A 115,343-nucleotide genomic window follows, 5' to 3' on the forward strand; every position below is an offset into this window, starting at 1 on the left:
ATGTCACTGTTTGATGAAGATGAGTTGGTGCCCATGAGTGCGCCAAGCCCTTCTGCTGATTTTTGGCAAGAATGTTTAAAAGAACTGTCTTTTGAAGTTTCAGAGGCGGACTTTTTGCGTTGGTTGTCACCTCTAGAAGCGAGTGTTGATGGCGATGTGCTGGTACTCTCTGCGATTAACCAATACTTTATTACGCACATTAAGGACAACTACATCGATAAGATTGAGCTGTTGGTAAAAAAACATGCGCCAGCAGGGATTGAAGGCGTGCGTCTTGAGACGCCCAAGGTGGTCGATGTTAAGCCAAAAAGTGAAAAAACAGTCACAAAAAAAGCCAAAACCAATACTCAAATTGAAGAAAGCGAGCAACTTGAAGATAACTACACTTTTGATGCTTTTGTGAAGGGTAAATCCAATGCCTTTGCTTATAATGCTTGTTACGATCTGGGTAAAAAAGGCGGTGACAGCGCTTATCCTTTGGTGTTTTTGTATGGGTCGTCAGGCTTGGGTAAAACGCACCTTATGCATGCGGTGGCGCATCGCTATCAAAAAGCAGGATCAAGGTTCTGCTATATGACCAAAGATCATTTCTTTCGCATCACCAAAGACGCGTTTCGCGACAGAAAAGTTGATCAGTTGGTTAAAAAAATCTGCAAGGCGGATCTGTTAATTATTGACGATATTCATTTGATTAACGGTAAAAGTGCGCCGCACATCTCTGATTTACTCTTAACGATTTTTAGTGATTTTAGCAAAAACAAAAAAAATCGCATCATCTTGGCTTCTGACAGACAGCCGGCCCAGCTTAATAATTTTGATGAGCGATTTAAATCGCGTTTTTCAAGCGGTCTGAATGTATTGATTGAACCGCCTGACATTGACATGCGCGTACAGATTTTGGAGAAAAAAGCGAGCGTTCTTGGCATGGATTTGCCAAAAGAATGTGCGCTGTTCATCGCGCAGAACGTTGCGCCAGATGTACGCCGTCTAGAAGGCGCGCTCAATCAGGTGCATGCTAATTTTGTCATGTCTGGAGAGCCTGTGACTCTGTCACTTGTTCGCCATGCCATCAAAGACCACATTGAAGCTCGCGCCCGTGCGGTGAACGCTGATAACATTCGTGACTTGGTGGCTCAGTATTATGGTATCTCTGCCAAAGATTTGATGGGTAAAAAACGCGCGCGTAACATCGCAAGACCGCGCCAGATGGCCATGGCGTTGATTCGCGAATTAACTCAAGACAGCTTCCCTGAGATCGGGCAGTTTTTCGGGGGTCGTGACCACACCACAGTCATGCATGCATGTAAGGCAATTGAAGAGCTAAGAGCGACAGACGTTAAGGTTGATAAGGCTTATCAAGCCTTAAAAGCAACATTGGAATTCGAGTGATAATTTTTGATTGAATAACTTGTGTTTGCCAAAAAAAGCAAGTACTATAAGCACATGAAATGACAGGACTATAACAATGAAATTAACCATAAAACGCGATGTATTAATAAACGCCATCAGCCTAGTTGCCAAAGCTGCTGATAAACATCACCGCATTGGACCTATCTTAGCTAATATTAAGTTTGTATTGGATCAAGATGTGCTAACCTTGGTGGCATCTGACTTAGAGGTGGAGCTGACTGCGACGATTGCACTGCCAGCAGGCGCATGCCAACAGACCGGCGAGACAACCCTGCCAGCTGAGAAATTATTCGTTATTTGTAAAGCGCTCTCAGATGAGATGGTGTCTTTGGATGCTGATGAGATGCGCTGTTTTATTGTGAGCGGCAAAGGGCGTTATACTCTAAAGACCCTACCTGCTAAGGATTTTCCAAGTATCGGCGCGCCAAGTGTTGCTGCAGCATTGAACATCAACCGTGGCACTTTGTATGATTTGATCGGTCATACGCGCTTTGCCATGGCAACCCAAGACGTTCGTCATTATCTAACAGGCATGTTGTTTGAGATCAATGGTGACAAGCTTACCGCCGTGGCGACCGATGGGCATCGCTTGGCAGTCGCTCATCGTGCTCTAGACGCCAGTTATGATGATCGTCGTGTGATTATCCCAGGCAAGGCCGTGGCTGAGCTTGAGCGTCTGTTAGGTGAGCTTGTTAGATCTTCAGAAGATGATGTGGTCGCGCTTGGTTTTGATGATGAATTTTTACAGTTGTCATTAGGCTTTGGCGACGAGAGTGACTATAAAGGCATGCAAGTTGGTATGGTCGCGCGCCTAATTGAAGGTAAGTTTCCTGATTATCGCCGTGTACTGCCACCAAGCTACGATAAAGCCGCGATCTTCAATAAAGATGAAGCGGTAGAAGTGCTGCGCCGCCTGTCTGTGTTAAACAGCAAAGAAGCGCCTGGCGTGTTGTTTGATTTTAAAGAATCGGACAGGGTTCAGGTCAGTGTTCGCAATCAGCGTGAGCAAGATGAGGCAGAAGAGAACTTGGCGGTAAGTTATGAAGGTGAGCCGCTTGAAGTATCGTTTAATGAAGCCTATCTGCGTGCGGTATTGCGGGTATTAAATGGTGATGTGCGTATCGAGATGACTGAGGCGGTGAAACCTGCACTCATCTACCAAGTGGGCGATGAGATGAATCATCAATACGTCGTGATGCCGATGCGTGTGTAAATGATTCAAGAATTACGCATTCACGCCCTACGCAATATACAGCAAGCATCGTTAGAATTACAGCAGTGCAATCTGTTTATTGGTAAAAACGGCAGTGGTAAAACATCGCTTCTTGAGGCGGTGTTTTTGCTTTCTCGGGGTAAAAGCTTTCGACATCATGAACCTAAGCGTTATATCACACATCACGCCAAGACTTGTACTGTCTGGGCAAGGACTCACGATCAGACGCTGGCTATTCAGAAACAGCTTGATGCAGCAAATTTTGCCACCACAACTTTAAAGCTCAATAACAGTACCGTCCCTAGCCAAAGCGCTCTGTCTTTCGCATTACCTACTTTATTGATCGATCCGACCAGTATGGCACTGCTGGAAGAAGGCAGCGGAGTGCGCCGTCAGCTGTTGGATTGGCTATCGTTTCACGTGGAACCTGATTTTTATCCGCAGTGGTTGGCTTATCAAAGGCTGCTAAAACAACGTAATGCACTTTTAAAATCATCATCTCTTACCTTACATGAAGTCAGCGCATGGGATCATCAGTTGGCCATTCATGCCAAGGCGTTGCATCATTATCGCTTGGTGGTGTTTAATGAGTGGCAGGTGTTGTTTGATGAGATGCTTGCGCGTCTATTGCCTGCTTATGAAGGTCAGATAACCTTGAGCTATAGTGCTGGCTTTGATACTCAAGCAGGCTTATTTGAAGTGCTACAAAATCGCTTATCGCAGGACAAAGAGCTGGGCTATACCCGTGTTGGCGCGCATCGTGCGGATGTTGTGGTATCCTTGAAGAATATCAATGACAACGGCGATAAGTTAAGAGAGCAGGCGGCGAACGTTCTATCACGCGGTGAGAAAAAACTACTGATTACCGCGCTTAGACTCTCGCAGTTACAGATGATGTGCGCTAGGCTGCCTGACATCGAACCTGTGGTGTTGATTGATGACTTGGACGCTGAGCTTGATGATAGAGCGATTGATATTTTGCTTGATGCACTTTTGGTGTTGCCATGCCAATTGTTCATCTCAAGTTTGCAGACAGATACCATTGGCAAAATACAACAAAAAATGACTGTTTTGGATAATAATAACGATGCCTTAAAAGTGTTTCACGTGGAACAAGGAAAGGTTGCTGAACCGCTGTCATCAGCTCACTAAAATATTGATTTAATGGGCGTTTTCATGTTTAAATTTATGACTTTTCATAAAAAAAATGCTATAATAATGTGTAATTTAATCAATTAATTGCGCATTAAATTCTTAGTTGTGCGCAAGTTTTAAGGAAGTTTCATGACTGAGCAGGCGCAACACGACGAATCCGTTGATAACCAAAATAGCGAATACAGCTCAAAAAATATCCGAGTTTTGCGTGGACTTGAAGCGGTTCGCGTACGTCCTGGTATGTATATCGGTGATACCGATGATGGCACGGGCTTGCACCACATGGTGTTTGAGGTCGTGGATAATGCCATTGACGAAGCGCTGGCAGGCCATTGTGATGAGATTAATATCATCATCCACGAAGACGAATCGGTCTCGGTCATGGATAACGGACGTGGCATCCCTGTAGATATCCACCCAGAAGAAGGCGTATCAGCCGCGCAGGTCATCATGACGGTGCTGCATGCTGGCGGTAAATTCGACGACAATTCTTATAAAGTATCGGGCGGCCTGCATGGCGTGGGTGTGTCGGTCGTTAATGCGCTGTCTAAGAAACTAACCTTGAACATCTGGCGTGATGGCCATGAACACACCCAAGATTATACCGATGGCGTGCCTGACTTTGAACTAAAACGCTTGGGCGAGACTGACAAGACAGGAACGCAGGTTAGATTCTATCCAAGTTCTGAGATTTTTAGCGGGACGATTTTTGATTATGACATCCTTGCCAAGCGTTTGCGTGAATTATCCTTCCTAAACTCTGGTGTGCGCATCGTCCTAACCGACGAGCGTGATGATCGCGTACAAGTCTTTGAACACAAAGGTGGTCTGTCCGAGTTCGTCACTTTCATCAATGAAGGTAAGCAAACCTTAAACGACATTTTTCATTTTACCGCCCAAGGTCTAGACGGCATCGGTGTGGAAGTTGCCCTACAGTGGTCAGACAGCTATAACGAAAAAGTGCTGTGTTTCACCAATAACATCCCCCAAAAAGACGGCGGTACGCATTTATCAGGATTCCGTTCAGCCTTGACTCGCTGCTTAAACCACTACATGGAATCTGAAAATATTGGCAAAAAAGAAAAAGTACAAGTTACGGGTGATGATGCTCGCGAGGGCTTGGTTGCCATCGTCTCGGTAAAAGTCCCTGATCCGAAATTTAGCTCACAGACTAAGGATAAGCTGGTATCTAGCGAAGTAAAAAGCGCGGTAGAGACCACCATGCATGAGCGTCTGAACGAATACCTGCTAGAGAATCCAGGTGCTGCCAAGTCGATCGCAGGTAAGATCATCGATGCTGCGCGTGCTCGTGAAGCTGCTCGCAAAGCACGTGAAATGACACGCCGCAAGACTTCATTGGATATCGCAGGTCTGCCAGGTAAATTGGCAGACTGCCAAGAAAAAGACCCTGCTCTGTCAGAACTTTATATTGTTGAGGGTGACTCTGCGGGCGGTTCTGCTAAGCAGGGGCGTAATCGTAAGATGCAAGCAATCTTGCCGCTAAAAGGTAAAATTCTAAATGTTGAGCGCGCTCGCTTTGACAAGATGTTATCGAGCGCTGAGGTCGGCACACTGATTACGGCGCTTGGCACGGGCATTGGCGCAGATGAATACAACGCGGATAAACTTCGTTACCACAAGATCATCATCATGACTGATGCCGATGTTGATGGCTCTCACATTCGTACACTGCTTTTGACTTTCTTTTTCCGTCAAATGCCAGAACTTATCGAGCGTGGTCACATCTATATCGCACAGCCACCGCTTTATAAAGTCAAAAAAGGCAAGCACGAATTATACCTAAAAGACGATGAAGCGCTCAAATCCTATCTGCTATCATCGACCATTGATGAAAATCAGCTGTTCTTACACAAAGATGCACCCGCAGTAACTGGGGTTGCGCTTGAAAAACTGCTTAATGATTACAACCAATCACAGGTGATCAAGTCTCGCCTTCAGAATAAATACCCTTCTGAGCTGTTGGATGCGCTGACTTTCATTCCAAAGTTTGATGCAGAATTTCATGATAAGGCGGCTTTGCAGGCTTGGGCAGATTCATTGCAAGCTAAGCTGAACGAGCTGGTAGAGCATCTATCGCCCAAGGTTGAGCTTATCGAAGTAACTGGCGGCGATGAAGCGGGTAAGCAGCAATGGTTACCACGCGTGACGATTTTTGTGCATCGCTTGCCTCAGTATTATACATTAGATGCCATGTTCCTAAAATCATCAGAATACGCTCGTCTGCTTAAACTCTCTGGCGAGTGGAATACTATCTTAGGCGCGGATGCATTCTTGCGCCGTGGCGACAAAGACATGGCGATTAAGGATTTTCATCATCTGTGGACTTATATGATGAATGATGCACGCCGTGGTATGACGGTTCAGCGCTATAAGGGATTAGGCGAGATGAACGCTGATCAGCTGTGGGAGACGACAATGGATCCAGAGAATCGCCGCATGCTTAAGATTACTATTGAGGATGCCATTGCTGCCGACCACCTGTTCAACTGTCTGATGGGTGATGAAGTTGAGCCGCGTCGTATCTTTATTGAAGAAAATGCGCTCAACGCAGACATCGATACTTAAATAAAAGCAGGCTTAGCCCTGCTTTAACTCTTTTTGTTTTTGTGCTTAATTGCGTTTATTTTATTGGTTTTTTAACTGGAATAGCCATGACCAACATTACCCAAGACCGTATTTTAATCCTTGATTTTGGTTCGCAGTACAGTCAGCTTATCGCGCGCCGTGTACGTGAAGCAGGCGTATATTCTGAAATGTATGCTTTTGATATGTCTGATGAAGACATTCGCGCCTTTAATCCTAAAGGTATCATCCTATCTGGCGGCCCTGAGAGCGTTCATCAAGAAGGCAGTCCACGCGCACCAAAAGCGGTATTTGAATTGGGTGTACCTGTGCTTGGTGTGTGTTATGGTTTTCAGACGATGGCAGAACAACTAGGCGGCAAAGTCGAAGCTGGTGATGTGCATGAGTTTGGTTATGCCAAAATTGACATCGTTCAGAGTGACAAACTGCTAAATGACATTGCAGATGCCAATAACCAATCACAAGTATGGATGAGCCACGGCGACAAAGTATCGCGTCTGCCTGAGGGCTTTGTGACCACATCGAGCACGCCAAGCTGTCCATATGCTTCTGCCAGTGATGAAGCGCGTGGTTTCTATGGTGTGCAATTTCACCCAGAGGTCACCCATACAGAAAAAGGCGTTGAGTTTATTTCTAACTTTGTACATGACATCTGTGGCTGTGGCAACGCATGGAACTCTGAGAACATCATTGAGATGCGTATCGCCCAACTAAAAGAGCAGATCGGCGATGAAAAAGTACTACTAGGTCTGTCTGGTGGTGTTGACAGTTCAGTGGTGGCAGTACTACTGCACAAGGCGATTGGCGATCAGCTGACCTGTGTATTCGTGGACAATGGTCTGCTTCGTCTGAACGAAGGCGATCAAGTGATGCAAATGTTCGCTGAGAATATGGGCATTCGCGTGATTCGCGCCGACAGCGAGGATCGTTTTTTGGGTGCGCTAGCAGGTGTTACCGATCCAGAGGCTAAGCGTAAGGTCATTGGACGCGAATTCATCGAAGTGTTCTCTGAAGAAGCTCGTAAACTAGATGGTGTAAAATTCTTAGCCCAAGGCACCATCTATCCTGACGTGATCGAGTCAGCAGCAAGCAAGCAAGGCAAAGCGCACGTCATTAAGTCACACCACAATGTGGGTGGCTTGCCTGAAGATTTGGCGTTTGAATTGGTTGAGCCGCTGCGTGATTTGTTTAAGGATGAGGTACGCAAACTTGGCGTCGCGCTTGGTATCCCGCATCACATGATCTATCGTCATCCATTCCCAGGCCCAGGTCTAGGCGTGCGTATCTTGGGCGAAGTCAAGAAAGAATATGCCGATATCTTGCGTGTGGCAGATGATATCTTCATGCAGGAGCTGCGCGCATCTGGTTGGTATGATAAGACCGCCCAAGCCTTTGCAGTGTTCCAACCTGTAAAATCAGTCGGTGTGGTGGGCGATGGTCGCCGTTATGCGTGGGTGATTGCCTTGCGTGCGGTTGAGACAGTGGACTTTATGACTGCTCGCTTTGCTCATCTACCATACGATCTGGTGGACAAAATCTCAACTCGCATAATGAACGAGATTCGTGACGTATCTCGTGTGGTCTATGACGTATCGAGTAAGCCACCTGCGACGATCGAATGGGAATAATTCTACGACATAAACCAAGCCTTAGCGCTTGGTTTTTTGTTGTAAATTCGCCCAACATGGACGAATTTGCTATAATGATAAGAGATGAATCAGATTGCGATTCTATTTTAATAAGTGATCAAAATAATTCATATGTTTCACGTGAAACAAGATAGGTGTGGTATGAAATTTTCAAATTTTGGTGAAAAATTTACTAAGAATAGTGGCATTCTGCAGCTCATGGATGATCTTGGCAAGGCGTTGGCAAGTGATCAGCCGATTAATATGCTTGGCGGTGGTAACCCTGCGGTGATTCCTGAGGTCAATGATGTATTCCAAGCGACTTTAAGGCAAGTTGTGGAAGATAATAATGCGCTTGATAGTGTGGCGAACTACTCAACACCTCAAGGCGATACTAAGTTCATTGATACTTTGGTGGCATTTTTTAATCGCCATTATGATTGGAATTTGACTGCAGAGAATATTGTCTTGACCAACGGCTCTCAAAATGGATTCTTCTATTTATTTAATCTATTCTCTGGCAAATTTGGCGACAGTGAAAAATCTATTCTATTGCCGCTTGCTCCTGAGTATGTCGGGTATGCCGATGCTCATGTCGAAGGCACGCACTTCGTGGCGGTACCGCCCATCATTGAAGAGGTGACGCACGAAGGTGAAGACGGGTTTTTTAAATACCGTGTTGATTTTGATGCATTGGAGAGCTTACCTGACTTGGCAGAGGGTAAGATCGGTGCGATTTGCTGTTCGCGACCAACCAACCCGACAGGTAACGTACTCGCCGACGATGAGATGGCACGCCTAGATAAGATTGCCAGGAAATACGACATCCCGCTCATCATTGATAACGCCTACGGCATGCCGTTTCCTAACATCATCCATGCAGACACTACGCTAAGCTGGGATGAGCAGACGATTTTATGTTTTAGTTTGTCGAAGATTGGCTTGCCTGGTGCTAGAACGGGCATCATCGTTGCCAGTCCGCAGGTAATTCGTGCGGTAAGCGCGATGAATGCCATTGTCAATCTGTCTCCAGTACGGTTCGGGGCGACGATTGCCACGCCATTATTTGCTGATGACCGCATTATTGATCTGGCGGATAACCACATCCAACCTTTCTATAAAAAACAATCAGCACTGGCGGTAAGGCTCCTAAAAGAACAATTCGCCGATTTGCCAGTGAAGATTCATAAGCCAGAAGGTGCGATATTCTTATGGATATGGTTTGATGAATTACCCATCAGCACAACCGAGCTTTATCAAATCTTAAAAGATCAAGGTACGCTAATCATACCCAGTGAGCATTTCTTTGTGGGTGTTAATACTGACAATTATCCGCACGCGCATCAATGCATCAGACTGTCTATCGCTCAAAATGACGAGACACTCCAAAAAGGCATTACCACAATCGGACGCATGGTGCGTGAATTGTATCAAGGCTGAACTGCCCTGATCAATTTGTCAGATAAAGTCACGACTTGATGAATTGGTTTTGTATTAAAAAATCCCCAGTGCCAGCGCATTGGAGATTTTGGTGTGATAAAGGTTAAATCGCAGCGACAACCATGATTTCAACCAGCCAGTTTGGATTAACCAATTTGGCTTCTACGGTGGCGCGTGTAGGCGGTGTGATGTCTTTGACCCATTGATTCCATTCGCTGTTAAATGCATCAAAATTCGCCAAATCAGTGATAAAAACCTGTGCAGATAGGATTTTTGATTTGTCAGAGCCTGCCTTGGCCAGCGCGGCATCGATGTTGGCGAATACTTCTCTAGACTGACCTTTGATGTCTAGGCTATCGCCATTGGGTACTTGACCTGCCAAATATACCACGCCATTATGGATGGCGATCTCGCTTAGGGTGTCGTTACTGTCTAGTTTGATGATGTTAGCCATGATGATTCCTTAGTGGTGCTTGGATGATTAATGATACCGTGCCAACGACAACCCATCAAGGCTGATGTCTGGCGCGCGCTTGGTGATGATGTCCGCAATTAATTTCCCAGAACCGCACGCCATGGTCCAGCCGAGTGTGCCATGCCCTGTATTGATGAATAGGTTATTGAATTTGGTCTCTCCGATGATTGGTGTGCCGTCTGGTGTCATGGGGCGAAGACCCATCCAGAAAGTCGCATTCGGTAAGTCGCCACCTGTGAATAAATCACGTGTAACCATCTCAAGCGTGGCTCGGCGAGCGGGATTTAACTTTAGATTAAAACCGCTTAATTCTGCCATGCCGCCCACACGAATACGATCATCAAAACGCGTGATGGCAATCTTAAAGGTCTCATCTAACACGGTCGAGACGGGCGCATTATCAGGATCGATAATGGGCACAGTCAGAGAATAGCCTTTGACGGGATAAACAGGTAAATTAAGCGCCAAAGGCTTGGCAATGTCACGCGAATAACTGCCAAAGGCCAGCACATAATGATCAGCGGTAAGTAGCTCGCCATCAGCCAGAACACCTGTGATGGCATTACCATCATGCTGAATTTGTTGCACGGTTTTATTAAATAAGAATTTTACCCCTAGATCTTTGGCGAGTGCGGCGAGTCTTTTAGTGAATAAGTTACAATCGCCCGTTTCGTCATTGGGCAGTCGAAGTCCGCCTACAAGTTTGTCCTTGGCGTGAGCCAGGGCAGGTTCGACTCGGGCTAGCTCATCGCGGCCAAGCAGTTCGTAAGCCACGCCACATTCTTTTAGAACTTCAATGTCACGACCCACCACATCCAGCTGAGCTTGTTTTCGGAATAATTGTAATGTGCCTTTGGTGCGGTCTTCGTATTGAATGCCTGTCTCTTGGCGCAGATTTTGTAGGCAATCACGGCTGTATTCCGCGACACGCATCATGCGTTCTTTGTTAAGGGCGTAGCGATCGGCGTTACAGTTGGCGAACATCTTGGCTGCCCACTGCGCCTGCCAAAGGGACCCATCGGGACTGATGGCAAAGGGTGCGTGTTTTTGAAGTAGCCATTTGGCGGCTTTTAGTGGGATGCCTGGGGCTGCCCAAGGGGTTGAATAACCAGGGGAGATTTGACCCGCGTTACCAAAACTGGTCTCTTCGGCGACATCATTTTGGCGTTCGATGACGGTGACATCTACGCCCAATTTAGCAAGATAATACGCTGACGTTACGCCAATGACGCCGCCGCCAAGTACGATTGCTTTCATAACTGACTGTCCTTGAAGGTAATGATATAAACAATCGCTTATGATAACAATCGCTTGAATGAATAACAAGCGGCATTTATGAGGTATCAAAATATTTTATGACGATGTCAAAAGATGTTTTGCTTTGCCTGGATAAAAGCTGTGTTATAATGTTATCAACTTGACGGAGTGCAACCCAAAGTTGCCGAGATTGTGGTTATGCCACAAAATCCGTTGAACCTGATGCGGTTCGTACCGCCGTAGGAAATCAAGTTTTCAAAATCTTAAAAATTCTGTATATTATTGATTTATATCGATAATTCTTTTTCATCATAAGATTTTTGATGGCTTGATTTGTTTATTAGCCATTTAAAAAGGATATTATGATGAGCCAAATCGCAAATCAACCCCACACCCATTCCCCACAAGATACCACAACCACAGAAATTGGCTGGATATATGAGAAAAACGAGCGAAGTTGTACAAATAGTACTACGAGTGAGTTTGACGAAGTAGAGCAAGCCAAGTTCGCAGGTTGTGAACAAGACGCCAAAGATTTAACTCGCATTCTACCTGCGTCCAAAAAGGTCTATGTACAAGGCTCACAAGCCAACATTCGTGTGCCGTTTCGTGAGATTACGCTCACCGACACGCCCATAGGTCTTAGCCAAAATGGCAAACAGGATGGTTTTGAGAAGAACGAGCCGATTTTGGTGTATGACACATCAGGTGTTTATACCGACCCGAGCGTTCACATTGACCTAAATCAAGGCTTGCCCAAACTGCGTGAGGCTTGGATTGCCGAGCGTGATGACACGGATGTTTTGGACGGTTTGACATCGGATTTTGGTAAGGCACGGCTTAACGACATTCGCACGGCGGACATTCGTTTTGCTCACATTGCCAGACCTAGACGAGCCAAGCGTGGCAAAAACGTTACCCAAATGCACTACGCCAGGCAAGGCATTATCACGCCTGAGATGGAGTACATCGCCATTCGTGAAAATGGCAAACAGCGTGATGGCGTGGATTTACGCCAACATCAGGGGCAAAATTTTGGGGCAAAAGTGCGTGAGATTACCCCTGAATTTGTGCGTAAGGAAGTGGCAGAAGGGCGAGCGATTATTCCTTGCAATATCAATCACCCAGAGAGCGAGCCGATGATTATTGGGCGAAATTTTTTGGTGAAAATTAACGCCAATATCGGCAACTCCGCCCTAGGCTCGTCCATTGATGAAGAAGTGGCGAAGATGACGTGGGCGACACGTTGGGGGGCGGATACGATTATGGATTTGTCCACAGGCAAAAATATCCACGAAACACGAGAATGGATTATCCGCAACAGCCCTGTGCCGATTGGGACGGTGCCGATTTATCAGGCGTTGGAAAAGGTAAATGGCGTGGCGGAGGATTTGACGTGGGAGATTTTTAAGGATACGCTCATTGAGCAGGCAGAGCAGGGCGTGGATTATTTTACCATTCATGCAGGGGTGCTACTTCGTTATGTGCCACTCACCGCCAATCGCTTGACGGGCATTGTCTCTCGGGGTGGGTCAATCATGGCACAGTGGTGCTTGGCTCATCACAAGGAGAATTTTATTTATGAGCATTTTGATGAGATTTGTGAAATTGCCAAAGCCTATGACGTGGCGTTTAGTTTGGGCGATGGACTAAGACCGGGCTGTATCCAAGATGCCAATGATGAAGCTCAATTTAGCGAATTAAAAACGCTTGGCGAGCTAACCAAACGTGCGTGGGTGCATGACGTACAAGTGATGATAGAAGGACCCGGACACGTTCCGATGCACATGATTAAAGAAAATATGGATGTGCAGTTAGAACATTGCCACGAAGCCCCATTTTATACGCTAGGGCCTTTGACGACTGACATTGCCCCTGGCTATGACCATATCACGAGTGCGATAGGGGCAGCGATGATTGGGTGGTATGGTACGGCAATGCTGTGCTATGTTACGCCAAAGGAGCATTTGGGTTTGCCCAACAAAAAGGACGTAAAAGACGGTATCATCACTTACAAAATCGCCGCTCACGCCGCCGACCTTGCCAAAGGACACCCACTCGCCCAAGTGCGTGATAATGCCTTGTCTAAGGCACGGTTTGAGTTTCGTTGGGAAGACCAATTTAACCTTGCCCTAGACCCTGACACGGCAAGGGCAATGCACGATGAGACCATGCCAAAAGAAGCCCATAAATCGGCTCATTTTTGTTCTATGTGTGGCCCGAAGTTTTGTTCCATGAAAATCACGCAAAACGTTAGGGAGTACGCCAAAGGTCTGGAGTATGAACAGCAGGCGGGCTTTGATGAGATGCGCCAAAAATACCACGAGACAGGCGCCAAGCTCTATCATCCATTGTAAATTCAATCAAAAACCGCACCCATGGTGTGGTTTTTTATTCTGTATCAAAAATTTACCCATCAAAAAGCACCCTCAAAATCTGCTATAATAAGCAAATTTTTATAATAATTGTGAGTAGCATGTCTTTATTTTCTTATTTTGAACGCAAGATTGACCCTTATCCAAGCAGTCCCATGCCTGTGATGACTCGTGGTAAATTGTTGTCGTTCCTGTGGGCATGCACTGAGGGTGCGCGTGGTTGGATTTTTGTCCGTATTGTGCTGTCAGTACTGCTTGGGGTGTTTGGTTCGTTGCTCTTTGCCTGGGCGGGGGACGTGGTTGATTGGCTAACCATCTACACACCAAGCACGCTTTGGCAAGAAAAAGGACAGACCATCATGATGATTTTGGGTTTGTGCGTCTTGTCGATTTTTGCAGAATTTTTTGGTAATTTGATTCGCTTTCAAGTGCTTCAAGGCGTTCTGCCAATGCGACTTCGTTGGTGGTTCCATAAGCACATGCTGGGACAGTCGATGCAGTTTTATCATGATGAGTTTTCTGGGCGTGTCTCTGCTAAGGTCATGCAAACGGCGCTGGGTGTACGTGATACGATCATGACGATGGCGGAGATGGTGTCTTTTGTGTCGGCATATCTTATTACCAGTGGCGTGATTTTGCTTGGACTTGATTTTTGGTTATTTGTGCCATTTGGTCTGTGGCTAATTACGGTTGTAGTGGTGATGAAATTTTTCTTACCAAGACTTAGAAAAACCGCCAGTGATCAAGCCGATGCTCGTGCACTGATGACAGGCCGTGTGACAGATGCTTATGCTAACATCAGTGCGGTGAAGCTGTTTAGTCACTCAAACCGTGAACTTGGCTATGCCAAATCTGCCATGAGTGAATTCATGACGACCGTGCATGCACAGATGCGCTGGGTGTCGCTGTTGGGCACGACGACCGAGACCATCTCACTCATCATGATCGTTGGTAGTACCGCGATTGGCGTGTATCTGTGGATGGCAGGCGAGGTTACTGTGGGTGCGATCGCCATTGCCTCGGGCATCGCGCTTAGATTAAAAGGCATGATTCAATGGATCATGTGGGAGATGGCAAGTTTATTTGAGCACATCGGCACAGTCCAAGATGGCATGAGTACGCTGACCACACAGCACGCCATCGTTGATGATGCGGATGCAACTGAGCTTGTCGTGACCGAAGGCAGTATTGTCTTTGATGATGTGTCTTTTAATTATGGTAAAGCAGATTCGCCAATCAAGCTGTTAGAGCAGTTTAATTTATCCATCAAAGCAGGCGAAAAAGTTGGTCTGGTTGGTCGAAGTGGTGCGGGTAAATCTACGCTTGTGAATCTACTGCTTAGATTTTATGATGTTGATGGCGGTAAAATCCGTATCGATGGTCAGGACATTAAGCGCATAACTCAGAACTCTCTTCGCCAAAACATCGGCATGGTCACTCAAGATACTGCGCTGCTACATCGTACCGTGCGTGAGAACATCGCTTATGGCAAGCCGAACGCCACAGATGAAGAGATCATCGCCGCTGCCAAAGCCGCACATGCGTGGGATTTTATTCAGACATTGCAGGATAAGCATGGTAATGTGGGACTTGATACGCAGGTGGGTGAGCGTGGTGTGAAGCTCTCAGGTGGTCAGCGTCAGCGTATCGCCATCGCGCGCGTCATGCTAAAAAATGCGCCAATTCTACTGCTTGATGAGGCAACTTCTGCACTAGACAGTGAAGTGGAATTCGCCATCACCCAAAGCCTAGATGACATGATGTCTGGTAAGACGGTCATCGCCATCGCACACCGTCTATCTACCATCGCAAGTCTTGACAAGCTTGTGGTCATGGACAAAGGTCAGATCATTGAGATCGGCAGCCATGATGAGCTCATCGTCAAAGGTGGCGTGTACGCGCACCTGTGGGCGAGACAGTCTGGCGGCTTCTTAGGTGAGATGGACGAATAACAAAAACCCCAAGTGATGAGCTTGGGGTTTTTATTTGGCGTGTTTTAGCCTTTTTTGGCGATGACTTTGCGCACTTTATCGCGAGCGCGGTCTTGCTTGAGACGTGATAGATAATCAACGAATACGATGCCTTTTAGGTGGTCTAATTCGTGCTGAATGCACACCGCCAAAAGACCATCCGCCTCCACACTAAAATCTTCCCCATTCTCATCTTTGGCCTCGATGCGCACGCGAGCAGGACGCTCCACGGTGTCATAGACCTCAGGAATGGACAGACAGCCTTCTTGGTAGGGTGCCAGCTCTTCGGTTAGTGGTGTTACCTTAGGATTGATATATACTTTAGGCTGTGGCTCTTCACCTTCTTTGGCTAGATCCATGACCACCACCTGAACATGTCTGTCCACCTGGGTGGCAGCCAGCCCGATGCCACGAGCGTCGTACATGGTCTCGAACATGTCTTCGATGAGCGTTTTGATGGTGTTGTCAATCACTTCCACTTCTTTGGCGACGGTGCGCAGGCGTGGATCTGGATAATGCAAAATTGGTAAAATTGCCATAAATTTCTCATAATTTTGTTAAATTTATCACCATTATAATTCAAAGCCCTTTTAATGGCAAAATTTATGCAAAATAGGGCGGCTTTTTGCCAAAATTTCCCCAAAAGCAACCAAATTTTGTGTAAAATGGTGTTTTTGTCTTTGAATCGCTGCGCTAAACCCAAGGAGAAGCCATGACCGCCCCACGTATCGCACAGATTAGCCGAAATACTGCCGAGACACAGATTTTTGTTTCTATTAATATTGATGGCACTGGCATCAGCAAGCTTGACACAGGCGTGCCATTTTTGGATCATATGCTTGATCAGATTACACGTCATGGACTGTTCGACCTTGAGATCAAATGTACGGGCGATACGTACATTGATGATCATCACAGTGTTGAAGATGTTGGTATTGCGCTTGGTCAGGCGCTAAAGATTGCACTTGGCGACAAAAAAGGCATCCGCCGTTATGGGCATTTTTATGCGCCGCTTGATGAGAGCCTAAGCCGTGTGGTGGTGGACATCTCAGGTCGCCCAAGCCTTCACATGGACGTGCCATTTACGCGCGCATATGTGGGTAAGCTTGATGTGGATTTGTTCAGCGAATTCTTTTATGGACTGGTGAATAATGCTGCCATCACGCTGCACATCGACAACCTAAAAGGCAAAAACAGCCACCATCAGATTGAGAGTGTATTTAAGGCGTTGGCGCGTGCACTGCGTATGGCGTGTGAGATCGATGAGCGCGCAGGCGGTGTGCTACCATCGACGAAGAATGTACTATAAGGTTTTGATTGTATTATGAAAATTGCATTATTGGATTATGGCGTCGGCAATTTATATTCTGTCGCCAATGCCCTAAAAACCGTCGGTGCTGACGTCATCATCACCAATGAGCCTGATAAAGTCGCTGCTGCTGACAAGGTGCTGCTGCCAGGTGTTGGCGCGATCGGTGATGCGATGCACCACATGAGAGCGGCAGGCGTGGATGTCGCTGTCAAGCAAGCCTTGAAGGACAAGCCTGTGATGGCAATCTGTGTTGGCATGCAGGCGATGTTCGACTATTCTACCGAAGGTGGTCGAGTAGAATGTTTGGGCGAGATTGCAGGTGGTGTAGAGCGTTTCGATGAATCTTGGGTAGATAATAATCAGCCCATCAAGATTCCGCATGTTGGTTGGAACGTGGTGAAGACTGACACCGATCATATGCTATGGCAGGGCTGCGCGAATAAGCATTTTTATTTTACCCACAGCTATTACTGCAAGCCCGACATGACAGATGCGCGCAATGACGGCATCATCGTGGCGACGTGTGATTATGGCGTGGAGTTCTGTGCGAGCGTCATTAAGGATAATCTGTTCATCACTCAGTTCCATCCTGAAAAAAGCCATGAAGCAGGATTGCAATTACTATCTAATTTTGTCAATTGGCAAATCTAATCCATCTTTGATGTATTATGTTCCACGTGAAACAAAAAAGCACGCTTATCAAAGCGTGCTTTTTAATGGGATTGGTTTAGTCTTGCCAACGACCAAATACCAAGCTGCCATTCGTACCACCAAAGCCAAAGCTGTTCGAGATGGCATAATTAACATTATCCACCTTACGAGCGGTATGAGCGATGTAGTCTAGCGTGCAACGCTCATCAGGGTTGTCTAGGTTGATGGTTGGGGGCAGCGTTTGGTTCTGTAGAGCGAGCACAGTGAAGATCGCTTCGATCGCTCCCGCTGCGCCCAGTAGGTGACCTGTCATTGACTTGGTTGAGCTCACCAGAATGTCATCACCGAATAAACTCTGAATCGCACAGCTCTCGGCGACATCGCCTGCTGGTGTGCTTGTGCCATGTGCGTTGACGTAGCCGACTTGGTCGGCATCTAGACCTGCATCACGTAGCGCATTTTGTATCGCGCGGCGCGCACCTTCACCATCTTCTGGCGGGGCAGTGATGTGACTTGCGTCATCGCTCATGCCAAATCCTACCAATTCAGCCAAGATGGTTGCGCCACGAGCTTTGGCGTGAGCTAAGCTTTCAAGCACTAGAGCGCCAGCGCCATCACCCAGAACGAAGCCGTCACGATCTGTATCGAAGGGTCGGCTTGCACGTGTGGGTTCATCATTACGTGTCGATAGGGCATGCATCGCGCCAAAGCCTGACATGCCCAGCGGTGTAGACGCTTTCTCGCTACCTCCGACTAGTACCGCATCCAAGTCGCCATAAGCGATGAGTCGAGCACCAAGTCCGATGGCGTGAGTCGATGTGGTGCAGGCTGTGGCTGTGGCTAGGTTTGCGCCTTTTAAACCGTGACGGATGGCGATTAGACCTGCAGGCATGTTCACGATGGCGCCTGGGATGATGAACGGCGAGACTTTCTTTGCGCCATGGGCTTTTAGGGTGTCTCGACTGCTCTCAATGGTTCCGATGCCGCCAATGCCTGAACCCATCACCACGCCAAATCGTTCACCATCAATATTAATCGGCAAACTGTCGCCTTTGATGTCATCAATCAGACCTGCGTGATGTAGAGCTTGTGCGGCTGCCACTTGCGCATAATGTATGAATTCATCATAGCGACGAACTTCTTTTGGGTTTAGGTAGTTTTTGGCATCGAAATCTTTAACAAGACCTGCGATTTGTGAGCGAAATTCAGCTACATCAATGTCATTACCAAAACTCTCAATCTTGGTAATGCCGCTTTTGCCATTGGTTAAATTCTCCCAAATGGTTGCAAGGTCGTTACCTACAGGTGTGATGGCGCCCATGCCTGTAATGACAACGCGTTCATGGTCTGGTCTTTGATGGTGAATGGGTTTTTGAGTCATGGTATCATCCGTCAATTTGTGCGAGCGCACATTTATTTTTTGTTACAAATTAAGCTATCTTAACATGATTTTTTCAGGATGAAAAGTTCACAACTGTATTTTTCTTGATTTGTGTTGCTTTGCCTGCCAGCTATGGCGATTATGTATATTTTATAAACACAAAATATATAATTTACCACTTGCGCTTACTATGATTTTTGCTTATGATTAATTTATAACATATCATAAATTTTTAACTTTGTTTTATTTTTGGAGATTTCCCATGAAAATCATGATGCCAGTAATTTCAGTTATTGCTTTGGCATTGGCAGGTTGTACCACTAATAATGTCAGCGATGTTAAAGTATCGACTTCAAGCACTTATCAAGTACATTCTTCGAACTTCATCTGTGCAAATGGCATGACGCCAAAGCTGACTTATATTAATGACAACCAAGCCCAGTTGACGTTAGAAGGCACAACCACGACGCTGACGCTAGATACTTCTGGATCAGGCGAGCGCTATGTTTCACAAAATGGCATCTTCGGCTATGGTGGTGAATGGCATCAAAAAGGCGATGTAGCGGCATTCGCTTATAAGAATATTCACGGTGTCCCTGCCGAAGTATCTTGTGAAGCTGAATAATTTATTTCAATAAAAAAACCGCATTGATTTGCGGTTTTTTGTGGGCGGATTTATTTAAGGAAAGCACACCTGCCCTAGTACGACGGATCTATCCGCCCCTGTAACGCTTGGTAAGTTACCTACTTGTGATAGCATGGTCTGACGAGCAAGCCAAGCAAAAGCCAAGCTCTCTACTAATGTCGGCGGGAAACCAAGTGCGTCAGTTGATTGAACTTGCCAAGCAGGCAGATGATGTGACAGACGCGTCATGAGGTAGTCATTTAACGCGCCGCCACCGCAGACGAATAATTCACCGTCATCGGCTGAGACTTGAGTTAATGCATCAGCGACGCTTACAGCAGTCAGATCGATCAGAGTCGCCTGCACATCTTGTGGTGTGTAGTCACTGCCATGCTGTGCATCGAACTTAGCTAATTCTGCATCCAGCCATTCTAAGTTAAACTCTTCACGCCCCGTGCTTTTTGGGTAAGGTTTTTTGAAGAAAGGGTGGCTTAACAGCTGCTCTAATAAAGATGTGATGATTTTCCCAGACTTAGCCCAATCGCCATCTTTGTCAAAATCAGCACCGGTGTGGCGTTTAGTCCAGCCATCTAGCAGAAGATTAGCACAGCCTGTGTCAAAACCAATGACCTCGCGTTCGCCATCAGATAATAATGTGATGTTGGCGATACCGCCCAGATTCAGGACGGCTTTGGTGAGTTTGTCATCAAAATCATTAAAAATCGCCTCATGAAAAGCGGGGGCAAGTGGTGCACCTTGACCACCAACCGCCATGTCACGACGACGAAAATCACTGACGACAGCGATGCCGGTGCGTTCAGTCAATACGTTTGGGTCAAGCAATTGGAGGCTAAAATGCCATTTTGGGCGATGACGCACCGTTTGTCCATGACAACCAATCGCACAGACGCTCTCGGTCTCTACTTTTGCCTTATGAAGCAGCTCCAGCACCACAGATGCCGCCAACTCACCATAAAACACACTCGCCCAGCCAAATACATCAAGCTCGCCTTCAAAAGCAAGACAATTTTTCTGAATGTAGTCGCTCACACCATTAGGTACAGTAAGAGCCAGTAGGGCGGCTTTTAGGTCGTCAGGAAAACGAACGCTATGGCTTTCAATGACCACAGGACGCTCATCATCGAATCGACACAAGACCGCATCCAAAGCATCTAAGCTTGTGCCGCTCATCATGCCGATGAAATAAGGCTGATTGTCTATGTTTGCCCAGTCTAAGGATTTGTGTTGTAAAAACTCGTTCATCATGATTTGCCATCGCAAAAAGTCAAAGCATAGCAAATTTTCCAAGAAATTGTAATCATCGTCGTAAAATGTAATGATTTTTTGCAAAAAAGGGATTTTTGGGGTCCAATATTGCTTGGCAGCAATAAATTTTAACCATATTGTGCTACAAACCCTCGCTTTTTAGACCTATAATTTCATCATGGAGCAGTAAGGCTCCATATTCTGTGTATTGTCACTATAAGGAACAATAATGAAAGCTCTAAAAACAATCGCCCCAGTTCTTGCCCTTGGTTTGGCTTTTGCAGGTACTGCACACGCACAAACGATGGACGCTCGTCAAGCCGATGCGACAGCAACCAAAGTTCGCCAAGTAACTTACCAATGCAACGCAGGTGGCAGAGTTACGGTTAATTTCGGCTTTAATAAGCACAATCTGCCAACTTTCGCCGAAGCTCGTTTGGGCGGTAAGACTCGATTCTTGCCAATCAATTTAGCAGAGTCAGACAGCATGGACACCAACTTTGGCGATGAGAACAGCTGGAACATCAGCACCGATGCTTTGACATTGAGCAACTACCACAAGTCTAGCTTGATGGTACAAGACTCAGACGCAAACATCGCTTATAAAAATTGCCGAGTCGTCAGCACTAAGAGAATCAAAGGCTGACAGTCAAAAGCTGATGTTGATTCTACAAAAAACAGCCCACACCTGGGCTGTTCCCCCCTAAAAAACCCCATAAAAACCAACCACTTACAAACTTTCTACCACATTCTTAAAAAAATCTCTTTACAAACCCCAAAAACAGCGTATAATACCCACCACTCAAGCACAGCAAGTCATAAAAAACTTGTTTAAATTCAATAAGTTAAAAAATTTGAGACGAAAATTAACAAATCTCAAAAAAACTTTAAAAATTTTGAAAAAAAAGCTTGACACCAAGTAAAAACAGCGTATAATACGCACTCATTCGCTGGACGACAGACGAATACACTATTTAAAATCCAAACTAAAGAACAACTTGTGTGGATTTTTGTCAATACAAGATAATTCAATAAATAATATATAAATATTCATTTATTAGTTATTAAGACAAAAATACTCAAAGTTAATTCATTTACACGATGAGCTGATACTTTAATTAGTATCAAATTTTGCTAGTAATATAATAAATGAGCCAAGTCCTAACTTATCTTAGTTTACTAAGATACTTAATAGGCATCTTAAAAAGATTAAACTGAAGAGTTTGATCATGGCTCAGATTGAACGCTGGCGGCAGGCTTAACACATGCAAGTCGAACGATGAGTATCCAGCTTGCTGGATATGATTAGTGGCGAACGGGTGAGTAATGCTTAGGAATCTGCCTAGTAGTGGGGGATAACCATCCGAAAGGATGGCTAATACCGCATACGACCTACGGGTGAAAGGGGGCGTAAGCTCTCGCTATTAGATGAGCCTAAGTCGGATTAGCTGGTTGGTGGGGTAAAGGCCTACCAAGGCGACGATCTGTAGCTGGTCTGAGAGGATGATCAGCCACACTGGGACTGAGACACGGCCCAGACTCCTACGGGAGGCAGCAGTGGGGAATATTGGACAATGGGCGAAAGCCTGATCCAGCCATGCCGCGTGTGTGAAGAAGGCCTTTTGGTTGTAAAGCACTTTAAGTGGGGAGGAAAAGCTTGTGGTTAATACCCACAAGCCCTGACGTTACCCACAGAATAAGCACCGGCTAACTCTGTGCCAGCAGCCGCGGTAATACAGAGGGTGCGAGCGTTAATCGGAATTACTGGGCGTAAAGCGCGCGTAGGTGGTTGTTTAAGTCAGATGTGAAATCCCTGGGCTTAACCTAGGAACTGCATCTGATACTGGACAACTAGAGTAGGTGAGAGGGAAGTAGAATTCCAGGTGTAGCGGTGAAATGCGTAGAGATCTGGAGGAATACCGATGGCGAAGGCAGCTTCCTGGCATCATACTGACACTGAGGTGCGAAAGCGTGGGTAGCAAACAGGATTAGATACCCTGGTAGTCCACGCCGTAAACGATGTCTACCAGTCGTTGGGTCTTTTAAAGACTTAGTGACGCAGTTAACGCAATAAGTAGACCGCCTGGGGAGTACGGCCGCAAGGTTAAAACTCAAATGAATTGACGGGGGCCCGCACAAGCGGTGGAGCATGTGGTTTAATTCGATGCAACGCGAAGAACCTTACCTGGTCTTGACATATCTAGAATCCTGCAGAGATGCGGGAGTGCCTTCGGGAATTAGAATACAGGTGCTGCATGGCTGTCGTCAGCTCGTGTCGTGAGATGTTGGGTTAAGTCCCGCAACGAGCGCAACCCTTTTCCTTAGTTACCAGCGACTCGGTCGGGAACTCTAAGGATACTGCCAGTGACAAACTGGAGGAAGGCGGGGACGACGTCAAGTCATCATGGCCCTTACGACCAGGGCTACACACGTGCTACAATGGTTGGTACAAAGGGTTGCTACACAGCGATGTGATGCCAATCTCAAAAAGCCAATCGTAGTCCGGATTAGAGTCTGCAACTCGACTCTATGAAGTCGGAATCGCTAGTAATCGCAGATCAGAATGCTGCGGTGAATACGTTCCCGGGCCTTGTACACACCGCCCGTCACACCATGGGAGTTGATCTCACCAGAAGTGGGTAGCCTAACGCAAGAGGGCGCTCACCACGGTGGGGTCGATGACTGGGGTGAAGTCGTAACAAGGTAGCCGTAGGGGAACCTGCGGCTGGATCACCTCCTTAACGATATTATCTGATTGGCAAGAATTCACAACAAGTTGTTCTTTAGTAAGATGTTTAAAACGGGTCTATAGCTCAGTTGGTTAGAGCACCGTGTTGATAACGCGGGGGTCATAAGTTCAAGTCTTATTAGACCCACCATTAACAAATGGGGTTATAGCTCAGTTGGTAGAGCGCCTGCCTTGCACGCAGGAGGTCAGGAGTTCGACTCTCCTTAACTCCACCATTATTAAACATCAAAAGCATACATAAGCAATTTAAATAAGATTTCTTATTTATGCTTTAACTTTATAAACTGACGAAGTTTATATCACTATTTAACAACGTATATATGAGTCTGGGTTAATTATTTATTTCCAACAAAATAATTAACCAAAGTAAAGAGAACTGAATCAAGCGTAAACATAGGTAAATCGTTACACATTACCCTTATGACACCAAGACTACTTGGGGTTGTATGGTCAAGTAATGAAGTGCACATGGTGGATGCCTTGGCAGTCAGAGGCGATGAAAGACGTGATAGCCTGCGATAAGCGTCGGTGAGGTGGCAATATCCTGTGACCCGGCGATTTCTGAATGGGGAAACCCAGCCAACATAAGTTGGCTATCCTAACCTTTGGTTAGGAGGCAAACCGGGAGAAGTGAAACATCTCAGTACCCCGAGGAAAAGACATCAATAGAGATTCCCCAAGTAGCGGCGAGCGAACGGGGAGTAGCCGATCAAACTTGTAGTAGCAAAATGGCGTGGGAAAGCCAACCATAGTAGGTGATAGTCCTGTATGCGAAACTGCAAATGCGACACATTAAGTAGGGCGAGACACGTGAAATCTTGTCTGAAGATGGGGGGACCATCCTCCAAGGCTAAATACTCCTGACTGACCGATAGTGAACCAGTACCGTGAGGGAAAGGCGAAAAGAACCCCTGTTAGGGGAGTGAAATAGAACCTGAAACCGTGTGCATACAAGCAGTCGGAGCCCACTTGTTGGGTGACGGCGTACCTTTTGTATAATGGGTCAGCGACTTATATTCTGTAGCAAGGTTAACCGTTTAGGGGAGCCGTAGGGAAACCGAGTCTTAATAGGGCGTCTTAGTTGCAGGGTATAGACCCGAAACCGAGTGATCTATCCATGAGCAGGTTGAAAGTGCCGTAACAGGCACCGGAGGACCGAACCCACTGTCGTTGAAAAGCCAGGGGATGACTTGTGGATAGGGGTGAAAGGCTAATCAAACTCGGTGATAGCTGGTTCTCCCCGAAAGCTATTTAGGTAGCGCCTCGGACGAATACCATTGGGGGTAGAGCACTGTTTCGGCTAGGGGGTCATCCCGACTTACCAAACCGATGCAAACTCCGAATACCGATGAGTACTATCCGGGAGACAGACGGCGGGTGCTAACGTCCGTCGTCAAGAGGGAAACAACCCAGACCGCCAGCTAAGGCCCCAAATTCCTAGTTAAGTGGGAAACGATGTGGGAAGGCACAGACAGCTAGGATGTTGGCTTAGAAGCAGCCATCATTTAAAGAAAGCGTAATAGCTCACTAGTCGAGTCGACCTGCGCGGAAGATGTAACGGGGCTCAAACTAGGAGCCGAAGCTGCGGATTTAATTGTTTCAATTAAGTGGTAGGGGAGCGTTGTGTAAGCCTGTGAAGGTGTATCGTAAGGTATGCTGGAGGTATCACAAGAGCGAATGCTGACGTGAGTAACGACAAAACGGGTGAAAAGCCCGTTCGCCGAAAGACCAAGGGTTCCAGTCCAACGTTAATCGGGGCTGGGTGAGTCGACCCCTAAGGCGAGGCCGAAAGGCGTAGTCGATGGGAAATTGGTTAATATTCCAATACTTGTTTATGATGCGATGGAGGGACGGAGAAGGTTATGTCAGCCTGGCGTTGGTTGTCCAGGTGAAAGGATGTAGGTAGGCTTGGTAGGCAAATCCGCCAAGCTATTACTGAGATCTGATAGCAAGCCAGCTTGCTGGCGAAGTGGCAAATACCCTGCTTCCAGGAAAAGCTTCTAAGCGATAGTCATAAACAAATCGTACCCGAAACCGACACAGGTGGTCAGGTAGAGAATACTAAGGCGCTTGAGAGAACTCTGCTGAAGGAACTAGGCAAAATGGTACCGTAACTTCGGGAGAAGGTACGCTGCCGACGGTAATTAAACTTGCTTTATGAGCTGTTGGCAGTCGCAGATACCAGGCTGCTGCAACTGTTTATTAAAAACACAGCACTCTGCAAACACGAAAGTGGACGTATAGGGTGTGATGCCTGCCCGGTGCTGGAAGGTTAATTGATGGGGTTAGCGTATGCGAAGCTCTTGATCGAAGCCCCAGTAAACGGCGGCCGTAACTATAACGGTCCTAAGGTAGCGAAATTCCTTGTCGGGTAAGTTCCGACCTGCACGAATGGCATAATGATGGCAGCGCTGTCTCCAGCAGAGACTCAGTGAAATCGAAATCGCAGTGAAGATGCTGTGTACCCGCGGCTAGACGGAAAGACCCCGTGAACCTTTACTACAGCTTTACATTGAACTTTGACCTAACTTGTGTAGGATAGGTGGGAGGCTTTGAAGTGTGAACGCCAGTTTGCATGGAGCCATCCTTGAAATACCACCCTGGTTATGTTGGGGTTCTAACTTAGATACAACAATATCAAGGACAATGTATGGTGGGTAGTTTGACTGGGGCGGTCTCCTCCTAAAGAGTAACGGAGGAGTACGAAGGTGCGCTCAGAACGGTCGGAAATCGTTCAAAGAGTATAAAGGCAAAAGCGCGCTTAACTGCGAGACCCACAAGTCGAGCAGGTACGAAAGTAGGTCTTAGTGATCCGGTGGTTCTGTATGGAAGGGCCATCGCTCAACGGATAAAAGGTACTCTGGGGATAACAGGCTGATACCGCCCAAGAGTTCATATCGACGGCGGTGTTTGGCACCTCGATGTCGGCTCATCTCATCCTGGGGCTGAAGCAGGTCCCAAGGGTATGGCTGTTCGCCATTTAAAGAGGTACGCGAGCTGGGTTTAGAACGTCGTGAGACAGTTCGGTCCCTATCTACCGTGGGCGTTGGAAATTTGAGAGGATCTGCTCCTAGTACGAGAGGACCAGAGTGGACGAACCTCTGGTGTTCCGGTTGTTTCGCCAGAAGCATTGCCGGGTAGCTATGTTCGGATGGGATAACCGCTGAAAGCATCTAAGCGGGAAGCCCACCTCAAGATAAGATTTCCCCAAAGAGCCGTTGTAGACGACGACGTTGATAGGTTGGGTGTGGAAGCATGGTGACATGTGTAGCTAACCAATACTAATTGCTCGTTTGGCTTGACCATACAACACCCAAGTGGTTTAGTATGAGATAAGTGTAAAGATTTTACCTAACAAGCTTGAATCAATCTTGAATAACTTAACTTAAAAAGTTAAAACTTTAAAAATTAAAATTTAAAGTAAAAAATAAAACAACAGACTCATAAATAGCGTTGTTATCCTTTTACGCTGACGACAATAGCAAGATGGAACCACCTGATCCCTTCCCGAACTCAGAAGTGAAACGTCTTAGCGCCGATGGTAGTGTGGTTCGCCCATGTGAGAGTAGGTCATCGTCAGCATCTTATTTGAGCCCCCTTGCAGGAATGTGAGGGGGTTTTTAAGTTACAGTTCATTACTTTAAACTTACTAAAACCATACTGAATTTTGCTTAAAGATGGCTTATAATGTACCATTAAATACTAAGGTGGTATTGTTTTTGGGGCTGTCCTAGATAATGACTAAAAACTCCATTTAGGTTAAAATAACCCAGTGAGAAAAAGTCGTCTAAGTCAGTACAAACAAAACAAACTCATTGAGCTGTTTGTTGCAGGTGTTACTGCAAGAACGGCAGCTCAATTAGCTAATGTAAATAAAACAACAGCTGCTTACTATTTTCACCGATTACGCCTACTCATCTATCAACACAGTCAGCACCTAGAAATGCTAGATGGCGAAGTTGAAGCTGATGAGAGCTATTTTGGCGGAACACGCAAAGGTAAGTGTGGTCGTGGTGCAAGCGGTAAGACTGCGATATTTGGCTTATTAAAGCGAAATGGCAAGGTTTATACCGTTGCCGTACCTAATACAAAGTCAGCCACTTTATTGCCCATTATATGAGAAAAAGTAAAGCCTGACAGCATTGTTTACACAGATTTCTACAAAAGCTATGATGTGCTTGATGTTAGTGAATTTAATCACTTTAGAATCAATCACAGTACGCACTTTGCAGAAAAACAAAATCACATTAACGGAATAGAGAATTTTTGGAATCAGGCAAAACGCCATTTACGCAAATTTAACGGTGTTCCCAAAGAACACTTTGAGCTTTATCTTAAAGAATGCGAATGGCATTTTAATAACAGTGACCTTAAATCTCAAATTTCCATTTTAAAACAATTAGTTAAAGGCAGTTTGGGTTAGTTATCTAGGACAGCCCCTTGTTTTTTATTCATTTTATTGTATAGGATTTTAACTATGGCAATCTACACAACAAAAGCCAGACGCCCATCATGGCGTGGTATCCTTGCAGGACTTTTAATGGGTCTTGTGGTGTCTATGATCATGCTGGCATTGGCACTGGTGCTAAGCTCATTTTTATCGCTTGACTTGCGTGGTGCTGGTATTGCAGCAGGTATTTATGCAGCGGTAACAGCATTGTTGAGCGCTTTTGTGGCAGGTTTTTTTGCTGTCAAAGCATCAGCGCCAGAAGCATTATTTGGTGATGGTACGGACATTTTGCCAAAAGACGCCACATTGACTGGTATCTTGACAGCCGCCGCCATCGTGGTCATCACTTCCTTTTTTGCCATAAACAGCGTGTCAGGCATCGTAAGAACAGCAGGTAATGCGGTTGGCACGACAGCGAGCGCCATCGGTGGTGCTGTCAGTGCTGTAACCTCTACGGCAGCGACAGTAGCAGGTGCAGCAGCTACTAATTCTGATGGTGTCAATATTACTGACCGCGCCCAAGAGCTTTACCAAAAAGCGACTGGCAACATCAGTCGTCAAGACATCGAAGCGTGGGTGGCTAAAAATAACGACACCTTTGACCAAGCGCAAATCGGTGCAACAGTAAATGTGTTAGAAGGCATGCTTAACAAAACTAAAGCCGATTTGGTAGAGATGGATTTTACTAATCTAGACACTTGGAAAAACATTGACCAGTATGCTAAGCAGCGTGCTGACGAAGTTGAGGGTGTTTTGAAAGGTCAAGAGCTTGTTAATCGTCTACAAGCTGAAGGTCTAAGCCAAGCTCAGGCGGTTGAAGTGCAACAAGAAACTTTGGCTTCTTATCATGAATACCGTGCAGCCACCGAGCAAGCAGTTGCTGATGCACGAGTAAAAATGGAACAAGCACTACAAACTGCCGAAGAAACTGCTCGCAAAGCGGCTTTGTATTCAGGTCTGTTCTGGCTAATCAGCACGCTACTGACTTTCTTGGCGAGCATCGCTGGCGCACGCACTGCCGCTGCCAACTATCGCTTGTCTGCCGCACCAGTCGTACTGCGTGATGAGCACAAGTAATCAATTTTAAAATTGATCAAAAAACCTGCCAGCTGGCAGGTTTTTTTTTGAATTTAAATACAATGAAATTAAATTAAATCGAAAAAGACGAACCGCAGCCACAAGTGGTGGTGGCGTTGGGGTTATTGACCACAAAGCGAGAGCCTTCTAGCCCTTCGACATAGTCGATGGTTGACCCGTGCAGATATTGATAGCTTAAGCTGTCAACAACCAAGACTGCATCGCCATTTAGGAAGGTTGCGTCATCCTCCTCCATGTCTTCAGCAAAATCAAAGCCATAAGAAAATCCTGAGCATCCGCCGCCTGTCACATACACGCGCAGCATCAGCGCATCATTGCCTTCGGCGGCTTTTAGCTTGGATAGTTTTTTGGCGGCATTATCGGTGAGAGTCATTACATTGTTCATTGTAGTCTCTTGATTTTATTTTGTTATTACAGTCATTATACCATAATTGGTGCAAATTTTATTTATGCAAGGGGTAGGTCTGCTATAATATGCAAATCTTATTCTTGGAAGATTTGTCGTGATTGAATTTAAAGATGTGGCGGTGCGCCGAGAAGGGCGATTGCTGTTTAGTGAAGTAAATTTGCAACTTCACAAGCCACAAAAAATTGGTTTGACGGGTAATAACGGTACGGGAAAATCCACCTTGTTCGCCACCATCTTGGGTGAGCATCAGACGGATGTGGGTCAAATCGAAATGCCTAGTAATTGGCAAATTGCTCACATGGCGCAAGAAGTGCACGCCACGCAGATGCGCGCCATTGATTATGTATTATCTGGTGATGGCGAGTGGTATGAGCTTAATCAAAAGCTACAAAACCAAGCCGAGCTTTTCGAGAGTGAGATTGCGCCGATTTATGGGCGTTTTGAGGAAATTGATGGTTTTCGTACGCCAACCAAGGCGGCGCAGATCTTATCTGGGCTCGGTTTTAGTGAAGATGAGCATAAGCGTGCAGTAGCGACATTCTCTGGTGGCTGGCGAATGAGGCTTAACCTGGCTCGCACACTCATGCACAGGGCCGATGTGCTGCTGCTGGATGAGCCGACCAACCACTTAGATTTGGATGCGATCTTGTGGCTCGAAGAATGGCTGTCGAAATTCGATGGACTTATCATGCTGATCAGTCACGATCAGGAATTTTTGGATGTGGTTTGTGGGCATATTTTACACATTGAACATGGTAAGATCACACTATATGCAGGCAACTACAGTCAATTTGTCCGTACGCGCAGCGAAAGGCTAGCACAGCAGCAACAAGCCTTTGAAAAACAGCAAGCAACTCGGGCGCATTTAGAAGATTATATTCGCCGTTTTCGTGCGAAAGCAACCAAGGCAAAACAGGCTCAGAGTCGTATTAAGCAACTATCGCGTATGACTGAGCTGGCGCCTGTGATGGCGGACAGCGCATTTAGCTTCCAGTTTTATCCGCCCAGCCATATGGCAAGCCCATTGATTAGTCTTGAGAATGCATCGATTGGCTATGATAATAAAGCGCTGATTACCAAGGTTAATCTGCAGATTACCCCCGATGTTCGGCTTGGTATTCTCGGGGCGAATGGTGCGGGCAAATCAACCCTGATTAAGGCTTTGGTGGGTGGATTGCCGCTCATAGATGGTAAGCATAAAGTATCCGAAACCTTAAAGCTTGGCTATTTTAATCAGCATCAGATGGATTCATTAGATGATAATGCTACGCCGATGGTCATGTTAAGGCGTTTGGCAGGTGCGACTTCGGATGCAGATTTGCGCGCATTTTTGGGGAGTTTTGATTTTCGTGGTGATAAGATTGACACGGAATGCTGTCTGTTCTCAGGTGGTGAGCGTGCACGACTGACATTGGCGCTCATTGTGTGGCAGCGCCCTAATGTGTTGGTGTTTGATGAGCCGACGAACCATCTTGATTTACAAATACGAAATGCGCTGATGCTCGCCTTGCAGAACTTTGAGGGTGCGCTGATTTTGGTATCGCATGATCGTGGATTGATTACATCGGTGTGTGATAGCTTAATCTTGGTGGCAAATGGTCGCGCTGATGAATTTACAGGCGACATGGCAGACTATGCCGAGCATCTAAAACAAGCCCGTCTTAAAAGACAAGCGCGTAGCAACGCTGTCTCTGAGAGTAAGCCTCTCAACGATACCAAAGAGCTGTCAAAGGAAGAAAAGCGCAAGCTTGCCGCCCAATATCGCAATAAAACCGCACCGCTGCGCAAACAGATTGACAAGCTCGAAAAGCAGCTAGTAAAACACAGCGAAAATTTGGCAAATATCGAGGCGCAATTGTCAGATCAAAGTCTGTATGACGATGCGAATAAAGATAAGCTGTTGGCGTTGTTAGCTGAGCAAACCGACGCCCAAAAACAGCTGGCAGAAGTTGAAGAGTCGTTACTTATGGCGATGGATGAGCTTGAGAATCTAGAAGCGTCTTTGGAGATCTGATGTCAAGGCAGTCTGATTTGGTTGATTATTATCTGGTGCTTGGTGTCTCTAAGTCGGCAAGTCTGCCCGAGATTAAGCGTGCCTACCGTAGGCTTGCGCTCATCCATCATCCTGACAGACAGGGTGATCCTGCCCAGATTGTGCTGATTAATGAGGCTTATGCCACCTTAAAAGACACCCAAAAACGCGCCAAATATGACGTGATTCACGCCGTGCATTTTAGTGCAATGGGGCAGGTGACTGCCAAGGCCATGACACGCATCCGATCATCGCAGACCATCATGACTGGGCTTAGAAAATTTGAGTGTCATGCGCGAGCTTTGTCTAACTTTGCTCAAACACAACTACAAAAGAACGACGGCCAGCTCCTAAAAAATGCCAAAACCTTGCTGATGAAAATCAATCAGCTGTCCAAAATCGCAACCAATCAGATGCCAATCATTGCCATGGATGCCAAGATTGCCAGCCAAGGTGGCGATATTTATTTTAATTATCATGGGCAGATGGTGCGTGCAAGCTTGCCGGAGGGACTGAGCGATGGTGCAAAAATTAAGCTGATGATTAAAGGTGAGCCCGTTTGGTTTGTAATTAAGATAAGAAATAATGAATAAAAATGAGAGAGCGTCATGAAAGAGAATCAATTTTTGCCGCCGCTGTGGCTAAAAAATCCACATTTGCAGACAATTTTGCCGCGTTATCTGGTGAAATTTACGCCAAATTATCAGCGCAAGCTATTAAAGGACTCTCTTGATGAGAGTGATGTGGCTTTTGACTTTCTGCCGATGGATGATAAACGTGGCGAAGATGGTCGATTAACCACGCCGATTGTGGTTTTATTTCATGGCATGGAAGGCTCAAGCCAAAGCCACTACGCCAAAACACTTGCCAAAAATGTGCAGGCAACGGGGTTTCATTTCGTGGTGGCGCATTTTCGTTCCTGTGGCGGTGTGGCGGTCTCTGGCAGGGTGTTTTATAATGCAGGCGACACGGCCGAAGTGCATCATTATTTAACAAATCTAAACAAAGAATATCAAAAAATCTATGCCATCGGCGTGTCGTTGGGCGGTAATGCATTGGCCAAATACATGGGTGAATATGGTCACGACGCCATCTGCCAACGTGCGGTCGTGGTCTCTGCGCCGGTGGATCTGGCAAGTGCATCCATCGCCATGGAGCGATTGCTTGGCAAAAGAATTTATACCCCATATTTATTAAATCCGATCATCAAAAAAGCCTTAGAGAATCGCTTGACTGATGCAGAAATTACCGCATTAAAAGCTGCCAAACGAATGGGTGATTTTGATAATGTATTCACCGCACCAAGGCACGGATTTCATTCTAAGAATGACTACTACCGTCAAGCATCTGCATTGCCTTATCTTAGATCAATTAATAAGCCAACCTTAATTATCACCGCCAAAGATGATCCGTTTTTGGGTGTGACGGCAGAGGCGGGCGATGTGTCAGAGGATGTGAGATTGCTCGATACAGCCTATGGCGGGCACATCGGCTTTGTGGGTTATGATTATGCCACGCGCACGTTTGATTTGGATTTTGTGGCGAATCAAGCCCTAAGATTTTTTGGGGAAGGCTGATGCGTCTTGTATTTATGTTAATCACGGTTGCTTTGTTTCAACTGTGTGCCTTTACGGTGGGTCGTGGGATATTTTGGTTGATCCAGCCTTGGCTGCCTAATGCGCGAACGTGGGTGGTGATTGTCACCTTGGTGGTGAGCAATCTATTTTTGGCGATGTTATTCCTTGGGCAATTTCGCATTGCGCTGGGTTATTTATCGGTGCTTTGGCTTGGTGTGCTGACCATTGTCGTGATTTGTGTGATTAATGTATTATGCCAGAAGCTAAGCCTTGCAAATGCGCAAGTTTATGATGTGGGCATTCGAGCGGCTGCGCTGTGCGGTTTTGTTGGGCTGATTGGCATGTCGCTTTATAATGCCTATACGCCGACGGTGCGCCATCTATCAATACAAATTGATAAGCCAATGGCCCATCCTGTGCGTCTGGCATTGGCGTCCGATCTGCACCTAGGAAGAATGTTCGGGGTGAATCAGCTTGAGCAGTTGGCGAATATTCTAAAGCAAGAACGTGCCGAACTACTCCTAATGCCAGGGGATATCATGGATGATGATACCCATGTGTATGAAGCGCAAAACATGCGTCCCGCCTTTGGTTCCGTGGTCTCTGCTGCCAGTAGCGGTGTGGTGGCAAGTCTTGGCAATCACGACCTGTACGATGTGTCATCTCGTCGCGCCATTGCCGAAGCAGTACGTGCCACAGGTGCGGTATTATTGGATGATCAGGTGGCTGTCATCAATGCAGGAGGTGTGCTGTTGTCCCTGATTGGTCGCTTTGATGATCATAAGACAGACAGAAAAACAACCGAGCAGCTATTGGCAGAACTACCCCAAGAAGCCCAAGAGTATCCTGTCATCCTATTGGATCATCGCCCAAGTCAGGTTGATGAGAATGTGCAACTGCCCATCGATGTACAGGTGTCGGGACACACGCATAATGGTCAGATTTTCCCTGCAAACTTCATCGTAAAAATGCTCAATCGAGTCAGCTACGGACATAAAGAAATTAACAATACGCACGTCATCGTATCGTCAGGCTATGGCTTTTGGGGGATTCCTTTTAGGCTTGGTTCGCAGTCGGAGGTTTGGGTAATTGAATTATCGGGTAAGAAGTAATTGGAATCATAAAAAAGCGTTCATCGAGAACGCTTTTTTATTTGACTTAATTTAAGCCTTTAGACCTAGCACATCCTGCATGTCGTACAGTCCAGCAGGCTGACTGCTTGCCCATACGGCAGCACGGACAGCACCAGCTGCAAAGGTCATGCGGCTCATCGCCTTATGGGTGATCTCGATGATCTCGCCATTCATGATAAATTCAACCGTATGCTCACCCACGATCTCGCCACCACGAATCGCATGTATGCCGATTTCACCTGCGGTGCGCTTAGATTCACCTTGTCTTCCGTGTACGAGCGCTGTTTTTAGGCTTTGATTGCGGGCATCGGCGACAGATTTTGCTATCATAAGGGCGGTGCCTGATGGCGCATCAATCTTGTGCTTGTGGTGATGCTCGATAATCTCAACATCCGCATCCATACCAAGCACCTTGGCGGTGGTAGCAAGAAGATTTAGGCTCAAATTCACGCCAGTGGAGAAGTTGCCCGCATAGACGATCGGGATGAATTGACTGGCTTCTTTTAGCTTGGCTTCTTGATCTTCGGATAAGCCTGTTACGCCCATCACCAGCGCAACTTTATTGATGACGCATTGCGCCAGCACTTCATCAAGCGCTTCTGGTAGACTAAAATCAATCAGCGCACCCAATTCTGCGACATCTAACGTCGATAATGCGATGCCATTTTTGTCAGTGCCGATAAATTCGCCTGCATCCACACCGATAAGGCTCGAGACACTGCGCACGAATGCGCCTTTGAGGGTGGTATGTGGATTATCCAGCGTGGCTTGTAATAGCATTCTGCCCATGCGACCTGATGCGCCCATGATACCGATGTTGATGTTGCTCATGATGATCCCTTATTGCCAATTAAAAGTTTGTGAATTCACTTTGATTATACCCAAAAATTTCACAAATGAAAATGCAAAAAGCACGGCAATGATTTACCGTGCTTTTTGGGCGTGTTTGATTAATCAAAAAGGTCTTTTACGTCGTCTTTGATTTTGTCAAAAAAGCCTTTTTTCTTGGCAGAGGCTTGATTGTCTTTACCAAGGCTGGCTTGGAATCGACGCAGTAGCTCTTTTTGTTCTTGGGTCAGGTTGGTTGGTGTCTCGACGATGATGCGACAGATCAGATCACCTTGCATTCCGCCACGAACCGTGGTCACGCCTTTGCCACGCACGCGCAGCAGTTTGCCATTTTGAGTGCCTTCAGAGACTTTGATCTTGAGGCGACCATCCAAAGTAGGTACTTCAACTTCATCGCCAATGGCAGCGGTGGCGATATCCACAGGAACATCCATGTGTAGATCGGCACCGTTACGTGTGAAGATCTCGTGCGGTTTGACATGGATCTCTACATACAGATCGCCATTTGGCATGCCTGCATCACCCGCTTCGCCTTTGCCTGATAGGCGCACGCGGTCGCCATCGTCCACACCGGCAGGGATGGAGACTTCTAGGGTTTGAGATTTTTGTTGTTTGCCTTCGCCGTGACAGTCTGGGCAAGGGTTTTTGATGGTCTTGCCAGTGCCATGACAGTCTGGGCAAGTCTGCTGCATGACAAAGAAGCCTTGCTGCATGCGAACCTGACCTTGCCCATGACAGGTGCTACAGGTTGTGATGTCAGCGTCTGACTTCGCGCCTTTGCCGTTGCAGGTGCCACAGCTGACTGATGAGCTAAATTGAATCTCTTTTTTGCAGCCTTTGACAGCCTCTTTTAGGGTTAGGCTTAGGCGATAAAGTAAGTCGGCACCCTTGCTGGCACGAGCGCGTGATGAGCGAGAGCCACCAAAGAAGTCGCCAAATCCGCCACCAGCACTGCCGCCGAATGCCTGACCAAAGATGTCACCAAAGATATCGCCAAAGTCGCCATGGAAGCCACCAGCACCGCCGAATCCGCCATTATTCATGCCTTGTTCAAAAGCATCATGCCCCATGCGATCATAGCTGGCGCGTTTTTGGGCGTCGGAGAGCACTTCATAAGCCATTGTCGCTTCTTTGAATTTCTCTTCAGCGCTTGGGTCGTCTGGATTTTTGTCAGGGTGGTACTTCATCGCCAAGCGGCGGTAGGCTTTTTTGATTTCTTTTTCGTCAGCTGACTTGTCCACACCCAAAACGGTATAAAAATCTCTGCTCATATTAATTCCACAGTGTCAAAATAGTTTTGCCTTTTATGGTGGTTTTGCCTTATTTATCAAGTTAAAAGCGCTGAAAAATCGCAAATTTTTCCAAAGCTTTCACCAATTTATGGCAAAATAATGCATTCATTGTCATTTTGGATTTGTTTATGAAAACTGCCCTAAAAATAAGCCTTTTTCTGCTCGTTATTGTCTTGATCATCGCGGGCGTGTCACCGTATTATCGACTTTATCAGCTCAATCAGGCTTATGAGAGAGGTGATTATCTGCCCATTGTGCAGGCGGTGGATTTTGATACTCTGCGCAGCAATCTAAAAACACAGCTTTATACCAAGGCGGATAACCTTGCTCAAGAAGTGCCAAAAGAGCTTGAATTTCTAGGAATTAATCAAGAAAAACTTAACAATCTAGCTAAGACTATAATCGATGGTAGTATTGACAATGTCATCACATACGATAATGCCATTCGTCTAAGCAAGGGCGAGATACAGGCAACTGATGCCAGCATTGCTGATTTGGCCGTATTGGGCGATGCGTGGCAGTCATTGGATAATAGCGAGCCAAACCAAGTGACAGATGTCGATCAGAATAATGATAAAAATCATCAGCTTGGCTACTGTGGAATCAACTGCTTTTCTGTAAAGACAAGCGTGCAAAGCAAGAATGTCGATGTTCGACTGTCTCGGCATGGGCTGACGCATTGGAAGATAGATAATGTTATCTTACCTTAATGGCAAGTATGAATGGACGGTAAATCTTGAGTAATTTACCGTCCATTTTTTCTATTGAATATTTAGAAATTCTAAAAATTCTTCGCCATTAAAATCACCTTGGAACAGCTCGCCTTGATCGTTGAAGATGGCAGGTGTGGCAAATATCGCCAAAGACTGTGCGGCGAGCTGGTTGTGAGTAAGGTTATTCTCGTCGCCTTGGCAGGTTGCTCTGGTGCGGATGCCACGCATGGCTGCAGAGAGTAGAGAGGCGCGTTTGGTGTTGTCGCTTTCGCACCAAATTTGTCGCATCGGTTCTAGTGATTCATCATAGACAGGGTAGCCGATCGCCTTAATGGTGATGCCTTTATTATTGAACTCATTGATTTTACTATGGAAAATCTTGCAATACGGACAGTTGATGTCGGTGGCAATATATACCACGGCGCGCTCGGTGCCTTTGGCGGGGTAGATGGCTAAGGTTTCTTGATCGAGCTGACCTAGGGCATGGCGGTTCTTGGCGTATTCAAAGTCGGTGTCTAGACCTGCAAATAGACCATCTTCGATGACTGAAATCTCCCCATTGATGAAGTAACGTCCATCACTGCTCACCAAAAATGGCGTTCCACTGGCAGAAACGCCCCACAGCAAGCCATCGACATTCGTGTGGTAGAAGGCGGCTTGTTGATCGATGTTTTTTAGAACGGTCATGTTGGCAAGCAGATCAGCCTTATGAGCATTCGTGATGGGTGTGCCGGCTTTGGTCTTTGGGTGGTTGCCTGTGGCTGCTTTTGGGCTTGGATTGGGCTCGATGTTGCCTTGAATGACATAGTTTAGGTCATGCGTGATGAGTAGGGGCTCTTGACCTTGCCCAAGGCTAAGCAGCAACAAGGAGCTGATCGGGCTCGGCTGTATGCTCTCAACAGGAACGCTAAGACCAGCGCCGTTAAGGGTGGTGCGAATCTGCGCTTCGTTAATGTTGGCGTGCGCTGTACCCAAAGATAGAATAACGGCTAGACTTAAAGATTTTAGTAAAGTTTTCATATTTTTGGTTCTTTAAAATTAAATGATAGCAATCTTAAAATTGTTCGATTTCATCAGCTGTTAAGAATCGGCTCTCACCCATATCAAGCCCATCAAGTGTAATGCTACCAATACTGGCTCGGTGGAGCTCTACGACTTTATTGCCAAAATAACCCATCATGCGCTTGACCTGATGGTATTTACCTTCGGTTAGTATCAGCACAGCATGAGTCTCATCGATGAATGATAGCTCAGCAGGGCGCGTCTTTTCAGTATCGCCTTCTAACAATATCCCGTTGGCAACTTGTTTGATTGCGTGGGCTTGTTCGTCTGCGTTCATCGAATTGGCTAGAGTGATCTCGTAGTGCTTGGGTTGATGGCGCTTGGGGCTGGTCACACGATGCAGCCATGCACCATCATCGGACAGCAGCAATGCACCTGTGGTATCTACGTCCAGTCGTCCTGCGATACGAAGGCTACCAATCTCTGGCACAGCGATGAGATCGGTGACGATGGGGTATTCTTTGGCTTTTAGAGTGCATTCAAAGCCATCTGGCTTATATAGTAGGATGTAGCGATTGCCCTCTGCCACGCTTAAAGGCTCTCCCGCCCACAGTACTTCATCATCGGCATGTATGTGTACGCTACCGTCTTTGATGATCTCATCATTGACGGTGATTTCGCCTGCATGCAGGACTTTTTTGGCGTCTTTACGAGACAGTTCGGTGGCTTTGCTTAGGAATTTATCTAATCTCATGTGTTGTCTTCATTTAAAAATCATGGCGTTTAGTGTATCATATTTGGCTTATTATATGAAAAAATTTCACATGAGCTACCATACCCTAGCCGCGCCATGCGCTGCGGTTTATGAAATCAAAAAGAGCGAATTTCTTGCTTTTGCCTATCCGATCAACATCAAAGAAGATGTGATGTTTCACGTGGAACAATTAAAATCACGCTATCCAGACGCGCGCCATCACTGTACGGCCTACATCATTGGCGATCCACATAATACCACGCACGCAGGCTTTGATGATGATGGCGAGCCCAATGGAACCGCAGGCAGAACGATTCTAAATGTCTTACAGCATAAGGGCATTGGCAATGCGTTGGTGGTTGTAGTTCGTTATTTTGGCGGGATTAAGCTTGGGGCAGGTGGTCTGACTCGCGCCTATGCGACGGTCACGCAGATGGTCGTGGATAAGATGGATTTGGTGGAATTTATTCCAAAATCTGTGGTGAAAGTGAGCACGGACTTTGCTAACGAAGCCCAAATACGCTATCTGGTGGGACAGGCGAGCGGTGAGATATTATCGGCAGAATACTCTGATAATGTGACGATATCGGTGCAGCTAGACAGTGAGAAAGTTCAGGCATTCGGCGAGAGTCTAGGCATCTATGGAGAGATGAGCGAATAAACACATACGATAAAGCCCTAACATCAGTTAGGGCTTTATCGTACGGGGGTTTTGCTACTTGCTCTATCCTTAAGTTCTATCCATAATATCAACGTTCATCCATGTTGGCATATCCATTCGCCGTATTCCTTGCTGATGGGTGTATTATGCCAAAACTCGCCTAGTGCGAAAAGATGCTAATGTCGTAAAGTGGTGTAAGCATATGCTTACAACGTTCCCGATGGGTTATGCTACAATATCAACGACTATCAATATAAGACTTATTATGAAGCCATTATCGTATTTTTTAGACCGTATTCCTGCCGCGAGTTCTCTTGATATTCGTGTTCTTGAGCACGATGCATCGTGTGTGCGTCTGCTGCTGCCATATCAAGGCAATACCAACCATCATCAGACAATGTTTGGCGGCAGTTTGTCATTGGCAGCGACTTTGGCAGGTTGGGCGATCACATATGAGAATGTGCAAAAGGTGGATGGCAATATCGTCATCAAAAGCAGCCAAATGCGATATCTGGCGCCCGCACCAAGCGATGTGGAAGTGGTGGCAGAGCTCGATGACATGGATTGCCAAAGTGTCAAAGAGGCCTTCGAGAGATTTGGGCGGGCGCGTGTGAATGTGGTGTGCCGATTGTATTGCGATCAAAAAGATGTCGGACATTTTAGCGGCATATATGTCGCTATCAAGCCAAATGATACACACCAATAACAAATAAAGCCACAGATTACTCTGCGGCTTTATTTATTTTAGCTCCTTTGCTCTATCCTAGTTGCTTGTGTCCATACGTTGCTTAAGATTAAGCAAGTCACAGCGTTCATCCTGCGGGCTATCCATTACCCTATCCTTGCTGCTTGGGTGTATTATGCCAAGTTCTGGCAGGGATGAAAATACGCCAACTTCTCAAATGTGTGTAAGATATTGACTACAAACTTGTATCTATCCCACATCTATATAAAAATATTATTCCAAATAAGAATAAAGAAACCTCTATGTCCGATTCATGACAGTGTTAAAATACCCCAAAGATTAACCAACCCGAGGTTTTTATGAATTTTACCAAGCACAGCACCACCGCATTGGTATTAGGTGTGATGTTAGCACTCACAGGCTGCGGTGATAAATCCGCCACAGACACCGCCACCAAAACAGACAAAACCACGCTCACCATTAACAATGGTGCTGAGATCAGCTCCTTAGATCCGCATAAGACAGGCGGTGTACCGGAGTCGGGTGTGGCGCGTCAGCAGTTCGTAGGGCTCACGACAACCGATGCTGATGGTAAGCTCATCGCAGGCATTGCTGAGAGCTGGGAGACTAGTGATAATATCACGTGGACCTTCAAGCTGCGTGATGCGAAATGGTCAAATGGCGACGCCGTCACCGCCCAAGACTTTGTTTATAGTTTTCAGCGTATGGTGAATCCAGAGACTGCTGCCAACTTCGCCAACTTCGTAGCAGATGCTAAGTTCTTAAATGCTGGCGACATCATCGAGGGTAAGCGTAAGCCTGCAGAGCTGGGTGTCAAAGCACTGGATGACAAGACCTTACAAATCAGGCTGTCTGAGGCGGTGCCATATTTACCGCAGATGCTTGCTTATACCGCAATGCGTCCTGTTCCCCAAAAAGTCGTAGAAGCGCTTGGCGATGCTTGGGCAAAACCTGAGAACATCGTGGTTAACGGTCCGTACATCATCAAAAATTGGCGCGTGGGCGAGAGAATGAATTTCGTTAAAAACCCTCATTATTACGATGCGGATAATGTCGCCATTGAGAATTTGGTGCTGTTACCGATCGACAGCGGCCCTACGGATTATGCGCGTTATCAGGCGGGCGAGATTGATGTGACTTATACCGATGTGCCAAGCGACATTCTGGCATCTGTCAAGGGTGATGACGTGAAGACATCGCCATCGTTCTGTTCGTATTATTATGAGATGAACGTGAATAAGCCGCCATTTAACGATGTTCGTGTTCGTCGTGCCATGACCTTGGCGCTAGACCGCGAGACCATCGCCGAGAAAGTCGCCGCCCGTGGCGAGACGCCTTCTTATCAGATGACCCCAACGGTGGTGTCGAATAACCCAAATTACACCCCAGAGTGGCAAAAACTTGATAAGGAAGCGCGCATCGCAGAAGCCAAGCGTCTGTTAAATGAAGCAGGCTATAATGAGCAAAACCCGCTAAAATTCGACCTGCTGTATAACACCAGTGAGAACCATAAAAAAGTCGCCGTCGCAGCACAGTCTTTATGGCAAGAGGCGTTAGGCTTTGCCAAAATTACCCTTGTCAATCAAGAATGGAAAGCATATCTGGCCAGCCGCCGTAACCACGAACATCAGATGGCGCGTGCGGCATGGTGCGGTGATTATGACGATCCCGCAGCGTTCTTAAACGTCATGCGTACAGAGGGTTCGGGTAACTATGGCGATTATTCTAGCCAAGAATATGACAACCTATTAAAGACGTCTTTGAGCAAGTCAGACGATGCTGAGCGTGCCAAGGTATACCATCAGCTAGAGGCGATCTTGGACAAAGATGTACCGAACATTTGGGTGTATTATCAAGTGAATGCTCGCGTGGTTAAGCCTTACGTGGCAGGCTATTCGACTAACGACGCCTTGGGCAATTGGCAAGCCAAATATTGGTCGATTAAATAATCGAAAGATTCATAAAAAAGACTTGGTGTGCGCCAAGTCTTTTTTACCCGTCAGAGTAGAACTATTGACCTCAATATAAAAAGACCGCAATTAATGCGGTCTTTTTAGGTGGGAGGATTGTTACTACTTAACTACTTGTTGCGTCATCCTTAACTTCTATCCATAAACCACAGCATTCATCCATGCTAGCGCATCCATTTGCCGTTTTCCTTGCTGCTTGAGTGTATTATGCCAAGTTCTAGCAGGGATGAAAATACGCCAACTTCTTAAAATACTGTAAGTTTTAGCTTACATGCTATCTATAGCGAACGTACAACGTCAGCGAACAGCTCGTAGGAGTATTTTTGTTTGGCTTTGTCATGAATGTAGCTGACTGCCATTAGCTCATCTGCTCGAATGCGTGATTGTAGCTCTTCGATTTGTTCTTTGGCAGTGGCAGGCGAGCCAATGATGCTGCACGCCATCATGCTTTTTGCCATGTTTAGAATGTGAGGCGGCACATGACTTTGGATGTCTGCAACAGGTGGCTTCATGCCGGAGCGATCGCCCGTTACTACATTCAAGAAGAACTGAAGACTTGTCGTGGAGAGCAGTTCGGCTTCATCATCACTGTCTGCGATGATGGCGTTGATGCCTGCGATGACCTGCGGGGCGTCGAGCACGGCAGATGGCTTAAAGTAGTTGCGATAAATGTCCACCGCCTGAGTCAAGAATCTCGGTGCAAAGTGAGAGGCGAATGCATAAGGCAAGCCCAATTCCGCCGCCAAATAGGCGCTCTCGGTGCTTGAGCCTAGGATATAAAGCGGTACATGAAGCCCCTTGGCAGGGTAGGCGCGAACCTTTTTGCCCTGATCATCATCGCCAAAATAAAACTGAAGCTCTTTAATGTCGCTAGGAAAGCTCATCGCGAAGTCATCTTGATGGCGACGAATCGCTCGCGCTGTCTGCGGGTCTGTACCTGGTGCACGACCAAGCCCTAGATCGATACGGTTCGGGTATAGGCTTGCCAGCGTGCCGTATTGCTCTGCGACGATGAATGGCGAATGGTTGGGTAGCATGACGCCGCCCGAGCCAACTCGGATCGTGTTTGTTTTATCAAGCACGCGCTGAATCAGCAGGCTGGTCGCTGAGCTTGCCAGATAGGGCATGTTGTGATGTTCGGCGATCCAGTAGCGTGAATAGCCCAGCTTCTCGGCGCGCTGCGCCAGATCAACCAAGTCGTCCACGGCGTCGGTAAAGGTCTCACCATCGCGAAATGGCGCTAGGTTTAGGATGGATACGTCAGTCATAATGGTTTTCTTCTTTGTAAAATTTATAAATATCTATCAATATAGATATATCAATATAGATATGAGTGATAAAGGTTTTTTCAAGGAAATATAAGCTTTGGGTAAATTTGGCTTGGCGATACTTTTGTTAATTTAGCTCATGTGTGATTTGGTGGATAAAATCACGCACGCCTTGAGCGCGATATCGATAGTAGGTCCATTTGCCTAGTCGTTTGCTCTCTATCAGCCCCGCGTTCTGTAGACTGGCCAAATAGCTTGAGATGACCGACTGAGCCAGTCCTGACTTATCAGCGATCACGCCCACACAGATGCCGCCATCAAAACCTGTCTCAGCGCAGCGCAGTGCATCAGTACCGAAATGGGTCGCAGGGTCTTTTAACCATAATAGAATCTGGTAACGGCTGTCGTTGCCAAGCACCTTAAAAATCTCAGTTGATTTCATATATAAAATAACCAAATCTAAACTTACATATCATTATATCTGTAATTTTAGATATGTCAAGTTATTAGCATTAGATAAGTTCGAGACTAAGCAGACAATCATGCTACAATGCACATCCATCCTTAGCCATGACAATTAAACCCAGCCATGTCAGATTTTGTTCCGCCGATGATTGCTGGCGTATCACCAAGCACGATTTATCTTGAGAAATTAGTCAGTCCGCCTGTCGATTTATTTACTTTCTTATGCCAAAAATTCCCCCATGTGGGCATTCCGGAATGGCGCAGACGCTTTGATGATGGGTTGGTATTTTGGGAGGATGGCGAGACTACCACCATAGATGCGCCTTATGTACATGGGCGTTCGGTGTATTATTATCGATTTTTGGAGGATGAGGTTGTTGTGCCTTTTGCTCATGAGGTGCTTTATGAGAACGACAGATTCATGGTGGTGGACAAGCCGCATTTTTTGGCGGTAACGCCAGGCGGTGAGTACGTTCGTCAGACGCTACTCACTCGGCTAAAGCAGCAGACCAATAATCCTGACCTCTCGCCCGTTCATCGGCTGGATCGTGAGACGGCAGGGTTGATTCTGATCAGTAAAGATGTAAAGACTCGCGGCATCTATCAGTCGCTGTTCTCAGATAATGCCATTCATAAAATTTATCACGCCATCGCACCCTGCAATGCCGATATGGCATTTCCGATGGATGTTCACTTACATCTAACGCGCGGCGAGCCATTTTATACGATGCGTGTCGATGTCAATACGCCGCCGAACTCGCACACACTCATTCATCAGCTGGAGACCCAAGGCGACTGGGCAAAGTATGAGCTGCATCCCACGACAGGCAAGCTGCATCAGCTACGAGTACATCTAAACCATCTGGGCATGCCCATCAAGAACGACCCTTATTATCCGCAGGTTAAGCACAAAGCGCGTGGCGAGTTCGATGCACCGCTACAGCTGCTCGCCAAATCGCTGTCATTCATCGATCCTGTCACGGGCGAGCAGATTGATTTTCATTCAAGGCGAAAGCTTGATTTTTGATGGCGTGCGCCAGCTTTCGCGAATTGACAAATCAGGGCGAGAATGCTATTTTTTGATGAGATTATATCCGTTAAAGCCGATTGTTAGGCTTATCATCATTGAACAAGGAGTAAAAAATGAGCGAATTTGTAACCTGTGACCTGTTGGATGACAACGCGGATAAAGACATTCAGGTGGTCAGCCCAAGCATGGATGGGAAGTTTTTCCGTAGTTTTGGCGGCAAAAAAGCATTCGGCGGGCAGGCAGTTACGGTCAAGTGCTTCGAGGATAATTCACGTGTCAAAGAGCTACTTGCGACCGATGGTGCTGGCAAGGTGCTCGTCGTAGATGGCGGTGCCTCGATGCGCTGTGCACTGCTTGGTGACATGATCGCTGAGAGCGCGGTCAAATATGGTTGGGCAGGCGTGATCGTCTATGGCTGTGTGCGTGATGTCGATGCGTTGACCGAGCTGGATTTGGGTGTGCATGCGCTGGGCTGCATTCCCCAAAAATCCACCCGCAAAGGCATCGGTGAGACAGGCGTGACGCTAAATTTTGGCGGGGTTAGCATCAAAGATGGCGCATACGTCTATGCTGATAATAATGGCATCTTGGTATCAGATGCTGCTTTGATCTGAATGCAGCTGCTATATAAAAGCGTCCTTGGCGGGCGTTTTTTTGTGCTGATATGACTGTTGGTTTGGCTTAGGGCAGCTATTTTATATGAATTGAATGCGAGAAATAGACTATAATTAATGCAGCTTTTATGGTCTTAAAACTTACTCAGATGTAACGACTTTGTTGCTAATATTGCAAAAATGCTAGATTTATGGGCGATAAAAGTGGTATAGTAGAACGATTTTTAATTAAATTTTAAGCATTATCAATCATTATTTAACAATTTAGGAGTCTGTATGCGCTCGTTGGTGAATGCATATCTTAAAGCCGGATTGGTGCCGATGATCATCGCGGCGTTGATTTTAGGTGCGATTGTGGGCGCGCTGTTGCCGTCTGTGGGTATTTCTGTTGGTATTTTGGGCGCGATTTTTGTGGGCGCGCTAAAAGCAGTTGCCCCGATTTTGGTGTTTGTGCTGGTGATTGCGGCGGTGACGTCTTATCGTGGCGGTGGCGATCTTCGCATCAAGCCAGTTTTTATTCTGTATCTATTTGGCACCTTTACCGCGGCATTGACGGCTGTGGTGGCGAGCTTTACTTTCCCAACGGAGCTTGTGCTGGTGGCAGCAGAGAACATCGAACAGACACCGCCACAGGACCTAAAAGAAGTGTTGACCACGCTGCTCATGAATCTGGTGGCGAACCCTGTTAAGTCATTGGCAGAAGCCAATTACATGGGCATCTTGACGTGGGCGGTGCTAATTGGTCTGGCGCTTCGCCATGTGAGTGAGACCACACGCCAAGTCGCAACAGACCTAAGTGCTGCCATCACCAACGTGGTGAAGTGGGTGATTGCCTTTGCACCGATTGGTATCTTTGGTCTGGTGGCGGCGACCGTCGCTGAGACTGGCCTGGATGCATTGCTGGGCTACGGTCATCTACTAATGGTGTTGGTGGGCTGTATGCTGTTCATCGCGCTCGTGGTGAACCCTATTATCGTGCTTGCAGTTACTCGTAAAAACCCATACCCACTGGTATTGGCCTGTCTGCGTGAGTCGGGCGTGACGGCGTTCTTTACGCGTTCATCAGCAGCGAACATTCCTGTAAACATGAACCTTGCGCGTAAGCTGGGTCTGAATGAAGAGACTTATTCGGTGACCATTCCGCTGGGCGCGATGATTAACATGGCGGGTGCGGCGATCACCATTAACGTGTTGACCCTAGCAGCGGCGCATACGTTGGGTCTGGATGTATCGTTCGGTTCGGCGTTATTGCTTGCCATCATTGGTAGCTTGGCAGCGTGTGGTGCATCAGGCGTGGCAGGTGGTTCATTGCTACTGATCCCGATGGCGTGTAGCTTGTTCAGCATTCCTAATGACATCGCCATGCAGGTGGTGGCGATCGGCTTCATCATCGGTGTCGTACAAGACTCGGCGGAGACCGCGTTAAACTCATCAACTGACGTGCTATTTACCGCAGCAGTCGATCCAAAATACGCCTACAAGGGCTAATCTAAAAACCCTCAAAAACCGATTTCTTAGGAAGTCGGTTTTTTATTGGCTGACGGTATTTGGTTGAATAATAAATACTTTGAAGTTCGATGTTATCTATTTGGTAGCTTCAATCAAATCATTGATATTTCATGATTTTTGCATATTCTCAATCTACAAACAGTAGAAATTAGTGGTGTCGTTAGACGGTTAAAATTATAACACAACATGTCATAAAATGATATGTTTATTCTAATGCATATTCTCATAAAAAATTATTGACGAGACAAATCGCCTTTCATAAGATACAACTGTACCAAAACAGTACTTAGCCACCACCAAACGGAGATTTTTTATGTTATTTCAAGACTTTACTCATCTATACCCCTTATCAAAAACCGTGCGCTTTGAATTAAAGCCCATTGGCAAGACATTAGAGCATATCCATGCCAAAAACTTTTTGAACCAAGATGAGACCATGGCGGACATGTACCAAAAGGTGAAGGCGATACTGGACGATTATCATCGTGATTTTATCGCTGATATGATGGGCGAAGTTAAGCTAACTAAGCTGGTAGAATTTTATGATGTGTATTTAAAATTTAGAAAAAATCCCAAAGACGATGGATTGCAAAAACAGCTAAAGGACTTGCAAGCAGTTTTAAGAAAAGAGATCGTGAAGCCCATCGGTAATGGCGGAAAATACAAGGCGGATTATGACCGCTTGTTTGGGGCAAAGCTCTTTAAGGACGGCAAAGAGCTTGGTGATTTGGCGAAATTTGTCATCGCCCAAGAGGGCGAGTCATCGCCAAAGCTTGCTCACCTTGCCCATTTTGAGAAGTTTAGCACTTACTTTACTGGTTTTCATGACAACCGCAAAAACATGTACAGCGATGAGGATAAACACACCGCCATTGCCTATCGTCTGATTCATGAAAACTTACCACGCTTTATTGATAACCTACAAATACTGGCAACCATCAAACAAAAGCACTCGGCGTTGTATGACCAGATTATAAATGAGCTGACTGCGAGTGGCTTGGATGTGTCGCTGGCAAGTCATCTGGACGGCTATCACAATCTTTTAACCCAAGAGGGTATCACGGCTTATAATACAAGACCCTGCTTGGCGGTATCAGTGGCAAGGCAGGTTCTCGCAAGATACAAGGTATCAATGAGCTTATCAATAGTCATCACAACCAACATTGCCACAAATCCGAACGTATCGCCAAATTACGCCCCCTACACAAACAAATCCTAAGCGACGGCATGGGTGTGTCATTTTTGCCAAGCAAATTTGCCGATGATAGCGAGATGTGCCAAGCGGTCAATGAATTTTACCGCCATTATGCTGATGTTTTTGCCAAGGTGCAAAGCTTGTTTGATGGGTTTGATGACCATCAAAAGGACGGCATTTATGTTGAGCATAAAAATTTAAATGAACTATCCAAGCAGGCATTTGGTGATTTTGCCTTGTTGGGTCGGGTGCTGGACGGCTATTATGTGGATGTGGTGAATCCAGAGTTTAACGATAAATTTGCCAAAGCCAAAACCGACAATACCAAAGCAAAACTGACAAAAGAAAAAGACAAATTCATCAAAGGCGTGCATTCCTTGGCAAGCCTTGAGCAGGCGATAGAGCATTATACTGCTAGGCATGATGATGAGTCTGTGCAGGCGGGCAAACTTGGACAGTATTTCAAACACGGTCTGGCAGGCGTGGATAATCCAATCCAAAAAATACACAACAACCACAGCACCATTAAGGGTTTTTTGGAGCGTGAACGTCCAGCAGGCGAGCGAGCATTGCCCAAAATTAAGTCAGACAAAAGCCCTGAAATCAGGCAACTAAAAGAGCTGCTAGACAACGCTCTAAACGTGGTGCATTTTACCAAGTTATTAACGACCAAAACCACGCTAGACAACCAAGACGGCAATTTTTATGGTGAGTTTGGGGTGTTGTATGATGAGCTTGCCAAGACTCCCACGCTTTATAACAAAGTGCGTGATTATCTGTCGCAAAAGCCATTTAGCACCGAAAAATACAAATTAAACTTTGGCAATCCGACATTATTAAATGGGTGGGATTTGAATAAAGAAAAAGATAATTTTGGGGTTATCTTACAAAAAGACGGCTGTTATTATTTGGCGTTATTAGATAAAGCTCATAAAAAAGTATTTGATAATGCTCCAAATACAGGCAAAAATGTTTATCAAAAAATGATTTATAAATTATTGCCCGGACCTAATAAAATGCTACCCAAAGTATTTTTTGCCAAGAGTAATTTGGATTATTATAACCCTTCTGCTGAACTACTGGATAAATATGCACAAGGCACGCACAAAAAAGGCGATAATTTTAATCTAAAAGACTGCCATGCGTTGATTGATTTTTTTAAGGCGGGTATTAATAAACATCCAGAATGGCAACATTTTGGTTTTAAATTTTCGCCAACCAGTAGCTATCAGGATTTAAGTGATTTTTATAGAGAAGTCGAACCACAAGGTTATCAAGTAAAATTTGTGGATATCAACGCCGATTATATTGACGAGTTGGTTGAACAAGGTCAGTTGTATTTATTCCAGATTTATAATAAAGATTTCTCGCCCAAGGCTCACGGTAAGCCCAATTTGCATACTTTGTATTTTAAGGCGTTGTTTAGCGAAGATAATCTTGCCAATCCAATTTATAAATTAAATGGCGAGGCACAGATATTTTATCGTAAGGCGTCTTTGGATATGAATGAAACCACCATTCATTGTGCAGGTGAGGTATTAGAAAATAAAAATCCTGATAATCCCAAAAAGCGTCAATTTGTCTATGACATCATCAAAGATAAACGCTATACCCAAGATAAGTTTATGCTACATGTGCCTATTACCATGAATTTTGGTGTACAGGGCATGACGATTAAAGAATTTAATAAAAAAGTTAATCAAAGCATACAGCAATATGATGAGGTGAATGTCATAGGCATAGACCGTGGCGAGCGACATTTACTATATCTGACAGTGATTAATAGCAAAGGCGAAATCTTAGAACAGCGTAGTCTCAATGACATCACTACCGCATCGGTAAATGGCACACAAATGACCACGCCTTATCATAAGATACTGGACAAGAGAGAAATAGAACGCCTAAATGCTCGTGTCGGTTGGGGTGAGATTGAGACCATAAAAGAGCTAAAATCGGGCTATCTAAGCCATGTGGTACATCAAATCAGCCAGCTTATGCTTAAATATAATGCCATTGTGGTGTTAGAGGATTTAAATTTTGGGTTTAAGCGTGGTCGCTTTAAGGTGGAAAAACAAATTTACCAAAACTTTGAAAATGCTCTAATCAAAAAGCTAAACCATTTGGTATTAAAAGATAAGGCAGATGATGAGATTGGTTCATATAAAAATGCCCTGCAATTGACCAATAATTTTACTGATCTAAAAAGCATTGGCAAACAAACAGGCTTTTTATTCTATGTGCCTGCATGGAATACCAGTAAAATAGACCCTGAAACGGGCTTTGTGGATTTGTTAAAACCACGTTATGAAAATATCGCTCAGTCGCAAGCGTTTTTTGGTAAATTTGATAAGATTTGTTATAACGCAGATAGGGGTTATTTTGAATTTCATATTGATTATGCCAAATTTACTGACAAAGCCAAAAACTCTCGCCAAATATGGAAGATTTGCTCGCATGGCGATAAACGCTATGTGTATGACAAAACCGCCAATCAAAATAAAGGGGCGACCATTGGTGTTAATGTCAATGATGAATTAAAATCGCTATTTACTCGCTATCACATCAATGACAAACAGCCAAATCTGGTTATGGATATTTGCCAAAATAACGATAAAGAATTTCATAAATTGCTGATGTATCTATTAAAGACATTGCTTGCATTACGATATAGTAACGCCAGTAGCGATGAAGATTTTATTCTATCGCCTGTGGCAAATGATGAGGGTGTGTTTTTTAATTCGGCATTGGCGGATGATACACAGCCACAAAATGCGGATGCCAATGGGGCATATCATATCGCATTAAAGGGTTTGTGGGTGCTAGAACAAATCAAAAACAGTGATGATTTGAATAAAGTCAAACTTGCCATTGACAATCAAACATGGTTAAACTTCGCTCAAAACCGCTAATTGCCAAAAGCTCAGTTTCGGCTGGGCTTTTTATTTGGGAGATAGTATGGAATATCATACGTTAAATATCAGTCAATTAAATGATTTTATTTTTTGTCCCTATTCTATTTATCTACATAACGTCTATCAGGCATTGGATGATGATACATATCATGATACGCCACAAGTCAAAGGCAAAATCGCTCATGAGGGCGTGGATAATGGCACATACAGCACCAAAAAGACCGTTATCACTGCCATGGCGGTGCATTCGGATAAATATGGCTTGACAGGTAAAATTGACCAATATTTTGCCGATAGCAAAAAACTCATCGAACGCAAACGCACGATTAAAACGATTTATGACGGTTATAAATTGCAGCTTTATGCCCAGTATTTTTGTTTGGTAGAAATGGGGTTTGAAGTGGATTATTTGGGTTTTTATTCGATGACGGATAATAAAAGCCACGCTTTGGCGTTGCCTGATGATGAGATTATTGATTGGTTTGAAAATCATTTGTATAAAATACGTCATTATAATCCCATGACTGATGATATTTACATTAATACCAATAAATGCACTCATTGTATTTATCAGCCTTTGTGTGATAAGACGGACTAAATAAGGACAATCTATGCTTAGCATTTCGGACATCAAAGAAAAACAGATGATATTATTAAATAACTTAGAGGGCGGCTATCATCTTTGTATCTCGCAAGGCAATATCATCATCAAAAACAAGGACAGCGATGAGACATTAACCAAAATCACCCGCCATAAAGCCATGGCTCTGATGATTATTGGGTATTGTACGCTGACCAATGTGTTGATTGAATTTTGTCAAAAATATGGCATTGCCTTGATTTTGTTAAATTCAAGATTAAGACCGATTTTATTTGTCAGCTCTTTTGGTGAGGCAAATTATCTATTAAGACAAAAGCAATATGCCATTGGAGATAATCAAGCCTTAAATTTTGCCAAACATTTCATAGAACAAAAAGCCAATAATTCTATCACTTTATTAAAAGGCATTCGTAAAAAAGACGATGAATTACGCCAAATGATAGAGACATTGGCTGATTATCAAAGGCGGATTGATCAAACCAAACGTTTGGATGAATTAATGGGTATAGAGGGTAATATTGCCAAAAGTTATTTTAAATATCATTTTGGGCAATTAAAACATACCTCTTGGCAAGGCAGAAAACCACGCCTAAAAATAGACCCTGTTAATGTTGTTCTGGATATGGGCTATACGCTATTATTTAATTATATAGAGATAAATTTGAGATTATTTGGTTTTGATGTTTACAAAGGCATGCTTCATCAGCTTTGGTATAAAAGAAAATCTCTGGTATGTGATTTGGTTGAACCATTTCGCTGTATCGTGGATAAGCAGGTATTAACATCATTTAATCTTGGGCAATTTAAAACAGAGCATTTTAATCAAATAAAAATGCAATACCAACTAAAAACTGAACATCAAAGAATTTATAACGCCATTTTAATGCAGGCAATCATCACCCATAAAGTGCCAATATTTTTTTATATCAGGGATTTTTATCGTGCCTATATGAAATATGCTGATAAAGATATGGCGTTTGACGAATTGGTTTTGATGTTGCCAAGTTTTGACATGCAAGCAAATGGAGGAGATATATGATAATCGTCAGTTATGATATCAGTGATAATAAGGTGCGTGGACGATTTGCCAAATTTTTAATGCAATATGGCGATAGATTGCAATATTCGGTGTATGAAATCCAAAACAGCGAACGCATTTTAAATATCATCATCGAAAAAATAAAAGCAGAATTTGAGCCTTTATTTACAGGGGCGGACAGTGTCATTATTTTTCGATTTACAGAACGTGAAGTATTAAGGTTTGGCCATGCCAAACATCGCAATGAGGATTTGTTGATTTTATAAAAAGCCTTGGAAAAAATGATGAGGTTTGTTATAGTAAGAGAGCTAAAGCACGCTCAAATATTTACTTTGCAAACCTCAGTCTTAATGCGTGATTTATCATGTTTTGTCGGTAAAAATGATTATTTTTTGTGCAAAAAACTTGCTAATCTCTCAAAAAATCATTAAAAATACCCCAAAACGGGTCTAACGACCTTTTAAATTTCTACTGTTTGTAGATAGGTGTGCAAATTCTCACATCAAATTGTCTAACGACCTTTTAAATTTCTACTGTTTGTAGATAATTTTAAGTTCTTGGCTTTTATTCTGGAGTCTAACGACCTTTTAAATTTCTACTGTTTGTAGATCTTGTGGACCTTGTGCGAAGCGTAGGGCGTCTAACGACCTTTTAAATTTCTACTGTTTGTAGATGTGTTATACGCTCTGTGACTCTCTGGTAGTCTAACGACCTTTTAAATTTCTACTGTTTGTAGATCGCCGCCTCGCATGCTACTCTATGCTGTCTAACGACCTTTTAAATTTCTACTGTTCTTTTAAGGCATGAGAATTTAAATGGCTGCGAAGATCAAAAGGCATTATTTCATTAAAATCCCAAAATCACAGATTTATTTTTCTAGAACACTTGTATCTTACGAATTATGATTTATAATATTAATTTATACATATATTACTAGGATTTATAATCGTGAGTACTACGCTGCGCCAGTTGCGCGCTTTTGTGTTGGTAGCTGAGCAGAACAGCTTCACTAAGGCTGCTGAGACATTATGCCTGACGCAATCCGCCTTAAGCGGTCTGATCAAGGAGCTTGAGCAGAATTTAGACGTTAAGCTGTTCGATCGCACCACACGAAAATTGCACCTATCCGATGCGGGCATGCGCTTATTGCCGCAGGCGCGCCGTGTGCTCAATGAGATGTCCGTGCTTAATGAAAAGGTCTCCAACCTAAAGTCCTTGCACCAAGGACACATTCGTCTGGCGGTCTCACAGCAGCTATCCGCATCGACGATGCCTAAGTTCATCGCTAAGTTCTGTGAACTGCATCCGCACATTCAGGTCACGCTAACTGACTGCTCTGTGGATGATGTGGTGGAGCACATTGAGAATCTCGAGGCGGATCTGGGTGTGGCGCCTGAGCGTGTGCATTCTAATGACCTAAAGACCGATACACTATTTCGTTCACCGTTTTATCTAGTACTACCTAGCACGCACCCCTTCGCCAAAAAAGACGTGGTGCGCTGGGCGGATCTATTGAATGAACGCCTGATTACCCTGAACGGACCTTTTATTAAGTCTTTGCAAAATGAGCTGCCTGCGAACATCTCGAACCGTATCTTCCACCCTGATTTTGAGATTAATTTCTTATCGACCGCGCTTGGCATGGTGCGCATGGGTCTGGGCGTGACGGTGTGTCTGCTGTATGCGGCAGAATGGGTAGAGCAGAACGGCTTGGTCATGCGCCCGATCGCAGAGCCTGTGGTGGAGCGTAATTTTTTACTTTACACCCACAAGAATCGTTCGCTGTCGCCTGCTGCGGTGGCATTTAAAGAATTTTTGATTGAGAATGCGCACGAATTTTTGGTGAGCAACCCAAAATAGATCGCATTTGACATATTTATCTGCACAAGGTGCGGATTTTCGGCTATACTGTCTTTGTTTTTAACGGCCTTTACTAACCTAAGGAAAATTGCCATGTTTAATCATGTTGAACACTATGCGGGCGACCCGATTTTAGGGTTGATGGATAAATTTGCGAACGACCCACGCACCGACATTAAGGTGAACCTGGGTGTTGGCGTGTACTACACCGAGGATGGCAAATTGCCTGTGCTTGAGTGTGTAAAAACGGCTGAAGCTCAGATCGCCAACCCACCACGCCCACGTGGTTACCTGCCGATGGATGGTCTGGCCGGCTACAAAAAAGCATGCCAAGATCTATTGTTCGGCAAAGACAGCCAAATCGTCAAAGATGAACGTGTCGCCACCATCGCAACTTTAGGCGGCTCTGGTGCACTAAAAGTGGGTGCAGACTTCATTCATGAATGGTTCCCAAGTGCCAAATGCTACGTGTCAAACCCAACATGGGCGAACCACATCGGTATCTTTGAAGGTGCTGGCATCGAAGTGGCAAAATACCCATATTATGATGCCCAGACGATCGGTGTAAAATTCGATGAAATGTGCGAATTCTTCAAAGGTCTAAACGAAAATGACGTGGTGCTACTGCACCCATGCTGCCACAACCCAACCGGTGTGGATCTGACCAATGATCAATGGGATGTGGTGCTTGATATTGTCAAAGACAAAAAGCTCATCGCGTTCATGGACATCGCCTATCAAGGCTTTGGCGAAGATATGGAAGGCGACGCGTACGCCATCCGCCGCGCTGTGGACATGGGCTTGCCGATCTTTGTATCAAACTCATTCTCAAAAAACCTATCGCTATACGGTGAGCGCGTTGGTGGTCTGTCGGTGGTTGCACCATCAAAAGAAGAAGCCGACCGCGTACAAGGTCAATTAAAATTCACCGTGCGCCGTATCTACTCAAGCCCACCATCACATGGCAACAACGTCGTGGACATCGTGATGAACGATGAAGCGCTGTTCGAGCAGTGGGTTGGTGAGGTGTATGAGATGCGTGACCGCATCCGTGAAATGCGCCAAAAACTACAAGATGCCCTAACCGCCAAGCTGCCAGAGCGTGACTTTAGCTACTTCACTAAGCAGCGTGGCATGTTCAGCTTCACCGGTCTGACTGCTGAGCAAGTCGTGCGTCTGCGTGATGAATTCGCGGTGTACATGGTTGAAAATGGCCGCATGTGCATCGCTGGCCTGAACAACAAGAACGTTGAATATGTTGCCAATGCAATGGCAGAAGTTCTAAAATAAGTCTAAATTAGCACAACAAAAAAGCCGCTTATGATTAAGCGGCTTTTTTATCGCTCATCGTTAATTTGCCATAGCGGCAATCAGCGATTAGCTTGTCATTAAATAAAGAAAACACCCACATCATATGGGCGTTTTCTTTGGGTGGTTTATTGATTTTCTTGAGATTTTAGGAATTGCACCAACATTGGCACAGGGCGACCTGTTGCGCCTTTACTTGCACCGCTAAGCGACGCAGTGCCTGCGATGTCAAGGTGCGCCCATGCTTGACCTTCTTTGATGAAGTGCTGCAAGAAGCATGCTGCAGTGATAGAGCCGCCTTCGCGCCCGCCGATGTTCTGCAGGTCGGCGAAGTTTGATTTTAGTTGGCTTGCGTATTCATCATCAAGTGGCATCTGCCACAGTAGGTCGCCTGTATGTTCGCCAGCTGATTCTAGGGCGAATAGCGTATCTTCATCGTTACTGTACACGGCTGAACGCACGCTACCTAGGGCGATGACGCACGCGCCTGTTAGGGTTGCTGCATCCACGATGGTACGCGGCTTGTAGTTATCCTGAACATAGCACAAAGCGTCGCACAGCACCAAGCGACCTTCGGCATCGGTATTTAGGATCTCGACGCTCGTGCCATCCATCGCGGTTACGATGTCGCCTGGGCGGGTGGCTTTGCCTGATGGCATGTTCTCTGCGCAGGCGAGCACTGTTACTAGATCAATCTCAAGGCCTGCTTCGCATACTGCCTTAGTAGTGCCCAACATGGCAGCAGCGCCTCCCATGTCGAATTTCATCTCGTCCATGCCAGCGCCAGGTTTTAGCGAGATGCCACCTGTATCGAAGGTGATGCCTTTACCGACCAGAGCGATCGGGTTGTCCAGCTTGGCTTTTTTGCTGCCTTTTTTGTTCTTGCCGTAGTATTCGATGACCACCAATTGACCTTCTGCGTCGGAGCCTTGGGATACTGACATGAAGCAGCCCATGCCCAGCTTGGTCATTTCTTTTTCGCCTAGGATGGTTACTTTGACTTTATCGCCGTATTCTTTGGCAAGCTTTTTGGCTTCTTTGGCAAGCGCCACTGGATTTAGATTGTTTGGTGCCTCATTTGCCAAATCACGGGCGAAGCTTTGACCTGCGAATGTGGCTTTGGTCAGATCAAGTGCTGCCCGATAGTCGTCTTGGCTGTCTTTGTTGTTGATGAAGCTTAGGACAGCCAATTTGTCGGCATCTGCTTTTTTGGCAAAATAACGATCGAAGCGATAACTGGCTGCCAATAAAGACAGCGCAAATTGTGAGAAGTGTTTTTGGCAAATCACATCGCCCCAAACGATGGCGGCTGATTTATGGTTTTTGATGGTTTTGTAGGTTGCCGTGCCAAGCTTTTGGATGTTTTTGGCAAGTTTGTCTAATTTGCCTGCGCCAATGATAGTGATGCCTACGCCATCATCTGATAAGGCGTAATCGCTCACCACCTCACACAGCTCACCCTTGAACCCTGATTTTTTGATAAGGTTTTCTGCGCGGGCGGTGTGTTCGCTTTGGGTGTTGCCAAGAAGCTTGCCTTCATTGTCAGCGAAGAATACCAGCTGCGGTAGAGGATTGGATTTGGTGGCTTTTTTTAGGGTGAGTTCTGAATGAACCGATAATTGAATTGACATGATCTTTCCTTGTGAGTTTTGTTGATGAATAAATAATGGTGTAAGCGGGCTTACGACAAGATTAGTTTAGCATATTTGCCATGCTTAATACATAGTGCGCAATGACAAAAAAGCGAGCCAAAACTACCAAAATCGCCTAAACATTTTGTTTAAAAATTTATTCAAAAAAGCTCAAAATCCTCGCATCATCGCTAATCTTCGCCATGCTTTTTTGATATAATGAGAGGTTAATTTTCCTGGTTTTGGATGACGTCTTGATTTTACGCCGCTATATGATACGCGAGGTTGCTACGACCACAGCCCTGGTACTTGGGTTCTTGGTGGTGATGCTGCTTGGCGGGCGTTTGATTCGCTATTTTGGCGTGGCGGCAGAGGGTGGGCTGGATGTGGGCGTGCTATTTACGCTCATCGGCTATAACCTGCCTTATTTTTTGGAGCTGATTTTTCCGCTGTCGTTTTTTATTGGGTTGATGCTTGTTTTTGGTCGGCTGTATGCTGATCATGAGATGGCGGTACTAAACGCCAGCGGTATCAGTCGTGGGCGCGTGTCTCGGCTGCTCATACCGCTTGTGTTGGTGGCTTTTTTGGCTCAAGGATTCATCACGCTCGTCGCTAAACCATGGGGCGTGGCGAAGGCAGCGAACATCTGGCAGGAGCAATCAGTTCTCGAGATCTTTGACGTCATTACCCCAAGAAAATTCATCAGCAGTGGCGAATACCACCTCTATGTCGGTGAGATTGGCGAGAACCGCGAGTATCTACAGGATGTCATCGTCATCCAAATGGCGAAAAACCCTGACCCTAGAAATGCCGCCAGCATGAGCGATATCGCCCATCAAGATGACCAAGCGGACAATGCCCAAAAAGCACAAGAAATCGCCACCAGAATCCCCCAAGAACTCATCTCTGAAAAAGACACCATCATCTTTGCTAAGTCTGCGACCCAAGTGGACAGTGATGATGGGGTAATACGGCTCGATCTGCATCAGGGGCGGCGCTATGAAGTTGATGCCACCAGTAAGAAATACAGCCAGATTGGATTTGAGCGATATCGCATCAGTCTGGCAGCCAGCAGCAACGAAGACCTAAAACCCTTAAAGATCGAAGGTTGGCGGACTCAGGATTTGTTTGCAAACATGAATACGACCAATCAAACTCCAAGTTCCCAAGAGATTCATGCCGAGCTTGGTTATCGATTCAGCTTGCCATGGCTGATCTTGATTGCGGCGATTTTGGCAGCACCATTGGCCCAAGTGAAGCCGCGCCAAGGCAGATGGTTAAAGCTTATCCCTGCGTTATTTATCTTCGTGGCGAATGTGCTGATTTTGATTTCCCTGAAGGAAAGCATCGCTAAGGGCAGGGTTGGAGATTGGGCGTATCCTGTGGTTCTTGCGGTACTGTTTGCGGTGGCGATATACATCAATTATCATGAACGCATGATGGCAAAACGGCGTCTAAATCGTCAAGGAGGCGCGGCATGAAGTCACATATTTTAGCCAAATATGTCATCCGAGCGGCATTCTTGGCGATGCTTGGTGCGGTGCTTGGGTTATGGTTGTTGCAGCTGATTTTTGCTTATTTAAATGAGCTTGAGGATCTAAACGACACTTATACGGTGATGGATGCGCTCAAATTCATCCTGTATCGTTCGCCGTATTTCTTGGTGCAGTTCATTCCAACCGGCGCGCTGCTTGGTGCGGTGGTAGGCTTGGGATTATTGGCGGGCAACAGCGAGCTGGTGAGTATGCAAGCGTCGGGCGTGAGCAAATACCGCATCATCAGCTGGGCGATGATCCCCGCCAGCTTGTTCGTGGTGTTGTCGCTTGCGGTGAATCAATACGTACTACCCATCACCAACCAAAAAGCTGAAGCCATTAATACGCGCACCCCTGAGACCAAGCTCGTGTCCGTGAATGGCTACTGGTCGGTGAATGAGCATGATGGTGGGCAAGACATCGTCCATATCAGCTATGCCGACAGCGATGGAGTGCTTGGCGAGACCAAGCGTTATACGCTAGATCAAAGCAGCAACCTAACAGGGGCGATGCGCGCATCGTCAGGCGTGTATGATGCCAAGAGCAGTGATGATCGCTATTCGTGGCAGCTGTCAGACATCGATGTGGTAAATATTAATGCATCAGGCGTAAGCCGTACCCATGAGAATGCCAAGATTCTGACACTACCCATTGCGCCTACCGATGTGCATCTATTGACCCGTGAGCCTGAGGACATGTCGCTGACTGACCTGTATGCCCATGGCCAGCTCATGAATCATCAAGGTTCATCATCAGCACGTCATGAGTTAAAATTCTGGCAAAAGCTGCTATCACCTTTTGCGGTGCTGTCCTTGGTATTGGTGGCATCGTCATTCGTATTTGGATCGCTGCGCTCCCAAGGTCTGGGGCTTCGCATTGTGTTGGCGTTATTGACAGGGCTTTTGTTTAGTTATCTGACTGATCTGACCGGCTTTATTGCCTTGGCTGCTAATTGGTCGCCATTTGTCATGGCGCTGTTACCCATCATCATCAGTGCGCTGGCAGGCGTCTATCTACTACAAAAACGGCAATAATAGAATAAATAAAAAGCAGGTAATAACCTGCTTTTTTATGTGAAGCCGATTAATTAGCTCTCCGCACCGTCTGGAACGAACACATAGCCCACGCCCCATACGGTTTGGATGTAGCGTGCTTGAGATGGGTTATCTTCAATCAGGCGGCGCAGGCGAGAGACCTGCACATCAATCGAGCGCTCCATCGCACCCCATTCACGACCGCGGGCCAGATTCATGAGCTTGTCGCGAGTTAGCGGCTCTCTTGGGTGCTGTACTAATGCTTTTAATACGCTAAATTCGCCAGTGGTTAGCGTGACGACATTACCGTCGCGTTTCAAGGTGCGCGTTGATAGATCAAGTGTCCAAGGCCCAAATTCAACCACTTCCATCTGCTGTGATGGGGCGCCTGGAAGCTCACGGTTTTGGCGGCGTAGGACTGCTTTAATACGAGCCAACAGCTCTTTTGGGTTAAATGGCTTAGGCAGATAGTCATCCGCTCCTGCTTCTAGGCCTGCGATGCGGTCAGCATCAGAACCTTTGGCGGTCAGCATGATGATAGGAATGTCAGAATTTTCGGTGCGTAGGCGCTTGCAGATGCTGATGCCATCTTCGTCAGGCAGCATCAAATCAAGCACGATCAAAGAGAAGATCTCGCGCGCAATCAGCTTATCCATCTGCTTGCCATCATGCGCCACTCGCACGACGAAGCCATCATCTTCTAGGAATCTTTGTAATAAGGTGCGCAGACGTACGTCATCGTCCACAACCAAAATGCGATGGGCAATATTTTCGTTAGTTTCTGTCATGGTTTATCCTTAGGTGATTACCACTGATTATTATTGTTAGTGTACAACATTGCACAAAAAAATGTAACAAATTTTTGGCAACTTTGCAAAATTTTTCAACCTCTCACCCTTATCATACCATGCCCGCGCCATGAATAAAGCAAAATTTGCAAACGATAACAAATTTTAACTCAATTTCGCCGCTGGGATGAATTTTGCGGTTTTTATGGCTTGGCGACTATGATAAAATGATGACTATTTTAAGTTCCCATTTTGGATTTTTAAAGAACAAGCCTATGACAGACATCGTCCAAACCCCGATCGATCATGCCGCCATCTATGACAAACTTGCCAAAGAGCACGGTGTAAAGCCAAGTCAAGTGGCGGCATTTGCTGAGTTATTTGATGAGGGTGCGAGCGTGCCATTCATCGCTCGTTACCGTAAGGAGCAGACAGGCGGTCTGGATGATGCCTTGCTGCGCGCATTGGAAAAAGGCCTGGTGCTACAGCGTGATTTGGCAGCCAGACGCATTAAGGTTATTGAGCTTTTGACCGCTCAGAATGCACTGACTGATGAGCTCGTTACTCGCATTGAGGCAGCGAATACTAAGCTTGAATTAGAAGAGATCTATCAGCCTTATCGTCCGCGTCGTCGTTCGGTGGCTGCCCGCGCCAGACTGGCAGGACTTGAACCTATTGCACAAGACATCCTGGTGGGTGCAACACCTAGCGAGGCTTTGGAAGGATTTAGCTGCCCTGAGACTCTGACTGATGAGACCGGCGAGACCTTTGAAGCTGACTTTAAAGACTTTGATAAGCAGTTGGCAGGCGTACAGGCGATTATCTTAGATACTTGGGCGCAGTCTTTGGATCTGCTTGATGAAGTGCGACTTGGTTTTAATAAGACGGCCAGCATTCGCTCGGAGCTTGTCGGTGAAGAAAAGCGAGAGGCAGGCGAGAAATTTAAAGATTATTTTGAGCACAGCGAACCATTTGCCAAGCTGTCGAACCATCGTCTGCTTGCCATGCTGCGCGGTCGTCAGCAGAATGTGCTGGTGCTACACGTTGATGGCGAAGATGAGCCATTTGTCCAAAAAATCAAAAGCCACTTCGGTGTTGATCAGTCAGCGGTCAACGGCGCATTTTTGGCAGATACGGCCGATAAGCTTTGGCATGCCAAGTGGCGCAGCCAAATCGAGCACCGCCTATTAACCGAGCGCCGTGTGGCCGCAGAGACCGATGCGATTGGTGTGTTCGCCGAGAATCTAAAGCATCTACTGATGACAGCGCCAGCAGGGCGTAAGGTGATTTTGGGCGTGGATCCAGGCATCCGTCACGGTGTGAAGATGGCGGTGATCGATGCCACAGGCGATGTGCTCGCCACCGACACAGCTTATCCATTCGAACCTTATAATAAAGTCGATGAAGCGCGCAAGATGATCGCAGGTCTGATCAGATCGCATGGCGTGGAGCTGGTCGCCATTGGCAACGGCACTGCAAGCCGCGAGAGCGAAAGTCTGATAAAATCCATCATCGATGATGAGAAACTGTCCGTCAAAGCGTTGGTTATCTCTGAGGCAGGTGCGTCTGTATATTCGGCAAGCCAGATTGCCAGCAATGAACTGCCTGACCTTGATGTGTCCGTTCGCGGCGCCGTATCGATCGCTCGCCGTCTTCAAGATCCGCTGTCTGAGTTGGTAAAAGTTGAGCCAAAGGCGATCGGTGTTGGGCAATATCAGCATGACGTCAACCAAACCGAACTAGAATCTAGCCTTGATAAGGTAACCGAAGACTGCGTGAACGCTGTGGGCGTGGATGTGAACACAGCAAGTCCTGCCATTTTGGCGCACATCGCAGGTCTAAATAAAAATGTTGCACAGCAGATTGTTGATTATCGTCGTACCAATGGCGCCTTCAAAAACCGTGAAGAGCTAAAAGCCGTACCGCGTCTGGGTGTGAAGACCTTTGAACAGGCGGCAGGTTTCTTGCGCATCAAGGATGGCACGGAGCCATTGGATGCTACCGGCGTCCACCCAGAGAGTTATGGACTGGTGTATGAGATTTTACGTAAAGCGGATAAATCATTAACAGACGTACTAGGTAATGAGGCGGTCGCTAAATCGCTCAATGACAGCGCTGATAATTTTAGCCAACTTGCAACCGTCGTCGCTGAGCTTGCCAAGCCTGCACACGATCCACGCGGAGAATTTAAGACGGCGAAGTTCCGCGATGATGTCAATTCTATCAAGGATCTGACGGTGGGCATGGTGCTAGAAGGCGTGGTGACGAACGTGACTGCCTTTGGCTGCTTTGTCGATGTTGGCGTACATCAAGACGGCCTAGTTCATATCTCAGAGCTGTCCGATGGCTTCGTGGACAATCCTGCGGCTGTCGTTAAGCCTCAGGACATCGTCTCGGTGCGAGTAATCTCAGTTGATGAGGCTCGTGGCCGTATAGGTTTTAGTATGAAATCAGAAGTTGCCAAGGCGGACAAAAAAGCCGATAAGCCAAAAGAAAAAGAAGATCGTAAGCCTCGCACATCAGACAAAAAAGCGGATAAGACCAAAGATCGGCGCAGCGAGCGTCGCCGTTCTGATAAATCAGACAAACCAAAAGCTCAAGACAATAAAGTCGGCAGCTTAGGCGCATTATTAAAGCAAGCAGGTCTATAACTGATAAGATAAAACCACAATAAGCCATCAGACGATTCCGGTGGCTTATTTTATAGGTCTTTAAAATTGATACTGGTGCCATCTGCAAGCGGGCTTAACCAGAGTAGATATTTGGTGTTGCCGACTTGAATTGACAAATCAAAAAAAATCCCCCCGAATTTCGGAGGATTTTTAGTAGATGGAAGATTATTTACGATCTTCGATCTTAACGAATTCACGATGCTTCTCACCAATGTAACGCTGACGAGGACGACCAATTTTGAATGCTTCTGAGTGCATTTCAGTCCAGTGTGCAATCCAGCCAGCAGTACGCGCTAGTGCGAAGATTACTGTGAACATAGACGTTGGGATACCGATGGCTTTTAGGATGATGCCAGAGTAGAAGTCTACGTTTGGATATAGCTTACGATCGATGAAGTATTGATCAGACAAAGCGATTTTCTCTAGTTCCATCGCCAGTTGTAGCTTAGGATCGTTCACGCCTAGTGCGCCCAATACCTCGTCACAAGTTTCTTTCATCACTTTGGCACGTGGGTCAAAGTTCTTATAGACACGGTGACCGAAGCCCATTAGCTTAGCTTCTTTAGTCTTAACTTTTTCCATGAATGGCGCAACGTTTTCGATTGAGCCGATTTCATCTAGCATGGTAAGAACTGCTTCGTTCGCACCGCCGTGTGATGGTCCCCATAGAGCAGCGATACCTGATGCGATACACGCATATGGGTTAGCACCGGTAGAACCAGCAAGACGCACGGTAGAAGTTGATGCGTTTTGTTCGTGGTCGGCGTGTAGGGTGAAGATTTTGTCCATTGCTTTAACAAGCACAGGATTTGGCTTGTAATCTACATCGCCTGGGGTTGCGAACATCATGTATAGGAAGTTTTCAGCATAGCTGAAGTCTTTACGTGGATACAGGAACGGTTCGCCGATTGAGTATTTGTAGCTCATCGCTGCTAAAGTTGGAACTTTAGCGATCAAGTCTACCGCAGTGTCATCACGGTGTGCTGCATCAGAGATGTCTAGGTGGTTGTGATAGAATGCAGATAGCGCACCAACCACACCGATCATGATTGCCATTGGGTGAGCGTCACGACGGAAGCCTTCGAAGAACTTACGCAGTTGATCGTGTACCGCCATGTGGTCATTGATGCGCGCGTAGAATTTTTCTTTTTGTTCAGTGGTCGGTAGGTCGCCGTATAGTAGCGCGTAGCAGACTTCTAGGTAGTCAGCGTTGTCTGCCAAATCATCGATGGCATAACCACGATGTAGTAGCTCGCCTTTGTCACCGTCGATATAAGTTAGTGCTGATTCAACAGGTGCAGTTGCCATGAAGCCTGGATCATAAGTCCAAAACCCTGCTTTAGCCACGGCGCTCACGTCCAAAACTGGGCGACCAAGCGTGCTTTCTAGCACTGGCATTTCGTATTCTGTGCCGTCAACGACGAGTTTTACATTTGACATAATAGATCTCCTTTGGGTTGGTTGCGTCCTTGAACTGTATTCATACCGTGGGTGATTGACTATTTTCCCTCACAGACTGACCGGTCCTACAAATACAGAATATCAGACGAGTGTCATCGCATCTATGCTAAGCCTTTAAGCATGGACGCGGCATCCTTGTTTCGCTTTATAAAGGTGCACAAACTTAAACAGCGCACACGATTTGGGTTTGATGATAATACAAAAACTTTCACCAACTTACAAGCCTAAATTAAGAAATATTTATCAAAAAATCATTTTAGCGTGATTTGATAAATAAGATTAAGCCGTCAGCGAAAACAGTTGTGCATTAAAACGCAACTATGATTGTAGGGATAATTCACGAACTTGACAAGCTATTTTGGGCTGATGACATTATTTGTAACAATATAAATGTGTACTTTGATAAGTTAAGGATTTGTATAAATATAAGTTTGTTGCTTTTATAACCATAATTATAACCATAATTTTGTTTAGGTTGAGCTTTGTGCATGTTTTACCATGATATTGCGATTATTTTTTATTGGTTACAAAAAATTGCCCCTATTTTTACATAAAATGGGGAAATTTATTTGTAAAATTCTCCTAAGCGTTTTATAATTCCGATATTTACCAAACCGCTTTTATAAATGATAATCACTTGCACTGCAAGGCTTTGGGCGATATTGGCTGTTCTTATTTGCCCAAATTAAAGAAACTCATCTATAAAAGTTTATTTTTTGATGGTGTTCGCTGTGTTAGAGTGTCAAAAACTCTCAAAACGCAGATTTGTTTTGCCTTATTAAATACAATCATTAAAAAGTTTAATTGTAAATCGAACTTTTTAGGGATTTAATAACCCAAAGTAAATGTGCGCCAGGGCAACTGACATACCCTTCAGCCAGCTCTCCTTGCCCTTTTCGGCGTAAATTAGATAAGGATGCCCGCTGTGAAAAGCAACCGACCGATTAACTTACCTCTAAGCCAAGTGATTGCGGTGAACTCAAAGTCGCCAATTGCCATGGCTTCTATTTTGCACCGTGTTTCTGGCATTGTGCTATTTTTACTTGTTCCTGTGATGTTGTGCATTCTGCAGACGTCACTGTCATCACCTGAAGGCTTTGCTTCTGTGTTTGACAATGTATTGCTTCGTTTCGTGGCTTGGATTTTTGTGGCGGCGACAGCGTACCACTTCGTGATGGGTATCAAGCACTTGTTTGCTGACCTTGGCATGAATGAAGAATTTAAGTCTGGTAAGACTGCTGCTGTTATTAGCTTTGTGATTGCGGCGATCTTGATTGTGGCTTCGTTTGTATGGGTGATGTTCTAATGGCTAGAAATAATTCAGGTGTTAAAAGCGCAACAGGTCTTACCGGTTCAGGTTCGCGCGATTGGATTTTGCAGCGTATCAGCGCAGTAGTTTTGGCAGTTTATGCTGTTGTTTTGATCGGATTTTTCTTGTTCAATCAAGTAGATTACAACGCGTGGCATGGTTTTATGATGAGCCTGCCAATGAAGCTGTTTAGCCTTGTGGCGATTTTGTCATTGGTGTTTCATGCGTGGGTTGGTATGTGGACAGTATTTACCGACTATGTTAAATCATCAGGTCTGCGCATCGTACTGCAAGCGGTGGTTATCATCGCTGTTTTGGTGTATCTGTTCTGGGGTGTGATGATTTTTTGGTAATTTACCATTCATCAACGTTTGACAAATTCATAAAATTCTAGGATTTAACATGGCATCAGCACAAGATAATACAATCAATAACATCCCCACGCTAAACTTTGACGCTGTCATCGTTGGTGGTGGTGGTTCTGGTATGCGTGCATCTTTGCAGCTTGTAGAAGGCGGCATGAAGGTGGCGGTACTGACCAAAGTTTTCCCAACTCGTTCGCACACTGTTGCTGCTCAAGGCGGTATTGGTGCGTCTTTGGGTAACATGAGTAATGACAACTGGCACTTCCACTTCTATGACACCGTAAAAGGTTCTGACTGGTTGGGTGACCAAGACGCAATCGAATATATGTGCCGCGAGGCACCAAAGGTTGTGTATGAGCTAGAGCACATGGGTATGCCATTCGACCGTAATGCAGACGGTACGATCTATCAGCGCCCATTCGGTGGTCACAGTGCTAACTACGGCGAAAAAGCTGTTCCACGTGCCTGTGCTGCAGCTGACCGTACAGGTCACGCGCTGCTACACACGCTATACCAAAAAAACCTTGAGAAAGGCACTCAATTCTTCGTTGAGTGGATCGCTCTTGACCTGATCAAAGATGCTGACGGTAACATCAACGGTGTGGTTGCGCTAGATCAAGAAACAGGCAACATCTCTGTATTCCAAGCTCAAACTACCGTACTAGCGACAGGTGGTGCAGGTCGTATCTTCCGCGCTTCTACCAACGCTTACATTAACACAGGTGATGGTCTGGGCATGGTTGTGCGTGCAGGTATCCCGCTACAAGACATGGAATTCTGGCAATTCCACCCAACAGGTGTGGCAGGCGCTGGCGTACTATTGACTGAAGGCTGTCGTGGTGAAGGTGCAATCCTTCGTAATAAGCACGGCGAAGCGTTCATGGAGCGTTATGCTCCAACTCTAAAAGACCTTGCGCCGCGTGACTTCGTATCACGTTCTATGGACCAAGAGATCAAAGAAGGTCGCGGCTGTGGTCCGAATGGCGACTACATTGTGATGGACATGACCCACTTAGGTCACGCCGAGATCATGAAGCGTCTGCCTTCTGTATTTGAGATCAGTCATAACTTTGCGAACGTTGACATCACCAAAGAGCCTGTTCCTGTTGTACCTACCATTCACTACATGATGGGCGGTATCCCAACCAACATCCACGGACAAGTAATTGTACCTGTTCTAGATGGTAACGTTGATGAACAAGGCCTATACACTGAAGGTCGCGTGATCAAAGGTCTGTATGCGATCGGTGAGTGTGCGTGTGTGTCTGTACACGGTGCGAACCGTCTAGGTACGAACTCACTACTTGACTTGGTGGTATTTGGCCGCGCAGCAGGTCAGCACATCCTTGATGAATTCGCGAAGTCTGACCGCGGTTACAAGCCACTAGACCCACGCGTACTTGACTACACTCAAGGTCGTCTTGATAAGCTACAAAACTCAACCGAAGGCTACAATGCCCAAGAAGTTGCTGATGAGATCCGTTCTATCATGCAATCACACGCAGGTGTATTCCGTACCCAAGCGTTGATGGACGAAGGCGTAGAGAGAATTCTAGCTCTGGCACCAAAAGTTGAGCAAATCCACCTAAAAGACAAATCAGCTGTCTTCAACACCGCACGTATCGAAGCGCTAGAAGTGGCGAACTTGTATGAAGTTGCTAAGGCGACCATGCTATCAGCTGCGCTACGTCACGAGTGCCGTGGTGCGCACAGCGTACTAGATTATGAGCGTCCTGCTGATGACGACTATGCACCGCTAGGACGTAATGACCACGAATGGATGAAGCACACGCTTTGGTACTCTGAAGGTAACCGTGTGATTTATAAGCCAGTTCGCAAGAAGCCACTAACTGTGGATTACTGTGAGCCACGCGTTCGTACGTTCTAATTTTTAATAATTAACAAAACGCTTGGGCAAAGCCAAACCGCCAGACGCCCAAGCCAATTGCGGAGAAAGACAATGAGTCGAGGCAAGCGCATTGTAGAGATTTATCGCTACGACCCAGACAAAGACAACGCCCCATACATGCAGACTTACGAAATCGAACTTCTAGATTCTGATCGTATGCTTCTTGATGTTCTGCTACGTCTTAAAAAAATCGACGAGACCATAACTTTCCGTCGCAGCTGCCGTGAGGGTATCTGTGGTTCTGATGGTATGAACATCAACGGTAAGAACGGTCTTGCATGTCTGATCAACATGAACACCCTACCAAATAAAATCGTCGTACGTCCACTACCTGGGCTACCAGTGATTAAAGATTTGGTGGTAGACATGAACCAATTCTACGCTCAGTATGAAAAAGTTCATCCGTTCTTGATCAACGATCAACCTGCACCACCAAAAGAGCGTTTACAATCACCAGAAGATCGTGAGAAACTAAACGGTCTATATGAATGTATTCTATGTGCATGCTGCTCAACCTCATGCCCATCATTCTGGTGGAATCCTGATAAGTTCCTAGGTCCATCGGCACTACTGAATGGCTATCGTTTCATCATTGACAGCCGTGACAGCGACACCCAAGCTCGTTTGGCACGTCTGGATGACCCATTTAGCCTGTTCCGTTGCCGTGGCATCATGAACTGTGTGTCTGTATGTCCTAAGGGTCTAAACCCAACTAAGGCAATCGGACACATCCGTAACATGCTGCTTGATGTGGCGGGCTGATTATCATTTGCCCAAAAGCCCTGCCATTTGGTGGGGTTTTTGTTGCTGATAGAGTTATTGATGGCAAGAGGTGTAAAATGCGCATTTGTCCAAAAAACCTTGATAAATCAAAAAAACATACTATGATACCACGCAAGTTAGCACAATCGTACTCTATCAAGTCTTGCTGATGGATAAGACTTGTATTTTTATGTTAAGGGAAATCTTATGAAAAAATTCTCAATCCTTGCCTGACTGCAACCATTGCCATTACTCCTGCTCTTGCAGAAGTAAACTCTTATGCCACACCAAGCGTTACACAATCTACCGTTTCACTTGATGTTATGGATACATCAGCCACCACTTCACAAGCGGATTTGTCTTTCGCTTTTGATGATGTAGAAAACTTACAAGCTGTTGCCATGACAGATAAGGAGATGGTAGAGACGGAGGGGGCTTGGGCGAATTTTGCTATTGGTGCAGGCATTGGAGCTGTTGGTGGTCATTTTAGCTACATGTCTGGTGCTATCGCTAACGACAGTTATAATTGGAAAGCTCATGCAACTGCCGTCGGGGTTGGTGCAGCTTCTGGTTTATTAAATCCCGTGTCAAAAGCAACTCATTTAATCAATGGTATGAGAGGTGTGGCTGTTGCTACTGTTGGTTCTGGTGCGATAGGTTACGCAGGGCGTAAGTAAAACATATTGCTTTAATTTTATATGGTGGCAAGGTGTATCAAATGTATGATAAATTACCTTGCCATTGATTTTAAAGGATATGAGTTTTATGTTTGATGTGTTTCTTGCTTATATTGGATTTACTATTGGAATGATTATTGGTTGGCTTAAATTTTTGACAAGAGTGGTTAATAAAAATTATATATATAAAACATTCAATTTAATTTCATTATTTTTTTGTGACTGGTAGCTACTTTCCCTATAAGAAATTTATAGAAAACTTGCCTGATGGTTTGGCATTAAAACACTTATTATTTCTTGTGGTGTATTTTTTGTCAATATCTTTTGTCATGAATCTTATTATCAATTATTTTAAGCGGATAAAATAATTTTTTTTAATATTTGGTGTAATTTTAAGGATAATTATGAATTTTAAAAATTTACCATTTTCAACCCTAATCTTATTACTCCTCCTCGCCCACGCCGATCTCCCCTAACCGTTGATGATCTGTTGGCGGATAAAAACTGTTTAAACTCAACGTAAGCGCAGCTCATTTGGTGGAATAAGGGTAATGGGAGTTATAAAGTAGACTAATGATCTGTTATGAGACTGATAAAAATTTTTTATATAAAAAAATCAATACCAACGCTTGACAGGTACAAATGTATTAGTTAGTATCAGAAGTGATAACCAACACCAAGATGATAATCTCTCACCATCATCATCTCGGTGTGGTTATCGGCTATCAGTATCAGACTGATGGTTTTTCACAACGTTAATAAGGAAAACATATGAAAAAGTTTTCAATCCTAGCACTCAGTGCTACCGTAGCCATCGCCCCTGCATTTGCAGAGACTGGTGTTAATTATAACACACCGAGTGTAGAATTATCTACCCAAACCACTGATTTGTCTTTCGCTTTTGATGATGTAGAAAACTTACAAACTGTTGCCATGACAGATAAGGAGATGGCAGAGACGGAGGGGGTGGCAGGTCCTTGGGCGCTGTTATAGGCGGGGCAATTAGTGGTATTTCGGCAGCAACTGGCGGTAAAAATGCCAAACAAATTGCCGCAGCTACCGCAGTTGGTGCAGCATCTGGCTTTTATGGAGGTTGGGTTGGTCAAGTTGGTGGAAAAATCGGAACAGCTATTTTTGGAACAACTAGCGTGAGCTTGGGCGTTATATCTGGTAAATTCTAAGATCTAATCCCTCTTTATTTTTGGTAATTACCCCAACAGGGTTAATCTAAACCCTGTTGAAGGGGAGTTGTATCATGAATGTTGCCTTGATTTTGTTTTTTTCTATCGTCTTGATACCAAACTTATTAGCAAGTGGTAAGCGATTCTTATTATTGATATCTACTATTATGTTGGTAGGTTTTTTATATTATTATCACGTATTTTTGGTATATGACAAACATGCTTTAATTGCTGGTATTGACAGGGTAGTGATAGACTGCACTATGGCTGGTATTGGCGGTTACCTTTATTATTTTTTGCAAAAAAAGTAGTTTAGATATTTCTTTGGTAAATTTTATTATTTAATAACTTCTTAATGTTTTGGCAGAGTATGATAAAAAACCTTCTTATTGCACCTCCTATTATTTTTTTATTATTATATTTGGATTGCTAAATGAATTTAGTGCAAGATTGATTATAATGTCACTAGGTATTTTATTTATCAGCAGTCTTTTATACTTGGTATTGGATTGTTTTAAAATTTAGTAAGCTAATAACAAACCAAATGGGTTTATTTGTTATTTTTATAACACTACATACTATCTCACATAAAAAATCATTTAGACCTTGCGGATTGTGCAAGCACATAACATTGCCAAAATAATCTTTATGACATGAGTATTGAGTTGCAAGGGAAATATAAATGAACTTTAAATGCCTAGTATCTATCGTACTTACTTTACCCCTTCTCGCCCACGCCTACCCCTAACGGTCGATGACTTATTGGCGGATAAAATAATAGGTTAAACAGTTTATGAAAAATGCATACTTATTTAAAAAACCCTTTGACAACGCAAAAAAATACTACAATACCACGCAAGTCAGCACAACTGTACTTTAACACCAAGTCTTGCTGACGGTTGAGACTTGTAATTTAAGGAAGAATATTGTGAAAAAACTCTCAATCCTAGCACTGACTGCCACTATCGCCACCGCCCCTGCATTTGCAGAAACAACTGTTTATCAAACTATACCAAGCACTACACCAAGTGTAGAATTATCTACTCAACCAATCCAAGCAACCGACCTATCTTTTGCTTTTGATGACACCCAAAACTTACAAGCTGTTGCTATGACTGATAGCCAGATGCAGGAGACGGAGGGGGCTAGATTTCCTAAATTTATTACAAATATTAGGGTGGACGGTCCAGATAAAGGGTTTCGACAACACTACAATGGAAGAATATTTCAGATAAGGTATGGCAGTACTCCGAAAACTAGAACACCTGTGTTTAGACTGGATCACCATGACAATCCTTCTCCAGCAAAGCTACATATGCATATCGCACCTGACATTCATGCACACAGACCTTGGAATGCTCCTTGGAAACGCTTTTAGGTAATGCAAATGCCATACACTTATTTAATCAATAGTTTGCGTGCTTATCTAGATGGTTGTATTGAAGGTCAGCTATTATTAGATATATGGAAAGATTGTCCGCCTGAACTTTCAAACATCTACTATCAGTTATTTCATTTGGTAAGTGATGAAGATGTTCGAAAAAAAGATAGTGATTATGCTAGTCATCAATTGGATTTGGTTGAAAATTTGATTGATTTATTAAAATCAAATGATGTAAGAAAACTACAAAACTTCAGTTTGATTTAGCATGAGATCCGCTCTGAATTGAGAGTTTTGTGTTTTATTAAAAATTCTTGATGATGTAAATGCAAATACCGCAATGCTTTAAAAACTAATATTATCAAATTACCAATGCAATATTAAACAATGTTGCATTGGTACTGAATTTTCAACACCGCAAAAGTTATGGATAAATATGAAAAAACATATAACACTCTTTTTATTGTTTTTATCTGTTACCGCCCACGCCGACCTACCCCTTACAGTAGAAGATATCTTGGCGGATAAAAGTTGCTGAATAATAAATACAGAACTAAAAGTAATGAATTGTTAACCAGTAAAAATCACAAAAGGTGTTTGACAAAGCAAAAAAATTACCATAATATCATGCAGGTACAGCACAACTGTACTTTAACACCAAGTCTTGCTGACGGTTGGGATTTGTAATTTAAGGAAGAATATTGTGAAAAAATTGTCAATCCTAGCACTTACTGCCACTATCGCCACCGCCCCTGTTTTTGCAGAAGTGACTCTTCATCAAACCACACTAAGTGTAGAATTATCCACTCAACCAACCCAAGCAACCGACCTATCGTTTGCTTTTGATGATGTGGAAAATCTACAAGCCATTGTCATGACCGATAAGGAGATGGCGGAGACGGAGGGGGCGGTGGCAAATTTTGCTATTGGTAGCATAATGGGGGGACTAGGCGGTCATTATGGCTACTTGGCAAGCTCTGTTGCTAGCGGCACGCACAATAAATATGCACACTTAGCTGCTATTACAACTGGAGCAGGAGCTGGTGCAATGAGTCCTGTTGTGGGAGCAACTGCTATGGTCAACGGCATGAGAGGGGTTGCTGTCGGTGCCGTAGTGGGTGGCGTTAACGGTTATGCTAGCACCCTTGGCACCACTCACAACATCCGCTAAACCAAATGATACAATAACCACACTGTCAACTATCGGCAGTATGTGTTATGCGACCAATACCAGTATGCTAACCATTTACATAATCGCCACTATTGGGTTATTTTTAGGTTGGGCAAGAAATATCCCCAAAATACAGCAAAATTTTTGGCTCGACAACATTTTGCTAGCATTAGCAATCACTATTCTTACATGGTGTTGTATAAACATCACTAAAATGTTAAACAACATGACGAGCGACAACTTGGCTTTTACTCATATTATTATCTACATTTTTTATATGATTGCTATGAATATAGTTTTTTGTTATGCAACCAAAAAAATATCAAAAAACCGATAACCAACACCAAGATGATAATCTCTCACCATCATCATCTTAGCATGGTTATCGGCTATCAGCATGAACTGATAGTTTTTTACAATCTCAAAACATAGGAAAATGTTATGAAAAAACTCTCAATCCTAGCACTAAGTGCTACCGTAGCCATCGCACCTGCATTTGCAGAGACGACTGCTTATTATAACACACCGAGTGTAGAATTATCTACCCAAACTGCTGATTTGTCTTTTGCGTTTGATGATGTAGAAAATCTGCAAACAAAAGAGATGACACTTACAGAAATTCAAGAGACGGAGGGGGCTTGGGTTGCCAATGCTGTTGGTGCAGGCTTTGGTGGTTTGACAGGGCATTTTGCTTATATGGGTAGTGTTGCCGCTAGCGGTCAATATAATTTTGGACATCATGTGGCTGCAGTTGGAACTGGGGCAGGATTAGGTTTTGTTAGTCCGGTTAGTGCAGCAGGAAGAGCAATTGCAATGAGTGCAGGAACTAAAATTGCTACCAATACTGCCATCAGCTTGGGCGGTCCAACAGCAGGCGTTGTTTTAGGCAACAGATTTAAAACATTAAATGTTAAATAATGGTCTTAAAACTCATACTGGATTTTTCAGTATGGGTTTTTGGTTGTTAGTTGAATGTTAATTTTAGATAAAGAAGTGTTCAATGTTTTTATATCTGTTGGTATCGTTGGTTGTTTCATTTTTTTATAGCGGTCTACTATTTCTCAATGACTATTTATCGAGTAAATCAGAGTCTAATTTCTTGTCGCCAATTGTTATGTCGTTAGTAGGAGTTATGTTTTTGGTAATACCCATACATCTTGGGTTAAGCTTAAAAATGCATATCTTATGTATTTTGGTTGTAAATGTCGTTGGGTATGCTATATATCACCAATTTAGAATGCATAAAAAATAAGGCTCTGGTTCAAAAAGTATGCTACAAAGAAAACCGTTCGTGGCGAGCTTGAGAAACCTAACGGTTTTCCTACCCGCAGGCAGGCTCAGGGAGAACGGAAAACCTAGTTCAGCATACTTTTTAGACTACTACCAAAATATGGTTAAACGTGGAGCAATCAACATTATGGCTCCCAACCGTTCTGTTGCTAAAAAAATTGCAGGAAACAATCCCATCAGAGAATATCACGCTGGCCCTGGTTCAAGATATACCCATTATCATCCGAACCCAAGAAATGGCTCTCATATTTGGTACGGCAAACCAAGATAATTAAGACAATTAAAAGTTATGGGGATAGTTCAGCCCCATAATTAGTTATAACACCTAATTTTGGATCATATCTATGTCTCATATCTACCTAGTCATTTCCGATGATGAAATTAAAAAAATTACCCAAGAAAGATTTTTAAAATTTCACAGCATAGATAGCCATCAATCTGATAAATACGGTTATTATAGATATGATGAAAACCTTTGTCAGATAATACATGATGATATTTATTGCATTCATAACCAACTAATTGAACTTTTAGGTAATTACAGCAAACAATCTAAAAAATTATTTTTTGCAAAATTTCTTCTACTCAATAAAAACAATGAAGATGATATGTTTAATCTTTCTTTGGCAAAGATTGACAGATTTGATTTTATCCAACTGGAAACTTTAGATAATAATTCACATCTAAAATTAAACACCATTTATCAAATATCTTAGGGATTTAAAATGCGTAAAATCACTCTTTATTGTATATCATTACTAAGTTTATCAGCCCACACCAATCCCCCCTAACCGTCGAAGATCTATTGGCGGATAAAAACCGTTTAAATTTAACGTAAGCGCAGCTCATTTGGTGGGATAGGGGTAATGGGAGTTATAAAGTAGACTAATGATCTGTTATGAGACTGATAAAAATTTTTATATAAAAAATCAATACCAACGCTTGACAGATACAAATGTATTAGTTAGTATCAGAAGTGATAACCAACACCAAGATGATAATCTCTCACCATCATCATCTTAGCATGGTTATCGGCTATCAGTATCAGACTGATGGTTTTTTCACAACGTTAATAAGGAAAACATGTGAAAAAGTTCTCAATCCTAGCACTTACTGCCACTATCGCCACCGCCCCTGCCTTTGCAGAGACGACTTCTCATTATACCACACCGAGTGTAGAATTATCTACTCAACCAACCCAAGAAGCCGATTTATCTTTTGCTTTTAATGATACCCAAAACTTACAAGCTGTTGCTATGACAGATAGCCAGATGCAGGAGACGGAGGGGGCTTGGATTCCTAACGCTATTGGAGGATTGGCTGGCATGTATGGTGCAGGCTATGGTTATTTGGCTGGTGGTGGTGATAATCCCTATAAATTTATTGGTGCTGCCGCTCTGGGTGGAGCCCTTGGTTTTGCAAGTCCAGTAAACGGAGTTCGCTCAGGTCTAACTACATTCGGAACCGGCTTTGCTTCTACTTACGTCCCAACCAAATTTGGTGGAAAATACTGGTAGATCAGCATATAAACTAACTTTAAGGCATGCTGCATATCAGCCCCCATAATGCTGACGAATATGCTCACAGGTTTGCAGATCTGTGAGCATATGGAGGTTTTAAATGAATAATAGCCCTTGGTTTTATATCATTTATCCAATTTTTGTAATAATAGTTTCATTTGTTATAACAAAAACCAATTACCTAGAACTGATTATTCCAGATAATAAAAATATTGATAAGTTTTATACTGATATTTTAATTATAGGAGTGCTTATGATTACATTTAGAATAGTAACAAAAAAAATGTGGTGATGCTTATTGAAACCAAAGTCATACAGTCCTATGAATCCTCTTTTAATCTATTTTAAATTAATATTTATTATAGCATTTGTGTCATTCATTAGTTTACTTTTATCAGAAAACTGTACACACGGTCTTTTCTAAACTCAAAGAAGGTAAAATATTATGAAAAAATTGTCAATCCTAGCACTTACTGCCACTATCGTCACCGCCCCTGCTTTTGCAGAGACGACTACTTACCCCACACCAAGTGTAGAGTTATCTACCCAATTTAATGAAGCAACCGACCTATCTTTTGCTTTTGATGACACCCAAAACTTACAAGCTGTTGCCATGACTGATAGTCAGATGCAGGAGACGGAGGGGGCTTGGATTCCTTATGCGGTTGGAGGGGCAATAGGCGGTATTAGCTATGTATCGGGCTGTGCTTATACAAAGTGCACTGTGGCAGGTCTGGGCAAGTCTGTTGTTGGAGGTGCGTTGGTGCCTGTGCGTGGTGCTCAAGCCATATATGGCGCATCTAAAGTAGCATTTGCTGGAGGTACAATTAATGGTGTTGGAAACCGCAAAGGCTGGTGGTAACTTTGTTGAAAGGTAAAATCCTAAAGAAAGTTAGAAATTTGGTTAAGTACTTAACCAAATTTCACGCTTTTTTAGCTGTCTTAATTTTATTTTCTTATCGCCCCTGCGATGATGTTTTGGCTTCCAGTTTTTTATTGTCAATACTGTTGGTGTTTTTAATCAGCTCTTTTTTTATAAAAGGCTATTTTAAAAGCCCTATGTTTTTTACCATTCAGACGGAAAATTATATTGAAGATTTTTTACTGAATTATTCTTTGTTAATCGCTATTATTTTAACACCGCTTGTTAGATTAGTAGTCTTTAATGATAATAATGGATTGTGCTAATCTTTTAGAATTTGATTCAAAGGTAATGGTCTAAAAAGTATGCTGAACTAGGTTTTCCGTTAACCCTGAGCCTATCGAAGGGTAGGACAACCGTTATGGTTCGACAGGCTCACCACGAACGGTTTTCCTTGTAGCATACTTTTTGAACCAGAGCCGAAAGTAATTGTTTGTCATCTTATTTTAAAAAATATTGCTATATTTTTTATAAAATTATTGATTGACTTGTTAAGCTTAAATTAATTTTAGAATGTAGTCATGATTATTAAAATCAAACCGCTTAATGGTTGTGTTGTAGACACATCGTTTTTTGTAAATGGTCATTACTTGGCAAAAGACAAAAAAACAATGCTTTTGTTTGCGCTGCTACGGATTTGCTAAAATGTGAATTAAAATCCATTTTTGGCGATGTGCTTAATTTGACTTGGCATAAAGCGATAAAAGAAATAAAAAAGGGTACTGCATATTCTGAATATACATTGAAGCAAGAAAGTGTGTCTTTGTTAAAAGATATCCATAGGTATTATGGAGCTTTTGAACTGACTTTTTTTGAAGAAAGTAAAAAGACACTAATTTATCAATCAAAAGAATTAAACATTAAGGATATTGATATGAATTATCCCATAAAGATGAACAGTGCAATTAGGATAGTTTGAGATGATATTATGAGATTGAAACTTTTATTGCTAACTTTAACCACCTTACCACTCATCGCCCACGCCGATCTACCTCTCACAGTAGAAGATATCTTGGCGGATAAAAACCGCTTTAAATTGGATACCGAACTTAGCTATTTTAATCAACAAAAAACATCGGCGGCGGCACAAGGCTTTAACAGCGTAGACTTAGGCGGTGGAAGAACCATTTATTTGCCTAATATTGGCGAGAGCAATACCAATACCGATAGCCTAATTGCATCTTTTGGAATGCGTTATGGTGTGAGTGATAGACTAGAAATGGGTATTAAGACTAACGGTGTCTATCGCGATGACCGTCATCAAAATGGTGCGGATTTATCAAAGTCAAGCGATACAAGCCTAAATGATGTGAGCCTAGCCACCCAATACCAAGTCATCAAAAACCATAAAACCTTGCCTGATAGCTTGTTGTTTGGCGAATTATCACTTTATGACAACACACAAGGACTCAAAAATAAATCGGGCGGTTCGGCACTTGTGGGTTTGAGCGTTTATACTGTCAATGACCCGATTGTGCTAAGTCTTACAGGTACTTACCAACATCAAACAAAGCGTGAATTACAAAATGGCGGCCGTATTCATTTGGGCGATACAGCGACACTCAATGGCTCGGTGGGTTTTGCGGTTAATCCTGATATTACGCTGACAGGCGGTGTGAGTGTTCGCCACAAATGGGCGGACAAAAACGACTTTGGCAACATAGAAAACAACCAAACACAAACCGCTTTAAATCTTGGTTTGGCTTATGCACTAAGTGCAAGAAGTAACTTGACTGCTAATGTTCGCACACCAATTTCAGGAGCTAGCGGTAGTACGGTATCGGTTGGATTGACCACCAAGATTGGGGAGTTGCCACCGCCTTTATCTCAAAAATACCGCCAAGCCAACAATCAAAATATCCAATAATAATTTAATGGCTAAGATTGTAATCGTAATGAAAAAAGCTCTTTTATTTATAGTTGCTTTTAGCATAAATTTGGCTTATGCAGATTGGCATACACCCAAAACACTTAGCACAAAGACCACTTACACCGATATTAAAAATAGCAAAGTTACCAAGCAAGATGTGGATTATTCTTGCGGTGCATCATCGCTTTCTACCATTTTAACTTACTTTTACCAAACGCCTAAAACAGAACGGCAAATTTTGGACGATATGGCATTAGATGATGTGATGTCATCGTTTTTGGATTTGGCAAAGGTCAGCGAAAAATATGGTTTTACTGCTCGTGGTGTAATGATGGATTATGACACACTTGTCAAGCTTAAAATTCCTGCCATTGTTTATGTCAATCATAAGCGAAGTGACCATTTTAGTGTGGTGCGTGCCATTGATGAGTACAATGTTTATTTGGCAGACAGTAGCTGGGGCAATCGCACACTAACACGCCGTCAGTTTGAAAAGATGTGGCTTACCACAGACAACTACACCAGAGGCAAGGTGCTACTTATCTTGCCCACCACCAACACCCAAAAAAATCTTGCCGATACCACTTTTACTGCCATCGTTGATACCCAAAAACTACTCAGGCAAACACCTGCGTTATTTTGGCGGTTCTTGTAACTTGGGCTGATTTTTGATGTTTTTGGTATTTTTAGAGTTTATCATTACGCTTGTATTAGTATTTAAACCTAGCAAAATTTTTTTGCTATACCGCAGTTTTTGGACAAGTTTTCTAAAAAATTTCCCTTATTCACATTTTAAAACTCTTTGCAACTTGTTATGTTTTGTCAAATGGCGTAAACTATGCACAGTATGGTATTTTTTTATAAATTGGACAGTTTGATTGGCTTTTTAAGTGATGATTTAAAAAACCAATCAAGAAAACACCATTGACTGAGAGTGTTAAATTATGACAAAAAGTAGCAAAGATACGGTGGCTTATCAAAGCACCGAACTCACCGCAGATGGTGCAGCGTACATCGAGGCGTTGTACGAGGGCTATTTGGCGGATAAGGCAAGTGTGGGCATCGAGTGGCAAAAATACTTTGCCGATTATGAGCAAGCAGGCGATGCCCCGCACAACGCGATCAAAGAGCAGTATTTGCTACTTGCCCGCAACCAAACAAACGCCCGTCCTGATCAAGCCCAAGGCGGCAGCACTGACTGCAACCCTAAACAAATGGCAGTTCAGCAGTTGATCTCTGCTTATCGTCGTCGTGGTCATCGCAAAGCTCAGCTTGACCCATTGGCACTACAGCAGCGTGCACCTGTTGAAGATTTGACCTTGGCTTATCATGGTCTGTCTGAAGCAGATCTTGACACGACTTTCCCAACCAGCGATCTTGCCATCGGTAAATCTGAAGCAACCCTACGCGAGATTATTGAGATTCTAGAGCGTGTGTATTGTGGCAGTATTGGCTATGAATACATGCATGTATTCACAGCGACCGAGAAACGTTGGTTCGAAAATTACATCGAATCAAACCACGGTCATATCCGCTTCGATAAAGACAAAAAACTAGAAATCTTTGACCGTCTAACCGCTGCCGAAGGTCTGGAAAAATACCTTGCGCGTAAATATACCGGCGTGAAACGCTTCGGTCTAGAAGGTGGTGAAAGCTTCATTCCTGCTGTGCACGAGATGATTCAGCGTGTTGGTGGCTATGGCGCCAAAGAAGTCGTTATCGGCATGGCACACCGCGGTCGTCTGAACCTACTTGTGAACATCATGGGTAAGAACCCATCTGTACTGTTTGATGAATTTGACGGCAAGATCCAGCCTACCGTTGGTTCTGGTGATGTAAAATACCACAACGGTTTTAGCTCGAACGTCGTTACCAAGGGCGGTGAGCTGCACTTGGCATTGGCGTATAACCCATCGCATCTAGAGATCGTCTCTCCAGTGATGCTGGGCTCAGTGCGTGCGCGTCAAGCTCGTCGTTCTGAAGAATACGGCTATGACATTGATAACAGCACGGTGATGCCAATTGTGGTGCACGGTGATGCTGCGTTTGCTGGCCAAGGTGTTAACCAAGAAACTTTCCAAATGTCACAAACTCGTGCCTACAAGACAGGCGGCACGCTGCACGTTGTGATTAATAACCAAGTTGGCTTCACCACATCACGCCCAGAAGACGCGCGTTCTACTGAGTACTGTACTGACGTAGCGAAGATGGTTCACGCACCTGTTATCCATGTTAATGGTGACGATCCTGAAGCGGTGGTATTTGCCTCTCAGCTATTGGTAGATTATCGCCAAGAATTCGGTCGTGACATCGTGCTTGACATCGTCTGCTACCGCCGTAACGGTCATAACGAATCAGACGAGCCGTCAGCCACTCAGCCATTGATGTATCAAATCATCAAAAAACTACCAACCACTCGCACCAGATATGCTGAGCAGTTGGCAAAAGAAAATGTACTGACCAAAGAAGAGTCAGCACAAATCGAAGATAACTACCGTGTGGCACTTGATAACGGTCAAGATGTGGCTCAAGGTCTGGCGACAGAGCCTGATACCAGCCTATTCGTTGACTGGACGCCTTATGTGGGTCACAAGCTAGAAGACGACTGGGAAACTGGCGTTGACATCGAGAAGCTAAAATCTTATGGTCAAGCCATGGCAAAAGTGCCAGAAGGCTTTGAACTACAGCGTCAGGTCGCCAAAGTTCTAGAACAACGTCTTGCCATGCAGACAGGCGAAGAGCCATTGAACTGGGGCGCTGCTGAGACATTGGCATATGCATCACTGGTTGATGAAGGTCTGCTTGTGCGTATCACAGGTGAAGACGTGGGTCGTGGTACATTCTCGCACCGTCATTCTGAACTGTATAACCAAAAAGACGGTAGCATGTATATCCCGCTTCAGCACATCCGCGAAGGTCAAGCACGTTTTGCTACCTATAACTCGCTACTGTCAGAAGAGGCGGTACTTGCCTTTGAATACGGCTATGCGACCACAGTGCCAAATGCACTGATCGTATGGGAAGCACAGTTTGGCGATTTTGCTAACGGTGCTCAGGTTGTGATTGACCAGTTCATCGCAAGTGGTGAGACCAAGTGGCAGCGTCTGGCAGGCCTTACCATGCTATTGCCGCACGGCTTTGAAGGTCAAGGCCCTGAGCACTCATCAGCACGTCTAGAGCGTTATTTACAGCTGTGTGCTGAAGACAACATGCAAGTGATCACACCGACCACACCAGCACAGATCTTCCATGCGCTACGCCGTCAGGTTATCCGCCCTGCGCGTAAGCCATTGATCGTAATGTCGCCTAAGTCATTGCTTCGTCATCCGCTTGCGACATCGACGCTTGATGAGCTTGCAAATGGTAAGTTTGAAACTGTACTGCCAGAGATCGACGCATTGGACAACAGCAAAGTAACTCGCCTTGTGCTATGTGGTGGCAAGGTATACTACGAGCTTCTGGGTCAGCGCCGTAAACTGGGTCTAGATCACGTGGCGATCGTACGTATCGAGCAGCTATATCCGCTACCAGAAGCGCGCATCTTGGCAGAGTTCGCGAAGTATCCAAACCTAGCTGATGTCGTGTGGGCGCAAGAAGAGCCATTGAACCAAGGTGCTTGGTACTATCTATTGCCTGAGATGTATCGCATCATGGCGACTCAGTCAGCTAACTTGGCAGCGCCTGCAGCACGTCCTGCAGCGGCAGCACCTGCGACCGGCTCTCCGAAGATCCACAATGCTCAGCAGCAAGCACTAATCGCTGATGCGCTAGGCGTGACAGTAGAACAATTGCAATAATTCATCAGCCAAACTGACCAAAGGTGGTCGGTTTGGCATTATTTATGATTTTTATATTAAAATTTGACATAAACGTAGGAGTTTATCATGGCTGAAATTAAAGCCCCAGTATTCCCAGAATCGGTACAAGACGGCACCATCGTAGAATGGCACGTTGCCGAAGGCGAGCAAGTATCACGTGACCAACTGCTTGCAGAAATCGAGACCGATAAAGTTGTTCTAGAAGTTGTTGCACCTGATGATGGCGTTGTAACCAGCATTGTAAAAGGCGTAGATGACACCGTACTATCTGCTGAAGTTATCGCGAAATTCGAAGCGGGTGCAACTGCTGAACCTAAAGCAGGTAATGCAGAAGAACTGTCAAAAGAAGAAGCTGACAAAGGCACCACCATCGATCCTGCAAGCGTTGCTGCACCAGTACAGCCAAAAGGCGCTGAAGGTGATTTTAAAGATCAAAGCCCAGCCGTTCGTAAAGCTGCCAAAGAAACTGGCATCAATCCTGCTGATGTTCAAGGCTCAGGTCGTGGCGGTCGTGTGACTAAGTCTGACATGATCAACCCAACGCTAAAAACCACTTCTGGTAGCGTTATCGCGACTGCTGTTGGTGAGCGTGCTGAGACTCGCGTTCCGATGACTCGTCTACGTAAGCGTATCGCTGAGCGTCTATTGTCTGCTACTCAAGAAACCGCAATGCTAACCACGTTCAACGAAGTGAACATGAAGCCGCTCATGGACTTGCGTGCCAAATACAAAGACCAATTCGAAAAACGCCACGGCGTAAAATTGGGCTTCATGTCGCTGTTCGTTAAAGCAGCTACCGAAGCATTGAAGCGTTTCCCTGCGGTGAACGCTTCTATCGATGGCGATGACATCGTATATCACGGCTACTATGACGTGGGCGTGGCGGTGTCAAGCGACCGTGGTCTGGTTGTGCCTGTTCTACGTGACACTGACAGCATGGGTCTTGCCGATATCGAAGGCGGCATCCGTGACTATGCGGTTAAAGCGCGCGAAGGTAAATTGGCAATCGAAGAGATGACCGGTGGTACATTCACCATCACTAACGGTGGTGTGTTCGGTTCACTACTATCTACGCCAATCATCAACCCACCACAAACTGCCATCCTAGGCATGCACGCCATCAACGAACGCCCAATGGCGGTAAATGGCGAAGTGGTTATCCTACCAATGATGTACCTAGCTCTATCTTATGACCACCGTCTGATCGATGGTAAAGATGCGGTTCAATTCTTGGTAGCCATCAAAGAGTTGATTGAAGACCCAGCGCGTCTGATCTTAGATCTATAATAAAAGCAATGCCTATCGCAAGGTAGGCATTTTTCATTAAAAAAGAGAGAATAATCATGAAAACTTCATACGACTTAGTTGTAATCGGTGGTGGACCTGGTGGCTATGAAGCTGCCATCCGCGCTGCTCAGCTTGGCTTTAGCACCGCTTGTATCGAAAAACGCATCCACAAAGGCGAACCTGCACTTGGTGGTACTTGCCTAAACGTGGGCTGCATCCCATCAAAAGCACTGCTTGACAGCTCACACCGCTATGAAGCAACTCGTCATGAACTTGCCGAGCATGGCATCAGCACAGGCGATGTCAGCATCGATGTCAGCAAGATGCTTGCTCGCAAAGATGCCATTGTCAAAGGTCTTACCGGCGGCGTGGCAGGTCTATTAAAAGGCAATGGTGTGGACTGGCTACAAGGCGTGGGTACACTACTTGATGGTAAAGCTGCTGAAAAGCAAGTGAAATTCACTGCTCATGACGGCACTGAAACAACCATCACTGCTAAGTACGTTATCCTAGCGGCAGGCTCTGTGCCAATCGAAATCCCAGTTGCTAAGACTGACGGCGAGCACATCGTAGACTCAACTGGCGCGCTAGAGTTCAAAGAAGCACCAAAACGTCTTGGTGTGATCGGTGCTGGCGTCATCGGTCTAGAGCTTGGCTCTGTATGGCGTCGTCTAGGCTCAGAAGTGGTGGTATATGAAGCCATGCCAGAATTCCTAGCGGTCGCTGACAAAGACATCTCAAAAGAAGCCGCTAAGCTACTTAAGAAACAAGGTCTAGACATCCGTGTAGACACCAAAGTTACCAATGCTGAAGTAGTCAATGGCGAAGTAGTAGTTACTACTGATGTCAAAGGCGAAATCAAGACTGAGACCTTTGATAAGCTGATCGTCTGCGTGGGTCGTCGTGCATACAGCGAAGCATTACTGGCTGATGGCTGTGGCATTGAGCTGACTGAACGAGGTTTGGTGGCGGTTGATGACCAGTGCAAAACCAACCTAGATGGTGTGTATGCCATCGGTGATTTGGTGCGTGGACCGATGCTGGCTCATAAAGCGATGGAAGAGGGCATGATGGCGGTAGAACGCATTCATGGCGAAAAAGCTCAGGTAAACTATGACACCATCATCAGCGTCATCTATACCCACCCAGAGATTGCTTGGGTGGGTCTGACCGAGCAGGCTGCTAAAGACAAGGGATATGAGGTAAAAACTGGCTCGTTCAGCTTAGCTGCTAACGGTCGTGCGTTGGCACAAGGTGAGGGTCAAGGTCTCATTAAGGTCGTGGCAGACGCCAAAACTGACCGATTGCTTGGTTTGCATATGGTGGGTGTTGGTGCAGGCGACATCGTTCATCAGGGCATGATTGCTCTTGAGTTTGTGTCGAGCGTTGAAGACTTGCAGCTCATGACCTTTGCACACCCAACCGTATCTGAAGCGGTGCATGAAGCGGCGTTGTCGGCTGATGGTCGAGCGATTCACGCCATCCAACGTAAAAAACGCTGATTGACTTTCTCAATAAAAAAACACCCATCATAGGGTGTTTTTTTATGGCAATGTTTTAAGATGCTCAAATCGCTGGACGAAGTTTTGATTTCACTGCCAATCCCAAACGCATTTTAATAGGGTCTGAAAGGTAGTTTGGTATATTATTTTGAGTTGGTTTGGGTATCAAAGTGCGTGAAATTAGATTTGATATAAAAAAATCGCTCAATGATGAGCGATTTTTTCATGCAATGATCGTGGATTATTTCCAACGATAGCCTGCACCAGCACCAAAAGTACCAGAGCCAGAGGAATTTACTGAGCCACCGATCTTATAGGTAAAGGCACCAGTCTCACTTGCACCAGTAAGACCAACTGCTACCGCACTTTCACCATTATAGAAGCCTGTACCACCAGTGATGTAGTGGCTACCAGCAGCCGGTGCTGGCATCATGGCAAGGGCCACAGCACCAGCCACGCCTGCACTTAGCTTGTCATCAAGCTTGTTGATCTTGTCATTGATTGGCTGTAAATCAACTGCTGCTGGCGACTTGCTCATCAAGGTCGCGATGTCCGCTTGGTTCTTGGCAATGTTCTGAGTATTTTTCGCAGTTTGTTCAGCTGTTTTTTGAGTGGCAGTGATATTGTCAGCGATTTCGTCGATGAGGACATTGGTCGCAGTACCAAGATCATTGATTGAGTCGGTATGTGCTTCTAGAGCAGCACGGTTTTTTGCCACTTCATCAACAGTGGTTTCAGAAATCACCGCCAACTTGAAGATGTCATTGGTGTTCTCAGCGATTTCGTCGATGAGGACATTGGTCGCAGTACCAAGATCATTGATTGAGTCGGTATGTGCTTCTAGAGCAGCACGGTTTTTTGCCACTTCATCAACAGTGGTTTCAGAAATCACCGCCAACTTGAAGATGTCATTGGTGTTCTCAGCGATTTCGTCGATGAGGACATTGGTCGCAGTACCAAGATCATTGATTGAGTCGGTATGTGCTTCTAGAGCAGCACGGTTTTTTGCCACTTCATCAACAGTGGTTTCAGAAATCACCGCCAACTTGAAGATGTCATTGGTGTTCTCAGCGATTTCGTCGATGAGGACATCGTCTGTTGCACTCAAAGCACTAACAATATCACCCACGCCATCAAGAGCAGCATAGTGGTCTCCAATTGCCTCATGAGCTAGTTTAAACCATTCTGAAAGGTTATCAAGATCGGTGCTTGTTTCTTCTGCAGCAATCTCTAAATTTTCTATTCTTTCATAGTTCAATTCACCAAGGTTGGCTAGTTCCGTAGTACTTTCTGTATAGTACGATTTAACTTGAGCAGCCGCTTGACCAGCTACCGTACTTGCCACAGCCAATGCCAATGCAGATGCGATCACACGACCTTTTGAACGAGAAGTGGCGATCTCTGAACAGACGACCGATTGACCAAGCGAGTTGCGCTTGACTTTAAAGATTTTATTCACAAGATAACTCCTATCTGATATCTGATTTGTGATGGAAAGGTAAATAAGAACCCAGTGTGTAGCTTTTGAGCACTTATCGCCATATGTTTTAACACTGTCTTGCTCTATGGTAACAAGGCATCGCTTTTGTGTCAAATATATTTTTAGCATCATTTGAAGCCTTTCTATAAAAAAATTTTTTTGGATTTTTTGGGGTTGTTTTGGCAATTATTATGTGTGGCGATTGGCGTTTCGTCGCATCCCCCATTCTGCTTCTAGTCAGCGTCTGCTGGGAATAGATGTCGTTTGAATGCTGGGATGTCGCTGTGTCTGGGGTGCATAAGATGAGCGGATGTATTATTGGCGAGATAGGTCATTTGCCTGCATTGTCATTATGCGATGTGTGTTATAATCGAACATTGATTGAATGTCATGAGGTTGAATGGTCATGATGGATCATTTGGCTGGTCTGATGCTCAAGGTGTCATGACTTTTTTGAATCGCTGTTATTTAATCATAGTAGCCATTGTAGATGTGATAGGTAGTTTAGATGAAATCAGTAACTTATGCCATCATCCCTTGTGCAGGCTTTGGCACTCGGATGCTCCCGCTTTCAAAAGCTATCCCAAAAGAGATGTTGCCGCTTGGCAATCGCCCAAGCATTGCCTATGTCATTGATGAAGCAATAAAGGCAGGCATCAAAAATATCGTGCTTGTCAATCACGCCCAAAAAGGTGCGATAGAAAATTATTTTGACATCAACAGCGAACTAGATACCCAACTTCGCTCAAAGGGCAAAAATGAGCTGGCGGACAGTCTAAACTTTTTGCCAGATGATGTGGCGATTGCCAGCGTGCGTCAAGGCAAGCCTTTGGGGCTGGGACACGCTGTCTTGCAAGGGCGTGCGGTCGTGGGTGATAATCCCTTTGCGGTGCTTTTGCCTGATGTGGTGCTAGACCCGTTTAAGACTGATTTTAAGGCGGATAATTTGGCATATATGCTGGATGAGTTTGCCAAAACAGGTCGCTCACAAATCTTGGTAGACCCTGTGGCGGACGATGATGTGCACAAATACGGTATTGCTCGCCTTGCCGATAAGCAAACCATTGCCAAATCCGACACCAATCAATCTTTTGATGTTAAGGGTTTTGTAGAAAAGCCCCTGCTAAAAGACGCTCCGTCCAACCTTGCGGTCGTGGGGCGGTATGTGTTTAGCCCAGAGATTTTTGACTTTTTGGCAGAGACTAAGCCGTCTATGGGTGGTGAGATTCAGCTGACCGATGCCATTGATGCACTTATCAGTAAGCAGGGCATGGACGCGGTAACATTGAAAGGCGAGAGCTTTGATGCTGGCGACATGGCGACTTATATCAAGGCATTTGGTTATTTTGCCGAGCATATTGGCGAGCCATTTTAAGGATTTGCCATGAATCAAAGTCCCACTTGGCAAACCCTACACGCCCTTGCCCAAACTGACCGCACCTTAACCGAGCTGTTCAAAGATGACAAACGTGGCGAGCGGTTTGGTGTGTCGGCTTGTGATATGTACATGGATTTTAGTAAGCAAGCGATTGACGATGAGATTTTATCAGCGTTATTAAGCTTGGCGGACGATTGTCAATTATCCAATAAAATCAATGATTTATTAACAGGTAAAAAAGTAAACGACTCCGAAAACCGTCCCGCCTTGCACACCGCGTTACGCTTACCAAAGGGCGAGTCGCTCATCGTGGATGGTACGGACGTAAACGCCCAAGTCCACGACAGCCTTGCCAAAGCCGAGACGATTGTTAGCCTTATCCGCACAGGCGTGTGGCGTGGCTATGCAGGTCATGCCATGACGGATGTGGTCAATATCGGTGTGGGCGGTTCGGATTTAGGGCCCCTAATGGCAACGACTGCCTTGTCCGAGTGGGCGGACACGTCCATTCGGGTGCATTTTGTCTCTAACATGGACGGCACTCAGCTTGACAGCCTGTTAAAGGTGCTAAATCCGCAAACCACACTGTTTATCATTTCATCAAAGTCATTTGGTACGATAGACACGCTCTCCAACGCCAAAACCGCCCTGGGTTGGCTGTTGTCCGCCCATGACAACAAACCCACGATTTTACGCCGTCATTTTATTGGCATTTCTACACGTCCTGACAAGATGAGCGATTGGGGCATTCATGAAAATAATCAGTTGTTACTGTGGGACTGGGTTGGCGGTCGGTTTAGTATGTGGTCGGTCATCGGACTTGCTATTGCCATAAAAATCGGCATGGACGGCTTTTATGAGCTACTATCAGGGGCGAACGACATGGACAGGCATTTTACCACAGCCGATTTTGCCCAAAATATGCCCGTCCTGCTTGGACTGTTGGGCGTGTGGAACAGCACTTTTTTGGGGATTAACGCCCACACCGTGCTGCCTTATGACGGCAGATTGTCGCATTTTCCCAACTATCTGACCCAGCTTGAAATGGAGTCCAACGGCAAATCGGTCGCCAGAGACGGTCAGCAGGTCGGCTATGACACTTGTCCGATTTTGTGGGGCGACATCGGCTCAAACGCCCAGCACGCCTTTTATCAGCTCCTTCATCAAGGCACACAACGGGTCTCTTGCGACTTTATCACGCCCATTCATCGCTCTCATCAGCACCAAACTGCCAATGCTCATTTAGCCGAACAGCACAAGCTTTCCTTGTCAAACTGCCTTGCTCAGTCGCAGGTATTGGCGTTTGGCAATCACGCCTTGCCTGATGAGTTGCAAAAAAATGACGATGATTTTGCCCAATTTAAACAATATCGTGGCAATCAACCGTCCACCACCATTTTGTTAGATGCTCTCACGCCAAAAAGCCTTGGCTCGCTCATCGCCTTATACGAACACAAAGTCTATGTGGCGTCCGTGTTTTGGGGTATCAATCCCTTTGACCAATGGGGTGTTGAAATGGGCAAAATCATGGCAAACAGCGTGTTTGACGTGCTAAACGGGCAAGGCGTGGGCGACTTTGACAGCTCCACCAATTTTTTATTAAACATCATCAAGGATAGCCATGCACAAGACTAACCAAAAGCCCTGCACTCTTGTTGGACATAGCATAGACTGCCTAACGACTGCCGTTGTCTTGGCAAGTCTTGGTAAGCGTGTCGTGATTTATGACAATGACTTGGACCACATCGCTCGCCAGTATGCCTTTGAGCATGAGCTTGTGGCTTTGTACGAGATGTACAAAAGCCGTGAAGTCATTACCCTTGTGGGTTTTGACGACTTTGTGCCAGAGGAGTCCGAGCTTTGTTGGCTATTTGTGAGCGATGTGTGTTTTGATAATGTGGACGTATCCGTGTGGATAACTGCCTTTAATAAAGCCAATGACACAAGCCCTGTTATCCTAAGTGGTAACTTGCCTTTGGGGGATTTTGATGTCTTGGCAAAGGGGCTAAAACGTGCCTTGGTGTATTATGTGCCGTTTGTGTTTTTGGTGGACGGACAAGCCTTTACGTCCATGCTAAATCCGCACCTACTGCTCATCGGACAAAAGACCGACCATCCATTATCCGCCCTCATGCCTGTGATAAATGGAGCAAAATCGGTGCAAACGACCGACATCGCTACCGCAGAGTTTGCCCGTGCGTCTGTCATGGCAATGCTTGCCACTCGGGTGAGCCTCATGAATGAGTTATCACGACTTGCCGACCGTCAAGGCGTGGATATTACCACAATCAGTTATATCATGGGGCAAGACGGACGGCTGGGGGCGAGCTATCTTACCGCAGGGGCGGGCTTTGGCGGACGGACATTGCCAAACGAGATGATGACCTTGCAGGCGAGCTTTGATAACAAAAACGTCAAAAATCCCATTTTGTCTGCCGTGTCGGAGTTAAATGACGACCAAAAAGAGCTACTGTTTCGCAAATTTTGGCGGTATTTTGACGGCTTTATTGATGACAAAACGGTGCTGATTGTGGGCGGTAGTTACAAATCAGGCTCAGGACGTACCGACAATTCCGCCATTCATCGGCTGCTGCCCCTATTATGGTCGTATGGCATTACTACCTATGTGGCAGGGGGCGTGGCGGATGATGAGCTTATTAGGCTTTATGACGATGAGATGCTGTTTAAACCAAGTGGTATTGATGTGGACGTGCAAGCGATATTTGTCCTAAATCGCATTGACGACTTTGATGTGAATCGCCTTGCTATCGGCGTGCCTGTGTTTGACGCCAATGTGTTAAGTTGTGATGAGATCGGCAGGTTAAAGGGTGGGTATTTTGGTGTGGGGCGGAAAAATCACTAAATCCATTTTTAAGAGAATACGAGATGAAAAAAATCCTAGTAACAGGCGGAGCAGGCTATATCGGCTCACATACCTTGATTGAACTGATTAAGGCAGGTTATACGCCTGTGGTATATGATAATTTGTCCAATTCTAGCCCTGTGGCGATTGGGCGTGTACAAAAAATTTTCGGTACAGAGATAGCATTTATCAAAGGCGATGTGCTAGATAAGGCTCATTTGGAGCGGGTATTTGATGAACATGATTTTTTTTGGTGTGATTCATTTTGCAGGGCTAAAAGCGGTGGGCGAGAGCGTGGCAAAACCGCTTAAATACTACCAAAACAACGTAACAGGCACGCTAAACCTACTAGAAGTCATGAAAGACAAAGGCGTAACCAACTTTATCTTTTCATCATCGGCAGCGGTCTATGGCGACCCAGAGATTTTACCAATTGCCAAGACCGCCAAGCGTTCTTGCACCAACCCTTATGGACAGTCCAAGCTTGCGGTGGAGTATATCCTAGAAGATTTGGCAAAGTCTGCCAAGGATAGCCAAGTGTGGAATATCATCTCCCTACGTTACTTTAACCCCATTGGGGCGGACGTATCAGGGACAATCGGCGAAGACCCAAGCGACATTCCCAACAACCTTATGCCTTATATCAGCCAAGTGGCGGTGGGTAAATTAGAAAAATTATCCGTGTTTGGCAATGATTATGATACTGTTGATGGTACAGGGGTGCGTGATTATATTCATGTGGTGGATTTGGCAAAAGGTCATGTGTCAGCACTGGATTATATCGCAGGGTGTGAGACGGCTTTTGGCTTTGAGCCGATTAACCTGGGCACAGGCAATGGCACAAGCGTACTACAACTGGTTAATGCCTTTATCCACACCACAGGGCAGTCCGTGCCATACGTCATCGCCTCAAGACGAGCAGGGGACATTGCCACTTGCTATGCCAGTAGCGATAAAGCCAAAAACTTGCTTGGCTGGACGGCAGAATATGACATCGAGCGTATGTGCGTGGATACATGGCGTTGGCAAAGTCAAAATCCCAGAGGTATCATGCCTAAACAAAAACCGCCCAAAGGCGGTTTTTGCGACATTATGACAGTCATGCCCTATTCACTATGCTTCTTAACCTGCTCAATCCGCTTATCCGTCTTGGGGTGCGTGGACAGTAGCGACCAATGTCCTTGACCGTTGCCATGTTCTTTTTTCATTTTCTCAAAGAAGTTGGCAAGGTGCATGGGCGATATGCCAAGGCGTTTTAGCTCATCGATGGCATATTTGTCCGCTTCCATCTCTGCTTTTTGAGAGTATTGCGTGGTCGCAAGCACTGTGGGCAATGCCAGCAGAATATCAGACGTATCGCCCGTGATGATGACAACCAGCACTCCAATGCCAAGGCTTGATATGGCCTGTTCTAGACTATGTCGATGCACCAGATGCCCCTGTTCATGGGCTAGGACGGCTAGGATTTCGTGATTATCACCGCTAAGCTTGATAAGTTCATCGGTGATGACGATGGTGTTATTGGGGATGGCCAGTGCATTGGCGCCGATGTCACCGCCACTTCTGACGATGATTTTGGCTTGTGGGTTGGCATCTAGCTTATCATACAGAGCCTTGATCTCATCTTGGCGCGCCTTAGACAGGGCGCTGGGCTCGGTCATCTCCATGACGTATTCCTCAGCATGATTGCCTGCCTCCATAAGAACATCGCTGGGCAGTCTCTGAGTGATGTGGTGAGATGCCATCGGAATGCCAAAACGAAACAGCCCAAAGACAAACACGCACAATATCACCAACCCCGTTCCGATCCACGCCCAGCGGTTCTCCATCTTGGTAATGTTGTCGAACAGCGAACGATGCTGCAGCTCGATCCAATCGGGTGGCGAGCCTAGAAATTCTATGCGCGCGCCATCGGACAGCATGATGGCGTGTGGCGAATTATCCACGCTGGGCAGGTATTCACAATTCTTGGCAAAATAACGCTTCTCTTGGTGTGTGTTGTCGGTATTTCTCCAGACAACCACAAAACCATCCGCTTGACCCTGATAAAATACAGGATGAATTTGAGCGTTGTGCGCTTTACTGATTTGCCCATCAAAATACCGCACGGTCACAGCTTGGTTCATGCTAGACTCACTTACCAAGACACATCAAAGTCGAACACGTCGCTGATCTCTTCTGCCAGAGGCGATACGTTATCCGCGCTCGGCGTGGTCAGCGCATCGAAGTCGTCCACCACAGACAGGGCGAGGGTTTCGGTCTTGTAGCGGTGCATTCTCACCGCTGCCCAAGGGTGTAATAAGCCTACGCTTAGGACGGTTGCGATGACATTGGTTAGGCTGATGAAGGCGAATTTTAATGGGCTAAAGTTCACCAAGACGAAGCGATTGTCCCCCAAGGTTAATTTGCCCCAGATGGCGCGATGGATATAGCCTTGCATGAGTGGAAAAATAAGCAGCATCACAGCGTAGATGACTGCGATGATGCCTATTGCCACAGGTGGTAGCGACCCATCGGGTGAAGTCATCGTCTCTACTTGGCTAAAGATAAAACCACCACCCAGCAACATCACAACGAAAAATGCAAGTAACGGCAGAATCATCGCCTTATACATGTCCCAGACACCGGTGTTGAAGTTGAATTTAAGTTGTCCAAAATACGTATTGTCAAATTGATAACGCTTAAACAACCAAATCGTAAATGGTGTTAAGAGACCGAAGCTTACGAAGTTTAAAGCCACAATCAGCAACATCACCACATAAGCCGCCGCGAGCGTACCACCAAAACCAAAGCGAACGTTATTAAATTGGCTGTTTCTCGCCATAAAACGCAGCGTCGAGCGCAACATCCAAGGGAAAACTAAGAATAGTAATATCGCCCCTGCAAAAGCAATCTCAGGCGAGAACTGACCAAAGACGCTGATGGCGACATAGATGGCGATGGCGATCAGGCGCCCGATCAAGATGCGCTTGGGATTGGCGGTAAAATCAAAACTCTTGCCATCAAGGTGCGTATTACCATAAAAATAACGTAGGCGGCGCACTTTCGCCCATGGTGAGTAGATGCCCAGCGTAACAATGGTCAGCACCAAATTGACAATCCAAATCTTAAAATAAGCCATTGCTGTACCACCAAAGGTAAAGCGATGAGTGGTCGGCTCAGGCTGTAAGGTAGGTAGTGGAGGTGGCGCAGACGAAGCCGACAATACATCGCTGCCCACGTCGGTGTAGATGTTATTTGACATGAAAATCCTTTATTATTGAAAATGATTATTAAATGATAAACAACAGCATTGTATCAGGAATATTGCCGAAAAGAAACCTGAGCTTATATTAGGCTTGCCTGAGGGGGTTTGCGGATGACGGCATTCGCTGAGTGCTTAGGATGATTATCCGATGGGCTTAATTATGCTACAATAACAGACTGATAATTAGGAGATTTAAATCATGCAAACCATCGTTTTGGCCAGTAACAACAAAGGCAAATTGGCTGAATTTCAGGCGCTGTTCGATCAGGCGAATCTGGGCATTAGCATCATCCCACAAGGTGAGCTTGGCATCACAGACGCTGATGAGACAGGATTATCATTCATCGAGAATGCCATCATCAAGGCGCGCCACGCAAGTGCTGCCAGCGGACTGCCTACTTTGGCGGATGATAGTGGGCTATGCGTGCCTGCACTTGGTAATATGCCGGGGATTTATTCGGCGAGATATGCAGGCGTGCATGGCGATGATCAGGCAAATAACATCAAGCTACTGACAGAGCTGGCACCGCTTAGGGGCGATGCTCCAATCGCCGGTAAATTCGTCTGCGTGCTTGCCATGGTGCGCCACGCCGATGACCCTTTACCAATCATTGCCCAAGGCGAATGGGCGGGCGAGATCTTAGATGCACCACGGGGCGAGAATGGCTTTGGTTATGATCCGCTGTTCTATGTGCCAAGCCTTGACAAATCTTCCGCTGAGCTTGAAAAGACAGTCAAAAATTCGCTTAGTCATCGCGGACAGGCTTTGCAGACACTCATCAATCAGCTCAAATAAAAGGCATTTGATGGGGAATGCAGCGTTTTTGGTTGTAATTTTAACCGCTTAGCGTTATACTGTGATGCTTTTAGGTGTTTTGATGCCTAAATCGTGTTATGATAACACCCAAATTTTATACTTGATGGAAGTCAAGCCGATTTTCATATTTTAAAAGGTAATTACCATGAGCAATCTAGACATCGCAGTCAATGTACTGTCAGACAAAGAAACCCAATTGACCGTAAAAGTGCCAGTTGGTACCATCCAAGGCAAAGTAGAAGGTCGTATCCGCAGTCTAGCTAAGACCGCTAAGATTGACGGTTTCCGTAAGGGTAAAGTGCCTGTGTCGCACATCCGCGCCCAGTACGGTGCTGGCATCCAGCAAGAAGTCATCAACGACGTGATTCGTGACACCGTATTTGAAGCGATGAACGAGAAAAAAATCCGTGCAGTGGGCGTGCCGAATATTGATGACGTGAAACTTGAGAATGATTTCTTGGTATATCAAGCCACGGTTGAAACTTTCCCAGAAGTGGAAGTAAAAGGCGTGAGCGAGATCGAAGTTGAGCGTCAAACAGCTTCTGTGTCTGACGAAGACGTAGACGTGATGATCGAAAACCTACAAAAACAACGCCAAACGCTAGAGACCAAAGACGGTGCGCTAGAAGATGGCGATGAAGCGACTTTTGACTTTGAAGGTTCTATCGATGGCGAAAAATTCGAAGGCGGCAGCGCTGAGAACTATCGTCTGGTGATCGGTTCTGGTCAGATGATTCCAGGCTTTGAAGATGGCATGAAAGGCATGAAAGCTGGCGAAGAAAAAACCATCAAAGTAACTTTCCCAGAAGATTATCAAGCCGAAAACCTAAAAGGCAAAGAAGCTGACTTCAAAATCAATGTTAAAGAAGTTAAATCACCAAAACTGCCTGAGCTAAACGAAGAATTCTTTGAGCTATTCGGTGTAAAAGAAGGCGGTCTTGACAAGCTAAAAGCTGACGTTCGTAAGAACATGGAGCGCGAAATCAAGAATGCAGGTCGCAATCAAGTAAAACAAGCTGCATTTGACGCGCTACTTGAGAAGAATGAATTTGACGTGCCAAAAGCCATGCTAGAGCAAGAAATCAACCGTCAGCGCGAACAAATGCTACAGCGTTTCGCTCAGCAGTTCGGTGCCAACCCTAATACTTTCGGCGCTGACATGCTACCAAATGAGCTGTTCGAAGATCAAGCACTGCGCGCGGTACGTCTTGGCGTATTGGTTAGCCAAATCATCGACAAAGAGAAAATCGAAGTTGATCAAGATCGCGTGACTGCATTCATCGCAGAAGCGGCTGAAAACTACGAAGATCCACAAGAAGTTATCGACTACTACACCAACGACAAGCAGCAACGCGCTGGCATCGAGTCTGTGGTTCTAGAAGATCAAGTGGTTGATTATCTACTGGCTCAAGGTAAAGTAACTAACAAAGAAGTTAAATACCAAGACCTACTGGCAGCAGCTCAACAAGCTCAGCTATAATCTTGGCTTACAATAAAGCCATAAAAATACCCCAAACAGTGTTTGGGGTATTTTTTAATTAATGGTAAAATAAGCGATATTTTCAAAAACTAGGAAATCACAATGCAAAACATGAAACACAATCCTTTTTATGATCAGTTGATGGACAGCTATCACGCGCCCATTGCACCACAAAACGCCCTTGTGCCGATGGTGATTGAGCAGTCTGGTCGTGGTGAGCGTTCTTTTGATATTTTCTCGCGCTTATTGCGTGAGCGTGTGATTTTCTTGACGGGTCAGGTTGAGGATAACATGGCGAACCTGATTGTCGCTCAGTTGTTATTTCTAGAAGCTGACAATCCAGAAAAAGATGTACATCTATACATCAACTCCCCTGGCGGCGTGGTTACTGCGGGCATGGCAATCTATGATACGATGAACTTTATTAAGCCGGATGTCTCGACCATCTGTATGGGTCAGGCAGCGAGCATGGGCTCGTTCCTATTGTCGGCAGGTGAGAAGGGCAAGCGTTATGCTCTTGCCAATTCACGCATCATGATTCATCAGCCGCTAGGCGGTTTCCGTGGTCAGGCATCGGACATCGAGATTCATGCGCGTGAGATTATCCAGTTGAAAGCCAAACTAAATCAGCTGCTTGCTGATCATACAGGTCAGCCAGTCGAGCGCCTAGAGAAAGACACCGACCGCGATAACTTCATGAGTGCAGAAGCGGCGCGCGAATATGGCTTGGTGGATGTTGTGCTTGACAAGCGTCCTGCTGGGCTATAAGGATTGATGATGAGTAATTTAGAAAATACCTGTTCGTTCTGTGGTAAAAAGAAAGCCGAGGTCAAAAAACTCATCGCTGGCGATGCGGCTAATATCTGTAATGAGTGTGTGTCACTGTGTGGCGACATGCTAAGAGAAGCAGGCATCGGCGTCAAGCCATCCAAGGCTAAAGCTGATAAGCCAACAAAAGAGACCACCAAAGAAGCCACGTCTTATGACCACCAAGAAGAGGCTGACGATTGGGCGAATGCTAAGCTACCTACGCCAAAAGAGCTGCGCGCGCACTTAGATGAATATGTCATTGGTCAAGACGCTGCCAAAAAAGCACTGTCGGTTGCGGTCTATAACCACTATAAGCGCTTAAAGTCTGCCCAAAAAGACGACACGCTAAATGGCGAGAAAGTTGAGCTGGCTAAGAGTAACATTCTGCTCATCGGACCAACGGGCTCGGGTAAGACTCTATTGGCGCAAACTTTGGCGCGACTGTTGGATGTGCCATTTGCCATGGCAGACGCCACGACCTTAACCGAGGCAGGCTATGTGGGTGAGGATGTTGAGAACATCGTTCAAAAGCTGCTACAAGCTGCTGACTATGACATTGAACGCACCCAAAAAGGCATCATCTACATCGATGAGATCGATAAAATCACCAAAAAAAGCGAAAACGTCTCAATTACTCGTGACGTATCCGGTGAGGGCGTTCAGCAGGCACTACTAAAAATCATCGAAGGTACGGTTGCCAATATTCCGCCCCAAGGTGGCCGTAAGCACCCACGCCAAGAGATGATTCAGGTGGACACCAGTAATATCCTAATGATTGTCGGTGGTGCATTCGCAGGGCTTGATAAGATCATCCAGCAGCGTACAGAGACCACGGGCATGGGCTTTAATGCGGTGGTCAAAGCCAAAGAAGAGACCAAGATCAGTGAGCTGTTCCGTGAGGTTGAGCCTGAGGATTTGGTGAAGTTTGGTATCATTCCAGAATTTATTGGTCGTCTGCCGGTCATCGCGACGCTTGATGAGCTTGATGAAGAGGCATTGGTACAGATTCTCACCGAGCCCAAGAACGCGCTGACCAAGCAATATCAGTATCTGTTCGAGATGGAGGGCGCCAAGCTGTCATTTGATAAAGATGCATTGGATGCCATCGCCAAAAAAGCCATGAAGCGTAAAACAGGCGCGCGCGGTCTGCGCTCTATCATTGAGAATGCGCTGCTTGATACCATGTATGAGCTGCCAAGCATGGACGATGTCAAAGAAGTGATCGTCGATGCTGACGTCATCAACGATGGTAAAGCACCAACTATTGAGAAATAATCAGCCATGGTAAAACTCCCCGTCATTGCACGGGGATTTTTATTGCATGGTCATAAATGATCGCCGCCAAAAGATGACCAATCGGTCAAATTTGCCCAAAATTCTGTACTTATTTTCGCTGATGGCTTATGTTATAGTAAGATTGGATGTGTAAATTATCCCAAACATAAGCAATAGGAGTACATATGATCTATCAAGGAAAATCCATACAAGTCAGCCGACTAGACGGCGATATCGTCAAATTTCATTTCAATAATGAAAATGAATCAGTCAATAAATTTGACCAAGCCACCAATGCTGAGTTCAAAGAAGCCGTAACCGCCTTGGAGCAGGACACGAACATCAAGGGCTTGATTGTAACGTCAGGCAAAAAGGTCTTTATCGCAGGGGCGGATATTACCGAGTTTGTCGGTTATTTTAAAAACCCCCAAGAAGAATTGGAAAATTGGCTACTTGACATTAACAGTGTGTTTAACCGTTTTGAAGATTTACCATTTCCTAAGGTGTCGGCTATCAATGGCGCAGCGTTGGGAGGTGGGTGCGAGATGACCCTTGTGTGTGAGTACCGTGTCATGGGGCAATCGGCTCAGATTGGCTTGCCTGAGACCAAACTCGGTATTTTCCCTGGCTTTGGTGGTAGTGTGCGTACGCCACGCATTATCGGCATTGACAACGCCCTAGAACTCATCGCCACAGGCAATCCCCTAAAACCTAACGATGCCCTAAAAGTGGGTTTGGTGGACGCTGTCGTGGCGGACGAGAGTGTGGAGCAGTCGGCTCTGGATTTGGTCAAAAAGTGCATAAATTGCGAGCTTGACTGGCAAGCCAAACGTGCCGAGAAGTTAGAACCTGTCAAACTTAACCAAACCGAGCAGGCAATGGCGTTTAACTCTGCCAAAGGCGTGATTTTTGCCAAAGCCAATCCCAAGCATTATCCTGCCGTTGCCCTTGCCCTAGATGCGATAGAAAACCACGTTAATTTGGGGCGTGATGAAGCGATTAAGATTGAAGCGACCAATTTTGCCAAATCCGCCAAAACCCCACAAGCGGCTGCTCTTGTCGGTGTATTTCTAAACGACCAGCTGGTTAAAAAACGTGCCAAAGACCAATCCAAATCCGCCCACGACATCAATGAAATGGCGGTGCTTGGGGCAGGGATTATGGGCGGTGGTATCGCTTATCAATCGGCGGTCAAGGGCTTGCCCATCATCATGAAAGACATCAAGGCAGAACAACTTGACCTAGGCATGAATGAAGCAAGCAAGCTCCTTAGCAAAGAAGTAGAACGTGGCAAAATTAGCACCGCCAAAATGGGCGAAACCCTATCTAAAATCCGCCCAACCCTAAACTATGGTGATTTTGCTACGCCTGACATCGTCATTGAAGCGGTGGTGGAGAACGAAAAAATCAAAAAAGCGGTGCTTGCCGAGACCGAAAACCTCATCAAGGACACGGCTATCCTTGCGTCCAACACGTCCACGATTAGCATTACCGAGCTTGCCAAGTCGCTAAAACGCCCCGAGAATTTTGTGGGTATGCACTTTTTTAACCCTGTTCATCGCATGCCCCTTGTGGAGATTATCCGTGGCGAGCAGACGAGCGATGAAGCGGTGGCGACCACGGTTGCCCTTGCTCAAAAGATGGGCAAAACGCCAATTGTGGTCAATGACTGTGCAGGATTTTTGGTAAACCGTGTGCTGTTCCCTTATTTTGGGGCGTTTGATTTACTCATCAAACACGGGGCGGATTTTGTCAAGATTGATAAAGTCATGGAAAAGTTCGGCTGGCCTATGGGACCTGCCTATCTGCTTGACGTTGTGGGCATTGATACAGGCGTGCACGCAAGTTCGGTCATGGCGGAGGCTTTCCCTGAGCGTATGAACCCTGATTATAAGAGTGCCACGACTGTCATGTTTGAAAATAACCGTCTAGGTCAAAAAAATGGCGCAGGCTTTTATAACTATGAGCTTGACAAAAAAGGCAAGCCTAAAAAGAGCGTGGATACGACCACTTATGAGCTACTAAAGGCGGTGCAAGATGGTCATGTCGATTTTGACGAGCAAGAAATCATTGACCGCTTAATGGTGGCGTTTTGTACCGAGACGGTACGTTGCCTAGAAGATAGCATCGTGGCAAGTGCAGGCGAGGCGGATATGGCAATGCTCATGGGGCTTGGTTTCCCACCGTTTCGTGGTGGTCCGTGTCGCTACATTGACCAAGTGGGCGTAAAAGAATTTGTCGCCTTGTGCGATAAATACGCTCATCTGGGTAAGGCGTATGAAGCTCCGCAACTCTTGCGAGACATGGCAGAGCGTGGCGAGAGTTTTTATCAATAATTAAAATTTTAAGGAAAAAATTATGACAACATTAAATCCAACAGACGTGGTCATCGTCGATGGCGTACGTACCGCCATGGGCAAATCCAAAAACGGTATGTTCCGCAATGTGCGAGCCGAGACCCTATCGGCAGAGCTGATGAAAGCCCTAATCAAGCGAAATGATTTTGACCCTAATGACATCGAGGACGTGATTTGGGGCTGTGTCAATCAAACCTTGGAGCAAGGCTGGAACATCGCTCGCCACGCAAGCCTGTTGGCAGGCATTCCAAAGCACGTCGCAGGACAAACGGTAAACCGCCTGTGTGGTTCGTCCATGCAAGCCCTACACACCGCCGCCGCCCAAATCATGACCCATCAAGGCGACATCTTTATCATCGGGGGCGTGGAACATATGGGGCACGTTGCCATGATGCACGGTGTGGACATCAACCCCAGTAGCTCAAAGCACATCGCAAAAGCGTCCAACATGATGGGGCTAACTGCTGAGATGCTTGGGCGTATGAATGACATCACACGAGCCGAGCAGGACGAATTTGCCCTAGGCTCACACGTCAAAGCAACCAAAGCCACCCAAGAAGGACGATTTGATAAAGAAATCGTGGGCGTGGAAGGGCATGATGAGCAGGGTAATTTGCAGTTATGCACGGTGGACGAAGTCATTCGTTTTGATGCCAATATTGAGAGTCTACAAAAACTCAGACCCGTCTTTGACCCTGTAAACGGCACGGTAACGGCAGGCTCATCGTCCGCCCTATCAGACGGTGCGTCCGCCATGCTCGTTATGTCGGCAGGCAAGGCCAAGGAGCTTGGGCTGACCCCGCGAGCGGTCATCCGCTCCATGGCAGTGGCAGGGTGCGATGCGGCGATTATGGGCTATGGACCTGTCCCTGCCACACAAAAGGCACTAAAACGAGCAGGGCTGTCTATCAACGACATTCAAACGGTGGAGCTAAACGAAGCATTCGCCGCCCAAGGCTTGTCGGTGCTAAAAGGCTTGGGGCTGTATGACAAGCAAGACATCGTCAATCACAATGGCGGAGCGATTGCTTTAGGACACCCGCTGGGCTGTTCGGGTGCGAGAATTACCACCACGCTTTTGAACGTCATGGAGCAACAAGACACCCAAATCGGACTTGCGACCATGTGTATCGGATTGGGGCAGGGGATTGCGACCATCATCGAACGCGTATGATACGAAGTCTTAAAACCAAAACCCAAGCGAACAGTCTTGCTTGGGTTTTTATTGTGTCTCATAAAGGTACTAATAATCTGATAATGAACCAGCATTATGAATGAATGTAAAAAATTGAAAAAATCATACACAGCAGTGTAATTTACGATACAATTCGATGCATTTTGGGCGTAAAATCATGGTATCATAGGGCAATTTTAGACATGATTGAACTTTTATTTTAAAAGAAGGAATGACGCATGAAACTACGCAGTGCACTATTGGCAACACTGGCGATGACCGCAGCATCTGCACAGGCAATGTTACCAACCCCAGAGAATCCACAGCAGACAGAGGCTACTGAGCAGCAAGTAGCCGCACCGAAGATTGACACCAAGCTAAACGCTTTCGTGGTTCGTAAAGACGAAACCGGTGCTGAGAAGCTAGAACTGCTGACCGTTGGCGACAGCGTTGCCAAAGGCGAAATCGTGGAATACCACGGTCTATTCACCAACCAAGACACCAACCGTGTGCGTAGCATGAATGCCACATTGAACATCCCTGAGGGTGTTGAGCTGGTGGGTGATGTGAGCCCTGCCATCGTTAAGGCGAGCATTGACGGCAATCGTTTCGTACACATGCCAATCCGCGCAACCCTAAATGGACAAACCCAAGAGCTGCCACTAAGCTACTATAAGACATTGCGCTGGACGATTGAAGATTTGGGCATTGGTGCGACCGCTGTCGTGAAATACCGCGCTCAAGTTAAATAATCTCATGCTATTCCATGAAGCCGAGCTCATATGTTCGGCTTTTTTTATGCTTTAATTTGCTGATTTAACAAAAAACATTCTCATTATCATTGATACTTGCGAGAAAATTTTATACCATAGTGCGATGCTTTATATCTTTATAAAAACCATGGAGTTTGTATGAAAATCACCCAAATGATGCGTCCTGTTAGCCTAGGCGTTATTGCAGCACTAAGCTTATCATTGACGGCATGCAATCAAGACAAGCCAGCCGACACCAAGAGCGAAGCACCTGCCACCAATGCCGACCAAAAAACAGAAACCACTGCTGATAATGCAACCCCTGCCACAGGCGATGTTACCATCAAGACCGCCACAGGCGAGCAGACCATCCCTGCCAATCCTAACCCTATCGCTGTTTATGACATGACTGCCCTACAAAACCTAAAAGCCTTGGGCGTGGCTGTACAAGGCATGCCGTCAGCCGAGATGACTGCCGAGCGTATCGCCACCCTAAACCTAAAAGCGGACGGCACGCCAGACGGCACAAGCGTTGGTACACTATTTGAACCAAATTTAGAAGTATTGCACAGCCTAAAACCACAAGCGATTTTTGTGGGTTCTCGTATGGCAGAAAAGAGCGAAGAGCTTGGCAAAATCGCCCCAACTTATAACCTAACCATCGACACCAATGACATGTATGCGTCAAGCAAACAGCAGATTACCGATTTTGGTAAAGTGTTTGGCAAAACTGCCGAAGCTGACAAACTCATCGCTGACATTGATACTGCCATCGCCGAGACCAAAAAAGCGGTAGAAGGCAAGGGCAATGGGCTTGCCATTCTTATCAATGGCAACAAAATGAGTGCCTATGGCAAAAACTCACGCTACGGCTATCTACACACCACATTCGGCATTCCTATGGCGGACGCTGACGTGAACAAAAACGAAGAGCGTCATGGTCAGCCCATTAGCTTTGAATATATCCAAAAAATTGATCCTGATTGGCTGTTTGTCCTAGACCGCACGTCAGCGATTGGCGAAGAAGGCGTATCGGCTAAGGAAGTGCTAAATAACCCACTCATGCACAACACCAAAGCCTATAAAAACAACCAAATCGTCTATGTCAGTCCAGATTCTTATCTTGCTTTTGGTGGCTATTATCAATGGCTAAAAGATGCTAAGATTGTTGCCGATGCGTTTAATGCAAAAACAGCTCAGTAATTGATGTTGGGTGTAAAAAAAGGGGCGGATTTTATTCGCCCTTTTGCTGATTTTTATTAGCATTGTTAATTGATTGTGTTTGTAGTGAATTTGTAGGGGAAGTTACATTTGCCCTGTACCATAAGTGTTTTTTTGGGCGTTGTATTCGCCCTTACACATCCAAATTTTAAACATGGTTATTTAAATTCAAAATATACCAAAGGGCGTGTTCAATACGCCCCTACAAAGGCATTATTTTAAAAATGCAAATTGGGGCATATATTTTGATTTGATCATATCGATTTATCATATAAGCCCATTTTAAATTATAAACCCCTTTGCCCCACCATGCACCTTAGGAATTATCACTTGGGAACCCTATGACCACAGCGACACTCTCCGCCCCAACTTCTTGGCGGTCGCCAGCATTTGTCAATGTTGGCGCGTTTTTGCTTTTGTTTGTTTTGATTGTCATCAGCATTTCGGTGGGGGTGGCGGATTTTTCATGGGCAAAACTCTTTGACGACACCGACCACAGTTCACAGTTATTTTTGGTGAGCCGTCTGCCTCGGACGCTCGCTTTGATTTTGACAGGGGCGAGCATGGCGATAGCAGGCATGATGATGCAGGTTGTGCTAAAAAACCGCTTTGTTGAGCCGTCTATGGTTGGGGCGACACAGTCGGCGGTTTTGGGGATTTTGCTCACAAGCCTTTATATGCCAACCTTGTCCCTGTTGGGTAAGATGAGCGTGGCAACGGTCATGGCGTTTGGCGGTATGATGGTTTTTATGCAGATTATCAAACGCTTACCGCCCACCGATTTTCTCATCATTCCGCTTGTGGGGATTGTGTTTGGGGGGATTATTGATTCGTTTACGCTGTTTTTGGCGTATCAGACCGAGACGGTGCAAATGCTGTCGGTGTGGCGGTTTGGCGATTTTTCTAGCGTGCTGGCAGGGCGGTATGAGACCTTGTGGCTTGTTGGGATTTTGTCCGCCATTGCCTATATCATGGCAGACCGCTTGACGATTATCGGGCTTGGGGACGGTATCGCCAAAAATCTAGGCGTTAATAAAGACGCTGTCATGTGGCTTGCCATTGGCATGGTGGCGATGATAAGTGCGGTGGTGGTTACGGTGGGGGCGATTAGCTTTGTGGGGCTTGTCGTGCCAAATATCGTGAGCCGTTTGATCGGAGACCGCCTACGAGTGTCGCTCCCTGCGGTGGCGTTGCTTGGTGCGTCTTGTGTCCTTTTGTGCGATATTATTGGGCGTGTGATACGCTATCCCTTTGAAATCCCTGTCTATGTCGTCTTTGGCGTGCTAGGGTCGGCACTGTTTTTGTGGCTTTTGTCAAAATCAAAATAGGGGTGTGTGATGAATTTTATAAAAAAGTTATTGGGCAATCCTATTTTGTTGGCGTTTATCGTGCTTGTGATTGGCTGTGGGCTGTATTTGACCTTAAATGTCATCAGTTGGGATTTTGCCTTGCCCCTGCGTGCTCGCAAACTCATTGCTTTTTTGGTGGTAGGCTATGCGGTGGGGGTATCCACGCTGTTATTTCAAACGCTTACGCATAACCCCATTTTAACGCCAAGTCTCTTGGGCTTTGATGCCTTATATGTCTTGATACAGAGTCTGATGCTGTTCTTTTTGGGCATGCTAAGTTATGTCACCTTGCCAACGGTGGGCAAATTTGCCTTTGAAGTGGTGGTCATGATGATGCTGTCGGTGATTCTGTTTCGTTTTTTGTTTACCAAGCACAATCAGGATTTGACACGGCTTATCTTGGTGGGCGTGATTTTTGGGACGTTGTTTCGCAGCCTATCCTACATGGTCGCTCGCATGATAAATCCTGATGAATTTGTTACCGTACAAGCCCAAAGTTACGCCAGTTTTACCGCCGTCAATGTCAATCTACTCATCACAAGCGTGGTGCTGTCGGTGGCGACTTTTGTTTATGTGTGGCGACAACGGTTTGCGTTGGATGTGCTACTCTTGGGCAGAAATTGTGCCATTTCGCTTGGCGTGCCGTATCATAAGCTGTCTCTTGGCATTTTGATGACAATCTCGCTACTGGTATCTATGGCAACCGCCCTTGTGGGTCCGATTACGTTTTTTGGGCTACTTGTGTGTGCTTTGACCAATCGGTTTTGTACAAAAATGGCTCATGGCGAGAGGCTGATTTTGGTGACGCTCATCGCCAGTAGCACGCTCATCGTGGGACAGGCGGTGTTTGAGCATGTCTTTAAAATGGCAGGCGTGCTTGAAGTGGTAATTGAGCTGTTTGGCGGGGTGGCGTTTTTGATGTTGATTTTTACGCAGTATCGCAAACAACATAAAATCCAATAAACCAAATTCATAAAATTTAAATCCAAAAAATAGATTGTTATATGAGGTTTTTATGACAAATAAATTAAAATCATTACACTTATTTGATGTGGTTATTTTGGCGATTATCTTTTTTGGCTTTGCCATTTATAGTTCCAATATGCAGTTTTTTGAATTGATAAGCCATGAGCAGGTTGCCCCCAAGACTTTGGAATTCAACAGTTCAAGTAATTGGTCGGGGATTTTGAGTGAAATTGTGGCATTATTGGTGGCGTTTGGGTATTTGACCTATCGTAAATTTGATTTTAAACAATTAAATTTTAGTGTCAATCGCTGGACATTGCCAAAAGTGGTGCTATACATTCTCATTGCAGGAACGGTGGCATCGCTTTATGAGTATTTGCAATACTGGGCTTTTCCCGAGCTTTATCCAACCGCAGAGGCACATCATGGGGCAAGCGAGCATTTTAGTATGTGGTCTGTTTCCTTTATTTTATTTGCCCTGTTAAATGGCTTTTATGAAGAAGTGTTTTTTATTGGATTGGTGGCATTGACCACAAAAAAACATTTGCCCCTTGCCATTGTGTTTACTTTGTTTGTGCGATTTGCCTTTCATACCTATCAAGGATTGGCAGGAGCATTAACCATTACCACTTTGGGGGTTGTGTTTTTGTTATTACGCTATAAAAGTGATGAATTATTGCCATTTACTTTGGCACATTCATTTTTTGATTTATTTGGGCTTGGCTTGCCTTTGTATTTGTTGGAATAATTGGGGTATTTATGATAAAAGTAAAAAACGTTAGCCACAACATCGGCGATTTACCTATTTTAAAAAACGTAAACTTTGAGCTACCCACAGGGCAAATCATTTCACTCATCGGAGCGAACGGGGCGGGCAAAAGTACGCTGTTTAGCCTGATGGCTCGCATGAATCCTTTGCAGGACAAATCCGCCTGTATCAGCTTTGATGGGCATGACATCAGCACCGCCACAGATAGTGATATGGCAAAAGTGGTCGCCATGCTCGCCCAAGAAAACCACATTCAGGGGCGACTGCGTGTGCGTGAGCTGCTCATGTTTGGGCGTTATCCTTATCATCAGGGCAGACCCACACAGGCGGATAAGGATAAGGTGGAGGAGATGATTGCGACCTTTGAATTAGAGATGTTGGCGGAGCGGTTTTTGTCCGACTTGTCAGGCGGTCAGCGTCAGCGTGTGCTGATTGCCATGGTGGTGTGCCAAGATACGCCGTATATCCTGCTTGATGAACCGCTCAACAACCTAGATATGTACCACGCAGGGCGACTCATGCGACAGATGAAGGTGCTGGCAAGTCGTGGCAAAACGGTGGTTATCGTGCTACACGACATCAACCAAGCCTCCCAATTTGCCGATACGGTGGTGATGATGAAAGGGGGCGAAGTGGTGTCGGTGGGTACGCCAAAAGACGTGCTAACAGCGGAGAATATGAAAGTGCTGTATAACGTGGACGTAACGGTACTAATGCACAATGGCAAGCCGATTGTGGTGGATGTGGTGTGAAAAGGGCGAGTGTTCGCCCTTTTTAATATTAAACTGAACAGCATTGTTCAACAAAGAGATATTTTAAAATTTGGGCGTGTAGGGGTGAATTACATTCGCCCAAAAATCAACACGTTATCACAAGGCAAATGTCATTTGCTCCTACAAATCTACCCACAGGTATGGTTGATTAACAATGCTAATGATAAATGGTGTCTATGAGTCGCTCCAAGATATAGAAAATCAACCTCAATTCCCACTAGTTCTACATTTAAAAAATATTTTGTAGGATTGGCAGGGCGTGTTCAACACGCCCCTACACGTCCATATTGCAAAAAATATCTTAATTGAACAATATTACTTTTTGAAAAAACCAAACCAACATCACGCCTTTTTTATCTCCCCCACCTTATTCCCCACCAAAAATGCAACAAGCCCAATCACCAACGTAGGCACGACAGCGTGCAAATCCCATAAGGCGATTTTAAAATAGGCAATGATGACATAGCTTACCAATCCTGCCACCATAGACCATATCGCCCCTGTGGCATTGGCTTTTTTGTAATACAGCCCAAAGACCAGCACCCATAAGAAAGTCGCCTCTAACCCACCAAAGGACAGCAAATTTAGCCAAATGAGCATATCTGACGGATTTAGCATGGCAACGACCGCCAAAATCACGGTAAAGCCAAGCGTGAGCGTGGTAGAGTAGCGTTTGATTTTGGCTTCGTTGTGGATAGCGTCAGGCTTGACAGACAGATACAAATCCTTAATCAGCGTGCTTGACGACTGTATCAGCATCGAGTCAATGGACGACATAATCGCCGCCATAGGTGCCGCCAAAAATATCCCTGCCACAAAGGGTGGTAGCACCGTCATCATGAGCGTGGGAATGACCTTGTCAGGCACATCAAGCTCGGGCACGACCGCACGAGCCAAGACCCCTGCCAAGTGCATGCCCAAGACCAGCACCGTCATCACCACCGTTCCCACAAGTATCCCACGGTGTAGCGAGCGACTGTCCTTATACGCCATCGCTCGTACCGCCGTATGGGGCAAGCCAATGAGACCAAAACACACCAGCACCCAAAACGACAGCATAAACGTCGCCGACAGCTTATCATCGACACCTGTGGGGGTCAGTAGACGTGGGTCAATGGCGTGCAGGGTTGTCATGGCATTCTCCATGCCCCCTGTAGCGACAAGCGTTGCCCCAAGCAGGAGCATCGTGCCGATGAGCATGACAAGCCCCTGCACCGTATCGGTCAAGACCACCGCCCGAAAGCCCCCAATAAAGGTATAAAGCCCAATTACAAGGGCAAATACGCCAATCGACCATTCATAAGGCAGACCCAGCGTCGTTTCAAGCAGACGACCCGCCCCAATAAACTGCACCACCATCATGCCAAAAAACGCAAGTAGGAGCGAGACACACGCAAGCCACACCACGACTTTATTTTGATAACGGGCAAATAGCAGGTCATTGATGGTAATACTACCTGTTTGGCGGGCGAGCATAGCAAATTTTTTGCCGAGCGTGCCAAGCGTGAGCCAGATTGCAGGGACTTGTATCATAGACAGTAGCACCCAGCCCAAGCCAAATTTATACGCCGCCCCTGGGCCTCCGATGAATGAGCTTGCCGAGACGTAAGTCGCCACCGTGGTCATCGCAAGCACAAATCCGCCCATGGAGCGTGAGCCGACATAGTATTCATTTAAAAATCCGCCCGTTTTGCGTTTTTGATAAGCGCGCCACGCCACCCCAAACACAAAAAACAGATACAGAACAAGGGGGATTAAAATTTGGATGTTTAAATTCATGCGTCGTCCCCTTTGTCTGATGTCAAATCAGTGTCCAAATCTACTTCCTGATAAACCGCCTTTAACACCGCCATACTGATTAAAATAAAAATCAGGGGCAAAAAAATACAGCTTAACTCAAACCACAACGGCAAGCCCAAAAGCCCCGTCCCTGCTGGCATAAAATACGCAAAAATCACCCAACCTGCCATATACAGGAGCGTGAGATACACCGCCCATTTGGCTTCACGGTTGAGTTGATGGCTAAGGCTTGATTGGGTGTGGGTAGTTTTGGGCAAATTGGAGGTGCCAGTCATAGCATTTCCTTGTCTTAAAATTGGCATCAAAGGGAAAAATTGCATTAGTGTATCACAAAATTTTACGGCAAAAGTTAAAACTTTACGATAAAATAGCCTGAATTTTAAGATTGAAGATTTTAGCTTTTATTCATTTATTGGACATGAATTAAGGATGTGGTATGAGTTTGCATGACATATTAAGCCATCGTCGTTCCGTGCGCGATTATTTGCCCGTTGCTATTGACGAAGCACTGGTGAAACATTGCCTTGAGCTTGCCACGCTGGCGCCAACGAGCTCGAATATGCAGCTGTACGAATTCTATCATGTAACGGATAAGACGCTATTGGTGAAGCTTGCCAAGGCGTGCCTATCTCAAGGTGCAGCGACCACTGCCGATCAGATGGTGGTATTCGTGATTCGCCCTGATCTGCATCGTGCGCGCGCCAAAGCGGTGTTAAATTTTGAAAAATATAACGTCAAAAACTACAGTCCCGCCCATAAAGTACCTAACCGCACCAAGCGATTCGAGCATTATTATAATCGCCTGATGCCGCTCCTATATAGTCAGACCAAGCTTGTGCCGACCGCACGCCAGATGCTTGCTCGTACGATTGGACAATTTCGTCCGATTCAAGCAGACGTGTCTTTTGATGACATGCGTGTTGTCATGCATAAGAGTTGCGGTCTGGTTGCGCAGACGTTCATGCTTGCCATGAGCGAAAAGGGGCTTGACACCTGCCCGATGGAAGGCTTTGATGGCAGAATGATCAAGGATCTCTTGGATTTGCCCGAAGAATGCGAGATTAATATGGTCGTCTCGTGTGGTATCCGTAGCGAGAAGGGTGTTTGGGGCGAGCGCTTCCGCGTGCCGTTCAATGATGTATATCGCAAGTTATAAGAATTCTTATTGGTTACATAATCCTACATAACTCTTGGAGTTTAGGCTTTTTTGGGTTGGGTTTTTTGTTATAATGAAATGACTAGGCAGGGCAAAAGCCCACTGAGTATTAAGACAAAAGGACAAAAATATGACAACCATCACCGCCAATAAAGACATCTTTAGCGCATTGATCGCCAAGCATGACATCCAGCGTGACCTATGTAAAAGCTTCCAAAAGCACGTCGATGCCAAAGATAGAGACAAGGCAAAAGAAGTGTTCTTAGAATTAGAAGCAGAATTAAAGGCGCACGCAGCCGCCGAAGAGCGTCATCTTTATGTGCCTGTGATGGCATTTGATGAAGGGCTTGAGCTGTCTCGCCACGCCATCGCAGAACATCATGAGATGGATGAGCTGATGGCAACTTTGGGTGATGGTCGTACCGGCGATGACAGATTCTTTGAAACGGCGAACGCACTCATCGAAGAGACCATTCACCACCTAAAAGAAGAAGAGAATGAATTCTTTAAAGAAGCCAAAAAGCTGCTCGATGCCGACACCCAAAAACGCTTAGGCACGCTTTATCAAGCTGAACATGATGCCTATGAGGCCAGACACGAAGACTAAGCTGCCAGCAGATAATAAAATACCGCCAATGATGCATTGTGCGGTATTTTATTATCACCATGAAACTGTGATGAGGTAAGCGGTAGCGTTTATTTTTTCTTTTTGCTGCCTTGTACCGCTTTAAAGCGTGGATTGGATTTACAGATGACAAAGGTACGTCCACGACGACGGACGACTTGGCAGTCTTCGTGACGGGTTTTAGCAGATTTTAGGGATGATAGTACTTGCATGGAGAACCTCGCATGATTATTTGGGTATTTATTTAAATGTTATAATATAACTTTAAATAAATTATACGCCTCCCTATTCCCTTTTGCAAGCACTAATTGAAAATAATTCTTAAAAAGGTTCGCAGCTAAACATCATGCATTAGATTGGATTAACGCTTGGATGATTTCATCTTTGTTTTTTAGGCGTTTGATGGTATGCCAAAGATGCTCAGCTTCAGCATAGCCTTTGGTGAGCATGCCTAGCCATTGTTTGTAGCGTCCGATGAGTCCTGATTGATTGTCCGTATCGTCATGTAGGAATTCGATTTGATGAGTGATCAGCTCATCCCAAGACAGTTGGATGCTCTCATCATGGATGCGCGCGATCAGATCGGGGTGGGTGACCGCGCCGCGCCCAAGCATCAGATGTGGTGTGCTCGCCTGTGCTGTACAGCGACGGGCATCGTCAGCCGTCCAGATTTCGCCATTGGCGATGATGGGCATGCCAAGATTATTAAATGGCGCAATGAGCTCCCAGTAGGCGGGCGGTTTATAGCCTTGGGTCTTGGTGCGGGCATGAACTGTTAGCCAGCTTGCCTTGGCGGTGTGCACCGCATCACCAATCTCGCTCATCTTAGAGGTGTCGGTGTAGCCAAGTCGAATCTTGGTACTGACAGGAATGTGCGCAGGTACGGCTTGACGAACAGCGAGAATAATGTCATGAACCGTCTCAGGTTCATCGAGTAATACAGAGCCGCCTTTGTGGTTATTCACAGTCTTGGCAGGACAGCCAAAATTTAGATCAATCGCATGCGCCCCAAGCTCTACGGCCGTGAGTGCGCTCTGACTCATGGTCTGTGGGTTATTACCAAGCAGCTGCACGTGAATGGGCGTGCCACTGGCGGTCTTACCATCGGTGTGTAATTCCGGCACGAATTTATAGAATACATGTGCAGGCAGTGGGTAGTGTGTCACCCGAATGAATTCGCTCACCGACCAATCATAAGGACGACCCAGATCACTGGCAATCTGCGTAAGAATCCGGCGCATTAGCGGATCGGTCAGACCCTCCATCGGGGCGAGCAGACGAACAGGATGATTAAATAAATGGCTAAAATCAGTCATAGAAAGGGTGGTCTTATTTTATTTATAGATGAGCTTCTTGTCATCGAGGACGATCGATGCCAATAGGTCGCTGATGTGGTGTACATCGAGGATTTCTTTGGCGCGAGTGCAGGCGACATAGAGCAGGCGCAGCTCTTCAGGGGTGATCTTGATGCTTTGGCGATTGATGTCGTATAAGAAGTCATCGCTGATCTGCACGCGATTCCATTCAAGGCCCTTTGCCTTGTGGGCGGTAGAGACGACATAGTCGGCATGGCTTTGGGTGGTAAGGCTCTTGATGGCGCTTGAGATGGTCTGCGTGCCGTGTTCTTCGATGAGCTTTACCCAGGTTTTGAGGTCAGAGCCTTCACCTGTTTCGCTAAATTCCTGTACTTCCCCCCAATGCTTAAAAAAAGCCAATTCGGGCACGCCATAGGCGGATTTCCCTGTTTTTAGGCTCTCGGCAGCATGACAAAATCTTAAAATCCGATCGCTGTCGGCTTGTAGAGCGACTTTATGCCCTGCTTTAAGCCCTGCTAATAGATGACTCATGGCAGTGGCGTTGGTGCGGCACAGTATAGCGTCTTTTTTGCCATGGACGAGCAATTTGGCGATGCGGCTTGGGGTGTTTGGATTGCCCTTTAATGGGATGGTTTCTTGTAATGCGGTCAAAAAAACGTTGGCGACCTTGGCAATCTCATCGCCAAAGCGAAACGACTGCGTGAGTAGCGTCTGCGGATAAGGCAAGCGTTTCATGGCGTTCAGCGCGCCACGCCATTCGTAGATCTGCTGATGTGCGTCACCCACGTAGATGGTTTGTTTATCTTGGCGGATGAGCGCGCCCATCATGAGCGGGTCGGCATCTTGGGCTTCATCGAATAAGATAAAGTCAGCAGGAATGATGGGGTTGGATAGCGTCCAGAGCTTTAGGTAGATGTCATGCCCGATGCCTGACTGATGACGGGGATCGATCGACTGTAACCAGCGCATCTCTAGGGCGGGGTATAGCAGCTCTTGGAGTCTCTCGCCGTCTTTCTCATCCAACCAAGATGGCGGGGTGATGTGCCGCGGCGCAGGGTAGGCGCTGGATGTTTTACAAAAATTGGTGATGCCTTCTGAGACGATGTTGGCAAGCTTGGCAGGGGTGAGCGTGATGGATTTTTTGATGCCATCGACTTTGCGCTCTACTTGTATGGCGGATAGATTTAGCTCATTTGCCAGTCGGCTTGGCGTTAGGCGTGGCAGGCCGATCTTCGCGGTCACATCACGATTGACATGGCGATAGGCGAGCGAGTGGAAAGTCTGGCAGCGTACGTTTCTTGGGAATTTGCCTTGTGCTTCGTTGGCGATGGCTTTGTTGAATGCCAAATACAGACCACGCCCTTGCATGTGCTCGCTGATGAGCTTGAGCGTGGTGGTTTTGCCCGCGCCGGCATAGGCGACGATCTTGAAGGATTGACCTGTCATCGCCATGTTCAGGGCGTTGATTTGCTCATCGGTGGGTGCAGGCGTGGTTATCTGATTCATGGGCAAATTTAGCAATAAAAACAGCCAATTATAACACAATTGGCATTGCTTTGTTCGCAAGATGGTGTTTAGTCGGTGATGGGATTATCAGCACTTTCGTCTTTGACGAGAAGTCTTGCCATGAATAATCCTGCCTCGAACAGCAGGCACATTGGGATGGCAAGCATCAGCATGCTGGCACCATCA

The 115,343-nt window shown here is 45.6% G+C and carries 97 protein-coding genes, 2 tRNA genes, 3 rRNA genes, 2 pseudogenes, 1 CRISPR repeat array and 1 riboswitch (1 of these 106 running past the window's edge); of the genes and pseudogenes, 80 read left to right on the forward strand and 24 right to left on the reverse strand.

Annotation, left to right across the window (positions count from 1 at the left end; translation table 11 throughout):
* The 6 genes from dnaA to DYD54_RS00030 form a co-directional block, all read left to right on the forward strand.
* On the forward strand, window positions 1-1,389 hold a 1,389-nt coding region (dnaA, locus tag DYD54_RS00005; RefSeq protein WP_063513238.1), incomplete at its 5' end, for a chromosomal replication initiator protein DnaA.
* Between the two features lie 76 nt (window positions 1,390-1,465).
* Window positions 1,466-2,623 (forward strand): DNA polymerase III subunit beta, encoded by a 1,158-nt coding sequence (gene dnaN, locus DYD54_RS00010; RefSeq protein ID WP_063513239.1) that lies wholly within the window; start codon window positions 1,466-1,468, stop codon window positions 2,621-2,623.
* A complete protein-coding gene (recF, locus tag DYD54_RS00015; RefSeq protein ID WP_063513240.1) occupies window positions 2,624-3,775 on the forward strand; it encodes a DNA replication/repair protein RecF in 1,152 nt (383 codons plus the stop codon).
* 132 nt (window positions 3,776-3,907) lie between these two features.
* Entirely contained in the window at window positions 3,908-6,364 is a 2,457-nt protein-coding gene (gene gyrB / locus DYD54_RS00020; RefSeq protein WP_063513241.1) for a DNA topoisomerase (ATP-hydrolyzing) subunit B, read from the forward strand.
* 86 nt (window positions 6,365-6,450) lie between these two features.
* On the forward strand, window positions 6,451-8,010 hold the full coding sequence (guaA, locus tag DYD54_RS00025) for a glutamine-hydrolyzing GMP synthase (protein WP_063513242.1): 1,560 nt from the start codon (window positions 6,451-6,453) through the stop codon (window positions 8,008-8,010).
* A 162-nt stretch (window positions 8,011-8,172) separates the two neighbouring features.
* Window positions 8,173-9,450 carry a valine--pyruvate transaminase gene (locus tag DYD54_RS00030; protein ID WP_063513243.1) on the forward strand — a complete coding sequence of 426 codons (1,278 nt, stop codon included), beginning with the start codon at window positions 8,173-8,175 and terminating at the stop codon, window positions 9,448-9,450.
* 103 nt (window positions 9,451-9,553) lie between these two features.
* On the opposite strand, the gene DYD54_RS00035 is transcribed toward DYD54_RS00030, so the two are convergent.
* Together DYD54_RS00035 and DYD54_RS00040 are read right to left on the reverse strand one after the other, a co-directional pair.
* Window positions 9,554-9,904 (reverse strand): RidA family protein, encoded by a 351-nt coding sequence (locus tag DYD54_RS00035; RefSeq protein ID WP_063513244.1) that lies wholly within the window; start codon window positions 9,902-9,904, stop codon window positions 9,554-9,556.
* 27 nt (window positions 9,905-9,931) lie between these two features.
* Window positions 9,932-11,182: a D-amino acid dehydrogenase gene (locus DYD54_RS00040; RefSeq protein WP_063513245.1), complete on the reverse strand. Its 1,251-nt coding sequence runs from the start codon at window positions 11,180-11,182 to the stop codon at window positions 9,932-9,934.
* A gap of 154 nt (window positions 11,183-11,336) precedes the next feature.
* Window positions 11,337-11,446: riboswitch (TPP riboswitch) on the forward strand.
* A gap of 95 nt (window positions 11,447-11,541) precedes the next feature.
* Here DYD54_RS00040 and thiC point away from each other — a divergent pair.
* Together thiC and DYD54_RS00050 are read left to right on the forward strand one after the other, a co-directional pair.
* The gene (gene thiC / locus DYD54_RS00045; protein ID WP_370446602.1) at window positions 11,542-13,539 is read left to right on the forward strand and encodes a phosphomethylpyrimidine synthase ThiC; all 1,998 of its coding nucleotides are present in this window, start codon (window positions 11,542-11,544) and stop codon (window positions 13,537-13,539) included.
* A 119-nt stretch (window positions 13,540-13,658) separates the two neighbouring features.
* A complete protein-coding gene (locus DYD54_RS00050; RefSeq protein ID WP_063513246.1) occupies window positions 13,659-15,509 on the forward strand; it encodes an ABC transporter ATP-binding protein in 1,851 nt (616 codons plus the stop codon).
* Window positions 15,510-15,553: 44 nt separating this feature from the next.
* Here DYD54_RS00050 and def read toward each other — a convergent pair whose 3' ends face one another.
* Window positions 15,554-16,066: a peptide deformylase gene (gene def, locus DYD54_RS00055; RefSeq protein WP_036363750.1), complete on the reverse strand. Its 513-nt coding sequence runs from the start codon at window positions 16,064-16,066 to the stop codon at window positions 15,554-15,556.
* Between the two features lie 173 nt (window positions 16,067-16,239).
* Between def and hisB the strand changes: the two genes are divergently transcribed.
* A complete protein-coding gene (gene hisB / locus DYD54_RS00060; RefSeq protein WP_063513247.1) occupies window positions 16,240-16,836 on the forward strand; it encodes an imidazoleglycerol-phosphate dehydratase HisB in 597 nt (198 codons plus the stop codon).
* 15 nt (window positions 16,837-16,851) lie between these two features.
* Window positions 16,852-17,490, forward strand: coding sequence for an imidazole glycerol phosphate synthase subunit HisH (gene hisH, locus DYD54_RS00065; RefSeq protein WP_172459586.1), 639 nt, complete (start codon window positions 16,852-16,854; stop codon window positions 17,488-17,490).
* A gap of 76 nt (window positions 17,491-17,566) precedes the next feature.
* Here hisH and fabF read toward each other — a convergent pair whose 3' ends face one another.
* Entirely contained in the window at window positions 17,567-18,871 is a 1,305-nt protein-coding gene (gene fabF, locus DYD54_RS00070; RefSeq protein WP_046695823.1) for a beta-ketoacyl-ACP synthase II, read from the reverse strand.
* A gap of 262 nt (window positions 18,872-19,133) precedes the next feature.
* Here fabF and DYD54_RS00075 point away from each other — a divergent pair, with 262 nt between their 5' ends.
* Window positions 19,134-19,496, forward strand: a complete 363-nt coding sequence (locus DYD54_RS00075; protein ID WP_063513249.1) for an MliC family protein — start codon at window positions 19,134-19,136, stop codon at window positions 19,494-19,496.
* Window positions 19,497-19,550: 54 nt separating this feature from the next.
* Here the strand turns inward: DYD54_RS00075 and DYD54_RS00080 are convergent, their stop codons facing one another.
* Window positions 19,551-20,759, reverse strand: coding sequence for an anhydro-N-acetylmuramic acid kinase (locus tag DYD54_RS00080; protein WP_256594016.1), 1,209 nt, complete (start codon window positions 20,757-20,759; stop codon window positions 19,551-19,553).
* Between the two features lie 232 nt (window positions 20,760-20,991).
* On the opposite strand from DYD54_RS00080, the gene DYD54_RS00085 reads away from it, so the two are divergent.
* The 8 genes and pseudogenes from DYD54_RS00085 to DYD54_RS00120 all read left to right on the forward strand — a co-directional run bounded on the left by DYD54_RS00085 (window position 20,992) and on the right by DYD54_RS00120 (window position 29,038).
* Window positions 20,992-21,408, forward strand: a complete 417-nt coding sequence (locus DYD54_RS00085; protein ID WP_063513250.1) for an ACP-like domain-containing protein — start codon at window positions 20,992-20,994, stop codon at window positions 21,406-21,408.
* Window positions 21,409-21,973: 565 nt separating this feature from the next.
* Window positions 21,974-23,503 (forward strand): 16S ribosomal RNA (locus DYD54_RS00090).
* 61 nt (window positions 23,504-23,564) lie between these two features.
* Window positions 23,565-23,641, forward strand: a tRNA-Ile gene (locus DYD54_RS00095).
* A gap of 9 nt (window positions 23,642-23,650) precedes the next feature.
* Window positions 23,651-23,726 (forward strand) — tRNA-Ala (locus tag DYD54_RS00100).
* Window positions 23,727-23,959: 233 nt separating this feature from the next.
* Window positions 23,960-26,817: ribosomal RNA gene (locus DYD54_RS00105) — 23S ribosomal RNA — on the forward strand.
* Window positions 26,818-26,979: 162 nt separating this feature from the next.
* Window positions 26,980-27,093 (forward strand): 5S ribosomal RNA (gene rrf, locus DYD54_RS00110).
* The 16S, 23S and 5S rRNA genes sit together here with 2 tRNA genes alongside, the layout of an rRNA operon.
* Window positions 27,094-27,283: 190 nt before the next feature.
* Window positions 27,284-27,934, forward strand: a pseudogene (locus tag DYD54_RS00115) (IS1595 family transposase).
* Window positions 27,935-27,988: 54 nt separating this feature from the next.
* Window positions 27,989-29,038, forward strand: a complete 1,050-nt coding sequence (locus DYD54_RS00120; protein ID WP_063513253.1) for a YrzE family protein — start codon at window positions 27,989-27,991, stop codon at window positions 29,036-29,038.
* 73 nt (window positions 29,039-29,111) lie between these two features.
* Here DYD54_RS00120 and erpA read toward each other — a convergent pair whose 3' ends face one another.
* Window positions 29,112-29,444: an iron-sulfur cluster insertion protein ErpA gene (gene erpA, locus DYD54_RS00125; protein WP_046695826.1), complete on the reverse strand. Its 333-nt coding sequence runs from the start codon at window positions 29,442-29,444 to the stop codon at window positions 29,112-29,114.
* A gap of 118 nt (window positions 29,445-29,562) precedes the next feature.
* On the opposite strand from erpA, the gene DYD54_RS00130 reads away from it, so the two are divergent.
* The 4 genes from DYD54_RS00130 to DYD54_RS00145 are packed head-to-tail and all read left to right on the forward strand — an operon-like array spanning window position 29,563 to window position 34,189.
* Window positions 29,563-31,482 (forward strand): ABC-F family ATP-binding cassette domain-containing protein, encoded by a 1,920-nt coding sequence (locus tag DYD54_RS00130; protein ID WP_063513254.1) that lies wholly within the window; start codon window positions 29,563-29,565, stop codon window positions 31,480-31,482.
* Window positions 31,482-32,093, forward strand: a complete 612-nt coding sequence (locus tag DYD54_RS00135) for a J domain-containing protein (protein WP_063513255.1) — start codon at window positions 31,482-31,484, stop codon at window positions 32,091-32,093. Before DYD54_RS00130 ends, DYD54_RS00135 begins: the two co-directional genes overlap by 1 nt.
* A gap of 15 nt (window positions 32,094-32,108) precedes the next feature.
* Window positions 32,109-33,077 carry a YheT family hydrolase gene (locus tag DYD54_RS00140; protein WP_063513256.1) on the forward strand — a complete coding sequence of 323 codons (969 nt, stop codon included), beginning with the start codon at window positions 32,109-32,111 and terminating at the stop codon, window positions 33,075-33,077.
* Window positions 33,077-34,189: a metallophosphoesterase gene (locus DYD54_RS00145; RefSeq protein ID WP_063513257.1), complete on the forward strand. Its 1,113-nt coding sequence runs from the start codon at window positions 33,077-33,079 to the stop codon at window positions 34,187-34,189. Before DYD54_RS00140 ends, DYD54_RS00145 begins: the two co-directional genes overlap by 1 nt.
* A gap of 51 nt (window positions 34,190-34,240) precedes the next feature.
* Here DYD54_RS00145 and dapB read toward each other — a convergent pair whose 3' ends face one another.
* Window positions 34,241-35,041 (reverse strand): 4-hydroxy-tetrahydrodipicolinate reductase, encoded by an 801-nt coding sequence (dapB, locus tag DYD54_RS00150; RefSeq protein WP_063513258.1) that lies wholly within the window; start codon window positions 35,039-35,041, stop codon window positions 34,241-34,243.
* A gap of 119 nt (window positions 35,042-35,160) precedes the next feature.
* Window positions 35,161-36,330, reverse strand: a complete 1,170-nt coding sequence (dnaJ, locus tag DYD54_RS00155) for a molecular chaperone DnaJ (RefSeq protein WP_063513259.1) — start codon at window positions 36,328-36,330, stop codon at window positions 35,161-35,163.
* A 149-nt stretch (window positions 36,331-36,479) separates the two neighbouring features.
* On the opposite strand from dnaJ, the gene DYD54_RS00160 reads away from it, so the two are divergent.
* On the forward strand, window positions 36,480-37,061 hold the full coding sequence (locus tag DYD54_RS00160; RefSeq protein WP_063513260.1) for a DUF2939 domain-containing protein: 582 nt from the start codon (window positions 36,480-36,482) through the stop codon (window positions 37,059-37,061).
* Window positions 37,062-37,112: 51 nt separating this feature from the next.
* Here DYD54_RS00160 and DYD54_RS00165 read toward each other — a convergent pair whose 3' ends face one another.
* Both DYD54_RS00165 and DYD54_RS00170 read right to left on the reverse strand, forming a co-directional pair.
* Window positions 37,113-38,084, reverse strand: a complete 972-nt coding sequence (locus DYD54_RS00165; RefSeq protein ID WP_063513261.1) for a DsbC family protein — start codon at window positions 38,082-38,084, stop codon at window positions 37,113-37,115.
* 34 nt (window positions 38,085-38,118) lie between these two features.
* Window positions 38,119-38,820, reverse strand: coding sequence for a pseudouridine synthase (locus DYD54_RS00170; RefSeq protein WP_063513262.1), 702 nt, complete (start codon window positions 38,818-38,820; stop codon window positions 38,119-38,121).
* 70 nt (window positions 38,821-38,890) lie between these two features.
* On the opposite strand from DYD54_RS00170, the gene DYD54_RS00175 reads away from it, so the two are divergent.
* From DYD54_RS00175 to DYD54_RS00185, 3 genes are all read left to right on the forward strand, one after another.
* Entirely contained in the window at window positions 38,891-39,481 is a 591-nt protein-coding gene (locus tag DYD54_RS00175) for a YigZ family protein (protein ID WP_063514899.1), read from the forward strand.
* Window positions 39,482-39,746: 265 nt separating this feature from the next.
* Entirely contained in the window at window positions 39,747-40,187 is a 441-nt protein-coding gene (locus tag DYD54_RS00180) for a YiiD C-terminal domain-containing protein (RefSeq protein ID WP_167541373.1), read from the forward strand.
* A 338-nt stretch (window positions 40,188-40,525) separates the two neighbouring features.
* Entirely contained in the window at window positions 40,526-42,136 is a 1,611-nt protein-coding gene (locus tag DYD54_RS00185) for a peptide ABC transporter substrate-binding protein (RefSeq protein WP_063513263.1), read from the forward strand.
* Between the two features lie 299 nt (window positions 42,137-42,435).
* Here the strand turns inward: DYD54_RS00185 and DYD54_RS00190 are convergent, their stop codons facing one another.
* Both DYD54_RS00190 and DYD54_RS00195 read right to left on the reverse strand, forming a co-directional pair.
* Entirely contained in the window at window positions 42,436-43,425 is a 990-nt protein-coding gene (locus tag DYD54_RS00190; protein ID WP_063513264.1) for an LLM class flavin-dependent oxidoreductase, read from the reverse strand.
* A gap of 127 nt (window positions 43,426-43,552) precedes the next feature.
* A complete protein-coding gene (locus DYD54_RS00195; RefSeq protein WP_063513265.1) occupies window positions 43,553-43,867 on the reverse strand; it encodes an ArsR/SmtB family transcription factor in 315 nt (104 codons plus the stop codon).
* A gap of 147 nt (window positions 43,868-44,014) precedes the next feature.
* On the opposite strand from DYD54_RS00195, the gene DYD54_RS00200 reads away from it, so the two are divergent.
* The 10 genes from DYD54_RS00200 to DYD54_RS00240 all read left to right on the forward strand — a co-directional run bounded on the left by DYD54_RS00200 (window position 44,015) and on the right by DYD54_RS00240 (window position 55,940).
* Window positions 44,015-44,917, forward strand: coding sequence for a pseudouridine synthase (locus DYD54_RS00200; protein WP_063513266.1), 903 nt, complete (start codon window positions 44,015-44,017; stop codon window positions 44,915-44,917).
* A 116-nt stretch (window positions 44,918-45,033) separates the two neighbouring features.
* On the forward strand, window positions 45,034-45,534 hold the full coding sequence (gene rraA / locus DYD54_RS00205) for a ribonuclease E activity regulator RraA (RefSeq protein WP_063513267.1): 501 nt from the start codon (window positions 45,034-45,036) through the stop codon (window positions 45,532-45,534).
* Window positions 45,535-45,810: 276 nt separating this feature from the next.
* Complete coding sequence (sstT, locus tag DYD54_RS00210; RefSeq protein ID WP_063513268.1) at window positions 45,811-47,022, forward strand: serine/threonine transporter SstT; 1,212 nt, start codon at window positions 45,811-45,813, stop codon at window positions 47,020-47,022.
* Window positions 47,023-47,356: 334 nt separating this feature from the next.
* Window positions 47,357-48,262 (forward strand): hypothetical protein, encoded by a 906-nt coding sequence (locus DYD54_RS11320; protein ID WP_167541374.1) that lies wholly within the window; start codon window positions 47,357-47,359, stop codon window positions 48,260-48,262.
* Window positions 48,172-51,147, forward strand: coding sequence for a type V CRISPR-associated protein Cas12a/Cpf1 (gene cas12a / locus DYD54_RS00215; RefSeq protein ID WP_256594048.1), 2,976 nt, complete (start codon window positions 48,172-48,174; stop codon window positions 51,145-51,147). Before DYD54_RS11320 ends, cas12a begins: the two co-directional genes overlap by 91 nt.
* 46 nt (window positions 51,148-51,193) lie before the next feature.
* Window positions 51,194-51,748 (forward strand): type V CRISPR-associated protein Cas4, encoded by a 555-nt coding sequence (gene cas4 / locus DYD54_RS00220; RefSeq protein ID WP_084260539.1) that lies wholly within the window; start codon window positions 51,194-51,196, stop codon window positions 51,746-51,748.
* A gap of 13 nt (window positions 51,749-51,761) precedes the next feature.
* Window positions 51,762-52,790, forward strand: a complete 1,029-nt coding sequence (gene cas1, locus DYD54_RS00225; RefSeq protein WP_063513269.1) for a type V CRISPR-associated endonuclease Cas1 — start codon at window positions 51,762-51,764, stop codon at window positions 52,788-52,790.
* Complete coding sequence (gene cas2, locus DYD54_RS00230) at window positions 52,787-53,056, forward strand: CRISPR-associated endonuclease Cas2 (RefSeq protein ID WP_063513270.1); 270 nt, start codon at window positions 52,787-52,789, stop codon at window positions 53,054-53,056. Before cas1 ends, cas2 begins: the two co-directional genes overlap by 4 nt.
* Before the next feature lie 181 nt (window positions 53,057-53,237).
* Window positions 53,238-53,590: direct repeats of the CRISPR family, unit length 36 nt; unit sequence GTCTAACGACCTTTTAAATTTCTACTGTTTGTAGAT.
* Between the two features lie 148 nt (window positions 53,591-53,738).
* Window positions 53,739-54,650: a LysR family transcriptional regulator gene (locus tag DYD54_RS00235; protein ID WP_063513271.1), complete on the forward strand. Its 912-nt coding sequence runs from the start codon at window positions 53,739-53,741 to the stop codon at window positions 54,648-54,650.
* A 93-nt stretch (window positions 54,651-54,743) separates the two neighbouring features.
* Window positions 54,744-55,940 (forward strand): amino acid aminotransferase, encoded by a 1,197-nt coding sequence (locus tag DYD54_RS00240; RefSeq protein ID WP_063513272.1) that lies wholly within the window; start codon window positions 54,744-54,746, stop codon window positions 55,938-55,940.
* A gap of 146 nt (window positions 55,941-56,086) precedes the next feature.
* Here the strand turns inward: DYD54_RS00240 and DYD54_RS00245 are convergent, their stop codons facing one another.
* On the reverse strand, window positions 56,087-57,589 hold the full coding sequence (locus DYD54_RS00245; RefSeq protein ID WP_063513273.1) for a leucyl aminopeptidase: 1,503 nt from the start codon (window positions 57,587-57,589) through the stop codon (window positions 56,087-56,089).
* Between the two features lie 254 nt (window positions 57,590-57,843).
* Here DYD54_RS00245 and DYD54_RS00250 point away from each other — a divergent pair, with 254 nt between their 5' ends.
* Window positions 57,844-59,070, forward strand: a complete 1,227-nt coding sequence (locus tag DYD54_RS00250; RefSeq protein WP_228703566.1) for an LPS export ABC transporter permease LptF — start codon at window positions 57,844-57,846, stop codon at window positions 59,068-59,070.
* Window positions 59,067-60,158, forward strand: coding sequence for an LPS export ABC transporter permease LptG (gene lptG / locus DYD54_RS00255; RefSeq protein WP_063513275.1), 1,092 nt, complete (start codon window positions 59,067-59,069; stop codon window positions 60,156-60,158). Before DYD54_RS00250 ends, lptG begins: the two co-directional genes overlap by 4 nt.
* A 53-nt stretch (window positions 60,159-60,211) precedes the next feature.
* On the opposite strand, the gene ompR is transcribed toward lptG, so the two are convergent.
* A complete protein-coding gene (ompR, locus tag DYD54_RS00260; RefSeq protein WP_046695845.1) occupies window positions 60,212-60,946 on the reverse strand; it encodes an osmolarity response regulator transcription factor OmpR in 735 nt (244 codons plus the stop codon).
* 275 nt (window positions 60,947-61,221) lie between these two features.
* Here ompR and DYD54_RS00265 point away from each other — a divergent pair, with 275 nt between their 5' ends.
* Complete coding sequence (locus tag DYD54_RS00265) at window positions 61,222-63,597, forward strand: helix-hairpin-helix domain-containing protein (protein WP_063513276.1); 2,376 nt, start codon at window positions 61,222-61,224, stop codon at window positions 63,595-63,597.
* Window positions 63,598-63,783: 186 nt separating this feature from the next.
* On the opposite strand, the gene gltA is transcribed toward DYD54_RS00265, so the two are convergent.
* A complete protein-coding gene (gltA, locus tag DYD54_RS00270; protein ID WP_063513277.1) occupies window positions 63,784-65,058 on the reverse strand; it encodes a citrate synthase in 1,275 nt (424 codons plus the stop codon).
* A 937-nt stretch (window positions 65,059-65,995) separates the two neighbouring features.
* Between gltA and sdhC the strand changes: the two genes are divergently transcribed.
* The 22 genes from sdhC to lpdA all read left to right on the forward strand — a co-directional run bounded on the left by sdhC (window position 65,996) and on the right by lpdA (window position 86,043).
* Window positions 65,996-66,385, forward strand: coding sequence for a succinate dehydrogenase, cytochrome b556 subunit (sdhC, locus tag DYD54_RS00275; protein WP_084260541.1), 390 nt, complete (start codon window positions 65,996-65,998; stop codon window positions 66,383-66,385).
* Window positions 66,370-66,741: a succinate dehydrogenase, hydrophobic membrane anchor protein gene (sdhD, locus tag DYD54_RS00280; RefSeq protein ID WP_256594017.1), complete on the forward strand. Its 372-nt coding sequence runs from the start codon at window positions 66,370-66,372 to the stop codon at window positions 66,739-66,741. The genes sdhC and sdhD overlap by 16 nt, the downstream gene beginning before the upstream one ends.
* Before the next feature lie 49 nt (window positions 66,742-66,790).
* Window positions 66,791-68,641: a succinate dehydrogenase flavoprotein subunit gene (gene sdhA, locus DYD54_RS00285; RefSeq protein WP_063513280.1), complete on the forward strand. Its 1,851-nt coding sequence runs from the start codon at window positions 66,791-66,793 to the stop codon at window positions 68,639-68,641.
* Between the two features lie 72 nt (window positions 68,642-68,713).
* Window positions 68,714-69,424: a succinate dehydrogenase iron-sulfur subunit gene (locus DYD54_RS00290; protein WP_063513281.1), complete on the forward strand. Its 711-nt coding sequence runs from the start codon at window positions 68,714-68,716 to the stop codon at window positions 69,422-69,424.
* Between the two features lie 323 nt (window positions 69,425-69,747).
* On the forward strand, window positions 69,748-70,101 hold the full coding sequence (locus tag DYD54_RS00295) for a hypothetical protein (protein ID WP_063513282.1): 354 nt from the start codon (window positions 69,748-69,750) through the stop codon (window positions 70,099-70,101).
* Between the two features lie 771 nt (window positions 70,102-70,872).
* Complete coding sequence (locus tag DYD54_RS00300; protein ID WP_063513283.1) at window positions 70,873-71,094, forward strand: hypothetical protein; 222 nt, start codon at window positions 70,873-70,875, stop codon at window positions 71,092-71,094.
* Entirely contained in the window at window positions 71,079-71,282 is a 204-nt protein-coding gene (locus DYD54_RS00305) for a hypothetical protein (protein ID WP_063513284.1), read from the forward strand. The genes DYD54_RS00300 and DYD54_RS00305 overlap by 16 nt, the downstream gene beginning before the upstream one ends.
* Window positions 71,283-71,356: 74 nt before the next feature.
* Window positions 71,357-71,593: a hypothetical protein gene (locus DYD54_RS00310; protein WP_063513285.1), complete on the forward strand. Its 237-nt coding sequence runs from the start codon at window positions 71,357-71,359 to the stop codon at window positions 71,591-71,593.
* A gap of 617 nt (window positions 71,594-72,210) precedes the next feature.
* A complete protein-coding gene (locus DYD54_RS00315) occupies window positions 72,211-72,660 on the forward strand; it encodes a hypothetical protein (RefSeq protein ID WP_063513286.1) in 450 nt (149 codons plus the stop codon).
* 9 nt (window positions 72,661-72,669) lie between these two features.
* A complete protein-coding gene (locus tag DYD54_RS00320) occupies window positions 72,670-72,930 on the forward strand; it encodes a hypothetical protein (protein ID WP_063513287.1) in 261 nt (86 codons plus the stop codon).
* Window positions 72,931-73,366: 436 nt separating this feature from the next.
* Complete coding sequence (locus tag DYD54_RS00325) at window positions 73,367-73,834, forward strand: hypothetical protein (protein ID WP_063513288.1); 468 nt, start codon at window positions 73,367-73,369, stop codon at window positions 73,832-73,834.
* Window positions 73,835-74,275: 441 nt separating this feature from the next.
* A complete protein-coding gene (locus tag DYD54_RS00335; protein WP_063513290.1) occupies window positions 74,276-74,752 on the forward strand; it encodes a hypothetical protein in 477 nt (158 codons plus the stop codon).
* Between the two features lie 716 nt (window positions 74,753-75,468).
* Window positions 75,469-75,840 (forward strand): hypothetical protein, encoded by a 372-nt coding sequence (locus DYD54_RS00340; protein WP_063513291.1) that lies wholly within the window; start codon window positions 75,469-75,471, stop codon window positions 75,838-75,840.
* Window positions 75,841-76,209: 369 nt separating this feature from the next.
* Window positions 76,210-76,641 carry a hypothetical protein gene (locus tag DYD54_RS00345; protein ID WP_063513292.1) on the forward strand — a complete coding sequence of 144 codons (432 nt, stop codon included), beginning with the start codon at window positions 76,210-76,212 and terminating at the stop codon, window positions 76,639-76,641.
* A 103-nt stretch (window positions 76,642-76,744) separates the two neighbouring features.
* Complete coding sequence (locus tag DYD54_RS00350; RefSeq protein WP_063513293.1) at window positions 76,745-76,936, forward strand: hypothetical protein; 192 nt, start codon at window positions 76,745-76,747, stop codon at window positions 76,934-76,936.
* A 153-nt stretch (window positions 76,937-77,089) separates the two neighbouring features.
* Window positions 77,090-77,506: a hypothetical protein gene (locus tag DYD54_RS00355; RefSeq protein WP_063513294.1), complete on the forward strand. Its 417-nt coding sequence runs from the start codon at window positions 77,090-77,092 to the stop codon at window positions 77,504-77,506.
* A 742-nt stretch (window positions 77,507-78,248) separates the two neighbouring features.
* Window positions 78,249-78,485, forward strand: coding sequence for a hypothetical protein (locus DYD54_RS00365; protein ID WP_146740141.1), 237 nt, complete (start codon window positions 78,249-78,251; stop codon window positions 78,483-78,485).
* Between the two features lie 9 nt (window positions 78,486-78,494).
* Window positions 78,495-79,433 carry a transporter gene (locus tag DYD54_RS00370; protein WP_063513295.1) on the forward strand — a complete coding sequence of 313 codons (939 nt, stop codon included), beginning with the start codon at window positions 78,495-78,497 and terminating at the stop codon, window positions 79,431-79,433.
* Window positions 79,434-79,503: 70 nt separating this feature from the next.
* Window positions 79,504-80,091 (forward strand): C39 family peptidase, encoded by a 588-nt coding sequence (locus DYD54_RS00375; RefSeq protein WP_167541377.1) that lies wholly within the window; start codon window positions 79,504-79,506, stop codon window positions 80,089-80,091.
* 289 nt (window positions 80,092-80,380) lie between these two features.
* Window positions 80,381-83,233, forward strand: a complete 2,853-nt coding sequence (locus DYD54_RS00380) for a 2-oxoglutarate dehydrogenase E1 component (protein ID WP_063513297.1) — start codon at window positions 80,381-80,383, stop codon at window positions 83,231-83,233.
* Between the two features lie 87 nt (window positions 83,234-83,320).
* Window positions 83,321-84,541, forward strand: coding sequence for a 2-oxoglutarate dehydrogenase complex dihydrolipoyllysine-residue succinyltransferase (odhB, locus tag DYD54_RS00385; RefSeq protein WP_063513298.1), 1,221 nt, complete (start codon window positions 83,321-83,323; stop codon window positions 84,539-84,541).
* 56 nt (window positions 84,542-84,597) lie between these two features.
* On the forward strand, window positions 84,598-86,043 hold the full coding sequence (gene lpdA, locus DYD54_RS00390) for a dihydrolipoyl dehydrogenase (protein ID WP_063513299.1): 1,446 nt from the start codon (window positions 84,598-84,600) through the stop codon (window positions 86,041-86,043).
* Window positions 86,044-86,284: 241 nt separating this feature from the next.
* Here the strand turns inward: lpdA and DYD54_RS00395 are convergent, their stop codons facing one another.
* Window positions 86,285-87,502: a YadA-like family protein gene (locus DYD54_RS00395; protein WP_063513300.1), complete on the reverse strand. Its 1,218-nt coding sequence runs from the start codon at window positions 87,500-87,502 to the stop codon at window positions 86,285-86,287.
* A 529-nt stretch (window positions 87,503-88,031) separates the two neighbouring features.
* On the opposite strand from DYD54_RS00395, the gene DYD54_RS00400 reads away from it, so the two are divergent.
* The 4 genes and pseudogenes from DYD54_RS00400 to galE all read left to right on the forward strand — a co-directional run.
* On the forward strand, window positions 88,032-88,898 hold the full coding sequence (locus DYD54_RS00400; protein ID WP_063513301.1) for a UTP--glucose-1-phosphate uridylyltransferase: 867 nt from the start codon (window positions 88,032-88,034) through the stop codon (window positions 88,896-88,898).
* A gap of 9 nt (window positions 88,899-88,907) precedes the next feature.
* On the forward strand, window positions 88,908-90,536 hold the full coding sequence (pgi, locus tag DYD54_RS00405; protein ID WP_063513302.1) for a glucose-6-phosphate isomerase: 1,629 nt from the start codon (window positions 88,908-88,910) through the stop codon (window positions 90,534-90,536).
* A complete protein-coding gene (locus DYD54_RS00410) occupies window positions 90,523-91,764 on the forward strand; it encodes a hypothetical protein (protein ID WP_063513303.1) in 1,242 nt (413 codons plus the stop codon). Before pgi ends, DYD54_RS00410 begins: the two co-directional genes overlap by 14 nt.
* A gap of 23 nt (window positions 91,765-91,787) precedes the next feature.
* Window positions 91,788-92,817 (forward strand): annotated as a pseudogene (galE, locus tag DYD54_RS00415) (UDP-glucose 4-epimerase GalE); the annotation flags it as partial.
* Window positions 92,818-92,870: 53 nt separating this feature from the next.
* On the opposite strand, the gene DYD54_RS00420 reads toward galE, so the two are convergent.
* Both DYD54_RS00420 and DYD54_RS00425 read right to left on the reverse strand, forming a co-directional pair.
* Window positions 92,871-93,890, reverse strand: coding sequence for a M48 family metallopeptidase (locus DYD54_RS00420; protein WP_063513304.1), 1,020 nt, complete (start codon window positions 93,888-93,890; stop codon window positions 92,871-92,873).
* An 11-nt stretch (window positions 93,891-93,901) separates the two neighbouring features.
* Complete coding sequence (locus DYD54_RS00425; protein WP_063513305.1) at window positions 93,902-95,008, reverse strand: YjgN family protein; 1,107 nt, start codon at window positions 95,006-95,008, stop codon at window positions 93,902-93,904.
* Window positions 95,009-95,210: 202 nt separating this feature from the next.
* Between DYD54_RS00425 and rdgB the strand changes: the two genes are divergently transcribed.
* From rdgB to DYD54_RS00485, 12 genes are all read left to right on the forward strand, one after another.
* Window positions 95,211-95,807, forward strand: coding sequence for an RdgB/HAM1 family non-canonical purine NTP pyrophosphatase (gene rdgB / locus DYD54_RS00430; protein ID WP_063513306.1), 597 nt, complete (start codon window positions 95,211-95,213; stop codon window positions 95,805-95,807).
* Between the two features lie 166 nt (window positions 95,808-95,973).
* Window positions 95,974-97,308 carry a trigger factor gene (gene tig, locus DYD54_RS00435; RefSeq protein WP_036366749.1) on the forward strand — a complete coding sequence of 445 codons (1,335 nt, stop codon included), beginning with the start codon at window positions 95,974-95,976 and terminating at the stop codon, window positions 97,306-97,308.
* Window positions 97,309-97,449: 141 nt separating this feature from the next.
* Complete coding sequence (gene clpP / locus DYD54_RS00440; protein ID WP_036366801.1) at window positions 97,450-98,076, forward strand: ATP-dependent Clp endopeptidase proteolytic subunit ClpP; 627 nt, start codon at window positions 97,450-97,452, stop codon at window positions 98,074-98,076.
* Between the two features lie 9 nt (window positions 98,077-98,085).
* A complete protein-coding gene (gene clpX, locus DYD54_RS00445; protein WP_370446588.1) occupies window positions 98,086-99,393 on the forward strand; it encodes an ATP-dependent protease ATP-binding subunit ClpX in 1,308 nt (435 codons plus the stop codon).
* 185 nt (window positions 99,394-99,578) lie between these two features.
* Entirely contained in the window at window positions 99,579-101,729 is a 2,151-nt protein-coding gene (fadB, locus tag DYD54_RS00450; RefSeq protein WP_063513308.1) for a fatty acid oxidation complex subunit alpha FadB, read from the forward strand.
* Between the two features lie 22 nt (window positions 101,730-101,751).
* Entirely contained in the window at window positions 101,752-102,924 is a 1,173-nt protein-coding gene (gene fadA / locus DYD54_RS00455) for an acetyl-CoA C-acyltransferase FadA (RefSeq protein ID WP_063513309.1), read from the forward strand.
* 239 nt (window positions 102,925-103,163) lie between these two features.
* Entirely contained in the window at window positions 103,164-103,676 is a 513-nt protein-coding gene (locus DYD54_RS00460; RefSeq protein WP_228703567.1) for a hypothetical protein, read from the forward strand.
* A 159-nt stretch (window positions 103,677-103,835) separates the two neighbouring features.
* Entirely contained in the window at window positions 103,836-104,879 is a 1,044-nt protein-coding gene (locus DYD54_RS00465; RefSeq protein ID WP_063513310.1) for a siderophore ABC transporter substrate-binding protein, read from the forward strand.
* A 359-nt stretch (window positions 104,880-105,238) separates the two neighbouring features.
* Entirely contained in the window at window positions 105,239-106,225 is a 987-nt protein-coding gene (locus DYD54_RS00470; protein ID WP_063513311.1) for an ABC transporter permease, read from the forward strand.
* Between the two features lie 9 nt (window positions 106,226-106,234).
* A complete protein-coding gene (locus DYD54_RS00475) occupies window positions 106,235-107,209 on the forward strand; it encodes an iron chelate uptake ABC transporter family permease subunit (protein WP_063513312.1) in 975 nt (324 codons plus the stop codon).
* A gap of 52 nt (window positions 107,210-107,261) precedes the next feature.
* Window positions 107,262-107,960, forward strand: coding sequence for a CPBP family intramembrane glutamic endopeptidase (locus DYD54_RS00480; protein WP_063513313.1), 699 nt, complete (start codon window positions 107,262-107,264; stop codon window positions 107,958-107,960).
* 11 nt (window positions 107,961-107,971) lie between these two features.
* Window positions 107,972-108,733: an iron ABC transporter ATP-binding protein gene (locus DYD54_RS00485; RefSeq protein ID WP_063513314.1), complete on the forward strand. Its 762-nt coding sequence runs from the start codon at window positions 107,972-107,974 to the stop codon at window positions 108,731-108,733.
* A 363-nt stretch (window positions 108,734-109,096) separates the two neighbouring features.
* Here DYD54_RS00485 and panF read toward each other — a convergent pair whose 3' ends face one another.
* Together panF and DYD54_RS00495 are read right to left on the reverse strand one after the other, a co-directional pair.
* Complete coding sequence (panF, locus tag DYD54_RS00490; RefSeq protein ID WP_063513315.1) at window positions 109,097-110,533, reverse strand: sodium/pantothenate symporter; 1,437 nt, start codon at window positions 110,531-110,533, stop codon at window positions 109,097-109,099.
* Window positions 110,530-110,829: a YhdT family protein gene (locus tag DYD54_RS00495; protein WP_063513316.1), complete on the reverse strand. Its 300-nt coding sequence runs from the start codon at window positions 110,827-110,829 to the stop codon at window positions 110,530-110,532. Before DYD54_RS00495 ends, panF begins: the two co-directional genes overlap by 4 nt.
* A gap of 161 nt (window positions 110,830-110,990) precedes the next feature.
* Between DYD54_RS00495 and DYD54_RS00500 the strand changes: the two genes are divergently transcribed.
* Together DYD54_RS00500 and DYD54_RS00505 are read left to right on the forward strand one after the other, a co-directional pair.
* Window positions 110,991-111,710, forward strand: coding sequence for a nitroreductase family protein (locus DYD54_RS00500; RefSeq protein WP_063513317.1), 720 nt, complete (start codon window positions 110,991-110,993; stop codon window positions 111,708-111,710).
* Between the two features lie 130 nt (window positions 111,711-111,840).
* Entirely contained in the window at window positions 111,841-112,317 is a 477-nt protein-coding gene (locus tag DYD54_RS00505; RefSeq protein ID WP_063513318.1) for a hemerythrin domain-containing protein, read from the forward strand.
* A gap of 89 nt (window positions 112,318-112,406) precedes the next feature.
* Here DYD54_RS00505 and ykgO read toward each other — a convergent pair whose 3' ends face one another.
* The 4 genes from ykgO to tatC all read right to left on the reverse strand — a co-directional run.
* Window positions 112,407-112,547 carry a type B 50S ribosomal protein L36 gene (gene ykgO, locus DYD54_RS00510; protein ID WP_063513319.1) on the reverse strand — a complete coding sequence of 47 codons (141 nt, stop codon included), beginning with the start codon at window positions 112,545-112,547 and terminating at the stop codon, window positions 112,407-112,409.
* Between the two features lie 132 nt (window positions 112,548-112,679).
* A complete protein-coding gene (locus tag DYD54_RS00515) occupies window positions 112,680-113,651 on the reverse strand; it encodes a tRNA dihydrouridine synthase (protein ID WP_063513320.1) in 972 nt (323 codons plus the stop codon).
* An 18-nt stretch (window positions 113,652-113,669) separates the two neighbouring features.
* Window positions 113,670-115,157 (reverse strand): UvrD-helicase domain-containing protein, encoded by a 1,488-nt coding sequence (locus DYD54_RS00520; RefSeq protein WP_063514903.1) that lies wholly within the window; start codon window positions 115,155-115,157, stop codon window positions 113,670-113,672.
* Window positions 115,158-115,225: 68 nt separating this feature from the next.
* Window positions 115,226-115,343: the 3' portion of a twin-arginine translocase subunit TatC gene (gene tatC, locus DYD54_RS00525; RefSeq protein WP_063513321.1), read on the reverse strand. The gene runs 641 nt beyond the window's last position; 118 of the gene's 759 nt are visible here — the last part of the coding sequence; its start codon lies off the right edge, out of view; its stop codon occupies window positions 115,226-115,228.

The sequence above is a fragment of the Moraxella ovis genome, from assembly GCF_900453105.1.
In the GTDB taxonomy this organism is placed as follows: Bacteria; Pseudomonadota; Gammaproteobacteria; order Pseudomonadales; family Moraxellaceae; genus Moraxella; species Moraxella ovis.

What these genes read in the sequence shown, in the direction of transcription:
- hisB (WP_063513247.1), top strand. Translation starts at nt 16,240, where the DNA reads ATGACCGCCCCACGTATCGCACAGATTAGCCGAAATACTGCCGAGACA.
- tig (WP_036366749.1), top strand. Translation starts at nt 95,974, where the DNA reads ATGAGCAATCTAGACATCGCAGTCAATGTACTGTCAGACAAAGAAACC.
- DYD54_RS00240 (WP_063513272.1), top strand. Translation starts at nt 54,744, where the DNA reads ATGTTTAATCATGTTGAACACTATGCGGGCGACCCGATTTTAGGGTTG.
- DYD54_RS00030 (WP_063513243.1), top strand. Translation starts at nt 8,173, where the DNA reads ATGAAATTTTCAAATTTTGGTGAAAAATTTACTAAGAATAGTGGCATT.
- DYD54_RS00200 (WP_063513266.1), top strand. Translation starts at nt 44,015, where the DNA reads ATGTCAGATTTTGTTCCGCCGATGATTGCTGGCGTATCACCAAGCACG.
- DYD54_RS00355 (WP_063513294.1), top strand. Translation starts at nt 77,090, where the DNA reads ATGAAAAAATTGTCAATCCTAGCACTTACTGCCACTATCGTCACCGCC.
- DYD54_RS00485 (WP_063513314.1), top strand. Translation starts at nt 107,972, where the DNA reads ATGATAAAAGTAAAAAACGTTAGCCACAACATCGGCGATTTACCTATT.
- DYD54_RS00190 (WP_063513264.1), bottom strand. Translation starts at nt 43,425, where the DNA reads ATGACTGACGTATCCATCCTAAACCTAGCGCCATTTCGCGATGGTGAG.
- odhB (WP_063513298.1), top strand. Translation starts at nt 83,321, where the DNA reads ATGGCTGAAATTAAAGCCCCAGTATTCCCAGAATCGGTACAAGACGGC.
- DYD54_RS00520 (WP_063514903.1), bottom strand. Translation starts at nt 115,157, where the DNA reads ATGAATCAGATAACCACGCCTGCACCCACCGATGAGCAAATCAACGCC.
- DYD54_RS00420 (WP_063513304.1), bottom strand. Translation starts at nt 93,890, where the DNA reads ATGAACCAAGCTGTGACCGTGCGGTATTTTGATGGGCAAATCAGTAAA.
- DYD54_RS00085 (WP_063513250.1), top strand. Translation starts at nt 20,992, where the DNA reads ATGAAAGCTCTAAAAACAATCGCCCCAGTTCTTGCCCTTGGTTTGGCT.
- sdhD (WP_256594017.1), top strand. Translation starts at nt 66,370, where the DNA reads ATGGGTGATGTTCTAATGGCTAGAAATAATTCAGGTGTTAAAAGCGCA.
- DYD54_RS00380 (WP_063513297.1), top strand. Translation starts at nt 80,381, where the DNA reads ATGACAAAAAGTAGCAAAGATACGGTGGCTTATCAAAGCACCGAACTC.
- DYD54_RS00320 (WP_063513287.1), top strand. Translation starts at nt 72,670, where the DNA reads ATGCCATACACTTATTTAATCAATAGTTTGCGTGCTTATCTAGATGGT.
- DYD54_RS00175 (WP_063514899.1), top strand. Translation starts at nt 38,891, where the DNA reads ATGAGCTACCATACCCTAGCCGCGCCATGCGCTGCGGTTTATGAAATC.
- clpX (WP_370446588.1), top strand. Translation starts at nt 98,086, where the DNA reads ATGAGTAATTTAGAAAATACCTGTTCGTTCTGTGGTAAAAAGAAAGCC.
- lpdA (WP_063513299.1), top strand. Translation starts at nt 84,598, where the DNA reads ATGAAAACTTCATACGACTTAGTTGTAATCGGTGGTGGACCTGGTGGC.
- lptG (WP_063513275.1), top strand. Translation starts at nt 59,067, where the DNA reads ATGAAGTCACATATTTTAGCCAAATATGTCATCCGAGCGGCATTCTTG.
- cas4 (WP_084260539.1), top strand. Translation starts at nt 51,194, where the DNA reads ATGGAATATCATACGTTAAATATCAGTCAATTAAATGATTTTATTTTT.
- DYD54_RS00480 (WP_063513313.1), top strand. Translation starts at nt 107,262, where the DNA reads ATGACAAATAAATTAAAATCATTACACTTATTTGATGTGGTTATTTTG.
- DYD54_RS00120 (WP_063513253.1), top strand. Translation starts at nt 27,989, where the DNA reads ATGGCAATCTACACAACAAAAGCCAGACGCCCATCATGGCGTGGTATC.
- panF (WP_063513315.1), bottom strand. Translation starts at nt 110,533, where the DNA reads ATGAATTTAAACATCCAAATTTTAATCCCCCTTGTTCTGTATCTGTTT.
- DYD54_RS00050 (WP_063513246.1), top strand. Translation starts at nt 13,659, where the DNA reads ATGTCTTTATTTTCTTATTTTGAACGCAAGATTGACCCTTATCCAAGC.
- sdhA (WP_063513280.1), top strand. Translation starts at nt 66,791, where the DNA reads ATGGCATCAGCACAAGATAATACAATCAATAACATCCCCACGCTAAAC.
- DYD54_RS00140 (WP_063513256.1), top strand. Translation starts at nt 32,109, where the DNA reads ATGAAAGAGAATCAATTTTTGCCGCCGCTGTGGCTAAAAAATCCACAT.
- DYD54_RS00475 (WP_063513312.1), top strand. Translation starts at nt 106,235, where the DNA reads ATGAATTTTATAAAAAAGTTATTGGGCAATCCTATTTTGTTGGCGTTT.
- DYD54_RS00080 (WP_256594016.1), bottom strand. Translation starts at nt 20,759, where the DNA reads ATGAACGAGTTTTTACAACACAAATCCTTAGACTGGGCAAACATAGAC.
- gltA (WP_063513277.1), bottom strand. Translation starts at nt 65,058, where the DNA reads ATGTCAAATGTAAAACTCGTCGTTGACGGCACAGAATACGAAATGCCA.
- hisH (WP_172459586.1), top strand. Translation starts at nt 16,852, where the DNA reads ATGAAAATTGCATTATTGGATTATGGCGTCGGCAATTTATATTCTGTC.
- DYD54_RS00165 (WP_063513261.1), bottom strand. Translation starts at nt 38,084, where the DNA reads ATGAAAACTTTACTAAAATCTTTAAGTCTAGCCGTTATTCTATCTTTG.
- DYD54_RS00290 (WP_063513281.1), top strand. Translation starts at nt 68,714, where the DNA reads ATGAGTCGAGGCAAGCGCATTGTAGAGATTTATCGCTACGACCCAGAC.
- DYD54_RS00335 (WP_063513290.1), top strand. Translation starts at nt 74,276, where the DNA reads ATGAAAAAACTCTCAATCCTAGCACTAAGTGCTACCGTAGCCATCGCA.
- DYD54_RS00265 (WP_063513276.1), top strand. Translation starts at nt 61,222, where the DNA reads ATGACAGACATCGTCCAAACCCCGATCGATCATGCCGCCATCTATGAC.
- dnaJ (WP_063513259.1), bottom strand. Translation starts at nt 36,330, where the DNA reads ATGAGCAGAGATTTTTATACCGTTTTGGGTGTGGACAAGTCAGCTGAC.
- DYD54_RS00500 (WP_063513317.1), top strand. Translation starts at nt 110,991, where the DNA reads ATGAGTTTGCATGACATATTAAGCCATCGTCGTTCCGTGCGCGATTAT.
- ompR (WP_046695845.1), bottom strand. Translation starts at nt 60,946, where the DNA reads ATGACAGAAACTAACGAAAATATTGCCCATCGCATTTTGGTTGTGGAC.
- DYD54_RS00185 (WP_063513263.1), top strand. Translation starts at nt 40,526, where the DNA reads ATGAATTTTACCAAGCACAGCACCACCGCATTGGTATTAGGTGTGATG.
- guaA (WP_063513242.1), top strand. Translation starts at nt 6,451, where the DNA reads ATGACCAACATTACCCAAGACCGTATTTTAATCCTTGATTTTGGTTCG.
- DYD54_RS00340 (WP_063513291.1), top strand. Translation starts at nt 75,469, where the DNA reads ATGTCTCATATCTACCTAGTCATTTCCGATGATGAAATTAAAAAAATT.
- def (WP_036363750.1), bottom strand. Translation starts at nt 16,066, where the DNA reads ATGGCAATTTTACCAATTTTGCATTATCCAGATCCACGCCTGCGCACC.
- ykgO (WP_063513319.1), bottom strand. Translation starts at nt 112,547, where the DNA reads ATGCAAGTACTATCATCCCTAAAATCTGCTAAAACCCGTCACGAAGAC.
- gyrB (WP_063513241.1), top strand. Translation starts at nt 3,908, where the DNA reads ATGACTGAGCAGGCGCAACACGACGAATCCGTTGATAACCAAAATAGC.
- DYD54_RS00515 (WP_063513320.1), bottom strand. Translation starts at nt 113,651, where the DNA reads ATGACTGATTTTAGCCATTTATTTAATCATCCTGTTCGTCTGCTCGCC.
- DYD54_RS00470 (WP_063513311.1), top strand. Translation starts at nt 105,239, where the DNA reads ATGACCACAGCGACACTCTCCGCCCCAACTTCTTGGCGGTCGCCAGCA.
- cas2 (WP_063513270.1), top strand. Translation starts at nt 52,787, where the DNA reads ATGATAATCGTCAGTTATGATATCAGTGATAATAAGGTGCGTGGACGA.
- sdhC (WP_084260541.1), top strand. Translation starts at nt 65,996, where the DNA reads ATGCCCGCTGTGAAAAGCAACCGACCGATTAACTTACCTCTAAGCCAA.
- DYD54_RS00245 (WP_063513273.1), bottom strand. Translation starts at nt 57,589, where the DNA reads ATGTCAATTCAATTATCGGTTCATTCAGAACTCACCCTAAAAAAAGCC.
- DYD54_RS00505 (WP_063513318.1), top strand. Translation starts at nt 111,841, where the DNA reads ATGACAACCATCACCGCCAATAAAGACATCTTTAGCGCATTGATCGCC.
- DYD54_RS00170 (WP_063513262.1), bottom strand. Translation starts at nt 38,820, where the DNA reads ATGAGATTAGATAAATTCCTAAGCAAAGCCACCGAACTGTCTCGTAAA.
- recF (WP_063513240.1), top strand. Translation starts at nt 2,624, where the DNA reads ATGATTCAAGAATTACGCATTCACGCCCTACGCAATATACAGCAAGCA.
- DYD54_RS00195 (WP_063513265.1), bottom strand. Translation starts at nt 43,867, where the DNA reads ATGAAATCAACTGAGATTTTTAAGGTGCTTGGCAACGACAGCCGTTAC.
- DYD54_RS00160 (WP_063513260.1), top strand. Translation starts at nt 36,480, where the DNA reads ATGAAAACTGCCCTAAAAATAAGCCTTTTTCTGCTCGTTATTGTCTTG.
- DYD54_RS00075 (WP_063513249.1), top strand. Translation starts at nt 19,134, where the DNA reads ATGAAAATCATGATGCCAGTAATTTCAGTTATTGCTTTGGCATTGGCA.
- DYD54_RS00460 (WP_228703567.1), top strand. Translation starts at nt 103,164, where the DNA reads ATGAAACTACGCAGTGCACTATTGGCAACACTGGCGATGACCGCAGCA.
- clpP (WP_036366801.1), top strand. Translation starts at nt 97,450, where the DNA reads ATGGACAGCTATCACGCGCCCATTGCACCACAAAACGCCCTTGTGCCG.
- DYD54_RS00300 (WP_063513283.1), top strand. Translation starts at nt 70,873, where the DNA reads ATGAAAAAGTTTTCAATCCTAGCACTCAGTGCTACCGTAGCCATCGCC.
- dapB (WP_063513258.1), bottom strand. Translation starts at nt 35,041, where the DNA reads ATGAGCAACATCAACATCGGTATCATGGGCGCATCAGGTCGCATGGGC.
- DYD54_RS00400 (WP_063513301.1), top strand. Translation starts at nt 88,032, where the DNA reads ATGAAATCAGTAACTTATGCCATCATCCCTTGTGCAGGCTTTGGCACT.
- DYD54_RS00040 (WP_063513245.1), bottom strand. Translation starts at nt 11,182, where the DNA reads ATGAAAGCAATCGTACTTGGCGGCGGCGTCATTGGCGTAACGTCAGCG.
- DYD54_RS00370 (WP_063513295.1), top strand. Translation starts at nt 78,495, where the DNA reads ATGAGATTGAAACTTTTATTGCTAACTTTAACCACCTTACCACTCATC.
- DYD54_RS00295 (WP_063513282.1), top strand. Translation starts at nt 69,748, where the DNA reads ATGGATACATCAGCCACCACTTCACAAGCGGATTTGTCTTTCGCTTTT.
- pgi (WP_063513302.1), top strand. Translation starts at nt 88,908, where the DNA reads ATGAATCAAAGTCCCACTTGGCAAACCCTACACGCCCTTGCCCAAACT.
- DYD54_RS00180 (WP_167541373.1), top strand. Translation starts at nt 39,747, where the DNA reads ATGAAGCCATTATCGTATTTTTTAGACCGTATTCCTGCCGCGAGTTCT.
- DYD54_RS00495 (WP_063513316.1), bottom strand. Translation starts at nt 110,829, where the DNA reads ATGACTGGCACCTCCAATTTGCCCAAAACTACCCACACCCAATCAAGC.
- dnaN (WP_063513239.1), top strand. Translation starts at nt 1,466, where the DNA reads ATGAAATTAACCATAAAACGCGATGTATTAATAAACGCCATCAGCCTA.
- DYD54_RS00310 (WP_063513285.1), top strand. Translation starts at nt 71,357, where the DNA reads ATGAATGTTGCCTTGATTTTGTTTTTTTCTATCGTCTTGATACCAAAC.
- rdgB (WP_063513306.1), top strand. Translation starts at nt 95,211, where the DNA reads ATGCAAACCATCGTTTTGGCCAGTAACAACAAAGGCAAATTGGCTGAA.
- DYD54_RS00035 (WP_063513244.1), bottom strand. Translation starts at nt 9,904, where the DNA reads ATGGCTAACATCATCAAACTAGACAGTAACGACACCCTAAGCGAGATC.
- fadA (WP_063513309.1), top strand. Translation starts at nt 101,752, where the DNA reads ATGACAACATTAAATCCAACAGACGTGGTCATCGTCGATGGCGTACGT.
- DYD54_RS00350 (WP_063513293.1), top strand. Translation starts at nt 76,745, where the DNA reads ATGAATAATAGCCCTTGGTTTTATATCATTTATCCAATTTTTGTAATA.
- fadB (WP_063513308.1), top strand. Translation starts at nt 99,579, where the DNA reads ATGATCTATCAAGGAAAATCCATACAAGTCAGCCGACTAGACGGCGAT.
- DYD54_RS00425 (WP_063513305.1), bottom strand. Translation starts at nt 95,008, where the DNA reads ATGTCAAATAACATCTACACCGACGTGGGCAGCGATGTATTGTCGGCT.
- DYD54_RS11320 (WP_167541374.1), top strand. Translation starts at nt 47,357, where the DNA reads ATGTTATTTCAAGACTTTACTCATCTATACCCCTTATCAAAAACCGTG.
- erpA (WP_046695826.1), bottom strand. Translation starts at nt 29,444, where the DNA reads ATGAACAATGTAATGACTCTCACCGATAATGCCGCCAAAAAACTATCC.
- DYD54_RS00135 (WP_063513255.1), top strand. Translation starts at nt 31,482, where the DNA reads ATGTCAAGGCAGTCTGATTTGGTTGATTATTATCTGGTGCTTGGTGTC.
- fabF (WP_046695823.1), bottom strand. Translation starts at nt 18,871, where the DNA reads ATGACTCAAAAACCCATTCACCATCAAAGACCAGACCATGAACGCGTT.
- rraA (WP_063513267.1), top strand. Translation starts at nt 45,034, where the DNA reads ATGAGCGAATTTGTAACCTGTGACCTGTTGGATGACAACGCGGATAAA.
- DYD54_RS00145 (WP_063513257.1), top strand. Translation starts at nt 33,077, where the DNA reads ATGCGTCTTGTATTTATGTTAATCACGGTTGCTTTGTTTCAACTGTGT.
- cas1 (WP_063513269.1), top strand. Translation starts at nt 51,762, where the DNA reads ATGCTTAGCATTTCGGACATCAAAGAAAAACAGATGATATTATTAAAT.
- DYD54_RS00465 (WP_063513310.1), top strand. Translation starts at nt 103,836, where the DNA reads ATGAAAATCACCCAAATGATGCGTCCTGTTAGCCTAGGCGTTATTGCA.
- DYD54_RS00410 (WP_063513303.1), top strand. Translation starts at nt 90,523, where the DNA reads ATGCACAAGACTAACCAAAAGCCCTGCACTCTTGTTGGACATAGCATA.
- sstT (WP_063513268.1), top strand. Translation starts at nt 45,811, where the DNA reads ATGCGCTCGTTGGTGAATGCATATCTTAAAGCCGGATTGGTGCCGATG.